Source organism: Pseudomonas fluorescens (assembly GCF_001307155.1).
Classification (GTDB): domain Bacteria; phylum Pseudomonadota; class Gammaproteobacteria; order Pseudomonadales; family Pseudomonadaceae; genus Aquipseudomonas; species Aquipseudomonas helvetica.
In genome coordinates this window covers 5,397,718-5,513,060 of record NZ_CP012830.1, presented here as the reverse complement: position 1 = coordinate 5,513,060, position 115,343 = coordinate 5,397,718, and the positions used below count along the sequence as shown (strand labels likewise).

Annotated in this window: 85 protein-coding genes and 1 pseudogene (2 of these 86 only partly in view); 28 read left to right on the top strand and 58 right to left on the bottom strand. The window is 58.3% G+C overall.

What is annotated here, in order from left to right; all coding sequences use genetic code 11:
• The 15 genes from selB to AO353_RS24915 all read right to left on the bottom strand — a co-directional run.
• A protein-coding gene (gene selB / locus AO353_RS24990) for a selenocysteine-specific translation elongation factor (RefSeq protein WP_054597368.1) crosses the window boundary here: on the bottom strand, positions 1-1,047 show its 5' portion. The gene continues 873 nt to the left of window position 1, outside the view; the window shows 1,047 of its 1,920 coding nt (coding positions 1-1,047); it begins with the start codon at positions 1,045-1,047; its stop codon lies off the left edge, out of view.
• Positions 1,044-2,474 (bottom strand): L-seryl-tRNA(Sec) selenium transferase, encoded by a 1,431-nt coding sequence (gene selA / locus AO353_RS24985; RefSeq protein ID WP_054597367.1) that lies wholly within the window; start codon positions 2,472-2,474, stop codon positions 1,044-1,046. Before selA ends, selB begins: the two co-directional genes overlap by 4 nt.
• 86 nt (positions 2,475-2,560) lie before the next feature.
• Positions 2,561-3,487 (bottom strand): formate dehydrogenase accessory protein FdhE, encoded by a 927-nt coding sequence (gene fdhE / locus AO353_RS24980; RefSeq protein WP_054597366.1) that lies wholly within the window; start codon positions 3,485-3,487, stop codon positions 2,561-2,563.
• Between the two features lie 4 nt (positions 3,488-3,491).
• Positions 3,492-4,145 carry a formate dehydrogenase subunit gamma gene (locus AO353_RS24975; protein WP_054597365.1) on the bottom strand — a complete coding sequence of 218 codons (654 nt, stop codon included), beginning with the start codon at positions 4,143-4,145 and terminating at the stop codon, positions 3,492-3,494.
• Positions 4,142-5,092 (bottom strand): formate dehydrogenase subunit beta, encoded by a 951-nt coding sequence (gene fdxH, locus AO353_RS24970; protein WP_054597364.1) that lies wholly within the window; start codon positions 5,090-5,092, stop codon positions 4,142-4,144. Before fdxH ends, AO353_RS24975 begins: the two co-directional genes overlap by 4 nt.
• Positions 5,092-8,157 carry a formate dehydrogenase-N subunit alpha gene (fdnG, locus tag AO353_RS24965; RefSeq protein ID WP_146016090.1) on the bottom strand — a complete coding sequence of 1,022 codons (3,066 nt, stop codon included), beginning with the start codon at positions 8,155-8,157 and terminating at the stop codon, positions 5,092-5,094. The genes fdxH and fdnG overlap by 1 nt, the downstream gene beginning before the upstream one ends.
• A 144-nt stretch (positions 8,158-8,301) precedes the next feature.
• The gene (locus AO353_RS24955; protein WP_054597361.1) at positions 8,302-8,649 is read right to left on the bottom strand and encodes a carboxymuconolactone decarboxylase family protein; all 348 of its coding nucleotides are present in this window, start codon (positions 8,647-8,649) and stop codon (positions 8,302-8,304) included.
• A 41-nt stretch (positions 8,650-8,690) separates the two neighbouring features.
• A complete protein-coding gene (locus AO353_RS24950) occupies positions 8,691-10,679 on the bottom strand; it encodes a thioredoxin domain-containing protein (RefSeq protein WP_054597360.1) in 1,989 nt (662 codons plus the stop codon).
• A gap of 24 nt (positions 10,680-10,703) precedes the next feature.
• Positions 10,704-11,537: a putative Fe-S cluster assembly protein SufT gene (sufT, locus tag AO353_RS31410; protein WP_173860001.1), complete on the bottom strand. Its 834-nt coding sequence runs from the start codon at positions 11,535-11,537 to the stop codon at positions 10,704-10,706.
• 6 nt (positions 11,538-11,543) lie between these two features.
• Positions 11,544-12,002 (bottom strand): Fe-S cluster assembly sulfur transfer protein SufU, encoded by a 459-nt coding sequence (gene sufU, locus AO353_RS24940; protein WP_054597359.1) that lies wholly within the window; start codon positions 12,000-12,002, stop codon positions 11,544-11,546.
• Entirely contained in the window at positions 11,999-13,273 is a 1,275-nt protein-coding gene (locus AO353_RS24935) for a cysteine desulfurase (protein WP_054597358.1), read from the bottom strand. Before AO353_RS24935 ends, sufU begins: the two co-directional genes overlap by 4 nt.
• The gene (sufD, locus tag AO353_RS24930; protein WP_054597357.1) at positions 13,270-14,580 is read right to left on the bottom strand and encodes a Fe-S cluster assembly protein SufD; all 1,311 of its coding nucleotides are present in this window, start codon (positions 14,578-14,580) and stop codon (positions 13,270-13,272) included. Before sufD ends, AO353_RS24935 begins: the two co-directional genes overlap by 4 nt.
• Entirely contained in the window at positions 14,577-15,341 is a 765-nt protein-coding gene (gene sufC, locus AO353_RS24925; protein ID WP_054597356.1) for a Fe-S cluster assembly ATPase SufC, read from the bottom strand. Before sufC ends, sufD begins: the two co-directional genes overlap by 4 nt.
• Positions 15,342-15,357: 16 nt before the next feature.
• Positions 15,358-16,806, bottom strand: coding sequence for a Fe-S cluster assembly protein SufB (gene sufB / locus AO353_RS24920; protein WP_054597355.1), 1,449 nt, complete (start codon positions 16,804-16,806; stop codon positions 15,358-15,360).
• Between the two features lie 89 nt (positions 16,807-16,895).
• Positions 16,896-17,213: a Rieske (2Fe-2S) protein gene (locus tag AO353_RS24915; protein ID WP_054597354.1), complete on the bottom strand. Its 318-nt coding sequence runs from the start codon at positions 17,211-17,213 to the stop codon at positions 16,896-16,898.
• Positions 17,214-17,424: 211 nt separating this feature from the next.
• On the opposite strand from AO353_RS24915, the gene AO353_RS24910 reads away from it, so the two are divergent.
• From AO353_RS24910 to AO353_RS24900, 3 genes are read left to right on the top strand one after another with little or no spacing between them, the layout of a single operon-like run.
• A complete protein-coding gene (locus AO353_RS24910; RefSeq protein WP_054597353.1) occupies positions 17,425-18,798 on the top strand; it encodes a glutamine synthetase family protein in 1,374 nt (457 codons plus the stop codon).
• Positions 18,799-18,820: 22 nt separating this feature from the next.
• Positions 18,821-20,212, top strand: a complete 1,392-nt coding sequence (locus tag AO353_RS24905; RefSeq protein ID WP_054597352.1) for an aldehyde dehydrogenase family protein — start codon at positions 18,821-18,823, stop codon at positions 20,210-20,212.
• A gap of 3 nt (positions 20,213-20,215) precedes the next feature.
• Positions 20,216-21,376 carry an iron-containing alcohol dehydrogenase gene (locus AO353_RS24900; RefSeq protein ID WP_054597351.1) on the top strand — a complete coding sequence of 387 codons (1,161 nt, stop codon included), beginning with the start codon at positions 20,216-20,218 and terminating at the stop codon, positions 21,374-21,376.
• A 201-nt stretch (positions 21,377-21,577) separates the two neighbouring features.
• Here the strand turns inward: AO353_RS24900 and AO353_RS24895 are convergent, their stop codons facing one another.
• Together AO353_RS24895 and cls are read right to left on the bottom strand one after the other, a co-directional pair.
• Positions 21,578-22,453, bottom strand: coding sequence for a hypothetical protein (locus tag AO353_RS24895; protein WP_054598328.1), 876 nt, complete (start codon positions 22,451-22,453; stop codon positions 21,578-21,580).
• A gap of 65 nt (positions 22,454-22,518) precedes the next feature.
• Positions 22,519-23,913 (bottom strand): cardiolipin synthase, encoded by a 1,395-nt coding sequence (cls, locus tag AO353_RS24890; RefSeq protein WP_054597350.1) that lies wholly within the window; start codon positions 23,911-23,913, stop codon positions 22,519-22,521.
• A 236-nt stretch (positions 23,914-24,149) separates the two neighbouring features.
• On the opposite strand from cls, the gene AO353_RS24885 reads away from it, so the two are divergent.
• Together AO353_RS24885 and AO353_RS24880 are read left to right on the top strand one after the other, a co-directional pair.
• The gene (locus AO353_RS24885; RefSeq protein ID WP_054597349.1) at positions 24,150-24,878 is read left to right on the top strand and encodes a Crp/Fnr family transcriptional regulator; all 729 of its coding nucleotides are present in this window, start codon (positions 24,150-24,152) and stop codon (positions 24,876-24,878) included.
• Positions 24,879-25,001: 123 nt separating this feature from the next.
• Positions 25,002-25,697, top strand: coding sequence for a Crp/Fnr family transcriptional regulator (locus tag AO353_RS24880; protein WP_054597348.1), 696 nt, complete (start codon positions 25,002-25,004; stop codon positions 25,695-25,697).
• 5 nt (positions 25,698-25,702) lie between these two features.
• Here the strand turns inward: AO353_RS24880 and AO353_RS24875 are convergent, their stop codons facing one another.
• The 17 genes from AO353_RS24875 to AO353_RS24800 all read right to left on the bottom strand — a co-directional run bounded on the left by AO353_RS24875 (position 25,703) and on the right by AO353_RS24800 (position 45,579).
• The gene (locus AO353_RS24875; protein ID WP_237142926.1) at positions 25,703-26,554 is read right to left on the bottom strand and encodes a sensor histidine kinase; all 852 of its coding nucleotides are present in this window, start codon (positions 26,552-26,554) and stop codon (positions 25,703-25,705) included.
• A 1-nt stretch (position 26,555) separates the two neighbouring features.
• Positions 26,556-27,005: a hypothetical protein gene (locus AO353_RS24870; protein WP_081013880.1), complete on the bottom strand. Its 450-nt coding sequence runs from the start codon at positions 27,003-27,005 to the stop codon at positions 26,556-26,558.
• Positions 27,006-27,130: 125 nt separating this feature from the next.
• Entirely contained in the window at positions 27,131-27,289 is a 159-nt protein-coding gene (locus AO353_RS30170) for a DUF3309 family protein (protein WP_081013818.1), read from the bottom strand.
• Positions 27,290-27,820: 531 nt separating this feature from the next.
• Positions 27,821-28,381, bottom strand: a complete 561-nt coding sequence (locus tag AO353_RS24865; RefSeq protein ID WP_054597346.1) for a YSC84-related protein — start codon at positions 28,379-28,381, stop codon at positions 27,821-27,823.
• A gap of 338 nt (positions 28,382-28,719) precedes the next feature.
• Positions 28,720-29,442 carry an NAD(P)H-dependent oxidoreductase gene (locus AO353_RS24860; protein WP_054597345.1) on the bottom strand — a complete coding sequence of 241 codons (723 nt, stop codon included), beginning with the start codon at positions 29,440-29,442 and terminating at the stop codon, positions 28,720-28,722.
• A 69-nt stretch (positions 29,443-29,511) separates the two neighbouring features.
• Positions 29,512-30,927, bottom strand: a complete 1,416-nt coding sequence (locus AO353_RS24855; RefSeq protein WP_054597344.1) for an aldehyde dehydrogenase family protein — start codon at positions 30,925-30,927, stop codon at positions 29,512-29,514.
• Entirely contained in the window at positions 30,920-32,110 is a 1,191-nt protein-coding gene (locus tag AO353_RS24850; protein WP_054597343.1) for a pyridoxal phosphate-dependent aminotransferase, read from the bottom strand. The genes AO353_RS24855 and AO353_RS24850 overlap by 8 nt, the downstream gene beginning before the upstream one ends.
• 60 nt (positions 32,111-32,170) lie before the next feature.
• On the bottom strand, positions 32,171-33,778 hold the full coding sequence (locus AO353_RS24845; RefSeq protein WP_054597342.1) for a 5-guanidino-2-oxopentanoate decarboxylase: 1,608 nt from the start codon (positions 33,776-33,778) through the stop codon (positions 32,171-32,173).
• Positions 33,779-33,788: 10 nt separating this feature from the next.
• Entirely contained in the window at positions 33,789-35,888 is a 2,100-nt protein-coding gene (locus AO353_RS24840) for an acetate--CoA ligase family protein (protein WP_054597341.1), read from the bottom strand.
• An 18-nt stretch (positions 35,889-35,906) separates the two neighbouring features.
• Entirely contained in the window at positions 35,907-37,067 is a 1,161-nt protein-coding gene (locus tag AO353_RS24835; protein ID WP_054597340.1) for an acyl-CoA dehydrogenase family protein, read from the bottom strand.
• A gap of 45 nt (positions 37,068-37,112) precedes the next feature.
• Positions 37,113-37,904 carry an enoyl-CoA hydratase/isomerase family protein gene (locus AO353_RS24830; protein WP_054597339.1) on the bottom strand — a complete coding sequence of 264 codons (792 nt, stop codon included), beginning with the start codon at positions 37,902-37,904 and terminating at the stop codon, positions 37,113-37,115.
• 368 nt (positions 37,905-38,272) lie between these two features.
• Complete coding sequence (locus tag AO353_RS24825; protein WP_054597338.1) at positions 38,273-39,685, bottom strand: amino acid permease; 1,413 nt, start codon at positions 39,683-39,685, stop codon at positions 38,273-38,275.
• A 209-nt stretch (positions 39,686-39,894) separates the two neighbouring features.
• Positions 39,895-42,156, bottom strand: coding sequence for a hybrid sensor histidine kinase/response regulator (locus tag AO353_RS24820; RefSeq protein WP_054597337.1), 2,262 nt, complete (start codon positions 42,154-42,156; stop codon positions 39,895-39,897).
• Positions 42,153-42,926 (bottom strand): substrate-binding periplasmic protein, encoded by a 774-nt coding sequence (locus AO353_RS24815; protein WP_054597336.1) that lies wholly within the window; start codon positions 42,924-42,926, stop codon positions 42,153-42,155. The genes AO353_RS24820 and AO353_RS24815 overlap by 4 nt, the downstream gene beginning before the upstream one ends.
• A gap of 5 nt (positions 42,927-42,931) precedes the next feature.
• On the bottom strand, positions 42,932-43,648 hold the full coding sequence (locus AO353_RS24810; protein WP_054597335.1) for a response regulator: 717 nt from the start codon (positions 43,646-43,648) through the stop codon (positions 42,932-42,934).
• Between the two features lie 92 nt (positions 43,649-43,740).
• Positions 43,741-44,388, bottom strand: a complete 648-nt coding sequence (locus tag AO353_RS24805; protein WP_054597334.1) for a TetR family transcriptional regulator C-terminal domain-containing protein — start codon at positions 44,386-44,388, stop codon at positions 43,741-43,743.
• Positions 44,389-44,529: 141 nt separating this feature from the next.
• Positions 44,530-45,579, bottom strand: coding sequence for an ABC transporter substrate-binding protein (locus AO353_RS24800; protein ID WP_054597333.1), 1,050 nt, complete (start codon positions 45,577-45,579; stop codon positions 44,530-44,532).
• 217 nt (positions 45,580-45,796) lie between these two features.
• On the opposite strand from AO353_RS24800, the gene AO353_RS24795 reads away from it, so the two are divergent.
• A complete protein-coding gene (locus AO353_RS24795; protein WP_054597332.1) occupies positions 45,797-47,758 on the top strand; it encodes an FAD-dependent oxidoreductase in 1,962 nt (653 codons plus the stop codon).
• Between the two features lie 88 nt (positions 47,759-47,846).
• Positions 47,847-48,443, top strand: coding sequence for a cupin domain-containing protein (locus AO353_RS24790; RefSeq protein WP_054597331.1), 597 nt, complete (start codon positions 47,847-47,849; stop codon positions 48,441-48,443).
• Here AO353_RS24790 and AO353_RS24785 read toward each other — a convergent pair.
• The gene (locus AO353_RS24785) at positions 48,440-49,372 is read right to left on the bottom strand and encodes a helix-turn-helix domain-containing protein (protein ID WP_054597330.1); all 933 of its coding nucleotides are present in this window, start codon (positions 49,370-49,372) and stop codon (positions 48,440-48,442) included. The genes AO353_RS24790 and AO353_RS24785 overlap by 4 nt on opposite strands.
• A gap of 173 nt (positions 49,373-49,545) precedes the next feature.
• Between AO353_RS24785 and AO353_RS24780 the strand changes: the two genes are divergently transcribed.
• The 5 genes from AO353_RS24780 to AO353_RS24760 all read left to right on the top strand — a co-directional run bounded on the left by AO353_RS24780 (position 49,546) and on the right by AO353_RS24760 (position 54,820).
• Positions 49,546-50,904 (top strand): glutamine synthetase family protein, encoded by a 1,359-nt coding sequence (locus AO353_RS24780; protein ID WP_054597329.1) that lies wholly within the window; start codon positions 49,546-49,548, stop codon positions 50,902-50,904.
• Between the two features lie 80 nt (positions 50,905-50,984).
• A complete protein-coding gene (locus AO353_RS24775; protein ID WP_054597328.1) occupies positions 50,985-52,073 on the top strand; it encodes a polyamine ABC transporter substrate-binding protein in 1,089 nt (362 codons plus the stop codon).
• Positions 52,070-53,380 (top strand): NAD(P)/FAD-dependent oxidoreductase, encoded by a 1,311-nt coding sequence (locus AO353_RS24770; protein ID WP_054597327.1) that lies wholly within the window; start codon positions 52,070-52,072, stop codon positions 53,378-53,380. The genes AO353_RS24775 and AO353_RS24770 overlap by 4 nt, the downstream gene beginning before the upstream one ends.
• Positions 53,381-53,416: 36 nt before the next feature.
• Positions 53,417-53,914 (top strand): GNAT family N-acetyltransferase, encoded by a 498-nt coding sequence (locus AO353_RS24765; protein WP_054597326.1) that lies wholly within the window; start codon positions 53,417-53,419, stop codon positions 53,912-53,914.
• A 108-nt stretch (positions 53,915-54,022) separates the two neighbouring features.
• Positions 54,023-54,820 (top strand): DJ-1/PfpI family protein, encoded by a 798-nt coding sequence (locus AO353_RS24760; protein WP_054597325.1) that lies wholly within the window; start codon positions 54,023-54,025, stop codon positions 54,818-54,820.
• 12 nt (positions 54,821-54,832) lie between these two features.
• On the opposite strand, the gene AO353_RS24755 is transcribed toward AO353_RS24760, so the two are convergent.
• Positions 54,833-57,097 carry an ATP-dependent DNA helicase gene (locus tag AO353_RS24755; protein ID WP_054597324.1) on the bottom strand — a complete coding sequence of 755 codons (2,265 nt, stop codon included), beginning with the start codon at positions 57,095-57,097 and terminating at the stop codon, positions 54,833-54,835.
• Entirely contained in the window at positions 57,094-58,746 is a 1,653-nt protein-coding gene (locus AO353_RS24750) for a VRR-NUC domain-containing protein (RefSeq protein WP_054597323.1), read from the bottom strand. The genes AO353_RS24755 and AO353_RS24750 overlap by 4 nt, the downstream gene beginning before the upstream one ends.
• Positions 58,747-59,026: 280 nt before the next feature.
• On the opposite strand from AO353_RS24750, the gene AO353_RS24745 reads away from it, so the two are divergent.
• Entirely contained in the window at positions 59,027-59,251 is a 225-nt protein-coding gene (locus AO353_RS24745) for a YgdI/YgdR family lipoprotein (protein ID WP_054597322.1), read from the top strand.
• A 9-nt stretch (positions 59,252-59,260) separates the two neighbouring features.
• On the opposite strand, the gene AO353_RS24740 is transcribed toward AO353_RS24745, so the two are convergent.
• Positions 59,261-59,647 carry a hypothetical protein gene (locus tag AO353_RS24740; protein ID WP_054597321.1) on the bottom strand — a complete coding sequence of 129 codons (387 nt, stop codon included), beginning with the start codon at positions 59,645-59,647 and terminating at the stop codon, positions 59,261-59,263.
• A gap of 305 nt (positions 59,648-59,952) precedes the next feature.
• Here AO353_RS24740 and AO353_RS24735 point away from each other — a divergent pair, with 305 nt between their 5' ends.
• Positions 59,953-60,375, top strand: coding sequence for a hypothetical protein (locus AO353_RS24735; RefSeq protein WP_054598327.1), 423 nt, complete (start codon positions 59,953-59,955; stop codon positions 60,373-60,375).
• A 238-nt stretch (positions 60,376-60,613) separates the two neighbouring features.
• Here AO353_RS24735 and AO353_RS24730 read toward each other — a convergent pair whose 3' ends face one another.
• From AO353_RS24730 to AO353_RS24690, 9 genes are all read right to left on the bottom strand, one after another.
• The gene (locus AO353_RS24730; protein ID WP_054597320.1) at positions 60,614-62,467 is read right to left on the bottom strand and encodes a polyurethanase; all 1,854 of its coding nucleotides are present in this window, start codon (positions 62,465-62,467) and stop codon (positions 60,614-60,616) included.
• A 93-nt stretch (positions 62,468-62,560) separates the two neighbouring features.
• The gene (locus AO353_RS24725; protein WP_054597319.1) at positions 62,561-64,255 is read right to left on the bottom strand and encodes a polyurethanase; all 1,695 of its coding nucleotides are present in this window, start codon (positions 64,253-64,255) and stop codon (positions 62,561-62,563) included.
• A gap of 43 nt (positions 64,256-64,298) precedes the next feature.
• On the bottom strand, positions 64,299-67,394 hold the full coding sequence (locus AO353_RS24720) for an autotransporter serine protease (protein WP_054597318.1): 3,096 nt from the start codon (positions 67,392-67,394) through the stop codon (positions 64,299-64,301).
• Between the two features lie 411 nt (positions 67,395-67,805).
• Complete coding sequence (locus tag AO353_RS24715) at positions 67,806-70,772, bottom strand: autotransporter serine protease (RefSeq protein ID WP_054597317.1); 2,967 nt, start codon at positions 70,770-70,772, stop codon at positions 67,806-67,808.
• 69 nt (positions 70,773-70,841) lie between these two features.
• On the bottom strand, positions 70,842-72,206 hold the full coding sequence (locus AO353_RS24710) for a TolC family outer membrane protein (protein ID WP_054597316.1): 1,365 nt from the start codon (positions 72,204-72,206) through the stop codon (positions 70,842-70,844).
• Positions 72,207-72,208: 2 nt separating this feature from the next.
• Positions 72,209-73,543, bottom strand: a complete 1,335-nt coding sequence (locus AO353_RS24705) for an HlyD family type I secretion periplasmic adaptor subunit (RefSeq protein ID WP_054597315.1) — start codon at positions 73,541-73,543, stop codon at positions 72,209-72,211.
• Positions 73,540-75,333: a type I secretion system permease/ATPase gene (locus AO353_RS24700; RefSeq protein WP_054597314.1), complete on the bottom strand. Its 1,794-nt coding sequence runs from the start codon at positions 75,331-75,333 to the stop codon at positions 73,540-73,542. Before AO353_RS24700 ends, AO353_RS24705 begins: the two co-directional genes overlap by 4 nt.
• Before the next feature lie 215 nt (positions 75,334-75,548).
• A complete protein-coding gene (locus AO353_RS24695; protein WP_054597313.1) occupies positions 75,549-75,935 on the bottom strand; it encodes an AprI/Inh family metalloprotease inhibitor in 387 nt (128 codons plus the stop codon).
• A gap of 103 nt (positions 75,936-76,038) precedes the next feature.
• The gene (locus tag AO353_RS24690) at positions 76,039-77,463 is read right to left on the bottom strand and encodes a serralysin family metalloprotease (protein ID WP_054597312.1); all 1,425 of its coding nucleotides are present in this window, start codon (positions 77,461-77,463) and stop codon (positions 76,039-76,041) included.
• An 825-nt stretch (positions 77,464-78,288) separates the two neighbouring features.
• Between AO353_RS24690 and AO353_RS24680 the strand changes: the two genes are divergently transcribed.
• Complete coding sequence (locus AO353_RS24680) at positions 78,289-78,561, top strand: DUF1652 domain-containing protein (protein ID WP_054597310.1); 273 nt, start codon at positions 78,289-78,291, stop codon at positions 78,559-78,561.
• Positions 78,562-78,641: 80 nt separating this feature from the next.
• On the opposite strand, the gene AO353_RS24675 is transcribed toward AO353_RS24680, so the two are convergent.
• Positions 78,642-81,116, bottom strand: a complete 2,475-nt coding sequence (locus AO353_RS24675) for a UvrD-helicase domain-containing protein (protein ID WP_054597309.1) — start codon at positions 81,114-81,116, stop codon at positions 78,642-78,644.
• Positions 81,117-81,392: 276 nt separating this feature from the next.
• On the opposite strand from AO353_RS24675, the gene AO353_RS24670 reads away from it, so the two are divergent.
• A complete protein-coding gene (locus tag AO353_RS24670) occupies positions 81,393-82,088 on the top strand; it encodes a pirin family protein (protein WP_054597308.1) in 696 nt (231 codons plus the stop codon).
• A 252-nt stretch (positions 82,089-82,340) separates the two neighbouring features.
• Here AO353_RS24670 and pgm read toward each other — a convergent pair whose 3' ends face one another.
• The gene (pgm, locus tag AO353_RS24665; protein ID WP_054597307.1) at positions 82,341-83,987 is read right to left on the bottom strand and encodes a phosphoglucomutase (alpha-D-glucose-1,6-bisphosphate-dependent); all 1,647 of its coding nucleotides are present in this window, start codon (positions 83,985-83,987) and stop codon (positions 82,341-82,343) included.
• Positions 83,988-84,112: 125 nt separating this feature from the next.
• Positions 84,113-85,354, bottom strand: a pseudogene (locus AO353_RS24660) (aminotransferase class I/II-fold pyridoxal phosphate-dependent enzyme); the annotation flags it as partial.
• 149 nt (positions 85,355-85,503) lie between these two features.
• Between AO353_RS24660 and AO353_RS24655 the strand changes: the two are divergent.
• From AO353_RS24655 to AO353_RS24625, 7 genes are all read left to right on the top strand, one after another.
• Positions 85,504-86,802, top strand: coding sequence for a site-specific integrase (locus tag AO353_RS24655; RefSeq protein WP_054597306.1), 1,299 nt, complete (start codon positions 85,504-85,506; stop codon positions 86,800-86,802).
• Between the two features lie 101 nt (positions 86,803-86,903).
• Positions 86,904-88,673, top strand: a complete 1,770-nt coding sequence (locus tag AO353_RS24650) for a hypothetical protein (RefSeq protein WP_054597305.1) — start codon at positions 86,904-86,906, stop codon at positions 88,671-88,673.
• 5 nt (positions 88,674-88,678) lie between these two features.
• Positions 88,679-90,724 carry a hypothetical protein gene (locus AO353_RS24645; protein ID WP_146016062.1) on the top strand — a complete coding sequence of 682 codons (2,046 nt, stop codon included), beginning with the start codon at positions 88,679-88,681 and terminating at the stop codon, positions 90,722-90,724.
• A 1-nt stretch (position 90,725) separates the two neighbouring features.
• Complete coding sequence (locus AO353_RS24640) at positions 90,726-91,139, top strand: hypothetical protein (protein ID WP_054597303.1); 414 nt, start codon at positions 90,726-90,728, stop codon at positions 91,137-91,139.
• Between the two features lie 356 nt (positions 91,140-91,495).
• Positions 91,496-91,975 (top strand): hypothetical protein, encoded by a 480-nt coding sequence (locus AO353_RS24635; protein ID WP_146016061.1) that lies wholly within the window; start codon positions 91,496-91,498, stop codon positions 91,973-91,975.
• Positions 91,976-92,560: 585 nt separating this feature from the next.
• A complete protein-coding gene (locus AO353_RS24630) occupies positions 92,561-92,995 on the top strand; it encodes a hypothetical protein (RefSeq protein ID WP_054597301.1) in 435 nt (144 codons plus the stop codon).
• A 507-nt stretch (positions 92,996-93,502) separates the two neighbouring features.
• Complete coding sequence (locus AO353_RS24625; protein ID WP_054597300.1) at positions 93,503-94,006, top strand: hypothetical protein; 504 nt, start codon at positions 93,503-93,505, stop codon at positions 94,004-94,006.
• 308 nt (positions 94,007-94,314) lie between these two features.
• Here AO353_RS24625 and AO353_RS24620 read toward each other — a convergent pair whose 3' ends face one another.
• Both AO353_RS24620 and AO353_RS31240 read right to left on the bottom strand, forming a co-directional pair.
• Positions 94,315-96,705: a hypothetical protein gene (locus AO353_RS24620; RefSeq protein WP_146016060.1), complete on the bottom strand. Its 2,391-nt coding sequence runs from the start codon at positions 96,703-96,705 to the stop codon at positions 94,315-94,317.
• Between the two features lie 545 nt (positions 96,706-97,250).
• Positions 97,251-97,391 (bottom strand): hypothetical protein, encoded by a 141-nt coding sequence (locus tag AO353_RS31240; protein ID WP_158246513.1) that lies wholly within the window; start codon positions 97,389-97,391, stop codon positions 97,251-97,253.
• 47 nt (positions 97,392-97,438) lie between these two features.
• Between AO353_RS31240 and AO353_RS24615 the strand changes: the two genes are divergently transcribed.
• From AO353_RS24615 to AO353_RS24605, 3 genes are all read left to right on the top strand, one after another.
• Complete coding sequence (locus tag AO353_RS24615; RefSeq protein WP_102668224.1) at positions 97,439-99,490, top strand: patatin-like phospholipase family protein; 2,052 nt, start codon at positions 97,439-97,441, stop codon at positions 99,488-99,490.
• On the top strand, positions 99,481-100,278 hold the full coding sequence (locus tag AO353_RS24610; protein ID WP_054597297.1) for a hypothetical protein: 798 nt from the start codon (positions 99,481-99,483) through the stop codon (positions 100,276-100,278). The genes AO353_RS24615 and AO353_RS24610 overlap by 10 nt, the downstream gene beginning before the upstream one ends.
• A gap of 173 nt (positions 100,279-100,451) precedes the next feature.
• Positions 100,452-101,558, top strand: a complete 1,107-nt coding sequence (locus AO353_RS24605) for a DUF3800 domain-containing protein (protein WP_054597296.1) — start codon at positions 100,452-100,454, stop codon at positions 101,556-101,558.
• A 184-nt stretch (positions 101,559-101,742) separates the two neighbouring features.
• Here AO353_RS24605 and AO353_RS31145 read toward each other — a convergent pair whose 3' ends face one another.
• From AO353_RS31145 to AO353_RS24575, 6 genes are all read right to left on the bottom strand, one after another.
• Positions 101,743-102,282 (bottom strand): hypothetical protein, encoded by a 540-nt coding sequence (locus AO353_RS31145; protein ID WP_146016059.1) that lies wholly within the window; start codon positions 102,280-102,282, stop codon positions 101,743-101,745.
• Between the two features lie 53 nt (positions 102,283-102,335).
• Positions 102,336-102,584, bottom strand: coding sequence for a hypothetical protein (locus tag AO353_RS24595; RefSeq protein WP_054597294.1), 249 nt, complete (start codon positions 102,582-102,584; stop codon positions 102,336-102,338).
• Positions 102,585-102,904: 320 nt separating this feature from the next.
• A complete protein-coding gene (locus AO353_RS24590) occupies positions 102,905-104,047 on the bottom strand; it encodes a hypothetical protein (RefSeq protein ID WP_054597293.1) in 1,143 nt (380 codons plus the stop codon).
• 223 nt (positions 104,048-104,270) lie between these two features.
• A complete protein-coding gene (locus tag AO353_RS24585) occupies positions 104,271-106,349 on the bottom strand; it encodes a hypothetical protein (protein WP_054597292.1) in 2,079 nt (692 codons plus the stop codon).
• A complete protein-coding gene (locus AO353_RS24580) occupies positions 106,346-110,263 on the bottom strand; it encodes a hypothetical protein (RefSeq protein WP_054597291.1) in 3,918 nt (1,305 codons plus the stop codon). Before AO353_RS24580 ends, AO353_RS24585 begins: the two co-directional genes overlap by 4 nt.
• 402 nt (positions 110,264-110,665) lie before the next feature.
• A complete protein-coding gene (locus tag AO353_RS24575; protein ID WP_054597290.1) occupies positions 110,666-113,314 on the bottom strand; it encodes a UvrD-helicase domain-containing protein in 2,649 nt (882 codons plus the stop codon).
• 365 nt (positions 113,315-113,679) lie between these two features.
• On the opposite strand from AO353_RS24575, the gene AO353_RS24570 reads away from it, so the two are divergent.
• Both AO353_RS24570 and AO353_RS24565 read left to right on the top strand, forming a co-directional pair.
• Positions 113,680-115,080, top strand: coding sequence for a hypothetical protein (locus tag AO353_RS24570; protein ID WP_054597289.1), 1,401 nt, complete (start codon positions 113,680-113,682; stop codon positions 115,078-115,080).
• Between the two features lie 75 nt (positions 115,081-115,155).
• Positions 115,156-115,343, top strand: partial view of a hypothetical protein gene (locus tag AO353_RS24565; protein ID WP_054597288.1) — the 5' portion only. It continues 1,570 nt past the right edge of the window; only the first 188 of its 1,758 coding nucleotides appear in the window; it begins with the start codon at positions 115,156-115,158; its stop codon lies beyond the right edge, outside the window.

Here is a 115,343-nt window from a genome sequence, read left to right as displayed (position 1 = left end):
GCCGAGGGTGCGCCGGGCGCTCTGGTCGCGCAGGACCAGACGGTCGCCATGCACGGCCTGCAACGGCGTGTTCAGCAACAACTGCGCGAACATCCGCGTCCCCGGTTGCAGGTGTGTGCCCTCCAGTAAGGCGACTCGGGCGGTGACATCCTGGGTGCCCAGATGCACGTGCACCGGGCTGAAATGTTCGAAGGCGCGTGGTTCGCTGGCCAGCAACTGCATCTCGATGTCCAGGCGCTGTGTGGGTGCGAACAGCCACTCGGCCAGCAGCCAGTCACCGCGATGGATCTGTTCCAGGGCCAGGCGTTCGGCACTCAGGTTCAACGCCACCCGCTGCCCGGCCCACGCCTCGACGACCACATGATTCTGCGCATGCAAACTCCGCACTCGCACAGGCTTGCCTGTCTGGCCCAGCAGGAGTGTGTCGCCCACCCTCACCTGCCCGGCCAGCGCTGTGCCGGTGACCACAATACCGGCGCCGGCGACGCTGAAAGCGCGGTCGATTGCCAGACGGAATCCTCCGCTGGCGCTACGCTGCCGGACCTCATGCTGGGCGGTCAACAATGCCTGGCGCAGGGCTTCAACGCCCTCCCCGGTCAGGCTCGACACGGCGAACTGCGGCGCGCCGCAATAGGGCCCCGGCGCCAGCAACGCGGCGACCTGGGCGTGTACCGACTGCACCTGTGCCGGCTCGACCCGGTCGATTTTGCTGATCACCACTAGCGCCTTTGGGATCCCCAGCAGCTCGACAATCGCCAAGTGCTCGCGAGTCTGGGGCATGACCCCGTCATCGGCGGCCACTACCAGCAACACCAGATCAATGCCCTGAGCGCCGGCGAGCATGTTGTGGATGAAGCGCTCATGCCCCGGCACGTCGATAAAACCGGTCATGTCCGCCCCAGGTTCCAGCGGCGCATAAAGGAAGCCCAGGTCGATGGTGATACCGCGTTCGCGTTCTTCCCGGTGGCGATCGCCGGCCTGTCCTGTCAGGGCTTTGAGCAAGGCCGTTTTGCCGTGGTCAATGTGTCCAGCGGTGCCGACGATCACCTTGCCTCCCCCACTCCTTGCAGCAGCTCGAGTTGAGCGAGCCAGACCGCTTCGTCGTCGAGTTGGCGCAGGTCCAGCCACAGCGCATCGTCGTCGATGCGACCGAGTACCGGAATGGGCAAGGCTCGAAAAGTCGCTTCCAGGCCATGCAGTTGCCGACCACGCAAGCGTTTCGACACCTGCGGACGCAGACACAAGGCAGCGCTTGGCAAGCGGGCAATCGGTTGGCTACCACTACCGATCATGCCCAGCGCCGGCAGCGCGCTAACCGTCCAACCGGCGCCCAGTACGCGCGCCAGCAGCGGACACAGGCGTTCGGCCTGAGCGAGGATATCGGCTTGCGGTCGGGTGAGCAGGCGCAGGCTGGGCAAACGCTCGGCCAATCGGTCGGGATCACGGTACAACCCCAACACGGCTTCGAGGGCGGCCAGGGTCAATTTGTCTACGCGCAAGGCCCGCTTGAGCGGGTTCTTCTTGATTCGGGCGATCAGTTCCTTGCGACCGACGATCAATCCCGCCTGAGGACCACCGAGCAACTTGTCACCGCTGAAGGTGACGATATCGGCCCCGTCGACCAGCGCCTGGCGCACTGTCGGTTCGGCGGGCAGGCCCCAGCGAGTCAGGTCCAGCAGACTGCCGCTACCCAGATCTTCCAGCAATGGTAGCCCGTGCCGGTGGGCCAGTTGCGCCAGTTCGGCGGTCGGCACCTGGGCCGTAAAGCCTTGAATGCTGTAATTGCTCGCGTGTACGCGCATCAACAAGCCGCTGCGTGGGCCGATGGCGGCTTCGTAGTCGCGGGGATGGGTGCGGTTGGTGGTGCCGACTTCATGCAGTCTGACCCCGGCCCGCGCCATGATGTCGGGAATGCGGAATGCCCCGCCGATTTCGATCAGTTCGCCACGGGAGATGATCCCCTCTTTGCGCGCTCCCAGGCTGTTGAGCGCGAGCAACACGGCGGCTGCGTTGTTGTTGACCACCGTCACCGCCTCGGCACCGGTCAGCTCGCGTATCAGGCCTTCGATCAGATCATCACGATCACCGCGCTTGCCACTTGCCAGGTCGAATTCCAGATTCAGCGGATAACGGGCAGCCTGTTGCACCGCCTCGATCGCTTCCTCCGGCAACAGTGCCCGACCGAGGTTGGTATGCAGTACCGTGCCGGTAAGGTTGAACACTCGCCGGACCCGACTGCGGTACTGGTTTGCCAGGCGTTCGCCGGCCCTCCCCGCCAATACCTGAGCCGTGAGCTCAAGGGCGTCAAGCTGACCCCGTTGCACCGGTTCACGCACATCGTCGAGCAACTGTCGCAAAGTCGCGAGCAAGGCATCGCGGCCATAACGTTCAGCCAGCGGCTGGCAGGCGGCGTTGCGCAACAGGCTATCGATGGAAGGTAAACGCGCGGGGACGCTGGCAAGTTTTGCGGGCATCAAGGGGGCTCCCTGAAACGGTTGGCCGTCGCGGGAGTGGAATGAAACAGGCTCCGGTCCCGGAAACCTGAGTGTAGCCGCTGAGATCAATCTCCCCCTGGCGCCAGCATCAGGTTCGGTGCCAGACGCTGGTAGCCGTCCAGGTCCAGGCGCATGTCCAGCATCAAGCTGGCGAGGTCCGCCGAGAGCGCTTCGGCGTCAGCGTCGTTTTCCAGGTACAGCAGTTTCAGGTAACTGTTGCAGCCGGGGCAGATTTCAGCCCGCAGTGGCGCCTGGTTGGCCGTATGCCGATCATCCTCGAAACTGACGTATTTGAGTCCTTTGCTTTGTTCGCAGTAGACGCATTTGACCCGCACCACATGCCATTCGCAGGCACACAGCGAACACACCAGGTAACGCAACCCGTTGTATTTTCCCCGTTGGTGAATCACCCCGGCCATGGCCGGCGAACCACAGGCCGGGCATTGGCCAAGGCTGGCGCACGGCTTCAGTTCACTAACCGGCATGCCGAGCAGCCAGTGGCTCCATGCCGCCTGCAAGGCCGCACCGAGAAACGGCACCAGCGCCGCTGGCAGCCCTGCATACTGGCCGTTGAGCAAGGCAATCGCCCAGACCTTGCGCTGCCCGACGCTGGCGGTGTGCAAGGTTGCCACGGCACTTTTCACTGCTGAACGCGGCGGTGCCTGGTAACGCCGCAGCAGGGTTTCCAGGTACGGCAGCCAACCGTCTTCGCGCACCAGACTGTCGGCGGCCAGCGGCGGCAAGCCATGTTCCTGGCATAACAACAGGCGCTCAGGATTCGGGGCCGGGGCCAGCGGTGGCTCGTCCAACAGGCTTTGCTGGACGTAACACAGGTCGACGACCAGCCGCAGGAAATCGGCCAGCGGATGCCCATTGGCCAATCGCTCCAGGCGCATCGCACGCAAGGTGTACAGGTTGGGCGGCGGCAGGCGCAGGAACGGCGGCGTGCTCGCCGCCGCCTCGATTTGTCCGGGCTCGAGTATCGTGCTCAAGGCATCATCCTTTCTTGCTTATCTGGCTGTCAGGGTTCTCGTCGTGCGTCACCTCGCGGTACCAGAGCGCATGATGTTTCTTCGCCCAGGCACGGCTGACCCCGCCATGCAGCATTGCGCTGACCGAGCCCTTGATCCAGAGGCCGGCGTAGATGTGCACGATAATACTCAGCACCAGCACGAAAGCTGCCAGCGCATGCAACAGCATCGCCAGGCGAATCGAGGTGATGCCGAAGTACTGGCTGAAATAGGCCCGCCAGATCACCACACCGCTCAGCAGCAATATCAGCATGCAGGCCAGCAAGGTCCAGAACAGCAGCTTCTGCCCGGGGTTGTACTTGCCGATGGGCGGTACGCCTTCCTCCTCATTGCGCATCACCCGGTTGACCCGTTTGAGCCACAGGCGGTCGTTGGCAATAAAGACATTGGCCCGCCAGAAGCTGATCACCAGCCCCAGGAAAAACACGAACATCAGCACGCCCATGAAGGGGTGCAGGATGCGCGTCCACGGCCCGCCGCCAAACAACTCGCTGAGCCAGAACAGCGACGGGTGGAACAGTGCCAGACCCGACAGGGCTGCCATGAAAAACAGAATCGCCACCAGCCAGTGATTGGTGCGTTCGTTGGCGTTGTAGCGCAGGATCGTTTTGTCTTTCATGGTCGCCTGTCCTCCTGCGATCCTGGCGTGTTCGGGTCATAGACATGCACCGTTGGGTCGACTTCATGCACGCTGGAATCCTTACCGGGCGGGTGTTCGTCTTCCTCGACGCGCTGCGGGCCGATGCGCACGTAATGGAAGAAACCCGCCAGCACTGCAGCGCCCATGGCCAACAACGCCAGTGGTTTGCTCACGCCTTTCCACAGCCCGACCAATGGGCTGATGACCGGCTGGTTCGGCAAGCCGGCGTACAGCGATGGCTGGTCGGCGTGGTGCAGGACGTACATCACATGCGTGCCGCCGACGCCGGCGGGATCGTACAGGCCGGCGTTGTCGAAGCCCCGTGACTTGAGGTCGACGATGCGCTCGGCGGCGTGTTCTTTCATGTCCTCCTTGCTGCCGAACACGATGGCCCCGGTCGGGCAGGTCTTGACGCAAGCGGGTTCCAGCCCGACCGCCACCCGGTCCGAACACAGCGTGCACTTGTAGGCCTTGTGGTCTTTGCGCGAAATGCGCGGAATGTTGAAGGGGCATCCGGTGATGCAATAACCGCAGCCGATGCAATGGTCCTGGTCGAAATCGACGATGCCGTTGGCGTGCTTGATGATCGCCCCGGGACTTGGGCAGGCCGCGAGGCAGCCAGGTTCAGCGCAGTGCATGCAACCGTCCTTGCGGATCAGCCATTCGAGGTTGCCGGCGTCGGTTTCGTGCTCGGTGAAGCGCATCAGGGTCCAGGTCTCGGCGCTGAGATCCTGCGGGTTGTCGTAGGTTCCATGGTTGTGGCCGACCTCGTCGCGCAATTCATTCCATTCCGAACAGGCGACCTGGCAGGCCTTGCAACCGATGCACTTGGTGGTATCGATGAGTTTGGCGACTTCCTCCTGTTGACGTACCGAGGGCGGCAAGGTGGTGGTGGCCGAACGGGCAATGATGTCTTGGTTGGCCATCAGATTTTCTCCACATTGACCAGGAACGACTTGGATTCCGGGGTCTGTGTATTGCCGTCACCGAGGAACGGCACCAGGGTGTTTGTCAGGTAGCCATGCCGGGTTGCCCCGGTGAACCCCCAGTGCAACGGAATGCCGATATGGTGCACGGTCTGGTTGTTGACCTGCAGCGGACGAATCCGCTTGGTCACCACCGCCACCGCCTCGATATGCCCGCGTTTGGAGCTGACCCTTACCCGGTCGCCTGGGGCAATCCCCTTCTCCTTGGCCAGGGCTTCACCAATCTCGACGAACTGCTCGGGCTGGGTGATGGCATTGATCGGGCAATGCTTGGTCCAGAAGTGGAAGTGCTCGGTCAGCCGATAGCTCGTGGCGGCATAGGGGAAGTCCTTTGCCGTCCCGAGCGACTCCCAGACCGAATCGAAGATGCGCCCGGCCGGGTTGCTGGTCGCCTTCTTGTTGGTGGGGTGCAGCGGGTTGATGCCGATAGGCGTTTCGAACGGTTCGTAATGTTCCGGGAAAGGCCCTTCGTTCATCTTGTCGAGAGCGAAGAAACGCGCCACCCCTTCGGGGTTCATGATGAACGGGTTCATGCCTGCTTCCGGCGGTACGTCGGCCTTGTAGTCAGGCACATCGGTGCCGCCCCAGGACTTGCCGTTCCACCACACCAGGCGCTTTTTCGGATCCCACGGCTGGCCTTTCGGGTCGGCCGAGGCGCGGTTGTAGAGAATGCGCCGGTTCATCGGCCAGGCCCAGGCCCATCCCAGATTCTGCTTCATCCCGAAAGGGTCGCTGTTGTCGCGGCGAGCCATCTGGTTGCCCTGCTCGGTCCAGCTGCCGCAGAAGATCCAGCAGCCCGACGCCGTGCTGCCGTCGTCCTTGAGCTGGCCAAAACCGGATAGCTGCTGCCCGGCCTTGAGTGTCGCGCCCGTAGCGTCGGTAACATCGGCAACCGCGTAGCCGTTGAACTCCTTGGCAATCTCTTCCGGTGTCGGATCGTCAGGCACCTTGTAGGGCCAACTGAGCTTGAGAATCGGCTCGGCGAAGGCGCCGCCATTGGCCTGGTAGCGCTGACGCAAACGGATGAACAGCTCGCTCATGATCTTGATGTCGGTGCGTGCTTGTCCCGGGCCATTGGCGCCCTTCCAGTGCCATTGCAGCCAACGGCCGCTGTTGACCAGTGAACCGTCCTCTTCGGCGAAGCAGGTGGTGGGCAGGCGGATGACTTCGGTCTGGATGCCGGCCGTTTCGACATCGTTGTAAGGCCCGACATTGCGCCAGAATTCCGAGGTCTCGGTGGCGAGCGGGTCCATCACCACCAGCCACTTGAGTTTGGCCAGCGCGGCCATCACCCGGTTCTTGTCAGGTAAGGCGGCGATAGGATTGAAGCCCTGGCAGACGTAGCCGTTGACCTGCCCGCTGGACATCATGTCGAACACTTTGAGGATGTCGTAACCGGGGATATCGAGCTTCGGCAGCCAGTCGTAGCCCCAATGGTTGTCAACGGTAGCGTTGGCGCCGTACCAGGCCTTCATCAGGCTGACGTGGAACTTGCCGTAGTTCTGCCAATAAGACAGCTGTCCGGGCCGAAGTGGCTTGAGCGCACGCTTGGCAATGTAGGCGTCGTAGTCCTGTTCGGCATCGCCCGGCAAGGTCAGGTAGCCGGGCAGCAGGTTCGACAGCAACCCAAGGTCGGTCAGGCCCTGGATGTTGGAATGCCCGCGCAGGGCATTGACCCCCCCGCCCGGCATGCCGACGTTGCCCAACAGCAACTGCACCATGGCTGCGCTGCGAATCATCTGCGAGCCCGTCGAATGCTGGGTCCAGCCCAGTGCGTAGAGAATCGTCATGGTCTTGCCCGGTTGCGAGCAGGTGGCGATCTCTTCCCAGATCTTTTGCAGGGCATCTTGCGGCATGCCGCAGATCTGGCTGGTCAGTTCCAGGGTGTAGCGGCTGTAATGCTGCTTCATCAGTTGGTAGACGCAACGCGGGTGCATCAGGGATGGATCGACTTTGGCAAAACCGTCCTCGCCGATTTCATAGCCCCAGCTGGACTTGTCGCTGTAGGTGCGCTTGGTTGCGTCGTAGCCGGTAAACAGCCCGTCCTCGAAACCAAAGCTGTCCTTGACGATGAACGCCACGTCCGTATAGGCGTGCACGTACTCGTGCTGGATCTTGTTTTCAGTAAGCAAATAGTTGATCAGACCGCCCATGAAGGCGATGTCGGTGCCGGTGCGGATCGGTGCGTAATAATCGGCCACCGAGGCGGTACGGGTGAAACGCGGGTCAACCACGATCAATCGCGCCTGGTTGTGCGCTTTGGCTTCGGTCACCCATTTAAAGCCACAGGGGTGGGCTTCGGCGGCGTTACCGCCCATGACCAGGACCAGATTCGCGTTGGCGATATCGGTCCAGTGGTTGGTCATCGCACCTCGGCCATACGTTGGGGCAAGACTTGCCACCGTCGGGCCATGTCAGACACGTGCCTGGTTATCGAACCCCAGCATGCCCAGACTGCGAACGACCTTATGGGTCATGTAACCGGCTTCGTTGGAGGACGCCGAGGCAGCGAGAAAACCCGTCGTCAGCCAACGGTTGACCGTTTGGCCCTTGGCATTCTTCTCGATGAAGTTGGCGTCACGGTCGGCCTTCATCAGGTCGGCGATGCGATCCAGCGCTTCATCCCACGACACCCGCGTCCACTCCTTGCTGCCCGGCTTACGTACTTGCGGATATTGCAGCCGGCTGGGGCTATGGACAAAGTCCAGCAGGCCTGCGCCTTTAGGGCACAGCGTGCCGCGATTGACCGGGTGGTCGGCATCCCCTTCGATGTGGATGATGCTCTGATTGACGTTCTTGGCCGCATCGCCCTGGCTGTACATGATCAAGCCGCAACCCACCGAACAGTAGGGGCAGGTATTGCGGGTTTCATGGGTATGGGCCAGCTTGAAGTGGCGGACTTGCTCGGCGAAGGCTGGCGCGGGTGCCATACCCAGCGCGGCCAGGCTGGAGCCTCCAAGGCCGATAGCGGCGACCTTGAAGAACTGACGACGGTTGAGGTCCATCGTGCGCTCCTGATCAGGTGGAGTTACCCGGAACGTGCCCGGGAAATCTTGGACGAACACGGTGACTGAACGACGGCCGCCGACACTTGAAACTATAGTCAAGATTGCACGGGATGTAAGGAAACCCGGTCGGCGGCGGTGTACTCAGAGCTCCGGCGCGTCATTGCCTCTTTTCCCGATCACATCATCCACCCAGCTCATCGCCGCAATGACCGTCGGGAAGCCGATCGTGCTGGTCAAGGCGATCAGTGCGTGATGGATCTCCTCAGTCGTCGCCCCGGCTGCCAGTGCCCGTCGGGTATGACTGTGCACGGCGCCTTCCGAGCGGATTGCCGCCGCGGCACCGAGCTGAATCAGCTGGACGGTTTTCTCTTCCAGCGGCCCAGCATGATGTACCGCTGTACCCAGGGCCTCCAAGGCACTGAAGTAATCAGGATATAGATGCTTGAGACGTTGGTACGTGTACGGGTTGTGGCTGTTCTTGTTGTCCATCGTGGTCTCCTCATGTGACGGTTCGATTCAGTTCTGGTCCTTCACTTCAGACAGCGCTCTACAAGCTCTTCGGCGCTGGTGACCGGTGGCTCGCAGGTGCGGTTTCGGCAGACATAGGCGCTGGTTTGTCCCGCGAGCGCATGCCGGCCCCCGCCGATGGGCACATCCTCGGCAAAGGCCAGGACGCGTGCCGGCAGGTAGCGGCGCTGCAACTTCGCGACCAAGGCGCTGGCGGCGGAACGCTCGCCGGCAATGACGATGCTGATCGGGCCACGTTGCATCCAGTCCTGTGCCGCCAGCAGATGGGCGAAGCCGAAGGGATTCTGCGCGGCTGCGGCGCGGTACATCGCCAAGACCTGCTCGGCACGCTCGTGGTAAAGCTCGCGGCCGGTCAGTTCAAAAAGTCGCAGGAAAGCCAACACACTGGCCGAAGTTCCTGACGGCCAGGCACTGTCGTGCGGTGCCCGAGGCCTGTGCACCAGCGGCTCGCCATCGCTGGGCGTGAAGTAAAGTCCGTCCTCCCAGAACTTGTCGAGGATCACCTCGGCCAATTGCGTGGCGCGTTCGACATAACGTTTCTCGAAGTCGCACTCATAGAGATCAATCAAGGCGTTGACGAGGAAGGCGTAGTCCTCGAGGAGGCCCGGGACCTTCGCCAAGCCCTCCCGCCAGGCCCGGTACAGGCCACCTTCGGGCGTCGAGAGTCGTTCCAGAATGAAATCGGCGGCGCGCTTCGCGGCGTCCAGATACGTTGTGGTTCCGGTCGCCTGGTAAGCGGCGCAGAGCCCCTGGACCATTAACGCGTTCCAGCTGGTGAGGATGTTCTCGTCGCGCCCCGGACGAATACGTTGGGCACGCGCTAGCAATAACCTGTCGCGCAGGCCCTTGAGCTGTAGTTCCTGCACCGCGTCCAGCGCGACTGCGCGGTGCAGCACCGTGCTGCCATGCTCGAAGTTGCCGTTGGCGGTGACACCGTAAGCCCGGCAGGCCAGCGCAGCATCCGGCTCGCCGAGCGCGGCCTGCACTTGAGCGAGTGTCCACACGTAGAACTTGCCTTCTTCGCCCTCGCTGTCAGCGTCTTCACTGGCGTAGAAACCGCCTTCAGGATGGGTCATGTCACGCAGGATGTAGTCGATGGTTTCCTCGAACACGCGCCGCCAGGCAGGCTTGCCGGTCTCGCGATAGGCATCGGCATAGAGCTTCACCAGTTGGCCGTTGTCGTAGAGCATCTTTTCAAAATGAGGGACGGCCCAGCGTTCATCCACACAGTAACGAGCAAAACCGCCGCCGAGGTGATCGTAGAGCCCGCCGGCGGCCATGCGATCGAGGGTCAACTCCACCGAACGCAGCAGATCCGGTTCGTGCAGACGCTGATAGACGCGCAGGACCAGATCATGGCAGGCCGGGTTGGGAAATTTCGGCGCGTTGCCCAGGCCGCCGTTCACCGGGTCGGTGTTTCGGGCAAACAATCGGGCAGCGGCGGCCGGCTGGTCTGGCTCCAGCGGTGTATCGCCCTCCAGCATTGATGCGTCCAGCTTGCGGTACCCCTGAAGGAACTGCTTGACGTTCTGTTGCAGCGCCGCGCGGTTGTTCTGCCAGGCGTCGCTCAGACCGAGCAGCAGTTGAGTGAAGCCTGGCCGACCATAACCGTCGTCTGGCGGAAAGTAGGTGCCGCCGAAGAACGGCTCGCGCTCGGCAGTCAGGAACACCGTTAACGGCCAGCCACCACCCTGCCCCATCATCTGCACGACTTGTTGATAGATGTCGTCGAGGTCAGGCCGTTCCTGGCGGTCGACTTTGATATTGATGAAGCGCTCGTTCATCAGGCGCGCGGTCTCGGGGTTCTCGAACGACTCGTGGGCCATCACATGACACCAGTGACAGGCGGCGTAACCCAGCGACAGGTGGATGGGCTTGTCCTCGTCGCGCGCGCGGCGGAACGCTTCCTCGCCCCACGGATACCAATCGACGGGGTTCTCTGAATGCTGGCGCAGATAGGGCGAAGTCTCTTTGGCGAGTCGATTGCTCATGGCTGGCTCCTCACGCCGGGTTCCTCAGAACAGCCCCAACTGCAAACGCGCCGCCTCGGACATGCGGCTTTGATCCCATGGCGGGTCCCAGACGATCTCGACCTCGACCTCGCTGACCCCAGGGATACTCTGGACCTTGGTGTACGCCTCCTCTTTGAGCACATCGCCCATTCCGCAACCGGGCGCGGTCATGGACATCTTGATCTCGACTCGCTGGCCGCCGTCGGCAAGCAAACGGGTTTCACACTGGTAAATGAGCCCGAGATCGACCACGTTGACCGGGATCTCCGGGTCGTAGACGGTGCGCAGCATGTCAAACACTTGCTGGATGTCGAACCCGCCACTGCTCGCCTGGGGCTGCTCCTGCCGCTGAGCATCCCGCCCTAACGCATCGGCGTCAGCGGCGGCGACCCGTGCCAGCCGGCCCCTGGAGATTTGCACCGTGAAGCTGCCACCGAGCGCCTGGGTTACCACCACTCGCTCGCCACGGCCCAGTTGCAGTCGCTCCCCGCCCGGAATCAGGGTCACTGCGCAATCGCGCGTGAGTTCGATCGGTTGCAGGTAGCCCGGTTTATTCGGGTTATCGAAATGGAAGCCGGCGCCATGCAGGTCATACTCGAAATCGACGGACAAGCCATCGGCACGCCCGGCGCTTGCGGGATCGAGCAACAGCTTGATGCCGTCTGCCTCGACCGTGATATCGCCTTCGGCAGCGCGTTCAAAGAAAAACTCATGCGCGAAATGCTCATCGATCCTGAGCCGCACCCCGCGCACATGCCCGTCCGCCAGGGCATCGAGCAAGACTTTGCGTGCCGGTTCGCGCAGATGAATATGGGGGATTGCTAATGTGGCTGCCATGGCTGATTACTCCGTCGTGACCTGCGAGGCGCCGCCTTCGAGGGCGCTGCGCAGCGTGTGCCAGGCCAGAGTGGCGCACTTGACCCGCACCGGAAACTCCCAAACGCCTGAAAGCACCGCGAGTTTACCGAGCTCTGCGGGTGTCACCCGGGCGTTTGGCCCTTCGGTGAGCAACGTATGCACCCGGGCAAAAAGTGCCTGCGCCTCCGCAGGCTTTTTCCCCTTCACCGCCAGCGTCATCAGGGACGCCGAGGCCTGGGAGATGGCACAGCCAACCCCCTGAAAACTGATGTCCTCGATCACCCCGTTCGCCAGCCGGAGATAAATCTTCAGTTGATCGCCGCACAGCGGATTGAAACCCTCCGCCGTACAGGTCGCGTCCGCAAGCGGGTGAAAGTTACGCGGCCGCTTTCCGTGGTCGATGATCACGTCCTGGTAGAGGTCGCGCAGTTCGTCGCCACTCATCGGAACACCTCCTGAACTTTGGCCAGCCCGGCCACCAGTGCATCGATATCCCGCTCGGTGCTGTAGCAGCCGAGCGACGCGCGAGCGGTGGCGGGCACGCCGAAACGGTTCATCAAGGGCTGTGCGCAGTGATGCCCGGTGCGAATCGCGATCCCTTCGCGGTCAAGGATAGTGCCGATGTCGTGCGGGTGGATGCCGTCGAGGACAAACGAAAGAACACCGACCTTTTCTGCTGCCGTACCGATCAACCGCAGGCCGGGCAACGCCGCCAACGCCTTGGTGGCGTAGGCCTGCACGGCCTGCTCATGAGCCGCAATCGCCCCAGGCCCCAGTTCAGCGAGAAAGTCGATCGCCGCACCAAGGCCGATAGCGCCGGCCATGTTCGGGGTCCCCGCTTCAAACTTGTACGGCGGTTTGTTGTAGACGGTTTTCTCGAAGCTGACCGAGAGAATCATGTCGCCGCCGCCCTGATAAGGCGGCATGCTTTCGAGCAGCTCGTGACGGCCGTAGAGCACGCCGATGCCGGTGGGGCCGTACATTTTATGGCCAGACAAGGCGTAGAAATCGCAGCCCAACGCTTGTACGTCGACCTTGAGGTGCGGAGCTGCCTGGGCGCCGTCGACCAGCACGCGTACGCCCCGCGCGTGGGCGAGCTCGACAATGCGCCGGATCGGGTTGATGGTGCCCAGCACATTGGAGACATGGGTCACCGCCACCAGTCGGGTCCTGGGCCCGATCAGCCGTTCCAGCTCATCGAGCAGCAGTTCGCCAGCGTCGTTGATCGGCGCCACCCGCAGCCGCGCGCCAGTCTGCTCGCAGAGCATCTGCCACGGCACGATATTCGAATGGTGCTCCATGGCCGTGATCAGCACCTCGTCGCCTGTTCGGAGCTGAGTCTTGCCGTAGGTTTGCGCCACGAGATTGACCGCTTCGGTCGTGCCGCGGACGAAGACGATCTCTTCGACGGATTCGGTATTGAGGAAACCCTGGACCTTGGCCCGAGCCTTCTCATACTCCTCGGTGGCGCGCACCGAGAGGTAATGCACGCCGCGGTGCACGTTGGCGTTCTCCTTGGAAAAGAAGTGCGACATAGCATCGATGACCGCCTGCGGCTTCTGGCTGGTCGCGGCACTGTCGAGGTAAATCAGCGGCTTGCCGTAGATCGTCTCCGCGAGGATCGGGAACGCCTGGCGCACACGTTCGACGTCGTAGCCTGGCGTAAGGTGGAGCGGTTTCGATAGCCCTTGAAGGCGGTTTTCGAGGTCGCTCATGCCGACACCTCCAGCCCGCGCAACTGCGCGGTGACCAGTCGCTGCACATGCTCGCGCAACGGCTCCAGTTCAATGAGCTCGAGCATCTCGCTGACGAACGCAAAGGTCAGCAGCGACCGCGCCGCCGCCAGCGGAATACCCCGTGAGCGCAGGTAGAAAATAGCCTGCTCATCGAGTTGGCCGACGGCGGCACCGTGAGCGCACTTGACGTCATCGGCGAATATCTCCAGCCGAGGCTGAGAGTTGACCTGGGCCGACGTCGACAACAGCAGATTCTTGTTGGTCTGGCTGGCATCGGTCTTCATCGCTCCCGGACGCACGATGATCCGTCCGTCAAAGATTCCATGCCCATGATCATCGATCACGCCTTTATAGCGCTCGCGGCTGGTGCACCGCGGGGCCCGGTGCTCGATGGTTGTCTGGTTATCAAGGTGCTGCTGGCCTCGCGGCAGGTACAGACCGTTCAGGGCGACTTCGGCGCCTGGGCCTTCGAGTACCACGCGCAGTTCCTGCCTTGCCAGTTTCGAACCCAGTGCCAGGGAATGCGCTGTGAAGTGACTGCCCTGAGCCTGGCGCACGCTGAGCAGCGCGACATGGAAGGCCGCCGTGCTCTCATTCTGCAGCGTGTAATGTTCAAGCGTAGCGTCGGCGTCCAGCAGCACCTCGCTGACTGCGTTACTCAGGTAGACCTCTTCCCCGCTGCTGACATGGCTTTGCACCAGAATCGCCCGGCTGCCGGCCCCCATCTGCACCAGGACACGCGGATGGGTCACCCGTGGCGTGGCGTCCGATGTCGAGAGAAACACCAGATGGATCGGGACGTCGAGCGTCGTGTGGGCAGGAATCTGCACCAACGCCCCATCCTCGGCAAACGCCGCATTCAGTGCGGTAAAGGCTTGTGGCTGTGAGCGAAACGCATGGGCGAACAGATTTTCGAGTCCCCCATTGTCGGCGTTCAGCAACGGTGCAAATGGGCACACCTTAACGCCGCGGGGCAGTCCTTCAAGTGCCGACAGTTCATCCGCGAAATAGCCGTTGACGAAGACCAGCCGTACGCCGCCGTAGTTGCCGGCGAGTCGTTCGATGTCGACGGCGGACAGGTCCTGACTCGCGATCGTTTCGACCGGCTGGAAAGGAATCTCCAGGATCGGCGCGACTCGCGTGTGCTTCCAGGCCTCGTCCTTGACCGTCGGAAAGCCTTGCTCGGTCACCCACTGGAACGCTTCGCGGCGCAACGCTTGCAGCCAGGCCGGACGCCGGGCGTCAACGCTGGGGTTGAGCTGCGAGAGCAACGCCGCGCTGTTCATGGCCTGGCTCCGGGCGCTGCAGAGTCCTGCTCATAGCTCGCATAGCCGTGTTTCTCCAGCTCGATGGCCAGCTCCTTGCCACCGGACTGGACGATCCGCCCGTTGGCCATGACGTGCACGCGATCCGGGACGATGTAGTCGAGCAATCGTTGATAGTGGGTGATCACCAGCAGCGCGCGATCCTTGCTGCGCAGCGCGTTGACACCGGCTGCGACCGTCCGCAGCGCGTCGATGTCGAGGCCTGAGTCGGTCTCGTCGAGGATCGCCAGACGGGGTTCGAGAATCGCCATCTGGAAAATCTCGTTGCGCTTCTTCTCGCCGCCCGAAAAATCGACGTTGAGCGAGCGGTTCATGAAGCTCTGGTCCATCTCGACCAGCGCCATGCGCTCCTTGGCGAGCTCAAGGAAATCCAGTGCATCCAGCTCTTCAAGCCCGCGCTGCTTGCGCACGGCATTGAGGGCCGTGCGCAGGAAGTAGAGGTTGCCGACGCCGGGAATTTCCACCGGGTACTGAAACGCCAGGAAAATCCCGGCGACCGCCCGCGCTTCTGGCGGCATGGCGAGCAGGTCCTGGCCGTCATACAGCACCTCGCCGCTGACCTCATAAGTTTCAAGGCCCGCGAGGACCTGGGCCAGCGTGCTCTTGCCGGAGCCGTTCGGCCCCATGATCGCGTGCACCTCGCCCGCTTCCACCCGCAGCGTGATGCCCCGCAGGATTTCACGGCCGTCGACGCTGGCGTGCAGATCATTGATCTCGAGCATGCTCCCACCCCGGGCCTTAGCCCACGCAGCCCTCCAGGCTCACACCCAGCAGTTTCTGGGCTTCTACCGCAAATTCCATCGGCAGCTCCTTGAGCACTTCGCGGCAGAAACCGTTGACGATCATCGGCACCGCGTCCTCTGCGCTGATACCGCGCTGCCGGCAGTAAAACAGCTGCTCGTCGCTGATCTTCGACGTCGAGGCCTCATGCTCGACCTGGGCGCTGGGGTTCTTCACGTCGATATAAGGAAACGTATGCGCGCCACACTCGCTGCCCAATAGCAGCGAATCGCACTGCGTGTGGTTGCGGGCGCCGGTCGCGGCTTTCTGGATCTTCACCAGGCCGCGGTAGGTGTTCTGTCCATGACCGGCGGATATTCCCTTGGACAGAATGGTGCTGCGCGTATGCCGGCCGATGTGGATCATCTTGGTGCCGGTGTCCGCCTGTTGGTGATTGGCCGTCAGGGCGACTGAATAGAACTCGCCGACCGAATAATCGCCCTGGAGTATCACTCCCGGGTATTTCCAGGTGATCGCGGAGCCGGTTTCAACCTGCGTCCAGGAGATCTTCGAGTGTGCGCCTGCGCACTTGCCGCGCTTGGTGACGAAATTGAAGATGCCGCCGCGTCCTTGGGCATCGCCGGGGTACCAATTCTGCACCGTGGCGTACTTGATTTGGGCATTATCCAGCGCGACCAGCTCGACCACCGCCGCGTGCAACTGGTTATTGTCGCGCATCGGCGCGGTGCAGCCCTCGAGGTAGCTCACATAGGCGCCCTCTTCTGCAACGATCAACGTGCGTTCGAACTGGCCGGTGTCCGCGGCGTTAATGCGGAAATAGGTCGAGAGCTCCATCGGGCAGCGCACGCCCTTGGGCACGTAGCAGAAGGAACCGTCGGAAAACACCGCCGAGTTCAGCGTGGCGAAGAAGTTGTCGCTGTAGGGCACCACCGAACCGAGGTACTTACGCACCAGTTCCGGATGGTTTTGCACGGCTTCGGAGAACGAGCAGAAGATCACCCCGACTTCGGCGAGTTTGTGCTTGAAGGTAGTCGCGACCGAGACCGAGTCGACTACCGCATCCACCGCAACGCCGGTCAGGCGTTCCTGCTCAGCGAGCGAGATACCGAGCTTGCCAAACATCTCGCGCAGCTCGGGATCGACCTCGTCAAGACTGCCGGGCCCTGGCGTTTTCGGCTTCGGCGCCGAGTAATAGATGATGTCCTGGTAGTCGATGGGCGCGTAATGGACGTTCTGCCAGGAGGGCTCGCGCATCGTCAGCCAGTGGCGATAGGCCTTCAGGCGCCAGTCGAGCAGCCACTGCGGCTCGTTCTTCTTCGTCGAGATCAGGCGGATGAGGTCTTCGTTGAGGCCGCGCGGGGCCGCATCGCTCTCAAAATCAGAGACAAAGCCGTACTTGTAGGCCCGGTTGCTGAGTTCGCGGATCCTCGCATTGTCAGTGCTCATCGCGGATGCCTCCTGCTGTTGGCAGGATGATGTGATCGTTTAACTATACTCCTTCCCTGTTCCTTACGACCCGAGCTAGCCCCTGGCGTTCAAACATCCGACGATTGCCGTAACAGGATGTCGTTACCGTCCACCCGGACCTCGAACTGTTCGACCTGGTAAGCCGGTTCGGTGAGGCATTCGCCGCTGGTCACGTCGAACTCGTAGGCGTGAACCGGGCAAATCACCACGGTGTCGCACAGTATTCCGTCCCCCAGCGAACCGTCTTCGTGCGGACAGGTGTTGTGGATGGCGAAGTACCGGCCATCGACATTGAACAGCGCGACGGGCGTGCCCCCAAGGTTCACGGTTATGCCGTTACCCGGTTCGACATCCCCCACGCAGGCGACCTTGACGAACTCACTCATAGTGCCATCCCTCTTGAGTGTCATTTTAGCTGCTGGATCTGCTGGTGATTCGTCGGGATCCGCTCGCCAGGACGTGCGCCCGGCAGCAGTAGGCTAAGCTTTCAGCAGCTCATTGCTCACGATGCTCGCGCCTGCAGGTTTTGGTTTTTCTGAAGAGCGTCTGCAATAGCTATTTCAGACCGGCCCAAACCATTCACGCAGGACTGACGTGATGACCGAGCCCCTTCTCAGCTTCGAAGAACTGAAACTCGCCGCTAGCGCAGGCGATATCGATACCGTGCTGGTCTGCATGGTCGATATGCAGGGGCGACTGGTCGGCAAGCGATTCCAGGTCGAGTTTTTCATCGACAGCGGCCATGAAGAAACCCACTGCTGCAATTACCTGCTGGCTGATGACATCGACATGGAGCCCGTGCCGGGTTACGCCGCCGCCAGCTGGAGCAAAGGCTATGGCGATTTCGTGCTGAAACCCGACATGGCCACCTTGCGCCGCGTGCCGTGGCTGGAATGCACGGCGCTGGTGCTCTGCGACGTGCTCGATCACCACCACCGGCGGGACTTGCCCCATAGCCCACGGGCAATCCTGAAAAAGCAGATCGAGCGACTGCGCGAGCGCGGCTACAGCGGCATGTTTGCCTCTGAGCTGGAGTTCTATCTGTTTGACGAGAGTTACGAGGCCATCCACGAGCGCAATTACCACAAGCCGAAAACTGCCGGCCACTACATCGAGGATTACAACATCCTCCAGACCACCCGCGAGGAGCCGGTGCTGCGGGCGATTCGCAAGCATCTGCAGGCATCCGGCATTCCCGTGGAAAACTCCAAGGGTGAATGGGGCCCGGGCCAGGAAGAAATCAACGTCCGTTATGCCGATGCCCTGACCATGGCCGACCAGCACGTGATCATCAAGCACGCCTGCAAAGAGATTGCGCAATTGCAGGGCAAGGCGATCACGTTCATGGCCAAGTGGCGCTATGACGCCGCCGGGTCCAGTAGCCATATCCACAACTCGTTGTGGGACAAGAATGGCAAAAAGCCGTTGTTCTTCGACCCCAAGGCCGAGTTCGGCATGTCGACGCTGATGCGTGCCTGGGTGGCCGGGCAGCTTAAATACGCCAACGACATCACCTGTTTTCTCGCGCCTTACATCAATTCGTACAAGCGCTTCCAGGCCGGCACGTTCGCGCCGACCCGGGCGATCTGGAGTCGGGACAACCGCACCGCAGGCTTTCGTTTGTGCGCCGAAGGCAGCAAATCCATCCGTATCGAATGTCGCATCGGCGGCGCCGACCTCAACCCTTATCTGGCCTTCGCCGCGTTGATCGCCGCAGGCCTGGCCGGTATCGACGAGCAGCTCAGCCTGGCGCCACCCTTTGAAGGCGATGCCTACCTCGACGAACACTTGCCGGAAGTCTCGAAGACCCTGCGCGAAGCCTGCGCCGCGCTCAAGACCTCGAGCATGTTGCGCGAGGCGTTCGGTGACGAAGTGGTCGACCACTACGTGCACACCGCCGAATGGGAGCAGAAAGAGTACGACCGACGGATAACCGACTGGGAACTGCAGCGCGGCTTTGAGCGCTATTGAGCAATCGATTATTGAGGCAGCCATGACGTCGATGATTCAACTCATCTCCCCGGTCGATGGCCGGGTCTACGCCGAACGCCACTGCGCCGATGCGGCGCAGATCGAGCAAGCTCTGACGGCTGCCGCAGCCGCCCAGGCGTCATGGAAGCGCCGGCCACTGAGCGAACGCGCCGCATTTTGCAGCGCCGCCGTGGACGCGATGCTGGCCATGAAGGACGAAATAGTCCCGGAACTGGCCTGGCAAATGGGCCGCCCGGTACGCTTTGGCGCTGGCGAACTGCGCGGTTTCGAAGAGCGTGCCCGGCACATGATCGCCATCGCACCTGAAGCCTTGGCAGCGGTCGAACCTGCGCCTGTCGCGGGGTTTCGACGCCAGATCAAACGCGAGCCGCTGGGTACGGTGCTGGTTATCGCTCCGTGGAATTACCCCTACCTGACGGCGGTGAATACGATTATTCCGGCGCTGATGGCCGGCAACAGCGTCATCCTCAAACACGCCTCGCAAACGCTGCTGGTCGGCGAACGTTTCGCCGAGGCCTTTCGCCGCGCCAACCTGCCCGAAGGGCTGTTCCATAACCTGCTGCTCAATCACACCTATACCGCGGCGATCATTGCCTCGGGACGGGTGCAGCAAGTGAACTTCACCGGTTCGGTCGAAGCCGGCAAAGCCATCGAAATCGCCGCTACCGGGCTCTTCCTCGGTATCGGGCTGGAGCTCGGCGGAAAAGACCCGGCCTACGTCCGCGCAGACGCCAACCTTGAGCATGCCGTGGAAAACCTGGTGGACGGCAGCTTCTTCAACTCCGGGCAAAGCTGTTGCGCCGTCGAACGCATTTATGTCGATCAAACAATTTACCCGGCATTTGTCGAGCGTTTTGCCGCCCTGACCCGCCATTACGTGCTGGGCAACCCGCTGGACGAAGCCACCACCCTCGGCCCGTTGGTCAATCCGGGTGCTGCAGAGTTTGTGCGCGGGCAGATCGCCGAAGCGCTGGCAAAAGGTGCAAAAGCACTGATCGATCCAAAGGCCTTTCCAGCGGACGTGCCCGGCAGCGCCTACCTCGCGCCGCAGGTGTTAGTCGATGTCAGCCATCAAATGTCGGTGATGCGCGAGGAAAGCTTTGGTCCGGTGGTCGGCATCATGCCGGTTGCCAGTGACGACGAAGCCATTGCTTTGATGAACGACAGCGAGTTCGGGCTCAGCGCTTCCATCTGGACCACCGACCTCGCCGCCGCCGAACGTATCGGCGACGAGATCGCCACCGGCAGCGTATTCATGAACCGCTGCGATTACCTGGACCCGGCGCTGGCCTGGACCGGGGTGAAGAACAGCGGGCGCGGCGTAACGCTGTCGCGCATCGGTTACGAACACCTGACCCGAGCCAAATCCTTCCATTTGCGCCATGAGATCTAAGCCATGAGCCTGACTGCGAACTGGAACTACCCCACGAGCATCCACTTCGGTGTTGGCCGTATCGCCGAGCTGGCCGACACCTGCCGCAGCCAAGGTATCCAGCGACCGTTGCTGGTCACCGACAGTGGCCTGGCGCGCGCGCCGATCACCACAGCGGCGCTGGAATCCCTGCGCGCCGCCGGCCTCGGGGTGGAGCTGTTTTGCGACCTCAAGCCGAATCCGGTCGAGGCCAACCTGGCGGGAGGGCTCGACGCCTGGCGTGCCGGCAAGCACGATGGCGTGGTCGCCTTCGGTGGCGGCAGCGGCCTGGATATGGGCAAGCTGATCGCCTTCATGAGCGGCCAGACCCGGCCGGTGTGGGATTTCGAAGACATCGGCGACTACTGGACCCGCGCCGATGAAAGCAGCATCGCCCCGATCATTGCAGTACCGACCACCGCGGGTACGGGCTCCGAGGTCGGCCGTGCAGCGGTGATCATCGACGAGCGGACACATACCAAACGGATCATCTTCCACCCGAAAATGATGCCGCGGGTGGTCATCAGCGACCCGGCGCTCACCGTCGGCATGCCGGCAAAAGTTACTGCCGGCACCGGGATGGATGCCTTTGCCCATTGCCTGGAGTCGTACTGCGCCCCCGGTTTTCACCCCATGGCCGAAGGGATTGCGGTAGAAGGCATGCGCCTGGTGGCCAACGCCCTGGTACGGGCAGTGCGCACACCCTCTGACCTTGAGGCGCGCGCGGAAATGCTCGCGGCGGCGGCGATGGGTGCCACCGCCTTCCAGAAAGGCCTGGGTGGGATGCACGCGCTCGCACATCCGGTGGGCGCCCTGTACGACACCCATCACGGCATGACCAACGCCACGTTCATGCCCTATGTGTTGAAATTCAATCGCCCGGCCATCGAGGAGCGCATCACCCGCCTGGCGGCATATCTGCGTCTGCCGACCCCAGGCTTCGACAGTTTTCTGGCCTTCGTCCTCAAGTTGCGCAAGGACATCGGCGTGCCGCATACGCTGTTTGAGCTAGGAGTGGATGATCGGCAGGCCGACCTGATCGCCGACATGGCGATTGTCGACCCCTGCGCCGGCGGTAACCCGCTGCCCTTGACCCGCAATGGCGCGATGGAGATTTTCGAAGCGGCATATCACGGCCGGCTCTAGGGCCGCAATGCTGTTCACTTAAGGAAGTTTGGAGGCCTGAGAAGTATCTGTGGCGAGGGAGCTTGCTCCCGCTGGACTGCGTAGCAGGCCCAATTCAGGGCCGCTTCGCGCCCCAGCGGGAGCAAGCTCCCTCGCCACAACGGCGGATATGCCTGAAACATCGGCTTAAGTGAACAGCATTGGGCTCTAGAGCCGGCTTTTTTATTTCGCTGCTGCCGAACCTTCTACTTGCTGGGGCTGGACTTCACTGCGCTTCATGGAGAGGTACTCGCTGCGCTCAATCTCATGCAACTGCAGCGGGTAACGTTCAATCCCGGCATACCAGTCGCTCAGACGTTTTTCGAGCTGTTGCGGCGCGGGTGTCGTCAGCGCGCCGAGGTAGGCTTCGATCGCCACGTAGTAGCGCATCGCATTGCGCTCGACGAGACCACGCATATCGCCGATATAGGCTGGCTGACCATCGGCCTTGCGGCCAACGATGCTGAAACCGACCTTGTTGCGACCGACTGTCGCCAGATAGCCCTGCATGGCCACACGGGCCGCAATACCGTAGTCGTACGAATATGACAAATGCAGGAAGCTGCGTTGAGCATCGAGCTTCACCACTTCAAGCGTGACCCGATAGTTGCTCGTTCCAAACGGTCCTTGCGCGGAGCTCAACACAACCTGAAGGTAATCGGCGCTATCGGTCACAACCCGATAAACAAAATCGAACGGGTAGGTATCGGCCAGCGGCTGATCTGACTTGCGCCCTATATTGACGAGTAACCCTTCCTCTGCGCCGGAAGAGGCGTGACAACTCTTCACGTTCAAATGCAGGATCAGGATATCGCACCAATGGCCAATGCCCTGCAGCGCCGGACTGACCACCGCATAGGGTTGCTCGATCAAGGAATAGACGTCGCCTGTCAGGCTGCCTGACGTTTCAGTTGATTGAAGATACAGCGGGCGGTGGAACGGGTTGTTGGCCAACTGTTCACGCAAGGCGCCGTAGCGTGCGGTCAGTGCTTGAGCATCCTGCGCGTGGGCCAGCGGCATGCCGATCAACAGATAGAGCAAGACCACGTGAACCAGCATGGCGCCTCTGCAGAAACTGATATTCACCCGGCTCAAAAGCTTCATGGGCGTCATTTGTGCTTGCCTCACAACCAGTACTCCCAGAGGTGCGCAAACTGCTCCTTGGCTCTTACGTCAAGGGAACGCCGCTGCCACTTCTCAAGCGTAATTTCGTTCGACTTCAGCAGGTCCGCAAGGAACGCCGCGCGCATTTTCTCGCCGAATCCGCTGCCCAGTACCACGACGTTGACTTCCTGGTTGTGCAGAAAGCTGCGCCAGTCAAGATTGGTGGAGCCGACCGTGGACCAGACACCATCGATCACCGCGGTTTTGACATGCAGCAAGGCATCGCGGCGTTCGTAGAGCTTGACGCCGGCCTCCAGCAGCTCGGTGTAGTGCCTGCGGCCAGCATTGAAAACCAGCCAGGAATCAGTGCTGCTGGGCAGCACCAGCTTCACATCAACGCCGCGTGCCACAGCATTCTTGAGCTCCGCCAACAACTGCGGATCGGGCACGAAGTAGGCGTTAGTCAGCCAGATTTCGGTTTGCGCACTGCGTAGCGCCGAAATCAGCGTGGCGTAGATCAGGCTGTAGGGTTCGTCTGGCGAGCTGCCGATGGCACGTACGACCTCGTGGCCTTTGCGTTCGGTTTGCGGGAAGTAATGACGTGCCGCAAGCGGCTTGCCTTTCTGCTTTTGCCACGTCTCGATAAACAGCTTTTGCAATTCAGCCACTGCCGGCCCTTCAACCCGCAGGTCAGTGTCGCGCCAGGGCAACTTGCCGCCGGGCCTGACTTTGGCGTTCAGGCTGAACGAGTTGCCTGAATGGACACTGCTGACGTTGATACCGCCGAGGAAGGCAATGCGGCCATCAACGATCAGTAGCTTACGATGATCCCGCTGGTTCACTTGCCACCCAGCCTTGGCGGTCGCTGGATTGACCGGGTTGAATTCCAGCACATTAATGCCCGCGGCGGTCAGGCGGGTAAAAAAAGCCGAAGGGGTGCTGAGGGTACCGACGCTGTCCCGGATCAGATTGACCTGCACCCCAGCCGCTTGTTTGGCAATCAGCGCTGCGGCAAAGCGCTCGCCGATTTCATCGTCGTCAAAAATGTAACTCTCGATATTGATGTGATCACGCGCGCTGCCAATCGCAGAGATCATTGATTGGTAGGTAGTCGGACCGTTCTGTAACAGTTCGACCTTGTTGCCGTCCGTCAACGGGCTGCCGACGATGGCCTCCTCGATCGCCATATGCAGGTCGAAGATGTTTGTCTGGACCCCATTGGCCTTCAAACGGTCAATAACGGCCTTGCTGCGTTCGGCTGACAGCGGTCCATGCGTACTGTCGATCTTCACAGAGGCCGGGTTGGTGTAGGCCATATCGGGAACGATAGTGGGCAACGAACCACACGCCACCAGCAGTGTCAGGCTTAGCACTGTCAGAGTTCGCAGCAAAATCCGCATTGAAAACAGGTTCATGCAGCCTCCGCCTGAAACTGAAGGGGTGCCTGTATCGTGGCAGTAAATGAGCATGGTTTCGGTGCGATAACGCTCATAAATTTAGACTCTGCACAGCAGCCCCGCGGCTTTTTATCGCTGACAGCGAATCTGAATGCGTGCAGTAATACCGACAGACGGTTAAGCGCGGTCATGTACACAGCACGCCATGGATTAATCTGTAGAGATAGGGAATCTCAACTCGGACGGTGGCTGACATGCCTGATGCTCCAAAGCCACAACAGAACCATCTGCTGGCGGCTCTGCCGGCACAATCGCTGGAGCGTTTGCTGCCGCACCTCGAACCGATCACCCTGCCGCTCGGCAAGGTGCTCTACGAGTCCGGGGATGCCCTGCGACACGTCTACTTCCCCACCGACTCCATCGTGTCCCTGCTGTACGTGATGGAGAACGGCGCCTCGGCGGAAATTTCAGTGGTCGGCAATGAAGGCTTGATCGGCATCGCCGTCTTCATGGGCGGAGAAAGCACGCCGAGCCGGGCGATTGTCCAGAGTGCCGGGCATGCCTTCCGGTTACCTGGCCAGCGACTCAAGGATGAGTTCAACCGCCACGGAGAAATGCTCCAGCTGATGTTGCGCTACACCCAGGCGTTGATCATCCAGATGGCCCAGACTGCGGTGTGCAACCGCCACCACTCGATTGACCAACAATTGTGCCGCTGGTTGCTGCTGTCTCTCGATCGCCTGCAAGACAATCAACTGATCATGACCCAGGAGTTGATCGCCAACATGCTCGGCGTACGCCGCGAAGGCGTGACCGATGCCGCCGGCAAGCTGCAACGCCTCGGCGTTATCGAGTACAGCCGTGGCCACATCAAGGTGCTGGACAGGGCCGCGCTCGAGCAACTGAGCTGCGAGTGCTACGCGGTGGTCAGAAAAGAAACCGAGCGCCTGCTGCCTTACGTTCCGCTAAAGCCAACCCGCTGACTGCCAGTGCCTGCGTGTTCTAGCGAACAGACCGGCCTGCCAGAGTCACCCACACTTAAAGCATGAGACGGCCCCGGCACCTGTCCCGCCCATCCAGGGCCCACTGTGCCGCAGGATCTGCGCATGCCAATTACGTCAGGGCAACCAATAGAAAACCGGCTACTCCAGGGGCTGTCGAAGACTGACTACGTCCGGCTGCAAGCACAGTGCGATAACGTCGAACTGGCCTTTGGCACTGTCCTGTTCGAACCGGGCCATCCGATCCTGCATGTGTATTTCCCTCAAACAGCGCTCATCGCTGAAGTGGTGACGTTATACCGCCACCCTCCTCTGCACATGAGCCTGATCGGTAATGAAGGGATGCTTGGGGCGACACTCGCTCTGGGGGTTAATACCGCCCCCATGCGCGCCGTGGTGCAAGGCGCCGGCACGTGCCTGAGGATGAGAGGCTTGCAGTTGCAGGTCGCACTGCGCGAGAGCCCGTTATTGTTGCGCAGGCTCAATCAGTACCTGTACGTGCAGATGATGCAGCTCGCTCAAACTGCCGCCTGTACCCATTTTCACGAGATTGAGCCACGCCTGGCGCGCTGGTTGCTGATGACCCATGATCGCGCGCACGCCAATCACTTTCATCTGACCCACATGTCCCTTGCGGACATGCTCGGGGTTCGGCGCAGCGGCGTGACATTGGCCGCCGGCACGCTGCAACAGCGTGGATTGATCCGTTACACCCGTGGTGAAATCACGATTCTTGACCGCAAGGGATTGGAAGCGGCGTCATGCGAGTGCTATAGCGACACCCTCTCGACTCCGTTATGACGCAGTTATCGTGGTAAGGGAAAGGTCGCCGTGAACGTAGTGCCGCCTTCTATCGAGGAAGTCACCCTGATATCGCCGTGATGCGCCCTGACAATCTCTCTCACAATGAACAGGCCGAGCCCGACACTACGCAGTTTTGCGTTATCGTGACTGCCGCGAATCATTGGTTCGAACACGTTGTCGAGCAACTCCGAGGGTATCGGCGTGCCAAGGTTGTGCACGACGATGGTCACCTGGTCCTCGAAGCACGAAGACACCGTGACCTCACCCTCAGCCGTGCCATAGGCAATCGCGTTGGTCACCAGATTGCCAATAAGCTGATGGATCCGGTCACTGTCGGCGATGAAATGACCTTGGCCGACACAAAGATGGGTCAGCGTGTGCTCAGGGAACACCAGACTCAGCTCATCCAGGCATTCGCCCACCAATGCGTGCAAATCAACCGGTTTGAGGGAAACCGCAATGCTTCGCCCGACTTGCCTCAGGGTGAAGTCCAGCAGGTCTGCCACCAGACGTTGCGCGCGCTCTGCAGCGTGCGTTATGTGGCCGAGTATTTGTGCTTGCTTGGGAGGCAGGTCACGGCATCCGAGCAATTGCGAAGCCATTTTTATCGCCGCCAACGGATTGCGCAGGTCGTGACTGACAATCCCGATCAACTGTTCGGCGAACAGCGCCCGCTCTTCTGCGGCGGCGTTGTTGCTCCATAACGCATCCCGTGCAACGTCCATTGCATATTGGGCCTTGAGGTTCATCGCCAGATACCGCTCGGCAAGCAAGCGGGCAGCGAGAGGCCGTTCATCTGTCTTGAACAGCCTCACCTCATGAAACGTGCCGTGGTACGCAATACTCGGCTGCACGCTATTCACTCCAGTGCAAGTTCAGCGTTTCGATGGATTTACCACCGACTGAAATGGTGTGGCGCTCTTCATGACCATTCAAACTGGCGATGACCAGGTATTTGTTTGCCGGCAATTGCGCGTAAACGATGGGCCCCACCTGACTCAGCGATAACAGGGGGCTACCTTTTTCACTCTGGATCACCACGTCGACATTGCTGACGTACTGATTGGCAGGTCCCGTTGAAAAGGTCATGTGAAGGTTGTAGCCCTGGGTCTGGAGCAAAGCTTTTGACTCATCCAGGCCGATGCCTCCCGTCAGATAGCGGATGCCATTCTGCTCCTGCGGCTCCAACTGCACGGCCGACATGTCGACCGGTTCTGCGGTGGCTGCATGCAACACCACGGGAGACAAACCGAGCAATAGGGCCAGGGTGAGTCTTGAAAGCGTCAGTGAATGGTTGAACAACATAAGGGTTTTCATATTTTCTCCGGTCAATAACCAGCAGTAATCTGCTTGGCACTCAGCGTGCGCGTAGTCGCCAGATGGGGTCTGTGCGCTAGTGCACCGAGGTGTGCGCGTTTTATTAACGGGTGTCAGATTCTCCCTAATAAAAGCAACACAACCAGGACAATAACGACCACGCCTAATAAACCGCTCGGCGCATAGCCCCAGCTTCGGCTGTGCGGCCAAGTCGGAATAGCGCCAACCAGCAGCAAAATCAGCAGGATCAACAGTATGGTTCCCAAGCTCATGGCTTTTCTCCTTGAGTCTGCAGTAGGTGGATGTTGTGCAGGCAGTGAGACCTTGATCTGCGCGTTGCAGGCTACCAACTTGACACACGTACCCGGTACAGTCTGTACGGCAACACACATATCGTCAGTGTTTGATTGATCAGGGGCTCGGTCGTTGTTATTCCGCTTGTGCAACGTTTTTTGCGTTATTTAGATCACCCAGTGTGTGATGGCGTACAGAACGCCGCGACGATCAGGCACAAAATAAAAACAATAACAGAGCAGCTTTCGCTGCAGCGGGTAACACCATGAACACAATGACCGATTCAGCCCTGGTACAGCGCATTAATGCACAGTGCCATCCCTTGATACGCTACCTCCACAAGTTAAGTGGAGTACGTTATTTGGCCGCCTATGACGCTGCCGGCAGTTATGAACTGAACCCTATAAACGGTCACGCAAAACATGCGACCGACAGCGAGTTAGCCAATACGGAAGTCTGGGAGAGACTGCCTTAGGCAGCCTCCCTACCCCGGATGTACGTTGTCGAAGTTATCGTTTGATCAGCGAAATCTTGGTGCCTTCAATGCTGACGCCCGCCATCAGGCCTTGCTGGTCAAAGACAAACGCATAAGCATCATCTTTCAATGTCGAGCTCGACAGATTTTTCGCAACGCCTTGGTCAACCAGGACGACAGTCGGCCCTACGCCAACTTCCCAGCCCTTGGTCTCACGTACATACTTGACCGCTTTGTCAGTCATCAGGAACACGGCATAAGCATAGGACTGGGCGCCCGCCTGCAAGCCCCATGAACCGGTCACTGTGTTGTAGTAATTGTCTACTTTTGAACCGCTGAACATGACCCCCTCACCATAACTGCCACCAAATACCAGACCCGCCTTGATAACTTTAGGGAATACGAGCACGGCCTTGGCAGTGCGCGACATGGTCTCGGCCACCGGATTAGCTTTGTAGAGCATTTGCAAGGCATGCCGCGAATCCTGTTCCAGGTCCGCGGCCGTTGCGGCGCTTGCGGTGTTGAGCAAACCTGTTGAGGCCAGTGACAGGGTTGTGAGGGCGATAAACAGAAGTGAGCGTAATGAAGTTGTCATGGTTGTACTCCAATGCCAGCGATACACACGATGCGGCAAGCCGATAATCAGCAGGATGGGTAGCCGCGACTGTCCATTAGAGTGTAGTAGCGACCGGGCCATGTCTGTTCGGTGGCGCACACTGCCAGCCGCTGTAAGGCTTCAATCGTGGCGCAGCCACTCGATGAAGCAAGCTTCACCCCGATGGGGGAAACGACTGAGGAAGGATCAACGCAGGCTCGGCAGCTGCTACGACGGTTACGCCAGCCTTCATCTGTGTCAGTCGAGGGCTACGCGGTCTTGCGATAATGGACTGACACAAATTGATCGTTCCCACGCGGAGCATGGGAACGATCAGATTAAGCCTCGGTAGCGGCCGGCTTATACAGTGGATATAGCTGCTCATCGAACTGCGACAGCCGCGGAAACTCCAGAGGTTGTTCATCGCCAAGGTGCTCCAAACGCAGGCGATAATCTTCCAGGAATGCCTGGCGCGCTTCATCGCTGATGTATGGCACATGCCAGGCCACGAACGGTTCCAGCACCTCAAACCCGACGTAGGCCAGCGTGCCGCGCAGGATCGGCCGCAGCATGTCCTGCAACGGGCCGTGGATCGCATCCTCGCCGAACATATGCTCGCGACCGCCAAGGGTCACGCTCACCAAGGCTTTCTTGCCGCTCAACCCGCCCTGATCGTAAAAACGCTTGCCGCCGTAGCAGACACCGGACACCAGCACCCGGTCGATCCAGCCCTTGAGCATGGCCGGGGCGGAGAACCAGAAAATCGGGAAGTTGAGGATCAGCAAGTCTGCCCACAGCAGCTTGTCGAGTTCAGACTGGATATCTGCCGCCAGCGACTGGCTCTTCACGCCCAGACGTTGCTCCAGCGCATAGACCAGGTACTCAGGATTTTCCCGCGAAGAAAAGTCATTGCTGCTGGCCACGGGATTCCAGTTCATCGCGTACAGGTCACTGACCTGGACCTCATGCCCTTGGGCTTCAAGGGTCGCGACAGCCTGGTCACGCAGTGCAGCGGTAAACGATTTCGGCTCCGGATGGGCGTGGACGATCAGTACTTTCATGGCAATTCCTTGGACGTTTGCACGCTTTGTGTTTGAAGGCAGTAAAGGGTACGTGGAGTCATCGCGAGATCACACCTGGATCGCCTTCACTTCGACGAATTCGTTGAGCCCCTCCTCCCCCCATTCGCGGCCGTTACCCGACTGTTTGTAACCACCGAACGGCGCCAGATAGTTGAACGCCGCGCCATTCAGGAAACACTGGCCTGCTCGCAATTGCCGGGCAAGTTGTAAGGCGCGGTCAGGACTGCCGGCCCAGACACCGCTGGACAGGCCAAACGGCGAATCGTTGGCGATCTGAATCGCCTGCGCCTCGTCGGTGTAGGGGATCAGGCACAGCACCGGGCCGAAGATTTCTTCCTGAGCGATGCGCATCCGGTTGTCGACATCGGCGAACAGTGTCGGGCTGACGTAGTAACCGCGCTCGAACGCTTGCGCCGTATCGCCGCCACACACCAGCCGCGCGCCTTCCTGCTGGCCGACCTGAATGTAGTCGCGCACGGTACGCCGTTGGGCCGCCGAACACATCGGCCCGAGAAAGCTCTGCGGGTCGAGCGGATCGCCCATGCGCAAGCTCAAGGTTTCCGCCAGCGCCAGTTCCACCACCTCGGCGTAACGACTGGCCGGCAACAACATGCGGGTCAACGCGGTGCAGGTCTGCCCGGAGTTGATCATCACGTCCTGCACGCCGTAGCGCACCGCGGCGGCCAGATCCGCGTCCTCGGCAATCAGCAGCGGCGACTTACCGCCCAGCTCCAGGCAAACGCGCTTCACCGACGGTGCCGCCGCTTGCGCCACCCGCACGCCAGCGCCGGTGGAGCCAGTGAACGACACCATGTCGACGTCCGGGTGTTTGGCCAGCGCTTCGCCAACCTTCGAACCCGGCCCGCTGACCAGGTTGAACACCCCGGCCGGCAAGCCGATGGCCTCGATCATCTGCGCCAGTAAAAACGCGTGCAGCGGGGTTTCCTGACTCGGCTTGACCACCACCGTGCAACCGGCCGCCAACGCCGGTGCGAGCTTGCCGATCAGTTGATGCAGCGGGTAGTTCCATGGATTGATAAAGGCGCAGACGCCCACCGGTTCGCGAATCACCAGCGAATTGCCGACTTCGCGCACTTCATCCATCAAGCTTGCGAGCTCGACGTATTGCTCCAGCCCGGTGATCGGCCCGTCCACCTGAACCGAACGGCACCATTGCACCGGCATTCCCAGTTCGGCGGTGATGAGCGCAGCCATCTCGTCGGCCCGTGCGCGCAACTGCTCGGCGAGGGCGCGGATGTAGCCGGCGCGCACGCTGGACGGCGTTCGCGACCATGGGCCAAAGGCCCTACGTGCTGCGGCCACCGCGTTCTCGACATCACGCTCATCACCCAGCGGCACCGAGCCTGCCACTTCCTCGGTGGCCGGGTTGATCACCTCGGCAATGCCCTGCCCCGATGGCGTTTGCCAGCGGCCATCAATAAACAGCGCTGTGTAGTTATGCATGGACCTGAGCCTCCATCAGTTCACTGGCGCACCGGGCGATCCGCTGGCAGGCATCGCGCAATGGTTCTGCCCCCACCACCAGCCCCAAACGAATATGCCCGGCGGCACTCGGGCCGAACGCTTCGCCGGCCAGCACCGACACGCCATGCCGGTCGAGCAAACGATCGGCGAACGCCTGGGCGCTGAGCCCGGTTTCGCGAATATCGACCATCACGAACATCCCGCCATCGGGCTTCAACGGGCGCACACCGGGGCAATCGGCCAGGGATTCACAGACCAGATCACGACGCTGGCGATAGGCGTCGCGCATGGCGGCCAGCTCCGGCAAGTTGCTTTCCAGTGCCACGACCGCAGCGTCCTGAACGAAGTCCGGCGAACCGTAGAGCATGCACAGCGCGAGGTTTTCCAGATGCGCCGCGAGGGATGGCGGCGCCACCACCCAGCCGACGCGCCAGCCGGTCATGGCGTGGGATTTTGACAGGCTGTTGAGCGTCGCGGTGCGCTCGCCCATGCCCGGCAAACTGGCCGGGCTGACGTGTTCGCCCTCGAACAGCAATTCGCTGTAGACCTCATCGGAAATCAGCCACAGGTCGTGGGCGATGCACAGTTCCGCCAGCGCCTGCCAGGTGGTGCGCGGCAGGCTGGCGCCCGAAGGGTTGTGCGGGCTGTTCAGCGCCAGCGCCCGAGTGCGCGGGGTGATGCGGGCGGCAACGTCTTCGGGCAGCACCCGAAAACCGTTCTCGGAACGCACCGGCACCGGAATCACTACCGCACCGCAAGCACCGAACACCGCTTCATAAGTGACGTACATCGGTTCGGCGACAATCACTTCATCGCCTGGGTTGAGCACGCACTGGGCGACGCTGAACAGCGCACATTGCGCCCCGGCCAGCACCGTGACCTGATCGGCCGAAACCGGTTGGCCGCTGCGTTGCTGGTGGCGCTTGGCGATGCTTTCACGCAGCGCGCGTTTGCCACGCACTTCGGCGTAGTGAGTGTTACCGGACAACAGGCTGTCGATAGCCGCCTGCACGATCGGCACCGGCGTATCGAAATCCGGGTCGCCCACCGACAGCAGCAGAATGTCTTCGCCCTGTTCCTGCAGCGCCAGTGCGCGGTAATGAATGTCCCAGGCGGCGGCGCCGTCACCGGCAATACGTTGAGTCAGATCGGAAAAGCGCATGGCCCCATCCCCTTTTAAAAAAGCCCCGAAACAGTGTTTGAAAGCAACAGTGTTTGAAAGTCAGCGCGCGCACGCATGCTTGAGTTCGATCAGGGTCACGCCGTTGCGTTTGAAGCCGTGGCGCAAATCGGTTTGCAGCTCAGCCAGACTCTGCGGCTGGCTCACACTGCAACCAAAGGCCCGGCCAAGGGCGGCGAAGTCCGGGTTGCGCGGCAGCACGCCAATCGGCTCGATATCCAGCCCGAGCATGTCGTCGCGAATCTGCCCCAACGCGTCGTTGTTCCACAGCAGCACCACCAGCGGGCTGTCCAGTTCCTCGACAGCGGTCGCCAGTTCCTGCGCGGTGTAGAGAAAGCCGCCGTCGCCAACCAGCACCAGCCCCGGCCGTTGCGGCGCACCGAACTTGGCACCGATGCCCGCCGGCAAGCCATAGCCCAAGGTGCCGTAGCCGGTCGGATGCAGCCAACTGCGCGGCGCCAGGCTGTTGAAGGCGTAGTTGCCGGTGTAAGCCAGTTGGGTCATGTCGGTGCTGATGAACGCGTTGTCCGGCAGCTCGGCGGCGATACGCTCAAGAATCGCCTGATGGATCGACTGCAACGGACCGTGGCCGGCCTTCACGGCTTCGCGCAATGCAGCGACTGCGGCTATCGGCGCACTGGCATCGCGCGTGGCGGGCGACAGACGCTCCAGCAACGCTGCGAGGGTTTGTTGCGCATCGCCGTGCAACGCCACCGCGCATGGATAAAAGTCGTTGAACTTGCGCGGGTCGATGTCTACGCGCAGCAGTTCGGCCTTCAGTGGCAGACGCTCGCGCCAGAAATCGGTGTCGGCCATTTCGGTGCCGACTGCCAGCACCACGTCGGCTTCGGCGATCAGTTGCCAACCCGGCTCTACGCACAAGGTCGAGCCGGCATTGAGCGGTGCATCCGGCGGCAACAAGCCTTTGCCAGCGACACTGGTGAAAAACGGCACCGCCAGCCGGGTGCTGAGGCTCTGAAGTTCCTGCGCCGCGTTCAGTGCGCCGCCACCGGCAATGATCATCGGTCGCTTGGCCGTCTGCAGCTTGGCCACGGCTTGCTCCAGCGCAGTGGCTGCGGGCACGCCGCGTCCGGGGCGACGCACCACTTCATGACTCCAATCGCGAGTGACCTGTGCTGACAGCACATCCAGCGGCACGGAGATGTGCACCGGGCGCGGCCGTTCGCTATCGAAAACTGCGTAAGCGCGGGCGATCAGCTCGGGCAGATCCTCAGTGCTCAGCGCCACCGCCGAGAATGCGGTGATCGGCGCGGTCATGGCGCGCTGGTCCTGGGTTTCGTGCAGGCAACCCCAGCCCTTACCAAGGCTGGCGGTGTGGTTGACGCTGGAAATCACCAGCATCGGAATCGAGTCGGCATAAGCCTGACCGATGCCGGTCGCGGCGTTGGTCACGCCGGGGCCGGTGATGATGAAGCACACGCCGGGTTTGCCGCTGACCCGCGCATAACCATCGGCCATGAAACTGGCGCCTTGCTCGTGGCGGGTCAACACGTGGCGGATGCCGCTGCCGGGCAGGCCGCGATACAGCTCCAGGGTGTGCACGCCGGGAATCCCGAATACGGTGTCGACGCCGTAGTTGGCCAGCAGGCGTACCAGGGCCTGGCCGCCGGTCAAAGTTGTGGTTTGCATGTTCATATCCTCACTTGTGGCCGAGGCGAATCAACGCATCGACCGCCGTCGTGCCGTGGGCACCGACCAACAATGGGTTCACATCGAGTTCCAGCAACTGTCCGGCGTTCTCGCAGGCGTAATCGGCCACGGCACGAATCGCCGCCACCAATGCGTCCAGATCTGCCGCTTCACGACCGCGAAAGCCTTGCAGCAACGCGGCACTGCGCAGGCTCAACAACGCTCTGCGAATCGCACCATCGGTGGTCGGCAGCAGCAGGCTGTGGCTGTCCTTGAGCAACTCCACCAAAATTCCGCCAGCACCGATCACCAAGGCCAGGCCAAAGTCGTTTTCACGCTTGATGCCGACGATCAATTCGGCCAATGGCGGTGTGGCCATGGGCTCCAGCAGCACCCGATCGAACGGCACATTCGGTGCGTAATCGGCAATGCTCGAGCGCATGGTTTCCAGCGCGGCACTCAGGGCCGCGCCATCCTTGAGGTTGAGCGCCACGGCGCCGGCTTCGGTTTTGTGCGGCAATTGCGCGCTGAGCGCCTTCAGCACCAACGGGTAACCCAGCGCATTGGCGTCATTCAGCGCCTGGTCCGGGATGCTTAACACGCCGTTTGGAGTCGGCAGACCAAATGCACGTAGGGCCTGTTTGGAGTCCCACTCATTGAGCAACTGGCCTTCACCGTCCAGCGCCTGCGGACACAGCGGCACCAGCGCCGATTCACCAAGGGCCAGCAACGCCTGGCGATTGCGCTGATAACCGGCGATTCGGCCCCACGCCGCCAGCCCATCTTCCACGCCTTGCAACGCCGCCACGCCTTGAGCGTGCAAGCGCTCGCGGGCACTGGCCGGTAGCAGTTCGGGAAAGGCCGAGGTGACGAAACCGGTCTTGCCGTGACGGACCAACGCCTGGCAGTACAGCTCAAGCAGCAAGTCGCACTCTTTGCGCTCGCCGGTGAACTCCGCCGGATAGTCCAGCACCAGCATCGCCGCATCGGCTTCAGTACGCAGGGCACTGTCGAGCATGCGGTTCAAGGCATCGCCATCGCCCCAGATTGCGGTGGTGAAATCCAGTGGATTGACCAGGTTGGCGTAGCTCGGCAACACCTGCGCCAGCTCATCGGTTTGACGCTCATCAAGCTTGGGCAGGCTCAGCTCATTGCGTTCGGAGTAGTCGGCAATCAGCCCGGCATCGCCGCCCGAACAGGCCAGCGCAATCAGGCTGTTGCCCGCCGGCAGCTTGCCGCACGCTGCAGCCTTGAGGGTTTCGACGAAACTCACCGGACCGCTGACGCGAATCACCCCAAGCCGTGCAAACAGGCTGTCGTACAGCGCATCGGAGCCCGACAGCGAGCTGGTGTGACTGAGGGCCAGTTCGGCGCCGATCTGCGACACGCCGGTTTTCAAGGCGATGATCGGAATGCCCTTCTCCAGCGCTTTGTGCGCCGCCCGAGCGAAACCTGGAACGTTTTTCAAACCTTCCAGGTGCAAGCCAATGGCGGTGACCCGAGGTTCGTCGAGCAGCACGTCCATCAACTCGGCAATACCCAGTTGCGCCTGATTACCGACCGAGGCCATGTAGGCCACCGGCAACGAACGGTCGCTCATCGACAGGTTGTAAGCGAAGTTGCCGCTCTGGGTCAGCACCGCAACGCCCTGCTCCACCGGTTTGCCGCCGTGGGCCACCGGCCACAACGCCGAACTGTGCAGATAATCCAGCAAGCCATAGCAGTTCGGCCCGAGCAAAGCCATGTTGCCAGCAACCTTGAGCAACTGTTGTTGCAATGCCTGACCTTCGGCGCCGGCCTCGGCAAAACCGGAGGCGTAGCAAATCACCCCGCCCGCACCTTTGGCGGCCAGTTCGGCGACGCAGGTCAGGGTCAATTCACGGTTGGTCGCGACGAACACCGCGTCCGGGCCGCACGGCAGTTCGGCGATGCTGCGCACACACGGCACGCCTTCAAGGCTTTCATGTTGCGGATTGACCAGCCACAGTTGCCCAGGGTAGCCACCTTCAGCGCAACGCTTCAGGGCCCGAGCCATGCTGCGGCCACCGACAAACGCCAGATGGCGCGGCGCGAGCAGGCGTTTGAGGTTGTCACGAATCGTCTGGGACATGGGTATTCTCCGGGGCGATCAGCGCAACAGCGGCCGCAGCAGTTCGCGGGAAATGATGTGGCGCTGGATTTCCGAAGTGCCCTCCCAGATCCGCTCGATCCGCGCGTTACGCCAGATGCGTTCCACCGGTCCTTCATCCATCAGGCCCATGCCACCAAAAATCTGCACCGCCTCATCGGCCGCCCGACCGAGCACTTCACTGGCGAACAGCTTGGCCATTCCGGCCTCGCCATCGGTCATCGTGCCTTGATCCATCTTCCACGCCGTGTGCAAGGTCAGCAGTTCAGCCGCGCGGATCTGCGTGGCCATGTCGGCCAACTTGAACGACACACCCTGATAGGTGCCGATCGGCTGGCCGAACTGCTTGCGATCCGCCGCCCATTGCAATGACACGTCGAGTGCACGCTGGGCCTGACCAACGCAGTTGGCCGCGACCATCACTCGCCCGGCGGTCAGCCACGCGTTGGCGACTTCCCAACCCTTGCCGACTTCGCCCAACACCTTTGAGGCGGGTACGCGGCAATCGTCGAAGAACATTTCGAAGGTGTGGTAACCGCGGTTGCTCACGCACTTCGGCCCACGGCGAATGGTCATGCCCGGGGTATCGCGATCCACCAGGAACGAGGTCACGGCGTTGCGCTTGCGGCCGTTGTGTTCGTAGGTGTCGGTGACCGCGAAAACGATGGCGAAATCGGCGTGCCCGGCGTGGCTGATGAAATGCTTGCTGCCGTTCAGCACGAAGTCATCGCCGTCACGCACCGCGCGGGTCTTGATCGCGTTGGCATCGGAACCGGCACCCGGTTCGGTCAGCGCGAAGCAGTCGATCTTCTCGCCCTGGATGCATGGCAACAGGTAATCGTTGATCTGCTGGCCAGTGCAGGCCATGAGGATTTTCGACGGCCGAGCGACAAATACATGCAGCGCCCAGGAAACCTTGGACAGCTCACGCTCGATCAGCGCTTGCGACAGGTAATCGAGACCTCCGCCACCGACTTCTTCGGGCATGTTGAAGGCATAGAAGCCCGCCGCGATGGCCTTGCCGCGAATCTGTGCCGCCAGCTCCGGGGAGACTTCGTCGGCACGATCGACCGCTTCCTCGTGGGGCAGCAGTTCCTTGGCAACAAAGCTGCGGACCGCGTCCACCAACATTTCTTGTTCTTGGGTCAGTTGGAAATTCATGGTGTTACCTGTTGTTCGTTCACTGAATAGATGAGCGGCGAGGGCCTACTTGCCGACAAACTGTGGCGGGCGTTTTTCCATGGCCGCGCGCAAGGCTTCTGCACCATCTTCGCTGCGACCGCAGAGCAAACCCGCCGCCAGTTCGGCGTGCAGTTGTTCCGGCAGGCTGCGCTGGGCGCCTTCGCGCATGAGTTTTTTGGTCTGGGCAAACGCAAAGGTCGGGCCGTTGGCCAGGCGCGTGGCCAATTCACTGGCGGCGCCGAGCAGTTGTTCGTCGGCGCAAACTTCGCTGACCAGCCCCGCTGCCAAGGCGCGATCGGCGCCCCACAATTCGTCGAGGAACAGCAGGCGTTTGGCCTGTTCGGTGCCGATCAGGCGTGGCAGATGCCAGCTGGCACCGGCGTCCGGCGAATACGCCATGCTGGTGTAGCCGGCCTTGAACCGCGCCGATTGCCCGGCGATGCGCAGGTCACAGCACAGCGTCAGGTCCATCCCGGCGCCGACGGCGGTGCCGTTGATCGCTGCGATGGTCGGCTTGTCCAGGCTGTACAACCGGCTCATCAGCGCGTGGGCGGTTTCGGTCCAGCCGTAACTTTCCAGCGCGCCACGCGCTTCGGCTTCAGCCCATTCGGCGAGGTCGGCGCCGGCGCAGAAACTGCGGCCGCTGCCGGTCAATACAACGACCCGAACGGCCGGGTCGGCATTGAAGTCATCCAGTAAGGCATGAAGATTTTTCAGGGTTGGAATGTCCAGCGCATTGCGCTGAGCGGTGCGATTGAGGGTGATCCAGGCAACGCCCGCTTCGACCTGACTGAGCAGAGAAGATTGAATAGTCATGCGAGTCCTCGAATTATTGTGTTTGGCATGAGGTGATGCGACTTGAGGTCATACTAAACGAGTGTTCAGCAAGACGGCAATCTGCGAGAAAATTGGCTGTAACAGCCTTAGAAATCCTTTAAATTATTGTTTTTATTGAGTTATTTTCTGATGCATGACCGTGCGACAGCTGAGCTGTTACAACTTTGAACAACTGGCTACAGACCCCATGCCGCCCACAATCCGGTAGCAGCGGTCGCAGGCCGCGCCAGCTGCTACAAAAGCCGTGGCGTGCACAAACCCATAGCGTGCGCAGGTCCGTGCTTCGGCACTGCGGACATAAAAAAACGCGACAGTCGCCTGTCGCGTTTTTTGTTGATCGCGTGCCGTTACACAGTCGGCAAGCTCGGTGCCAACACCGCCTGGCGTTTGCGCTGAATCAGGAAATACGCGCCGTAGCACAGCGCCATGAACCCAAAGCCCCAATACAACGAAGGACGCTGGGTTTCATCCATGGCCAGGAATACGAACAGCGAGCAGCACAAGGCGATGCACAGGATTGGCAGCAGCGGGAACCACGGCGCACGGTATTTCAGGTCACTGAGCTTGCCGCCATCGCGGATATAGGCGCGGCGGAACTTGTACTGCGCCAGTGCAATGACGATCCAGGTCACGGTGCCGGACATCCCACTCACCGCCATCAGCACCATGAACAGTGTGTCGGCAGCGATGAAGCTGGTCATCAGCGACACCAGCGCGAAGCACAAGGTGATACTCAGCGCCCGCAATGGCACGCCGCGCTTGCTCAACGGCGACAGACTTTTCGGTGCCATGCCGGTCTTCGACATCGCCCACAGAATCCGGGTCGAGGCGTACAGGCCGGAGTTACCGACCGACAGAATCGCGGTGAGGATCACAAAGTTCATCAAGTCGGCGGCGTAAGGAATGCCGACCATGTCGAACACCTGCACGAACGGGCTCTCCATCAACCCAGCCTGCTGCCATGGCACGATGGCCGACAGCACTACGATCGCCAGCACGTAGAAAATCAGCACGCGGAACACCACGTTGCGCACAGCACGCGGGATGCTTTTTTCCGGTTGATCGGTTTCGCCGGCAGCCACGCCCATGATTTCGCAACCCTGGAACGCGTAGACCACGGTCATCATCACCGCGAATACTGCAGGCAAGCCGTTGGGGAACAACGAGTCGCCGATCAGGTTGCTCATCATCGGCGCCGGTGCGCCACTGGTCAGCGGGATCGCGCCGAAGATCACCAGGACGCCGACCACGATGAAACCGAGAATCGCCGCAACCTTGATTCCGGAGAACCAGTATTCCGCTTCACCGAAAGCGCGGGTCGCCAAGGCATTCAGCCCGAACAGGACGACCACGAACAGTGCCGACCAGTACCAGATCGGCACTGTCGGGAACCAACGCACCATCAACATCCCGGCCGCGGTGAATTCCAGGCCGACGGTGGACGCCCAGCTCATCCAGTACACCCAGCCGATCATGAACCCGGTGGCCGGCCCGATGAATTTGGTGGCGTGGGTCTGGAACGAACCGGACACCGGCATCTGTACCGACAATTCACCGAGGCAGACCATCACCAGGTACATCAGGAAGCCGGCGATCAGGTAGGCCAGAATAGCTCCCACCGGACCGCCCTGATTAATGGTCACGCCAGAGCCCATGAACAGCCCGGTGCCGATCACGCCGCCCAGCGAGAGCATGAATATGTGCCGGCTTTTCAGGGCACGGGTCAGGTGTATGCCTTTACGTTCGATAGATTCGCTCATGTCGGCACCTCAGTAGTCGGCGAGGTGCGCGGCGGATGACAGGACGTCATGACGCTGGGAAGGATCAGCTTTACGGCAGTTCATTATTATTATCTCCAATAAGCTTCGAAGACCGCGCTGACGGCGGTTGTGTCGATTATTGGAAACCCGTGTAAGTTCGCGTTGAACGTAAAGATCAAAGATGTAAAAAGTCGTAACGATCTTGTATGTCAGGCGTTCAACAGCTCGGCCAGCGTCTGTTGCGAATGCTGCAATTGCTCATGCACCTGCGGCGCCAACGCCCGCAACGCCGGCTCATCGTTGACCAGCGCCGCCTCTTCCAACAAACGCAGCACATTGGCCAGTGCGCGAAAGCCCAATGAGTCGCTACTGCCAGCCAAGCGATGCGCCAGGTGGGCGACTTCGGTGCAATCGTCGGCCTCGATGGCCTCCGTTAACGCCTCTTGATGCTGAGTGATCGAATTGCGCAACACCGCGAGCAATCCCTGAACCTTCTGCTCACCGAGCAAGGTCCGGTGAGTCTGTAACAGCGGCCAATCCATCGCCTCGTCATTGGGTTGCGGCTCGGGAATTGGCGACTGCCCGGCCAGCGCCTGCCGCAGGTTTTCGAGCTTCAAGGGTTTGGCGAGAATGCCGTCCATGCCGACATCCAGATAACCGCGCACCAACGCCGGTTGCACGCTGGCCGTCAGGGCAAAAATCCGGCTATGACGGTTCGGCCCGGCGCTGCTGCGAATCAGTTTGCACAACTCGACGCCGCTGATACCCGGCAGGTGCACATCGAGCAGGATCAAATCGAAGGTCTGGCTCGCGCATTGCGCCAGCGCCTGTTCGGCCTCTTCGGCGAGCCAGACCTGATGCCCGTCGCGTTGCAGCAAGCCGCTGACCACGTCACGGTTCAGCGCCACGTCCTCGACCACCAGAACGTTCAGCACGTGACCCGCTGCGCTGCTCGACACTACATCGATCATGCCGGTGGCCGGTTGCAACGTCAGCTCGAACCAGAAACAGCTACCCTGCCCCCTCTCGCTCTGAACACCGATCTGTCCACCGAGTTGCTCCACCAGGTGTTTGCTGATGGCCAGGCCCAGGCCGGTACCGCCAAACCGTTGCGCAACATCTTCGCTGGCCTGAGTGAAGCGTTCGAAAATCTTTGCCTGCATCGCCGGAGCAATGCCGATGCCGTTGTCGGTCACGCTCAGCCGCAGCCGTTGGCCGGCTTGCCCCGAATCTTGCGCCAGCAACGTGACTTCGACGCTGACCCGCCCGCCTTCGGTGAACTTGATCGCGTTGGCCAGCAGGTTGCTCAACACCTGACGCAAGAACTGCTCGGCACCGTGCTGCCGGTCGGCGACCTGCGGATCGATCCGGCAATGCAGTGTCGTGTCGTTGCTCAGCGCACGCGGTTCCAGCAGCGTCAGCACCTCGTCGAGCAAGTGCCGGATCGAGAAATCGACCGGTTCCGGGTGGGTTTCACCCTCTTCCAGCCGGGCGAAATACAGCACTTCGTTGAGAATCGTCAGCAACCCTTCGCCGGCCTTGTACAGCGCATCCAGACGTTTACCGTCGCGCTCGTCAAGACTGGCGCCACGCAGCAACTCGGCCATGCCGAGGATGCCATTGAGCGGTGTGCGCAGTTCGTGGCTCATGGTCGCCAGAAACCGCGACTTGGCGAGGTTGGCCGCTTCGGCTTCGTCCTTGGCGCGCATCAGGCTGGCCGTGCGGCGTTCGACCATTCTCAGCAGTTCATCGCGGTTATCCTGCAACGCCAAGCGATCGGTTTCGCGCCGATCAATGTCACTGAGGATCGCCCGGCGCATATCGTCCAGCGCATGGGCCACCGTGTCGATTTCGTCTTCGTTGACGCCGCGGCTCTTGTCCAGATGCAAAGGCTCATGCCACTCACCCGCCGCGATGCGCCGGGCAAACCCGGCCATGACTTGCAGGTGCCGCGTGACCAGACGATAGAACAACCCCGACAGGGCCACCGCCAACCCGCAGAGAAATACGCTCATCCACAACAGACTGGTCAAACCGGTGGCGAACAGCCGCTGATGCACCGCGCCCAGATCGGTGCTGACTTCCAATTGCCCCAGATGCCGCACGGGACCTGCTGGCGGTTGATAGTCCAGTTCAAAGCGCTCGACGCGCAACGGTCCGATCGGGGCCTGGTTGCCTTGCAGCAGATCGAAGTCCGGGCTGGTCAGATGAACCCGAGCCACATCGGAAAAGTCCACCAGGCCGCGCAGTTGCACATTCAACTGTTCCTGGTTCAGGTCCCAGAGGCTGCGCTCCAGGCTGGCCAGGTAACCGGCGCGAATCAGCTCCATGCGCGAGTCGATGTCACGCATCTCGCGGCGGTACTCGAAATACAGTTGCACGGTGCTCGCCAGTACGGTGAAACACAGGCTGAACAACAGAATGAACAGCAGCAGGCGCCGCAACAGTCCGCCGGGCCGTGCGCGGATCATTGCGCATCTGCCGGCAGGTTGATCATGTCGCGGTAGGTGACTTCACTTTCGTTCAGCCAACGGTCGATGTCCCCGGCATCGACCATCCGCTTCAACTGCGCATCGATGTCCGGCATGCGGCTGGCCAGCGGGGAACGGCGTGACACCGCAACCCGCAGATAGTCCACGCTCAAGGCGTTAGGCAAGGCCACGATGTCTTGCGCCCCTGGCAGGTTTTCGACGTACAACTGCCCGGTGCGCCGTTCCGACGTGATGAAGTCGATGCGCCCGCGAATCAGTTTGCCGAAGTTCTGGCTACTGTCGGACACCCATTCGATGTTCTGGTGTTGGGCGACCAAGCGATCGAAATCCACGCCGTAGCTTTCACCGAACAACAGCCCGCCACGGTAATTGGCCAAGTCCTCCAGGCGTTCGAACTTCACCGGATGCTGACGATTGGTGAACAGCGCGACCTCTTCGCGCAACACCGGCACCGTCGAAAAAACCATGCTCTCCTCGCGTTGCACAGTGCTGTAGGCCAGCACCACGTCGACCCGGCCCTCGGCAGCGTCCAGCAGGCAGCGTTTCCAGTTGCCCAGCACGACGATCTCGACCTCGTAGCCCAGTTGCCCGAAAAGGTTTTTCACCACGCTGGGGGCCAGGCCGCGGACCTGTTTGCCGTCGCTCCAGGAGATTGGCGGGTACACCGGATAATCGCAGTAGCGAACCTTTTCCGCCGCTATCGCGTTGTTGGACAACAGCGCCAACATCAGCCAAAACAGCCGCAACATATGGCTCAGGCCGCGACGCTGGCGGTGAACAGGTAACCGGCGCCGTGGATGGTGATGATCAATTGCGGCTCGGCCGGATCGTCGTTCAACTTGCGCCGCAAGCGCCCGACCAGCACATCGATGGAACGATCGTTGGGCACCCACTCGCGGTTGCGGATCTGGTCCATCAATTGGTCACGGCTCAAGGTGTGGCCGCTGTTGCGCAGGAATACGCTGAGCAACTGGTACTCGCCATGGGTCAGCAGGGTTTCGCTGCCAGAGCGGTCGATCAGCCGTCGGCGGTCAGTGTCCAGCGCCCAGGCGGCAAACTGCTTGACCGGCCGAGGAATCGCTACAACCGGTTGCGGCGTTTGGGCATGACGAACCCGGCGCACCAGGTTTTTTGCCCGGGACACCAGTTCGCGTGGATTAAGGGGTTTGATCACATAGTCATCGGCGCCGCATTCAAGGCCGACGATACGGTCGATTTCATCGTTACGTCCGGTGATCAGAATGATCCCGACTTCCGAACGGACCCGCAGTTCCCGGGTCAGGGTCAGGCCGTCCTTGCCCGGCAAGCGAATATCGAGCATCACCAGATCGACCGTCTGGCTCGCCAGAAAGGTTTCGGCGAGTTCCGCCGTGGCGGCGCAATGCACCTCATAACCTTCCTGGGATAGGTAGGCGTGCAGCAGTTCGCGAATCAGCGGATCGTCATCGACGATCAGTACCCGAGGAGCCATCGCTTGGAGTCCTGCGTATGCCCGAAGGCGTGTTTCTTATTAGAGTTTTTTCCTGCACTGGCGCCAGAGAGTATCCATTGCTGAACGGGCGATCAACAGTCAGTCGTCTGCAAGCAAAAACGCTGGCGCCCACCGGCCTGTAAACCGTCGACCCAGGCTTCGCAAATCTGCATGCCCTGCTCCGGGGTAAAGGTCCCCGGGTTGAGTCCCGACTCCAGCCACAAGCCGTCGAGCAAGGCACTGAGGCTGATGGCCGCAAGATCGGCGTCGAAGTGTTCCCAGCCCTCCTCCTGCGCCAACTCCATCAGTACCTTGCGCAGTATGCCGCGGTACTCGCCATAGGATTGATCGTGCGCCTGGTTGATTGCCTCTGCGGTCTTGACCGCGCCCCAGAACGCCAGCCAGGCGTCCAGCAGTTGCGGGTCCAATATCTCGGCGGAAAACGAGCCGCGGAAGAACGCCGACAAACGCTCGCGGGCATTCGGTGCAGCCTGTTCCATGGCCTCGCGCAGCAGGCTCATGACTCGTCCGGTGATCGACATGTAGGCTTCGGCCACCAGTTCGTCCTTGCCCGAATAGTGATGGCTGATCAGCCCGACCGAAACCCCGGCCTCGGCGGAAATCTTGCGGATCGATGCGCCCTGGAAACCATGCCGCTTGAGGCACACCAGCGTCGCCTCGATCAGATTGGCCTTGCGCAACTCCGGCTCCATGCGGGAAAAACGGGCTTCCTGACTCATGCGCGACATTCTCCTGGATCAATCGTTGGGGCCACGGTCGGGAAGACCGCGAGCTAAACGACTGTACAGCAAGAGCGACAAAAGTCTCCAGCGTCAGATCCCGGGTTTTCCCGCACGGCTCGGTTAGTCACCCCGTTGCAATTACTTGCTGGCCCAGGCGTTGAAGCGCTCTTCAAGCTCCTCGCCGTGATCGACCCAGAACGCCACGTTCATCGACAGTGCACCCTTGAGGTTTTGCGGCGCAGTCGGCACCCATTGCGCCAGTTTGCTGTCCAGTCGGGCGGCGGCCTGGGTATTGGTCGGGCCATAAGGAATCTGCTCGACATACTTGACCTGGGCATCCGGCTGATTGGCGAAGGCGATAAAACGCTTGGCCTGATCGACGTGTCTGGAACCCTTGATGATCGCCCAGTAGTCCATGCCGTACAGGCTGCCCGGCCAGACCAGCCCGAGGTGACTGCCGCTTTGCGCAGCAGCGGCCACCCGCCCGCTGTAGGTCGAGGTCATCACCACATCACCGGCGGTCAACCATTGCGCCGGTTGTGCACCGGCTTCCCACCACTGGATATGCGGCTTGAGTTCAGTGAGCTTGGCGAACGCCCGGTCGACGCCTTGCGGGGTGCTCAGCACCTTGTACACGTCCTCGACTTTCACCCCGTCCGCCAGCAAAGCGAACTCCAGGTTGTACACCGCACGTTTGCGCAGCCCGCGTTTGCCGGGGAATTTCTGCACATCCCAGAAGTCGGCCCATGAGGTCGGGGCCTGCGCCAGCTTCTGGGTGTCGTAGGCAATCGCCACGCTCCAGACCAGCGCGGCGGAACCGCATTCCTGCGCGGCCTCGGGGATCAACTGCTCGGCGTGCCCCAGGCTCTTCCAGTCCAGGCGTTCGTACATGCCTTCGTCGCAGCCGCGCATCAGGTCCGGGCCTTCGATCTGCACCACGTCCCAATCGACGTTGCCGGTGTCGACCATCACTTTGATCCGGGCCATTTCGCCGTTGTATTCGCTCTGGATCAGCTTGCTCCGATCCGCCGTGCTGAAGGGTTGGAAGAACGCCACATCCTGGGCTTTTTGTCCGGCTCCGCCGTAACCTACCACCACCATCTCTGGTGCTGCCTGAGCGTTGCCAAGGCCAATGGCCAAGGTCAACAACAAGGGATAAAAACCGTGCTTGAGCGTGTTCGATTTCATCAGTGGTTCCTCGTGCAGGTGTCACTCAGGCAATGCCGGCGTGACCCATTTTTTATTGTGGTGAGGTTCGCCCCAGGAGTGGGCGCCAAAACAAGCTACTGCAAGCACAAGTAAAAAAACAAGTTGATTTTTTACTTGCGGTAAATTTCTATAGTGAAATAATAACAACGCCGAAAACCCGGCCTTTCGGCTTCAGCCCGCCTGGAGTACCCGTACCATGCCGACCTCGACCCCAGCCTTTGCGCATCTGTTCGAACCCTTGCAGATTCGTGGCAAACGCCTGAAAAACCGCATCATGTCCAGCGGGCATGACACCTCGATGCCCACCGACAACCTGGTCAATGAACAACTGATCGCCTATCACAAGGCGCGCGCCGAAGGCGGTGTCGGGTTGATCGTGTTGCAAGTGGCCGGTGTGCATGACAGTGCGCGCTACACCTCGCATGTGCTGATGGCGACCGACGACGCCTGCATCGAGGGCTATCGGAAACTCGCGCAAAGCTGCCATGCCCACGGCACCGTGGTGCTCTCGCAGATTTTCCATCCCGGACGCGAGATCATGGAGTCCAGCGATGGATTGCTGGCGGTTGCCTATTCGCCTTCGGCAGTACCCAACGAGCGTTTTCGGGTGATGCCGCGCGCGCTTGATCAAGCGATGATCGACGAGATCGTCGCCGGTTATGGTGCCGCTGCCAGGCGCCTGTATCAGGCCGGGCTGGACGGCGTCGAAGTGGTCGCCAGCCATGGTTACCTGCCGGCGCAATTCATCAACCCACGGGTCAACCGCCGCACCGACGACTACAACGGTGACCTGCAACAGCGCCTGCGCTTTTTGCGCGAAGTGATCGCCGCCGTGCGCGCCAACACCGACGAGCAGTTCATCATCGGCTTGCGCATTTCCGCCGATGAGCGCGACCCGGAGGGGCTCACTGAAGACGAGTCGCTGCAAGCAGTCCAATCGCTGCAAGCGCAGCTGGATTACGTGCACATCGTCGCCGGCACCTCGGCATCGTTGGGTGGCGCGGTGCATATCGTGCCGCCGATGGCGATCGAAGCCGCCTACCTGGCCAAGGAAGCCGGAACCTTCAAGGCCAGCCTGAGTATTCCGTTGTTTGTCACCGGGCGCATTAACCAGCCACAGGAAGCCGAACTGATTCTGGCGCGTGGCCAGGCCGATGTGTGCGGCATGACCCGTGCGCTGATTTGCGACCCACAAATGCCCAACAAGACCGACGCCGGGCGCGCCGAAGATGTGCGGGCCTGCATCGCCTGCAATCAGGCATGTATCGGGCATTTCCACAAAGGTCTGCCGATTTCCTGTATCCAGCACCCGGAAACCGGTCGCGAGTTGCTGTTCGGCCAGCGGCAAGCGACCACCCAGCGCAAACGCATCATGATTGCCGGCGGTGGTCCGGCCGGAATGAAAGCCGCTGCCGTGGCTGCACAACGCGGGCATGAGGTGACGCTCTACGAGGCCAGTTCGCAACTCGGTGGGCAAGTGCTGTTGGCGCAACTGTTGCCACGGCGCAGCGAGTTCGGCGGTGCCAGCACCAACCTCCAGCGCGAGATGGAACTGGCCGGCGTGCGCGTGGTGCGCAATACCCGAGTCGACCGGGCGTTGGTTGCGCGCGAACGGCCGGACATGGTGATCGTCGCCACCGGCGCCGAGCCCTACTGGCCGGCGTTCGAACGTGGCGGTGAGTTGCAGGTGGTGGACGCCTGGCAGGTGCTGCGCGATGAGGTGCAGATTGGCCGTTCAGTGGTGGTGGTCGACTGGCGCTGTGACTGGATCGGCCCCGGCATTGCCGAACGCCTGGTGCGCGCCGGGCATCAGGTGCAACTGGCGGTCAACGGCACTCATTGCGGGGAAAACCTGCCGCTGTACGTGCGCGATCAACTGGCCGGCGAACTGCATAAGCTGGGCATCCCGATCACGCCTTATGCGCGGCTTTACGGTTGCGACGACAACACCGTCTACTTGCAACACACCGCCAGCGGCGAACCGATGCTCTTCGAAAACGTCGATACGCTGGTGCTGTGTCAGGGCCATCAGCCGGTGGACACCTTGGGTCTCGAGCTGCAAGGTCTGGTGGAGTTTCGGCGGATCGGCGACTGTCTGGCCCCGCGCACCGCCGAAGAAGCGATTTATGAGGGCTTGAAAGTCGCCTGGGAGCTTTGAGGCTGTTTATACTCCGGGTCCGTATAACCTGTGGGGGCGAGCTTGCTCCCACAGCGATTGCGCTCATCAGCCCGGTTCGGAATTCACCATGAGCAACAACAGCACGACACAGCCCGCCACCGGCAGCGCCGAACCGCATTTTCTCGGCACGCGGATTCGCGGCCTGCGCAAACGTCGGGGCATGACTCTGGCGGAGCTGGCGCACATGAGTGAGTTGACGGCAGGCTACATCAGCCAGCTCGAACGCAACCTCGCCTACCCGTCGATCCCCGCGCTGTTCAACATCGCCCGAAGCCTGGGCGTGACCATCCAGTGGTTCTTCGCCAGCGAAGCCAACACCGCGCCCGAAGACCACGGTTACGTGGTGCGCAAGAACAGCCGCATGAGCGTGCATTACGAAGACGGCATCGTCGACCAACTGCTGACCCCGCAACCCAACCGTCAGCTGGAAATGCTCCATTCACGCTTCCCGCCAGGCACCTACAGCCAGCACAGCTACAGCCACGAAGGCGAAGAAGCCGGTTATCTGCTGTCGGGCACTTTCGAGTTGTGGGTCGCAGAACGTCATTTCCAGCTCAACGAAGGCGACAGCTTCAGTTTTTCCAGCCAGGAGCCCCACCGTTACGGCAACCCCGGCGACGTCGATGCAGTGGTGATATGGGTGATTACCCCGCCGACATTTTAACGGCGCAGGCGCCCATTCGGCTGAGTGGCGCAAGCGCGCTTCAAGGTGTCACTCGGTAATTCCTTGAACAGCGCCCGGTAGCTGCTGGAAAACCGCCCAAGGTGCCAGAACGACCAGTTCATCGCCACTTCGGCCACCGTGGTGTCGGTCGCGGTGCGGCTGAGCAATTCGCGACGGGCGCTGTTGAGCCGGCGCAGGCGCAGCCATTGCGTCGGCGCCATGCCGGTGTAGGTCTTGAATGCGTGTTGCAGCTGGCGCAGCGAGACTTCGGCGACCTGGGAAAGCTCCAGCAAATTGAGGTTCTCTTCCGGCGTATCCGCCGCCCATTCACCGATCCGTTTCATGATCGCTCGCTCCCCTGTCCGGCGCTGCAACGCGCCCTGGTCCAGGCACACGCAGGCGTTGTCGAGAATAAACAGGCAGTCGTCCAGCAGCTGTTGAGTCAGCGCGTCCTTGCTTGGCGGATCGATGGTGTGCGACAGCCGGGTCAGGGTGCCGCTCAGCCAGCGGCTGAACAATGCGTTCTGCTGCGAGTTGAGCGGCGCCATGAACAGGCCTTCCAGCCGCTCTACATTCAATCCATTGCGCTGAACGAATTCCGGGCCGAACACCACGGCCACTTCCTGATAGTTCTCTGGGGTGATCCAGATGTTGCGACTTTCGCCATTCAGCACATACAGCGCGTTGTCACTGCGATCGAAACAGAACGCCAGCGAGCCCGGCGGCGCGCTGAAATTCTGCTCGACACGGGTGTTCATGCACTCCTCGTAAATCTCCACGCCTTGCAGGTCCAGATAACGCACCAGGCCTGCGAAATGCCCGGGCGACATCTGCTGATAGTGCTGCACCCACCCAGGCGTCGCGCGGATCTGTTCGGCGACATCAGCGGTGTTGAAAGCCTGCACGTGCAAGGGGTTTGACTCTGTCATGGAATGACCTGTGCGCACTTTTTTGGTGCGTTTTGGTTCTGCTTAAAGTGGATAGATGGAACGAAACGCGTCGACCAAGATAGTCGTCAACGCGCTACAGGGAAAGTCTCTCGCCACTTGTACGAGATGCAGAGACCGACTCTGGCGCTGATAAAACCAACAACGAGGTCTTTATGAATGCCCCTTTCGATCAGCTGTCTTCATGGCTGAAAGAACACAAGATTACCGAAGTCGAATGCGTGGTCAGTGACCTGACCGGTATCGCTCGCGGCAAGATAGCGCCCACCAACAAGTTCCTGCATGAGCGAGGCATGCGCCTGCCGGAAAGTGTGCTGTTGCAAACGGTAACCGGGGACTTTGTCGACGACGACATTTACTACGACCTGCTCGACCCTGCCGATATCGACATGGTTTGTCGGCCGGATTCTTCAGCGATTTACGTGGTGCCGTGGGCCATCGAGCCGACCGCCATCGTGATTCACGACACTTTCGACAAGCTCGGCAATCCGATCGAACTGTCGCCGCGCAACGTCTTGAAAAAAGTCCTCAAGCTCTATGCCGACAAGGGCTGGCAGCCGATTGTGGCGCCGGAAATGGAGTTCTACCTGACCCAGCGCTGCGAAGATCCGGACTTGCCGCTCAAGGCACCGCTGGGCCGTTCGGGCCGCGCCGAAAGCGGGCGCCAGTCGTTCTCCATCGATGCAGCCAACGAATTCGATCCGCTGTTCGAAGACGTCTACGACTGGTGCGAACTGCAAGGTCTGGACCTCGACACGCTGATCCACGAAGACGGCCCGGCGCAGATGGAAATCAACTTCCGTCACGGCGATGCGCTGGATCTGGCCGACCAGATCACTGTGTTCAAGCGCACCCTGCGCGAAGCGGCGCTCAAGCATAACGTCACCGCGACCTTCATGGCCAAGCCGATCGGCGACGAACCAGGCAGCGCCATGCACCTGCACCAGAGCGTGGTCGACATCGCCACCGGCAAGCCGATCTTCGCCGACAGCGACGGGCAGATGAGCGAGCTGTTCCTGCACCACATCGGCGGTCTGCAAAAGTACATTCCGAAACTGCTGCCGATGTTCGCGCCCAACGTCAACTCGTTCCGCCGCTTCCTGCCGGACACCTCGGCACCGGTGAACGTCGAGTGGGGTGAAGAAAACCGCACCGTCGGGTTGCGCGTACCGACTTCCGGTCCCGAGGCCATGCGCGTGGAAAACCGTTTACCGGGCGCCGATGCCAACCCGTACCTGGCCATCGCTGCCAGCCTGTTGTGCGGATACCTCGGCATGATCGAGCGCATCGAACCGAGCGCGCCGGTGCAGGGCCGCGCCTATGAGCGACGCAACCTGCGCCTGCCGATCACCATCGAGGATGCACTGGCGCATATGGAAGACTGCCCGACCATCGAGCGTTACCTGGGGGCCAAGTTCGTCCGCGGCTACGTCGCGGTCAAGCGCGCCGAGCACGAAAACTTCAAACGGGTGATCAGTTCCTGGGAGCGCGAGTTCCTGTTGCTGAGTGTTTAACCCGCAGCGCTGATGATCGTTCCCAGGCTCTGCGTGGGAACGATCAAACATCGAAAACAATCATTCAAAGGGGTGTCGAAATGCGTCTATTGAAATCAGTCGTTCCTGCAGCGCTCGCGCTGTTCTGCAGCCTCGGCGCGCAAGCGCAGCCGAGCGTCAGTGTGTACAACTGGACCGACTATATCGGTACGACCACCCTCGCCGACTTCCAGGCGAAAACCGGTATCAAGGTCATCTACGACGTATTCGACTCCAATGAAACCCTGGAAGGCAAACTGCTCGCCGGGCGTACCGGGTATGACGTGGTGGTGCCTTCCAACCATTTCCTGGCGCGTCAGGTCAAAGCCGGTGCGTTCCTCAAACTGGACCGCTCGCAGCTGCCGAACTGGAAAAACCTCGACCCTAAATTGCTGGCACTGCTGGAGAAGAACGACCCGGGTAACGCGCATTCGGTACCGTACCTGTGGGGCACCAACGGCATCGGCTACAACGTCGACAAGGTCAAAAAAGTGCTGGGTGTCGATCACATCGACTCCTGGGCCGTGCTGTTTGAACCGGAAAACCTGAAAAAGCTCAGCCAGTGTGGCGTGTCGATGATGGATTCGCCCGACGAAGTATTCCCGGCGGTGCTCAACTACATGGGTATGGACCCACTCAGCTCGAATGTCGAAGACTACAAGAAAGCCGAAGCCAAGCTGCTGACCATCCGCCCCTACATCACCTACTTCCACTCCTCCAAGTACGTGTCGGACCTGGCCAACGGCGATATCTGCATCGCCTTCGGCTACTCGGGGGACGTGTTCCAGGCGGCAAACCGCGCCAAGGAAGCGAAGAACGGCGTGAACATCGCCTACGCGATTCCCAAGGAAGGCGGCAACCTGTGGTTCGACTTGCTGGCCGTGCCCGCCGACGCCGGTAACGCCAAACAAGCCCACGAATTCATCAACTACCTGCTCGAGCCGGAAGTGATCGCCAAGGTCAGCGCCACCGTCGGTTACGCCAACCCCAACCCTGCGGCCAAGCAGTTCATGGACGTGGAACTGGTGAACAATCCAGAGGTTTACCCCTCCCAGGCGGTGCTGGACAAGCTGTACATCTCGACCACACCGACAGCGGAAATCATGCGCGTGATGACCCGTTCCTGGAGCAAAGTGAAGTCCAATAAATGAATCAGATCGCTATAAACCTGTCGGCGGAACACGCCCGCTCCTATTACAACGCCTCGGCCAATGCGATGGTGCAACACCCGACGCTGACGTCGGATCTGCAAGCCGACGTCTGCGTGATTGGCGGCGGCTTTACCGGCGTCAACACCGCGATTGAGCTGGCCCAACGCGGACTCTCGGTGATTCTGCTGGAGGGGCGGCGGATCGGCTGGGGCGCCAGCGGCCGCAATGGCGGGCAGTTGATCCGCGGCATTGGCCACGACGTTTCGGGTTTTGCCCGTTATGTCGGCCAGGAAGGCGTGCGCTATCTGGAGCGCGCTGGCATCGAATCGGTCGAGGTGGTGGGCAATCGCATCCGCGAGCATGGCATCGACTGCGACCTGCGCTGGGGCTTCTGCGAACTGGCCAATACACCCGCGCAATTTGCGGCATTTCAAGTGGAGCAAGAAACCCTGGACGCCCAAGGTTATGCCCATGCAACCCGCCTCGTCAGGCCCGAAGACATGCGCCAGGTGGTGAACTCCGGTGTGTACGCAGGCGGACTGGTGGACATGGGCTCCGGTCATCTGCACCCGCTCAACCTGGTGCTCGGCGAGGCTCGGGTCGCCGAGTCGCTGGGGGTGCGGATTTTCGAGCAAAGCCCGGTGCTGGAGATCATCCATGGCAGTACCGTGCAGGTTCGCTGCGCAGGCGGCACGGTGCGCGCCGGAAGTCTGGTGCTGGGCTGCAACGCGCACCTGGAGGATCTGGAACCACGGCTCAGCGGCAAGGTGCTGCCGGCGGGCAGTTACATCATCGCGACCGAGCCATTGTCAGCGCAGGCTGCCGCCGAATTGATCCCGCAGAACCTGGCGCTGTGCGACCAGAAAGTCGGACTCGACTATTACCGATTATCAGCAGACCGGCGCTTGCTGTTTGGCGGCGCCTGCCATTATTCCGGGCGCGATCCAACGGACATCGCCGCCTACATGCGCCCGAAAATGCTCAAGGTGTTCCCGCAGCTGACCGATGTGCGCATCGACTATCAATGGGGCGGCAGGATTGGCATCACCGCCAATCGTTTCCCCCAGGTCGGGCGGTTGTCGCAGTACCCGAACGTGTTTTATGCCCAAGGCTATTCCGGTCATGGCCTCAACGTCACACACTGGACCGCGCGATTGCTGGCCGAAGCGATTCATGCCGGACACAGCCACGGCCTGGACGTCTTCAGCGCAGTGCCGCACATGACCTTTCCGGGTGGCCGTGCATTGCGTACACCGCTGCTGGCACTGGGCATGTTGTGGCATCGTTTGCGTGAGGTGCTAGGTTAATCGCCATCGTCATCGAATCGTCTGGAGCTTCGGGCAATGGCCGCGATCGAACTGCACCGCGCACAACGGGATGAACTGGACTGCATCGAAAACCTGATGCAGTTCTATCTGTACGACTTCAGCGAGTGGCTGCCGCTGAAGATTGGCGCCCATGGATTCTTCCCCCTTCAGCCCATGCTCGACTACTGGCGAAAGCCTGCGACGCAAGCGTTCCTGATCAAGGTTGACGGAGATATCGCCGGGTTCGTGACGGTTGACGATGCAGTTCGTTTCGACGACGTGCAGTACAACATCGGTTATCTCTTCGTCAGCCGCCGCTATCGAGGTCGCGGCGCCGGCAGGTTTGTGGTGTCTGCCCTGCTCCAGCAGCTTCCCGGTCAGTGGCAGATTTTTCATATCGACGCCAATCAGCCGGCGCAGGCGTTCTGGTCAAAAATCATCCCCGAGCTGACCCAGGGTCAGTTCACTCTTCATCAGCTTCCCGTCGACGGCTACCCGTGCACGCTGTTCAAGTTTCGGTTCACTGAGGCTTGAGCCGCTGACTGCATCAAATCGGCAGGTAACGGCTGGCGAAGTCCAGTCCCTGCGTCCAGACTCAGAGCAATAGACGATCCCCAGCGCTGACGACTCGAGGCTTTGAGCATGTTGCTTTTCCTGTTACCTCAGGCTGACTACGACCCCACCGAAAGCAGCGTGCCTTGGCAGGCGTTGCATGACGCCGGAATCGAGGTGTGCTTTGCGACACCAAAAGGCTTGCCGGCCTACGCCGATGCGCGACTGGTGGACATCGGTTTCGGGCCACTGAACTCGCTACTGATGACCCGCAAGGAAGATCTTCAGTGTTACGCGGCCATGACCGCCGACGAAGGTTTCAAATCACCCATGGCCTACGCCGAAGTAGACCCCGAGCAGTACGAGGGGCTGGTGATCCCGGGCGGTCACGCCAAGGGCATGCGCAGTTTGCTCGAATCCGAAGACGCCCGGCGGATTGTCCGGCACTTCTTTGATGCACAGAAACCGGTTGCGGCGGTCTGCCACGGTGTCTTGCTGCTGGCCCGCACGCTGGATGCCGACAACGTTCTTTCAGTGCTGCACGGGCGCAAGGTGACCGCGTTGCTGGCCAACACCATGGAGCTGCCAGCGTGGTGGATCACCGCGCCGTGGCTTGGCCGCTACTACCGCACCTATTCGCAAACGGTGCAGGCCGAAGTCACCGCGGCATTGGCGAGCGTCCATGACTTCTTGCCGGGGCCAAGATTCTCGCAACGTGATTCGACAGAAAACCCGCAATGCGGGTTTATCGTGCATGACGGCAACCTGTTGACCGCACGTTGGCCGGGCGACTGCCACCGTTTTGCCGCGGAGCTGGTCAGCATGGTGCACCAGGCACGCAGTGTTCAGACCTCGCGCCGGGCCGACCGGACAGTCGGCATGCATTGACGGCGGCGCGTCTCACGCGCGCCCGCTGACCGACCACCAGCGCGGCAGCAACTGCTGAACCTTGCTTTCGCCAAAGCGGTCATCGATCAGCATCACCACGCCTTGATCCTGCTGGGTACGAATCACCCGTCCGGCGGCTTGCACCACCTTTTGCACACCGGGAAACAGGTAGGTGTAGTCATAACCTGCATCGAAGATCGCCGCCATGCGCTGCTTCAGCTGCTCGTTGACCGGGTTCAGTTGCGCCAGCCCCAGCGTCGCGATGAACGCACCGATCAAGCGTGAGCCCGGCAAGTCGATACCTTCGCCGAACGCCCCGCCCAACACCGCAAAACCGATGCCCTGGCTGGTGGGTGTGAACTGCTCCAGAAAGGCCTGACGCCGGGCTTCGTCCATGCCGCGTGACTGTGACCACAGGTTGATCTGCGGCCAAGTCTCGGCAAACAGCTGCGCCACCTGTTGCAGATAATCAAAGCTGCTGAAAAACGCCAGGTAATTGCCGGGACGCTCAATGAACTGTCGGGCCATCAACTCGACAATCGGCGCAAGCGAGGCCTGCCGGTGCACGAATCGGGTGGAGATCCGGCTGACAATCTGCACCTTGAGTTGCTCGGCGTTGAACGGCGACTCAACGTCGATCCACACCGTGGTAGCCGGCAACCCGAGCAGGTCGGCGTAATAGCGTTGCGGGCTCAAGGTCGCGGAAAACATCACCGTGCTGCGCGCCGCCGTCAGGCGCGGGCGGATGAAACCGGCTGGCACCACATTGCGCAGGCACAGCTGCGAAAGGCTGCGCGTGTTGCCGAGGTCGCGCTTGCTGATGTCGAACAGGAAATGCTCATCGAACAGTTCGGCGACCCGGCTGAATTGCAGCGCATCGAAATAGAAGCTCTGCACCGCAGCATCCAGCCCTTGCGGGTGATCGTTGAGGTAATCGCCAATGGCCGTCGTGCAGAGCGACAGCGCTTGCAACAGTTTTTCCGGGGCCTTGGCGTAAGCCTGATAAGGGCTGATCTGTGTTTTGTGCAGCGCGTTCCATTCACGGTTGACCCGCTGCAAGCTCTTCTTCAGCACCTCGGGAGCGCTTTTGCGCAGCGTATTCAAGGCGAATTGATCGAGGCTGGCGCTGTACATCTGCCGACCGCGCTCCACCAGGTTGTGGGCCTCATCCACCAGCACCGCGACTTTCCACTGGTTGGCCTGGGCCAAACCGAACAGCAACGCACTGAAGTCGAAATAGTAGTTGTAGTCGGCAACCACCACGTCAGCCCAACGGGCCATTTCCTGGCTCAGGTAATACGGACATACCTGATGTTCCAGGGCGATCTCGCGCAGGGCCGCCTGGTCGAGCAAGGTCACCCGGCTCGCCGCCTCACGGGCCGCCGGCAGGCGATCGTAAAAACCTTTCGCCAACGGACAGGATTCGCCGTGACAGGCTTTGTCCAGGTGCTCGCAGGCTTTGTCGCGCGCAATCATCTCAAGCACTCGCAACGGTAAACCGTCGCTGTTGTCGACGATCACCTGTGCCGCATCCAGCGCCAATTTGCGTCCAGGAGTCTTGGCGGTGAGGAAGAACACCTTGTCCAGTTGCTGCGGCGCGAACGCCTTGAGCATCGGGAACAGCGTGCCGACCGTCTTGCCGATGCCGGTCGGAGCCTGGGCCATCAGGCAGCGACCGGTGCTGACTGCCTTGAACACCGATTCGGCGAGGTGACGTTGCCCCGGGCGGAAGTCCGGGTACGCAAAGCCCAGTACCTGCGCGGCCTGATTGCGCGCTTCGCGATGGGCCATTTCCTGCTCGGCCCACTGCAGAAACAGCCCGCACTGCAGCGTGAAGAAATGCTCCAGCTCAAGCGCGCTCCAGGTTTCGACCAGGCTGGTTTCCTTTTCGCTGACGATATCGAAGTACACCAGCGCCAGCTTGATCTCGGCCAACTGCAGTTTCTGACACATCAGCCAGCCATAGATTTTCGCCTGGGCCCAATGCAACTGGCGGTGGTTGACCGGCATCCGCTCCAGTTCGCCACGGTAGGTTTTGATTTCCTCAAGGCGGTTCTGGTCGGGGTCATAACCGTCCGCCCTGCCCCTGACTGTCAACTGCCGATATTCGCCTTCGAGGGCCACTTCGTTTTGATAGGTCTCACTTCGCCGCGAGGCGACGGTACGGTGACCGACGATGCCTTCCAGGGCAGTCGGCGACGGGGTGAAGCGCAGGTCGAGATCACCGACCTTGGCGGTGAACTCACACAGCGCACGCACCGCAACGCTATAGCTCACGCCTCGTGCTCCGCCCATTGCACATAACAGACGGCGATAGGCATCTGGTGCTGGTGGCAGAACTCCAGCCAGCGCAGTTGGTTGTCTTGCAGGCGATCGCCCGGGCCTTTGACTTCGATCATCCGGTAGGTCTTGTGCTGCGGCCAGAACTGGATCAGGTCCGGCATCCCGGCACGATTGGCCTTGATGTCCAGCAACAGGCGATTGAACCAGTGCTTGAGGTGTTCGGCCGGCAGACAGTCCAGCGCCTGCTCAAGCAGCTCCTCGGTCAGCACGCCCCAAAACACGAAGGGTGACTGCACCCCCGACTTGGCGCGAAAGCGCTGGCGGATGGTCTCGGCATAACGCCCATCGTCCAGCTCTGCCAGGCACGCCTGGAACAGATCGGCACGCCGGGAATGAAAATCCTCGCTGAGCAGGTCCACCGGCCCACGCTGGAACGGGTGAAAAAATGCGCCAGGCAACGGTGCGAAAATCGCCGGCCAGCAGAGCAGCCCGAACAACGAGTTGATCAGGCTGTTTTCGACGTAATGCACTGGCGCCGTGGGTTCATCGAGATGAGCCTGGACGTAGAACTCAACGGACAGTGCCGGGTCGATTCGCGACAGACTCAAGTCCAGGCGCTCAACCTCGCGCGTCTTGACCCGAGGCGCCGGCGGGCCGCCGAGTTTACGCCGCAACCGGGGCAGAACCCGCGACAGCTGTTGTTGCTCGGCGGCGCTCTCCGGCGCGTGTTCGGCGTGGGTCGCCAACTCCAGGGCCAATTGAAACTCGGCACAACGTTCCAGCACCCGGATCAAGCGCAACCTGGCGCCGGGGTACGCACATTCGCGGTAGATCGTCAGCGCTGCCGGGAAATCGGCAATGCGCTCGCAGTGTTGCCCGATCTGAAACAGCAGCTTGGCGCGTCGCCGCTCAAGCCAGGGGTTGGCAGTTTGCAGTGCCTGGATCTGTTCGACGACTTGTTCCAGCGCCTCCCCGGCTTCAAAACGCAGCTGACAATCGTGCAGATAGAGAAACGCCTCGACGTCGTCACGACTGCGCAAGCCTCGGGATTCGGCGCAAAACTCGACTTTCTCGTAGGTAAAGATCCCAAGATCCGCCAGGACAAACTCCGACCAGTCCTGATACAGGTTGCCGAAAAACATCAGCCGCAGCCGATCGCACAGATCCATGGTGGTCAGGCTCAACAACCGGTCATCCAGCGTCGGGCACCAGTTCTTGAAGGACTGCGCCTCGGTGAACTGCTCGCTCAGTGCGGCCAGCCACTCGGACTTTTTCGCTTTGGGTTGTTCGATGGCCGTGCTGAAGCACTGAAGGATTTCCGGTTTAAGCAGCACCTCGAACAGTTGCTCAATCGACAGTGGCGCCTGTTCGTCAACCCAGCCAAGGGTCAGCAAGGGTTCTGCCGCGCTGGCGATCTCGCCTATTTCGGCGTAATGCAACTTGCCGAGGCGAAAATGCTCGCCCTTGCGCATGACCATCCTGACCAGCAGTGCCTGAGAGGCGCGCGGCAACTGGCCAAAATCAACGATGAATTGCTGCTCCTCCGCGCTCAGCACATCGGCATAGCGCTGTTCAAGCCAGGCGAGCACTTGTTGGAAGTTGTTCAGGTAATAGAACGGATCTTCGAGCGGATTGACTGTCACGAATAGAAAGCGCCATGGCGAGCAGATACTGGTTATGCGTACAGATATCAGCTGAGCCCGGTGCTGGCAAACGGAAAAAGATCGGCGGCCGGTTTTGCGTAATGAAGGTCACCATGTCCGGCTCGTGTTACGGCTTAACTGATCGTCATCATTCGGTTTTCGACTTTTTCCGTCATAAACCGAACTTTCCTGGAGTGAGTGACACCAACAACGGTCGGTATCGAAATGACGCACCTGTGCGTCGAGACGATCAAAAGAATTCTGTAAGAGAGGTTTATTGATGAATATCCGTATTCTGAGCATGCCCTTGGCGATCGTCGGCTTGCTGGCATTAGGCGGTTGCGCGTCGCCAACGGTGGTGACGTTGCAGAACGGCACGCAATATTTGACCCAGGACACGCCGAAAACCAAAGGCACAGACGGTTTCATTGAGTTCAAGGACATTTCCGACGCCAAGATCAAGGTCAAGGCGGACGATGTCGCCACCATCCGCACCGGAAAATGATCGAAAGCCTCAGGGCATCTGCAATGCAGGGTCTTGCCCCGGGATACTGTTATCGCAGGAAATGACCTGCCCGCCGCGTCGCAGCAATTGCCCCCTGATGGTTTGGCAGCGCTCGTATTCCCGGGCATTCGCGTTGTCGATGCTGATATTGCCGGTCACGGGCGGTTGCTTGCCATCACCCAGGCTCAGTTTCACCCAGGGTTGTTCCGGCTGAATCTGGAAACGGCTGTTCTCGGGTTCAGGCTCGGTCTGTTCAACCTGTGCGGGTGTTGGCAGTTGATCGGCAGTTACGCCATATCGGTTCAAAATCGAGCCATGAGGCAACTCCTCGGCCATCGCGCTCGCCGATAACATCATCAGCGCTGCTGCGACTGCCTGCCTCTTGCTGTTACTCACTGTGTTCAATCTCCTGTTTCGGTTCACCGCGCCTGGTGTCTGTGTTGCTCGAAGGTGGCGCCCTCTGGAAACGTATGGCCTGCCCGGTGGTTTAATGCCATGGCAAAAAAAATACCGGGGCACACCCGCAAAATTCTAATTTACGCCTGGCTCACCGGAACATTGTGGCTATGCTTTTCAGAGTCGACGGGCGCTTTCCTGATCCCGAGGAAATGCTTTTGTCCGGTATTTGAGCCTGTCGTGTAGCGACAGGTCACCTTTTTCAATCAGAAGGAATTACCAGCGTGCAGCCCCTACAACGCCCATTGAGCGATAAGGACTTCGCGCTTCCCCTGCCCGGCTTCAAAGTGCTGGCACTGGCCCTTACCGTATTCGGGCTCAGTGCGTGCAGCAGTATCCGCGCGCACACCACCGAATACGCCGGGGCCGAGCACACAACCGCGACGTCCCCGGACTCGGTGCAAATACTGCGTACCGCGCCGACACGACCGTACACGCGGTTGGGTGAAGTGATTCTGCACACACGCACGCAGCCGGCCCCGCCCGTCAGCGAGTTCGAGCAGAGACTGCGTGAAGAAGCGGCAAAAATCGGCGGCGATGCGGTGGTGGTGATCTACGACATGACCCTACCCATTTCGGATTACGTCAGCGTCGCGCTTCCGCTGGACCGGGATCTCCATTCCGAGCAGAGACGCAAGCTCAAGGGCATCGTGATTCACTATGAATAAACGCTGAAAAGCCCGACGCGAACCGCAATGCTGTTCACTTAAGGAAGTCTGGAGGCCTGAGAAGTATCTGTGGCGAGGGAGCTTGCTCCCGCTGGGGTGCGAAGCGGCCCTGATTTGGGCCTGCTACGCAGTCCAGCGGGAGCAAGCTCCCTCGCCACAACTGCGGATGAGCCTGAAACATCGGCTTAAGTGAACAGCATTGCGACGCGAACCGAGGTTCGCGCCGGGCTTTTTAATGTCAGGCGATCACCACGCCTGAACTGGCCAGGTGATCGATCCCGATCCCGACCAGCGTCACCGAGTCATGACCGAAGCTCAGCACGGTATCGGTGCCTACGGCTTTGGCGTGGTCGCGTACGTCGTAGTTTTGCCCCACGCCTTCGACCCCGAGGAAGACCAGCTTGTCGCTGCTCTGGTAGCCAAGGATCCGGTCGTTGCCGAAGTGGCCGCTGAACAGGAAGGTGTTGCTGCCGCCTCCCGACTCCATCAGGTCATTACCGGCACCGCCGACAAACACGTCATTGCCCTTGCCGCCGATCAGATGATCATTGCCGTCCAGGCCAAACAGCCAGTCGCCAGCTGCATGCGCCGTGAGGACATTGTCTCCCGCGTCGCCCTTCACCGATGACGCGTACTGGGTCAGGTTATTGCCGACCTGCAAGCCTTTGTCGGTGACGCTATGGGTCACGTCATCCTTGAGCAAGCCCCAGAGAAACCCCGGTTCTTTACTGATGATGCTGCCGATATCGCGGGTGATGCTGATCCCGCCGTTGGCATCGCGCATGTACACAGTACCGGCGCCATCGTTGGCAAAATCGAAGTTTTTCACCGACTGCTGCAAGTCCAGCGTGTTGCTGCCCTTGCCGCCCAGCAGGATGTTGTAGCCGCCGGCATCCCTGAAGGTGTCGTTGCCATCGCCGCCCTCCAGATAGTCATTACCTTTGCCGCCCTGGATCAAATCGTCACCGTTACTGCCGATAATAAAGGTGCTGCCCTTGTGCGGCTCGGCGTTGCGGTTGAGGTCCTGAACCCAAGTGTTGCTGCGCGCCGGGTCCGACAGGTTGGCGGCGATGATCGTCGAGTCCTTGCTGGTCAGGTCATAGAATTTCGACTCCAGCACCCGGGTCATGCCATCGCCGTAACCGGTGGGCAGATGGGAAATCCAGGTCGGGACGTTGAGGATCGAAAACGGCAACACGTTCCATGCCGCCGAGGCGTAATGGTCGTTGAAGCTGACGATGTTGTTGGTTGCCGAATCCTGATGCGCATCGTGTACGCCGACCGATGCCAGGTTGAACGTTGAACCGTCCAGCGCACGGAATACCGGGTCGTTTTCGTAACCGATGTTGAGCACCTTGTCGGTACTGCTTTGGGTCGGTGACGCGTAGGCGATGTAGTTGGAATCCTTGTAGAAGCCGTTCCAGTGATCGCCGCTCAGGTCCGCCAGGCTATTGACCGCCAGCCCGCCGAGACTGTGGCCGCTGACCAGTACATCCTTGCCGCTCAGGCCATTGGCGGTGGCAAATGCGGCGACATTCTTGAGCAATGAACCAAAGGCTTCGCCGACGTAGTTCTTGGCGTAGTCCTTGGGCCCGAGCGCCGCCATCAGGTCGTTGATCACATCGCCGATGGAGTCGCTGATCTGTATTTCACGTGGGCCGCTGGTGCCGCGAAACGCGATACCGATTTCGGTGAGATGGCCTTGAACGTCGTACTTGCCGAGGATCTCGACCTGAGCACTGGTGTAACCGGCTTTCTCGCCGAAGAAGGTTCCCCGCACATCGACCTTGCCGCCATAGCCTAACTGGCTGGCAGTGATCGGGGTCCAGCCGGCCTTTTGCACGGCGTCCAGCGCGGCTTTTTCCGAATCGGGATTCCAGGGAACGCCGGGAATCACCCCTTGCGAGTCGGTGCCGCCGATCAGCGCAGTGACCAGCGTCGCCGGCAGCCCAAGGCCGAAACCATTGTGCTGATAGCCCGTGGCAAAGCCATTGTCGAGGTTGTGATAGGAGTACAGCGTGATCGCCAGCGCATCGGAAAACAGCGCTTTGGATTCGGCTGAGTTGTGGTTTTTGTAGTCATAGACACCCATGGTATTGCCTCTCTTTTGTTGAAATTGTTAGAGAAAGCTCACGCAGCTGGAACGCCCTGCAGCGCAGGGCGTTCCATTTAGTGCTTCTGTGGTTTAAGCAAATATGATCTCCGCACCCGACAGGTTATTCAGGCCGACACCCACCAGCGTCACCGCGTAGTCGCCGACCTTGAGCAGCGTGTCGTTACCCGATTGCGAAACGTGCTGGCTGTAGTCATAGCCCTGCCCTGCGCCTTGAACGCCCATGAACACCAGCTTGTCGCTGCCCTGGTAACCATTGATGGCGTCGAAGCCGAACGCGCCGCTGAACAGGAAAGTGTTGTGGCCGCCGGAGGCATACATGACGTCATTGCCCTCGCCGCCGACGAACGTCACCTGGCTCTTGTCGCTGCGCAGCACGTCGTTGCCGGATAACCCGAACAACCAGTCACCGTCAGCGGTCGCAACCAGCGAATTGCCGTAGGCATCGCCATTGAGCGAGTGGCTGTAGTGAGTCAGCTCGGTGCCGGCCAACAAACCTTTGGCGCTGACGTTGTAGGTAACGTCCTTGTTCAGCAGACCCCACATGGCCCCCGATTCCTTGCTGACCAGCGCGCCGATGTCGCGGGTCATGCTGATGCCGCCGTAGCTGTCGCGCACATACAGCGTGCCATCGCCATCGTTGGCAAAGGTGAAGTTCTTCAGCGGCTGTTGCAGGTCGAAAACGTTCTGCCCTTTGCCGCCGAGCAGGATGTTGTAGCCACCTGCGTCCCTGAAGGTGTCATTGCCGTCGCGGCCTTCAAGGAAGTCATTGCCGGCGCTGCCGCGCAGCAAATCGTTGCTGTCGGTGCCGATGATGAAGGTACTGCCGGTGTGCGTTTCACCACTGCGGCCCAGGTCTTCGATCCAGGTGCTGGCGCGCAACGACTCCGACAAGGTCGAGACGAGGATCGTCGAGTCCTTGCTGGTGAGGTCGTAGAAGCTCGAGCCGATCACCCGGTTCAGGCCGTCGGCATAGCCGAGGGAACTGTGGGCCGCCCAGTGTTGCGGGTTGGCAATGCTGAACGGGGTCATCTGGGTGGAGACGTAGTGGTCGTTGACATTGACGATGTTGTTGGTCGCCGAGTCCTGAACCTTGTCGTGCTTGTACAGCGATGAACTGGTGAAGGTGGTGCCGTCGAGCACACGAAACACCGGGTCGTTTTCGTAACCGATGTTCAACACATGGGTGCCCGCCGGGCTTTGCGTCGGCGAGGCGAAGGTCATGTAGTTGGCATCCTTGAAGTAACCGCCCCAGTGGTCGGCACTCAATTCGGCCATGCTGTTGGCCCCCAGGCCTCCGAGGCTGTGGCCGGTGATCAGCACGTCCTTGGCATTCAGGCCCTTGGCGCTGGCGAACGCGGCGACGTCCTTGAGCAAGGTGTCGAAGGCGCTTTTGGCGTAGTTCTTTGCATAATCCTTCGGGCCGATAGCGGCCAGCAGATTATTCTTCATGTCGCCGTAGGTGTCGCTGTAACCCAGGCCTCCAGTCCCGCGGAACGCGATGCCGAGGGAGATCAGCTTGCCTGCCGCGTCGTACTTGGCCAGTACTTCGGCTTCGGCGCTGGTAAAACCTTCCTGCTCGCCAAAGAAGGTGCCCTGGGCGCCGACCTTGCCTTGATAACCCAATTGCCCGGCGGTGACCGGCGTCCAGCCGGTAGCCAATGGCTTGCCAGTCGGCGTGTAGGCGTAAAGCGTCAATGCAATCGCATCGCTGTACAAGGCCTTGCTGGCCTCGCTGCCGAACTTCCTGTAATCAAAAACACCCATTTTCTTGCCTCTTCATTGCTGGTACGTGTTGCGGTTTTTCAAATCAGAACTGCCAGTCGAGGGTCAGCCCGACGCCGTGGGTCTTGTCCCGCGAGCCCAGCAGTCCGTTGTAATCCAGGTTCAGCGAGACATCGCGTGCCAACGCCAGCCCGGCGCGAACACCGACCACCGCCGCATTGCGGTCCATGGCAACGCTCTGCACGGCGAACGGCGTACTGCCGGAGGCAAACACGAGGTTTTCCTCGGCGTGGATGTTGCTCAGGTTGTGCTGCCAGCCGAGGGTCCCGGACAGGTCGAGTTGCTGATGTTCGGTGAGTGCCAGGCGTTTGCTCGCTCGCAGACCCAGTGTGGAAAGCACCGCGTCACGGGTGTCGTCGCCGCTCTTGAGCGCTGCTGCACCGCCCTTCTCGGTGAAACTGTCACTGTCCAGGTGCACGTAGGCCAGATTGGCGAACGGCTCCAGTGCCAACGGCTGCAGGTCCAGGCGATAAGCCGCCTCAGTGAACACTTGTGTGGTGTGGGCATCGCGCTTGGATTTCTGCTTGGCACTGACATCGCCGAACTGCAGGTCGCGTTTGGCATCGATGCGGTGCCAGCTGTACGCACCGCCGACGCTCAGACGCAGCGCATCCATTTCATGCCCGGCGTACAGGCCCAAGTGGTAGCTGTCGACCGTGGCGGAAGAATGGGTGCCATCGCCCATGTTCAGCGAACTGTTGCTGTAACCGGTGACGAAACCCAGGCGCGTGTGGTCGGCAATCAAACCGTCGGCCCCGGCCAGCAGACCGCCGATGGAGCTGGTGTAGTTGGCGTTGTCGTGGCCGCTGTCGGTCTTGCCCCAGGCGCCCAGTACTTTGACCCAGGCGTTGTTTTCGGCGCTGTTCGGCGTTGCGGCGTCATACAGACCACCATCGCGCAGGCGCTCACCGACGGCATCACGCAGATAGCGCGAGTCGTTGACCAGCAAGGTGCCGATCGCCGGATGAATTTCTCCGGACAATTGCTGGAAGGCTTGCTGCGCGCTCGCCGCGTTCGGCGACAACAGCAGGCTTTCATACACGGCGTTGCCCGCGCCCAGATGTTCGGCAGCGACAGCCACGGAGCGTTGATTCGGGGTTTGCCCGACGCTGGCGAAGGAGTTGCCATTGCGCTCGATCGCCAATTGCACGCCGGTCGCCGAGTAATCGAGGCTGCCACCGATAAACGCGTAGTTCGGCAACACCGCGCCGAACTGGCCCTGGATACCGCCGGCCGCTTGCAGGATGTTGTACTGATGACCGATCAGGCTGCGCACGTCGCCGGGGCTTAACAGCGTCGGGCTGTTTTCCCGCGACAGGCTCACGGTCGCGCCCTGGATCGTGGCTGTGCCACCGGCAACAATGCTGTCGCTGCTGGTCGGGGACAGCTCGACGGCATAGGTCGAGCCGGGCTCGAAGGTCACATCGCCGGCCACGTGCAAAGTGCCGATCGAGTTGCCCGGCGCAACGGTGCCGCCGCTTTTCGCGGTCAATGCGCCGACCTGCCCGGAGCCACCGAGGATGCCGCTGTCGTTGACCGTGACCGCCGACAGCAACGAACCGTTGAGGGCCAGTCGCCCCTGATTCACCAGGGTTGGCCCGGCATACGTGTTGTTGCCCGTCATCACCAGCGTGCCGATGCCCTGCTTGGTCAAGCCGCCGTGGCCGGAAATATCGTTGCGCCAGACGTCGAACCCGCAACTGATGTCGTTACAGATCCGCTGCGTTGGCTTGCCGGCATCGATGACCGCACCGATGCCCGGCAGGTCGGCGACAAACTGGCCGGAGCCGTAGGAGCCGGCCACCCGGAATTCCTGCGGGATGTCGGCATCGGCGACAAACATGGCCGGACCGTCGATGCCCTTGCGCAGGTTGATCATGCCCCAGCCGTACAACGAATCGATGCCCGGTGCGCCCATGTCGGTGGCGGTGGTTTTCAGCACCGTGGCGACCTGCGCGCCGGTCATGTACGGGAAACGTTCCATCAACACGGCGGTGGCGCCGGCAACGTGTGGCGCGGCCATCGAGGTGCCGTTCTTGTTGGCATAGCCCACGGTCAGGTCATCGGCGTTGGTGCCGCCGAGCACCGCGCTGTAGATCTTGGTACCCGGTGCCGACACACAAAAGCCTGCGGTATAACCGCAACGCGACGAGAAGGTGCTGATGATGTAGGGATTGGCGCTAGTGGTGTCCGGGTTCATTTGCAGCGCCGCGACCGTGACCCAGTTTGCGGCAATGTCCGGCACGAAGTAGCCCAGGCCGGCAATCGCGTCCGGGTTGTTGAGGTTGTAGTCGTTACCCGCGGCGAAGATGGTCACGATACCGCTGCGCGCCGCGTCGATGGCGCCCCGGTACGCACCGCCCTGTTTGGTGTTGAGCAGCGGCTGGATCTGATCGAACTGTGCCTGGCCGTCCTGCACGGTGAAATGCGGGAACGCCGGGTCCTTGCCGCCCTTTTTGAAGCGATCGGTGATGCCGATGCCCCAGCTGTTGTTGATGATCCGTGCGCCGCTTTCTCGTAGGCCGTCCCAGCCGGCTTTGTAGACCGCGCCGTCGTTGCCGAGAATGATCCCGTCTTCAGGTCCCGGGTCGCCGTTGTCGGCGCTGATGATTTGCGCGTTGAACGCCACACCGTGCATCGGACTGCCATCGCGGCTGCCGGCGGCAATCCCGCCGACGTGAGTACCGTGGTACCCCAGCTTGCCGTCGGAACCTATCGTCGGTGTGCCGTCATACCGAAAGGCATCTCCGGCTTTGACCGGAATGTAGGGGTCGGTGTATTCACGGATACCGCTGGTGACCAGCGTCACCACTTTGTCCACGCCGGAAAACTCCGGGTGTTTGGCGTAGACCGGTTGATCGAAGATGCCCAACTTGACGCCTTTACCGGTGTACCCGGCTGCGTAGGCATCCTGGGCGTTGATCGCGCCCAGGCCCCACTCGGCGTTGAATTCGGGACTGCGCCAGCTGTTCGGATCGCCGAGCTTGGCGCTTTCCACATAGGGCGCGGCCTGAGCGACCCCGATCGCCGCCATATAAGCGATAAAGGCTCCATTGAGAGCTTTGGCCTTGCGGCTGATGCCGATTTGCACAGGTGTGTTGTTGCGCGACTTGCCTTTCATCCAGCTACCTTCCTTAGTTGACTTGCTTGAATCCCCGCGTGTTTATCCGCACGCATCTTGTTGTGTTCCATGCTCCCCCGTAGCAGCGGCCGCAGGCCGCATTCGGCTCGGTCCGCGCTCGGGCGCAGCAGGCGTAAATCCATACCCCGCGGTGCATCAAATTCACCGAGCCGCCCGCATTGGCGAGCGCTTCGCACTCGAACGCCGGCTGCGCCAGCTGCTACAAAAGCTACGTTGCACACACAACCCTGTAGCAGCGGCCGCAGGCCGCGTTCGGCTGCGAAGCAGTCGTAAAACCATGCCCCGCGGTGCATCAGGCTCACCGAGCCGTCCGCATGGCGAGCGCTTCGCCCGAACGCGGACCGACTCGAACGCCGGCTGCGCCAGCTGCTACAAAAGCTGTAGTGTTCTTTAGAACTGCCAATTCAGGCTCAGGCCTACTCCGTGGCTGTTTTCGCCGCTGGCCAGACGGCCGTTGTAATCGAGGTTCAAACGGACGTCCTTGGCCAATGCCAGCCCTGCCTGAACCCCGATCAGCGCCGCGTTGCGCGCCAGTGGTGCGCTTTCGACGGCGAACGTCGGGCCGCCACTGGCAAACGCCAGATGGTCTTCCGATCGGGTAGCGCTCAGGTTGTGTTGCCAGCCGAGGGTGCCGGCCAGGTCGAGCTGTTGCTGACTGGAAAGGTTGATGGTTTTCAGCGCTCGCACACCCAACGTACCGAGCACCGCATCACGCGTATCGCGACCACTTTTCAGCGCTGCGGCATCGCCTTTTTCGCTGAAACCTTCAGTGTCCAGGTGCACATAGGCGAGGTTGGCGAACGGCTCCAGTGCCACGGGCAGCCGGTCCATCCGGTAGGCGGCTTCGGTGAACACTTGCGTGGTGTTGGCGTCGACCTTGGCTTTCTGCTTGGCGCTGACTTCGCCGTAGTGCAGGTCGCGCTTGATGTCTGCCCGGTGCCAGCTGTAAGACCCGCCAAGACTCAGACGCCACGCGCCCAGTTCGCGTCCGGCGTAAGCGCCCAGGTGGTAACTGTCGACCTGCGCCCGCGAGTGGGTGCCGCTGTCCAGGTTCAGCGAGCTGTCGCTGTAGCCCGTGACGAATCCCAGACGAGTGTCTTCGTCGAGCAAGCCGTCGACCCCAGCCAGCAAGCCGCCAATCGAGGTGGTCGAACCCGCCGCGTCATTGCGCGTATCGGTCTTGCCCCAGGCGCCCAGCGCCTTGACCCAACCGCTACCGCCCGTTGCCGGATCGGCCTGCAAACGCTCGGTCACCGCATCACGCAGGTAGCGGCCGTCGTTGATCAGCAAGGTGTCGAGCGCCGGATAGATTTCTCCGGACAACTGCTGGAACGCCTGTTGGGCAGACGCTGCCGATGGCGACAGCAAGAGGCTTTCGTAAACCGGATTGCCGGTGCCCAACTGCTCGACGGCAGCAGCCACGGAACGTTGATTCGGGGTTTGCCCAACACTGGCGAACGACGTGCCGTTGCGTTGAATCGCCAGCTGCACGCCCGTCGCCGAGTAGTCGAGAATGCCGCCGATGAACAGATAGTTCGGCACCACCGCAGCGAATTGCCCCTGAATACCGCCCGCCGCTTGCAGGATGTTGTACTGGTGACCCAGCAGGCTTTCGACCTGGCTGGCACTTAACAGTGTCGGGCTGTTTTCCAGCGCAAGGCTGACGGTGGCACCAGTAACGGTCGCCGTGCCGCTGGCAACAATGCGGTCGCTGCGGGTCGGCGACAGCTCCACCGCATAGGTCGAACCGGGGGCCAGCGTCACATCACCGCTGACCTGCAAGGTGCCGATCGAATTGCCCGGCGCGACGGTTGCGCCGCGGTTGGCGATCAATCCACCGACTCGCCCGGAGCCACCCAGGGTGCCGCTGTCATTGACCGTCACCGCCGAACTCAGCGACCCATTGACCGTCAACAGCCCGCCATCCACCGTGGTCGAACCTCGATAGCTGTTGTTCCCGGCCAGTATCAACTGACCCGCACCGGATTTGATCAGGCTGCCTTCATACAGTCGTGTCGCGGCAGCCGCATCGCGCGCCGTACCCACCGCATAATCGGTCTGGTCCTGCTGACTGGCATTGGCCGCGACACCGTTTTCCCAGCCTTTGTCTTTCAAGGTCTGTTGCCAGGCGCTGTGTTCGGCGGCATCTTCGCTCTGACGCTGGATCAGCGCCTTGTCCGAGATGTCGTTGCTCCACACATCACGTTGACCGGCGGCAAGACTGGCGTCGAATGGACCGAGCAATTGCCCCGGCCCTCTCATCGCCCGCGCAAGGTCGGGCACGCCCCAACCGACCCGAGCGGTCGGCGCGTCGGTGATCGAACCGTCAAGCTGGGTGGCTGTGGTCAGCAACACCTGCAAGGCTTGCTGGTTGTTCATGTACGGATAGCGTTCCATCACCAGCGCCAAGGCCCCGGTTGCATGGGGCGCCGCCATCGACGTGCCGTTGTAACTGGCATAACCGCCACCGACGATGGTGCTGTAGATCTGCGCGCCCGGCGTGCTGATACACCAGTACTTGGCGATCCCGCACTGGTTGTATTTTTGCTGGTTGTTTTTATCCAGCCCCGAGACCGCCAGCCAGTGGCCTTCCAGGTCCGGCTCGAAATACGGCAGGCTCGCACGCACGCTGGCGTTGGCGTACCCGCTGTTGCCGGCGCTGAACACGTTGATCACGCCGCGACGCGAGACATCAGCGGCCGCATCGATCCAGGTGTTGCGGTTCCAGTGCTGGGCATAGGCGGCGTGCAGACTGTCAATCGTCTTGTAGTCGACATCCTTGGGCTGGCTGCCCCAGCTGTTGTTGATTACCCGCACGCCAGCATCGGCCAAGGCGTCATAGGCCGCCTTGAAATACTTCGGGTCGGGGCCGGGGCCAAACAGGAAGCTGTCGTTCTGATTGGTATTGGCGACGTACACATCCGCGTTGAACGCCACGCCGTGCATGCCGACACCGTCACGCGCAGCGCCCATGGTGCCGGTGACATGGGTGCCGTGGGAGTCGTTGTTGGCGTTGTGAATGCCGCTGACACTGAACGGTGTGCCGTTGAGGTCGTTGCCGGTGGCCGTGACCGCATGAAAGCGTGCGGCTTCGGGATGGTTCGGATCAAAACCCGAGTCCAGCGCGCCGATCTTCACCCCTTTACCGGTGAATCCTGCGGCGTAGGCTTCATTCGCCTTCAGGCGATCCAGGCCCCAGTCGCGCTGGTACTCAGCGGTGCGCCAACTGGCGGGATCCCCCACTTGCCCCGGATCGAGATAAGCCGCCTGAACTGCAGCAGGCAGCGCGGCGACGAGCAACAACAATGAGCCGGTGGTGATCGGCTGGGCACGATTACGACGTACGTCCGTGTTCATAAATACTCGCTTTCCTGGCGTTATTAGACTTGTAGTCCCCTATCCCGGGGCGGTGCAGCGGTGTGGCGTTTATCGGGTGGTCTTACGCGCGCCGAAGGCTTCATCGACCTTGGCCAGGTCCTCCTCGCGCAAGTTGCCGGCGTAGTAATGCAACTTGGTCCAGGCCATTAAATAGTCATAACGGGCCTGGGCCAGGTCTCGGCGTGTGGTGTAGAGCTGCTGTTCGGCGTTCAGTGCATCAAGGTTGACCCGCTCGCCACCGAGGATGCTTTGCCTGGTCGAGACCACCAGCGCTTCGGCCGAGGTCAGGGCCTTTTGATAGGCGCGCAACTTGCTGACCCCTGACAGGCAGGCGCTGAACTGGCGCCGCAGCTCGATCAGGGTTTCGCGGGTTTTCGAGTCCAGGTCGTATTCGGCCTGCTCCATCGAGCGACTGGCCTGACGCGTCGACGCCGACACCCCGCCGCCGGCATACAACGGCACGCTGATCTCGATACCGATGGTGTTGGTGTCGTAACGCTGGTTGTAGGTGTTGCCGCTTTCCGACTCGTTCTTGCGTGCCGTCGCATAGGCGCTGACCCTGGGCAGGTGCCCGGCGCGATTGCGCTCCACTTCGAACCGCGCCACTTCCACCGCCTGACGCTGGGAAGCGAGGTTCGGGTTGTTGCTCAGTGCGAGCTCATGCCAGCTGTCGAAATTGGCCGGTTGCAAGGAGAACGACTCAAAGGACTCGCTCAACGGCTCGAGGTCCTTGATATCGATATCCCGCGTACCGATCAGCGCGCCCAGCTCACGCAAGGAAGCGTCTTGCTCGTCGCGGGCCTCGATTTCTTCGGCGGTCGCCAGTTCGTAACGCGATTCCGCTTCGAGAATATCGGTGCGGGTGCCCTCGCCCTGACGGAACATCTGTTCGTTCTGCTGGAACTGTTGCTCGAAGGCTTTTTTCTTCGCTTGCGCGATGTCGATCTGATCCTGGGCAAACAGCGCCTGGGTGTAATAGGTCAGCACCCGGACCAGCAGTTCCTGGCTCTTGCCGCGAAAGTTTTCATCGGCGAACAGCGATTGCGCCACGCCCTTGCGATACGCCGCGTACGCCTCGTAGTCGAACAGCGGCTGTTGCAAGGTAAACGTCGAGCCATAGCTGTTGTAGTTGCGGTCTTCGGTCTGGTTGCGGCGGCGCTCGTCCAGGGACGTGGCCTTGGAGTTGTTGCGGCCCTTGTTGTAGTTGTACGACAGTTTTGGCAGCAGGCCGGCGCGACCGATCGTGCGGTTTTCCAGGCCGGCGTCGCGTTCCTTGATGGCGCCGAGGAATATCGGATCATTGCGCAGCGCCTGTTCGTACACCTCAAATGGCCCCATGGCGTAAACGTTGGTGCAGACCAGCAATGCAATAGCGGTCCCGAGAATGGAATGCTTGCTCATACGACGGAACATCCTTATTCCTCGGTCAATGCGGAGCCTGCCCGGTCGAGCAGAGGTTTGAACAGATAGTTGAGGAGTGAGCGTTCGCCGGTGCGCACGAACATCTCGGCTGGCATGCCCGGCTTGATCACCAGACCGTTGAGTTTCTCCATGGCGACATCGCTGACGCTGCTGCGCAGCACGTAGTACGGCACGCCGGTTTTCTCGTCGACCATCTGGTCGGCGGAAATCAGGCTGACTTCGCCCGGTACCCGCGGGGTCTTGCTCTGGTTGAAGGCGGTAAACAGGATGTCCACCGGCAAGTGGCTACCGACCTTGTCGATCAGGTTCACCGGCAAATGCCCCTCGACCTCCAGACGCGTGCCTTGAGGCACGATTTCCAGCAAGGTTTCGCCCGGACGAATCACTGCGCCTTCGGTGTGCACGCCGAGATTGACGGCGATGCCGTCGGCCGGCGCGACGATTTCACTCTGTTGCAGATTAAAACCGGCCGAGGTCAGTTGCTGCTCGAGGGTCAGGCTCTTGAGCTGCGCGTCCGCCAACTGGCTGCGTACCTCTTTCTGGTATTCCTCGCTGTGCTGTTGCAGCTTCAAGCGCGTTTCAAGAATGCCCTGCTCCACTCGCCCGCTTTCGCCGCTGTTCTGCGCCAGCTGCTGTTGCACCTGCGAGAGCTGACGCTGGAATTCCATCAGCCGGTTGCGCGGGATGTAACCGTTGTCCGCCAGGGGTTGCAGGTTGGTCAGTTGCTGGCGCAGGGATTCAGCCTGCGCGGTCAGGTCGGTGCGCGCCCGGCGCATCCCGGCCAATTGCGCTGTGGCGCCTTCGATGTTGGCGCGCAGCCCGGCCTGCTCACGATCAAACGCTTCGCGGCGGCTGCTGAACAGTTGCCGCTGGCCCTCCAGCACCAACGCCAGACGCGGGTCGGGGTCGTTGCTCAGCTCGGCGGGGAAACTCACCTGCTTGAGGTTGTCACGCTCGCTCTGCCACCGGGCCAGGCTGGCCCAGGCCATGCGGTATTGGGCTTGCAAGGATTGCACATCGGCTTCGACCTGCGTCTGGTCGAGGCGAAACAACGGCTGGCCTTGCTTCACCGCCTCGCCTTCACGCACCAGAATCCGGCTGAGCACCCCGCCACTCATCGATTGCACAGCCTTGCGCTTGCCGGACACCACCACCGTGCCCTGCACCGGAATCCCCTGATCGAGGGGCGCCAGGCTGGCCCAGAGAAAAAAGCTGCCGGCGCCGACCACGGCGAGTATCCAGCCCAAGCGGGTAAAATAACCGGCGCCGCGTTCAGGGCGCTCCGGTGCGTAACCTTGTTCGATTGTCATGCCGCTGTCCTTGCTCATACACCGCTGCTCTTGGTCGAGGCCTGATACTGGCGGCTCATGCTGAGCCCGGCCGGTGCTGCGACGGTTTTTTCCCGTGGCTGTTCCTGTTGTGCGCCAGACTGCTGTGCGCCAGACAGCGCCTTGAGCACTTCCTGGCTCGGTCCGAAGGCTTGCAGGCGGCCTTCGTTGAGCACCAGCAACTTGTCGGCCTGGGCCAGCGCTGAGGAACGGTGGGTCACCAGAATCACGCTGGTGCCTTGGGCTTTCATCTGCGCGATGGCACTGGCCAACGCTGCCTCACCAACGGTGTCGAGGTTCGAATTCGGCTCATCGAGCACCACCAGGCTTGGCTTGCCATACAGCGCTCGGGCCAGGGCCACGCGCTGTTTCTGGCCGCCGGACAAACCGCTGCCATCCTCGCCCAGCACGGTGTCGTAACCCTGTGGCAGGCGCAGGATCATCTCGTGCACACCGGCCTGCTGCGCGGCCTCGACCACCTTCTGCGGGTCGGCTTCGCGAAAGCGCGCAATGTTCTCGGCGACACTGCCGCTGAACAGTTCGATGTCCTGTGGCAGGTAGCCGATGTAGGGGCCGAGGTCATCGCGGTTCCAGCGATGGATGTCCGCACCGTCCAGCCGCACAGTGCCGGCCAGGGTTGGCCAGACACCTACCAGCACCCGCGCCAGGGTCGACTTGCCGGAGCCGGACGCACCGAGCACACCCAGCACCTCGCCGGCCCCAAGGTTGAAATTCACCATGTGCAAGGTCGCCGCGCGCTTGCCCGGTGGGCCGGCGCTGACCTGTTCGAAGGTCACCTGGCCCTTGGGCGCGGGCAACTCCATAGCGTCTTCATTTGGAGGGAACTCTTGCAGCAAAGCGTCCAGCCGTCGGTAGGCCAGCTTCGCCCCGCTCCATTGCTTCCAGACAGCAATCAACTGATCGATCGGGCTCAGCACCCGGCCCATCAGGATGGAACCGGCGATCATCATCCCGGCGGTCATGTCGCCCTTGATCACCAGCAAGGCGCCCAACCCCAGCACCAACGATTGCAGGCACAGACGCAGGGTCTTGCTCAAGGAGCTGATGACCGCACCGGTATCGCTGGCCTGGTTCTGCAAGCCGAGAAAACGTGAATGCACCTGGAACCAGCGTTTGCGCAACACCCCAAGCATGCCCATCGCCTGGATGGTCTCGGCGTTATGCAGGTGACTGGTGGCCAGTTGCGTGGACCGCTGCGAATAACCGCCAGCTTCACCCAAGGGCTTTTTGGTGATCGCCTCATTGAGGAACGCCAGACCGATCAACAGCACCGCGCCGACGGTAGCGAACACCCCCAGCCAGACGTTGAACAGATAAATCACGAACAGGTAGACCGGAAACCACGGTGCATCGAAGAACGCAAACAGCGCAGGTCCCGTGACGAACTGGCGAATGTGGGTCAGATCGCCCAACGATTGGCCGGCGTTGCCCTCGCCCTTGAACAGGTTGCGCTCGAATGCGGCCTGATAGACTCGCAGATTGAAACGTCGCTCCAGTTGGCTGCCGATGCGAATCACGATGAAGCTGCGCACGGTCTCCAGCAAACCGATAAACGCAAAAAAGCCCACCACCATCAGCGACAGCATGACCAGCGTGGTTTCATTCTGCGAGGAGAGTACCCGGTCATAGACCTGGAGCATGTAAATCGACGGCACTAACATCAGTACGTTAATCAAAGCGGTGAAACAACCGATGCTGATCAAAATACTTTTATAGTCGCCCAGCGCCTTCAATAGCGGTGCAGTGGGAGTGGTCTTCGCCATTCTCATTGATCTTCCCTGAGCTGATAGCCCGCGCGGTAGTTCGACACGGTTCCAATAAACTGCCCCCACTCTGGCGGGGGCATGCTTTTAATAATGCAACTGACAAGCGAACGAACTCTATGTCATGACGATATAGAGTTCAGGTTATTTACCGGTCAGCAAAAAACTGTGAGGGAGTCGTTATTCCATGACTGGAAAAGACTCGACTTACTCTGGTGTTCTTAGTCTGAAGCGCGTTGCAGGACAATCTGCGGATCAGAGTGTTTGGTACTTTCGTAGCGCCCTTCCTGCTGTCGGCCAAGATGAATAATTCTTGAACCTTCTTTACCGGTCAGCGATATACCGTCGGGTTCCGGGAACCAACCGACAGGTGTTTCACTCAGCCAACCGGCGAGGCATTGAATATCGCCCGCCAATGTTTGATTTTGCACAAGTTCCAGTGAACAGGTGTTCTGCGGCTGTGCCGTCAGGTAAACCTGCCATTGCCCGGCCAGTTCTGACGGGTCCGCTAATCTCAGGCTGCTTGCCATGACTACATCTCCAGAAAACATCATCAGCGTGGCAATCAGCCACGCCATTGCCCTGTAGGTAAAGGCGTTATGGGTCATAAGGTGCTTCGTTCCAGGTTGTAGCCTATGCAGGCTCGCCTACTGCAGCGGCGCTGGCAAGGACAAAGGGCAGCGCAGATGCGCTGCCCCCATAGTCATCGACTCAGGCCACGATGTCCGTGGTAGCTGCCTGGCCAACGGTGGTGACCAGGAAGTCAGCTACGCCGTGCCCGGAGAAGTCGATGGCAAGGCTGCTGCCACCGGAGATCGAGCTCAATACCGCGTCGCCCGCTGCACCGGTGAACGAATTCACGAAGTGCAGGCCTGCGCCGTTGGTAATGGCACTCAGGTCGATTTTGTCCAGACCGCTGGTGAAATCCAGAATCTGATCGGCCGCACCCGGCTTGGAGTCGGAGCTTGCTGCAAACACGAAGGTGTCGGAACCGCTGCCACCCCAGAGTTTGTCCGCGCCACCGGCACCGTAGATGATGTCGCTGCCGGCACCGCCCTTGAGCTCGTTGGCGACGCTGTTACCGATCAGCAGATCGTTACCCGAACCGCCGATGGCGTTCTCGATGGTCACACCCTTGGCAATGGAAACGTTACCTACCATGCCGCCAACGTCGGAGAACGAAGCCCCATTGAGGTTGATCTTCTGGTTTTGGGTAAAGCCGGAGAAATCCAGGGTGTCCTTGCCGCCCGCGTCCCACACCGAGAACACGACTTTGTCCGACGACGAGGTCGCGCTGTAGAAATCGCGGCCGGCGTTGGAGTTGAAGCCATAGGTGGTGTCACCGGTACGGGTGCTCATGTTGGCGCCGTAGAGCTTCTGCACCGCAGCAATATCGTCCATCAACGGACCGGACGAATAAGCCTCGACGCCGCCTTTGCTGAAGTTCTGGTTAGTGTTGCTTTCACTCCAGTAACTCATCAGGCTGTAGCCGCGCGTGTCCTGACCATAGACGGCGTCGTTGTAAGACGGAGTGCCTTCGCCGGCGTTGTAGTCGCCTGGGTGGGACAGACCGAGGGTATGCCCGATTTCGTGAGTCAGGGTCTGACGACCGTAATTGTTCACGCCCGGGGTCTTGTTGACGTTGTAGCCACTGCCGGTCAGGTACCACGACTGGCCGTCATAGCCAGGCTCGCTGCCAGGCAGGAAGGCAAACGCGGCCGCACCTTCCTGGCCGCCACTGTAGTTGCCGAAAGTCATGTGACCGTCACCGCCCTTGGCGGCTTCAGTGAAGGTGACATTGGCAACGTCGCCCCAGGATTGCATGGCGAGCACGGCCTGAGATTTCTGCAAGGCACTGAACTGACTGAAACCAGTAACACCCAGGCCGCTGAAATTCGACGTCGGAGCCGTCAGAAACGTGTAGGTGAGTTCGATCTTGCCGCTGCCGTTGAGATCGTGCCAAGCATAGCCATCTCGCAACAGCTGAGTTGCGGCTTGATCTACCGAGTAGGAGGGTTTGCCATTGACCGTAAGATTGCCGCCACGGTCATACTGATGGCTGAAACTATCGATCTGCGACCAGGCGCTACTTGTGGCAGCCAGTGAGTCAATAGCGTTCACTTTTACTTTCGACATAAACACACTTCCTTGTTTAGCAATGGAACAGTTTTTGTCAGACAGCGACAATCTCTGGCGAGATCGTCCTATCACTCGCCCAATGAAGGCGTAAGAAAGCTGACACATTTCGAAATCAAACGTCTACTACTTTTTTGACGTCAAATTGAACTGCTCCACAAAACTCCCGAAAACAATGACCGGCGGGTCGAAATAATCTTTGTAGTTCAATCCCCTTGATGGATTGTCGGACAATGATCTATTTAAATATTAAATAACAGTACAGTTGTATTTGATTGCTACGTCGCAGTTTTATGTGGCTTTGCGCCATCTAGTTGCATTCAAAACGCACTGTAAACGTTCGGCTTAAAGTGCATTAACCTAAATATCGCAGCCTTCGGCAGCGCCTATAGGTAAACACCGATGCAGGCGCTGCCGAAGGCTGCGATATTTTGATCTTTGGCTCTCGCCCCCGCACGGAATTTACCCCCTCAACTCCCCGTCCGAATCTTGTTCCCCAACCGTGTACGAACCCGGTCGATGTTCAGCGGGATGGACAAACAGCTTGTCGATCATTTCCCGGCTCGGATACACCTTGGTGCCGTAGACGTCATAGCTGAAACCGACGCCAGTTGACGCAACGAGCATCAGCGGCGCTCCGCCCGATGCCCTACAAAACATGATCCAGATCAATGACAGCGCTTCAATCGCCAAACGGCCTTAAAGATTTCACGGTCCTTTCACCAACGAGTGCTATTTTTAAAATTCAAACGGTTGGGCCAATGAGGGCCCATCCCTCCTAAACACGGGCTAACGGACGCGCTCGATGAACAAGGCGGGCAGCACATGAATAGAGTGTCGTTGAGCAAGGTTACGTTTCCAAACGCCTGCCAGCTGATGCGCTGGTATTTTCATCCCATGGGATTCGAGGCGAGCATGGATGCCCCGGACAGCATGATTGCCCGGTTGTTTGATCGTGCCAGTGGCGAGACCATGATCGCCATTGCCGGAATTCCCTGCGCTACCGTGATGAACGCCGCCGATGTCGAGCGAATAATCGAAGCGGTGGAGGATGAGCTTGAAGCCTTTGCTCCTCCTGCCCTGAAAAGTGCTTCTTGAGCCGCACCCTTGAGATCAAAGCCCACGCAGCGTGGGCTTTTTCATGTTCGAAGGTATTCCAGGTTTCTGCACCTGCCTGTTCAGACCGACTGCTTGCCAACGCGCTGATCGGCGAAGAAAGGCTTGCCCTGCGCGATCCTGTCGGATGCCTTGGGCATATTGACCGATTGATTGTCCTGGCCATCGACGTACCAATAGCAGTGCTTCACTGCCCGGGTGATGCCGACGTAAGCCAACCGCAGAATTTCGTCTTTCTGCGCACTGTCATAAGGCTCCGCGTCGCCGTCCTTGCCCAGCCCGGCCATGCGATAGACCTGATTCTTGTACGGTGAACTGGTCAGGTGCTGGCAATCGCCGAGCAGGAACACCGCGTCTGCCTGAAGCCCCTTGGCACTGTGATAGGTCAACTGCTTGAGCCGTCGAGCCTCGAATGGCAAGCTAGAATCAGCATTAACTACAGGTGAAATATGCTCTTCAATCAATGACTTATCGCTACTTTTTCGATACAGCATCAAGATTGAATCACCGTTTCGATAGTGTTCCATCAGACGCTTGGCCATGGCCGAATCATCCCGATCATGGACGTTGACCGGCAGCAGTTCCCCCGGCTCGCCACTGGCCTTGGCTTTTTTGCCGGGAATCGCCGGTGCGGCGCGCACGATATGCTCGGCAGCGTCGATGATGTGCTGATGGCTGCGGTAGTTTTCGCTGAGCATTACCCGCGTGGTAGCGGGTGACGCAAACTCCTTGTTGAACTCCATGAAGTATTTCGGCGAACTGCCGCGCCAGCCATAGATCGACTGCCAGTCGTCGCCGACACACAGCAGCGACGAGCGTTGCGCCCCGCGCCCGATGTGCATGGCCGGACCACGGCTGCGGATTTCCATCAGGGTTGCACGAATCCAGGAGACGATTTGCGGGGAAACGTCCTGAAATTCATCGATCATCAAATGCGACATCGGTCGCAGCAACTCATCGCTCAGCAGCTTGAGGTTTTCTGGCGAATGCTCACTGAACAAGGCGAACATCCGGTTGTAGGTCATCACCGGCGGCGACTGATCCAGCAGGTGATCCTCCAGGGCTCGCCAGTACAGGCTGAGCGCTTCAAAGAACAAACGGTCCGGATCGTCCTTGGCGAAACTCATCTGGCCCACGGCAGCCGGAACATCCAGCCCGAGGTTTTCGATAAAGCTGGCCGCCGCGACAAAACAATCGAGCAGTGGCGCGGAGCCGAGTTCGCCCTTGACCTTGTAATCGAACCCCGGCCCGGCGCTGGCATCCCCTGCCAGTGTGGCTAATACGCGCTTTGAAGATTCGTAGCTATCCAGCCAAATCAAAGGCTTACGGCAGAAAGCTTGAAACAGGGTGCGTTTGACTGCCCATTCGGCGCGAACCGTCAGTTTGGCGTTGGGACGGCTGACTTGCGGGTTTTCACGAGGGTCGAAGCCCAGCACGACCCAAGCGTTGAGGGTCGGGATGTAACCGTGACAGTGGAAGGTCGAACCGTTGATCTCGAATGCCTGGCGGCTCGGCTCAATGCCCTTGATCGGCCAGGCGCCTGCGCGGATCCATAGATCTTCGACGACATCACAGAGTTCTTCATCGCGCTTGGCCGCCAACTCGGTCACCGCCATGCGCTTTTGCACATCCGGGTGATCGCGTTCCAGCTCCTTGAGCTGCAAGGCGTGACGGGACAGCGGCGTAATCAGTTCGCGAAAGCGCTCGCTTTGAGTAAACAGCCGGTGAAAACAGGCATTGAGCTGTTGGCGCTGAGTGTCGTTGATCCGCAGATCGAACGGGTTGCTGTCGACCTCGGCGTCATCGAGCAGCGAACGGCCATTAAGGTTTTCGAAAGCCTGCAGCCGCTCGAATCCCGGCAGGCTACGGACCATCGGCAGAATGCGTGAGTGGAAGGTTCGCACCAGGTCGCGGGCGTCTTTCTGAGAGAGCGCTCGGCCCCACACGGCAAACAGCCCGATCAGTTTGTTGATGAAGTCCTTGCGCGATTCCCGGGTGAAGGTCACCACAGTCAACGAATCGAGTTCAAACCCCAGGTAATGGGTCAGCAGTAAAATGCGCAGCGCCAGGGTTGTCGACTTACCGGCGCCCGCCCCGGCAATCACCGAGGTCGAGGGGGTGTCGCTGAAGATCATCTTCCACTGGGCGGCGCTCGGCTGCGCCGACTCCGGCAACAAGCGGGCGACATCGGCCTTCATGCGTTTCTTGATCTCGGCACTCAGGGGCAGCCGCCAGTCGTCGAACAGATTTTCATCAATGCGCGGCGCCGGATGCTCGGTGGATCGGCTGTCGCGAATCAGCAGCACCTGACGGCCTTCTTCTATTCCGTCCAGCTTGCCTTCCTTGTAGCCGTAGTCGACGCCCGCGCTATGACCGCTGCGAAAGCCGTCAGCCTGGCCATGCAGCCAGGACGCCCGGTGCTGCGCGCGCAGACGATTGAGGCCGTGGCCAAAAAAACGCGCGGCCAGGCGTTTGAGCAACGGCATCTCGGCCAGGGGCAAAAGCTCGGAAGGAAGATCGGGATTGTGACGCGGCACGCTGACTCCAGGGTGTGAGGCTGTTGCAGGCTATGGTGTCTTCATTTGCCGGCGAGTTCTAGTCAAATGCTTATCCATCATTGGTTTAAGCGATGAAGTGAATGCTGAAACGTAGAATATAGCCTTTAATTAACATCTAATAATCTGATTGGATTAAGGCATTTTTTACGCTTTTTATCGATTGTTAACTGATAGATGATGCTTGCCATCAACCACCGGTTCTCGTTTTGCGGCTCAAGCGTTCCGCCCCATGACGAACCTTTTCAGGAGACGATCATGCTTGAACTCAGACCCTTCAATTCCCTGGGCGGCGCCCACCATGGCTGGTTGGATGCCCATCATCACTTTTCGTTCGCCGAGTACCATGACCCCAAGCGCATGAACTGGGGCAACCTGCGAGTCTGGAACGACGATGTGATTGCGCCGGGCACCGGATTCCCGAAACACCCGCATCGGGACATGGAAATCATCACCTACGTTCGCGAAGGTGCGATCAGCCATGAAGACAACCTGGGTAACAAGGGCCGCACCGAGGCTGGTGATGTACAGGTCATGAGCGCCGGCACCGGGATTGCTCACAGCGAATACAATCTGGAATCGACGGCAACGAAGATTTTCCAGATCTGGATCATCCCGAATGAAACCGGGCTGGCGCCGTCCTGGGGTGCCAAACCGTTTCCCCAAGGTCAGCGCGAAGGTTTCGTGACCCTCGCCAGCGGCAAGGCCGGCGACGACCAAAGCCTGCGGATCCGTGCTGATGCAAGGTTGGTGGCTGCGAACCTGAAGGCTGGCGAAACCGCCGAGTATCGACTGGACAACGGTCGCCGGGCGTACCTGGTGCCTGCCACTGGAGTCATTGAAGTCAATGGCTTGCGTGCACAAGCTCGAGACGGTGTAGCGGTTGCGCAGGAGCAGGTGCTGCGGGTGACTGCCATTGAGGACAGTGAAATCGTGTTGGTGGACCTGGCTTGATACGCTGAAAGCCAGATGCAAACAGGGGTGACCATTGAGGTCACCCCTTTTTTTCGGCAGTGTCCCATCCTGAATAAGGTTTACACCTGTTTCAGGACTAGACACTGTAAATGTGGCGAGGGAGCTTGCTCCCGTTGGGTTGCGAAGCGACCCTAAAATTAGCCACCGCGAGTATTCAGATGGAATACGATTACCGGATTACGACCGCTTCGCGGCCGAGCGGGAGCAAGCTCCCTCGCCACAGGCTCTCTATTATTTCGTGCTGATTGCGCTGTCCACCAGTGTCTGGGCTTCGCTGACCAATTGCTTGAGGTGATCGTCGCCAATGAAGCTTTCGGCGTAGATCTTGTAGATGTCCTCGGTTCCCGAAGGACGGGCTGCGAACCAGCCATTTTCGGTCATGACTTTCAGGCCGCCGATCGCCTGATCGTTACCCGGCGCCTTGCTGAGAATGCTCTGGATCGCTTCGCCAGCCAGTTGTGTCGACTTGACCTGATCCGGAGAGAGCTTGCCGAGCAAGGCTTTTTGCTCGGGGTTGGCCTTGGCATCGACACGTACCGAGAACGGCTCACCCAGTTCATCGGTCAGTGCACGATAAGCCTGGCTTGGATCACGCCCTGTGCGAGCGGTCATTTCAGCCGCCAGCAAGGCTGGAATCAGACCGTCCTTGTCGGTGCTCCAGACGCCGCCATCCTTACGCAGGAACGAGGCACCGGCACTTTCTTCGCCACCAAAACCCAGCGAGCCGTCGAACAGGCCATCGGCAAACCATTTGAAACCGACCGGCACTTCGTACAGGCGACGGTTCAGGCGCTTGGCAACGCGGTCGATCAAGCCACTGCTGACCACGGTTTTACCCACCGCCGCATCGGCGCGCCATTGCGGGCGGTTCTGGAACAGATAGTCGATGGACACGGCCAGGTAGTTGTTCGGCGCCAGCAAGCCGCCGGACGGGGTGACGATGCCATGACGGTCGTGGTCCGGGTCGCAGGCGAACGCCACGTCGAAACGCTCTTTCAGACCGATCAGGCCTTGCATGGCGTAGCTGGACGATGGGTCCATGCGAATCTGGCCATCCCAATCGACGGACATGAAACGGAACGTTGGGTCGACCTGGGTGTTCACCACCTCAAGGTTCAGGCGGTAATGCTCGGCAATCGCCGACCAGTAGCGCACCCCTGCTCCGCCCAGCGGATCCACGCCCAGGCGCAGGTTGGCGCCACGGATGGCGTCGAAGTCGATCACGTTGACCAGATCGGCGACGTAGGTATTGAGGTAGTCGTGACGATGGGTGGTGCTGGCCTTGAGTGCCTGCTCGTAGCTGATGCGTTTGACACCCGCAAGCTTGTTGGCCAGCAACTCGTTGGCCTTGGCCTCGATCCACTTGGTGATGTGGGTATCGGCCGGACCACCGTTGGTGGGGTTGTACTTGTAACCACCGCTTTGCGGTGGGTTGTGGGACGGCGTGATAACGATGCCGTCCGCCAGCCCCGACGTACGACCGCGGTTGTAGCAAAGAATGGCGTGGGAAATAGCCGGCGTCGGCGTGTACTCGTCGCCTTCGGCAATCATCACGGTCACGCCATTGGCGGCGAGGACTTCCAGCGCACTGGCGCCGGCCGGCGTCGATAGCGCATGAGTGTCGATGCCGACAAACAGCGGGCCGTCGATGCCCTGCGCTTCGCGATACAGGCAGATGGCCTGGCTGATGGCCAGAACGTGCCATTCGTTGAAACTCAGCTCGAACGAGCTGCCACGATGGCCTGAAGTACCAAACGCAACGCGCTGGGTTGAAACAGAGGCATCGGGCTGGCCGGTGTAATAGGCCGTTACCAGTCGCGGGATGTCGACCAACAACTCTACGGGTGCCGGTTTGCCCGCAAAAGGACTGAGTGTCATGCAAAACCTCTGAAAAAGAGTGGTTCAGGAATGGGGATGCAGTTTACTGGCAGTTTGACCAGAGAGCGACGATATCTATCCAGACAAAATCTATCCAGACATCAGCTGGGTATATTGACGCCCGGTCAATCGATGAGTTCAAGCCTCAACGCATCTGCCAGCATCGTCAATGCAGCCTCCAGGTCATGCTGCCCGCTGAATGTGTGGCTGAGCCTGACGTTCTGCGAATACAACCCATGCAGGCTGAACAGTTCGCCGGGGGCAATCACCACCTGTTGCTTGAGCATGCGCTGGAAGACCCGCCGCACATCGACCGGTCGTAACGAACGCGCCCAGATGGTCGCCCCGCCCGCCGGCTCGACAAATTCCAGCGAGTCGCTCAGACGGTCCTGCAGCATTTGGGTCATTCGGCTTTTACGCTCTTTCAACAGCCGGCGCAGTACCAGCAAGTGCTGGTCGATACGGCCGCTGCTGTACAAGCGTGCGATGGCTTTCTGACGAATCGGCGACAGGCGAAACGCGCGCAGCAAAAAATGCCGCTGCAACTCCACGCTCAAATGCCGTGAAAGCAGATAACCGTAAGGCGCCTCAGGCCCCATGAGCTTTTCGAAGGTGGAAAACACGATCAGTCGATCAGGATCGAGCACATCGCGAAAACGACGTTCATGCGGCTCATGAGCGAGTTCGCCGTACACGTCGTTTTCCAGTACCCAACTGCCGTGTTGTTCCAACAGCTCGGCGGTGGATTGCCGGTTGTCCGACGGCATCAGGCTGCCGCGCGGCATGCTCACGCCCGACGACAGCACCACCAGGCGAACCGCCTCGGTCCGGAGCAAATGCTCGAGTAACTCAAGGTCAAGGCAGCCGTTGCTGTCTATCGGCAACTCGATCACCTGCACTCCAGCGGTCTGGAACAAGCGCAAAATGGCCCAGTCGCAGGGCGATTCGACCAGCACGGTCGCATCCTTGAGTTCGAGCACTGCGATCAGTATTTCCAGCACACCTCGCCAGTCGGCACCGATGTAAACATCATCGGCATGCCAGCAGCGTGCCGGTGAAGTGGTATAGCGTGCCGCCAGCGCAGTACGTAATTCCAGCTCGCCACACGGCTGTGAGTGAAGCTGCGGCTGGCGCGGATATTGGCGCACCAATTCCCGCTCCAGCAGTAACAGCGGACTGTCCAGCGACTGCAAAAGCGCGGGCTCGTCGATACTCAGGACCAGCATTCCCGGGCGCCTTGCGCTGACATAGACCGTTTCAAGCAGGTCGTTGCCGCTGCTGAACGACGTATTCAAGGAAACCGGCAACGCGTAGTAGCCGGACTTTGCCACCGAATACACTCGCCCTTCTTTCTCCAGCAGCGAATATTCCATACTGCATACAACAAACCGTAATCAGTTGGCTGCCAAAACTCAATTAGATCAAGGTCTAGAAGCGATAAACGCGGTCAATCTGTACGCTTTTTGTGTAAACACAGAAAACCGCTAACACAAACTCCGACCAAAAGTGTAAAGACATGGCATTGAGGATCAAAGACTACAAAGCAAGGGACGGTAGCCGGTTCTCCTTGCTCATGGATACCGAGGGGGATGGGTTCCCTCTGTACTTCCCGACTGCATTCATCAGCATGCGCTTTGCCAGCCTTACAGCTAATACTCAGCGGGTGAACTTGTATTGCCTGAAGAAATTGTATGACTGGGCGAATGAAAAGAAGATCGACCTGGATCACCGGTTTGCCACGAAGAAATTGCTTACGGTGCCTGAGGTGGAGTCGCTTGTTCAATCGTTGTCAACCAATACGAAACAACTCGATGGCAGCAGAATCAAGGGAGCGCGTGTTAGTTACTTCCTTGACATCCTGATCGACTATTTCGGCTGGCTGTTTGGACATTGGATAAAGGACTCGAATACAGATGCGAACAAGAGCCTTATCGAACGCCTACAAACAAATTTAGCGGAGCGAAAACCGAAGAGAGGATCTGCGTCCCGTGCTAAAAGACGTCGCATAGCCAAGAGACTGACTGAGGCGACTGATACTGCACTACTGGAGCTCTTCAGCTCTTTTGATGACGCGAAACCCGCAGATCCAGAATGCGACATCCCAAAAAAAGAATCGGTATCGAATTTCAAGCTTGGACTCCAATTTCGAAACGCCTTAGCTCTGAGAATCCTCTACGACCTCGGCATCCGGCTTGGAGAACTGCTGAGCCTTAGGTATTCAGACTTCATCCCCGCATCGGGTGGAGAACATGCCTATATCAGAATCGAGCGCAATCACGACGATGCATTTGACCGCCGAATGAACCAACCTGTAGCCAAAACACTTGGTCGCACCCTTCCGATCTCTGATCAACTTGAGCAGATGATGTTCACCTATTTAGGAACGTATCGTGCCGAAATACCAAACGTCGGCTTTGACGATAGTTCATTCATTTTCGTCAATCACAAGAGTGGTGAGAATCAGGGCCGGGAAATCGAGATCGCAACATTCCGATCTGCACTCGCGGTAATCATAAAAGGCGATAAAAGACTGAAAGGTTTACACCCTCACCTTCTGCGCCATCATTGGAACTACCGCTTCTCTCAAGAATGCATCAGACGGGGCATAAGTGACCAAAAAGCCCGAGAGGAGCGAGAGCATTGGATGGGGTGGGTCGAAGGCTCTCAGTCTGCTCTCGACTATGATCTACGTAACATTCAGGAATCCGCCAACAAGCACGGGCGCAATATTGCGTCGGACACTGCAAGAAAGAAATCTGATCGCAAACAATCCGGGAGCAGTAGCTATGGAAGCGTCGACTCAGTGGACATCTGATGAAATAGATGGCGCTCCCGCGCGCCTGATCAAAAACTGCAGCCAATGCGATTGACTCGCCCTCTAGGCTTAACAAAAAAATCACCCGGAAACCTGAAATAATGAACGCAATAACAAATTCCGCAGACGAACTCACACAGGTTGTAGATCGTGAAAGTTTATCGCCAGATGAGCTCGAACTTTTAGACGGTTTTGACCGTAACGAAACCCGGCTCAAAGGGGCATACCCCGTTGAATTCATCGACACCAAACTATTAATTGCCAACAGTTTTCTAACGGATATCTCCTGCATCCTAAAAATGGATAGCGGCACTGTAAATGGATTCAAATCTACTGTAAAAGAAATTGCTCAAAGTGGTTCGTATTCACCGCTCTCGATAAGAACCACTATCGGGCATCTCGAAAAAGCCGTCCGGGACTTTCCAATCAAAAATTTTACACCGGAAAGTTACCAGAATCTGATAAAAAATAAAAGCAATGGGATCGCCAACGCCTTTCGAACATTTCTGAATATCTGGTTTCGACTGGGTTATCCAGGTTTAAACTCGGAAACGATGGATGTAGTAAATTATTTGAAACGCCCCGCTCCACGACCTCGTGCCAGAATTACGTCTGACGACCCGACCGAGGGTTGGTATACCACGCAAGAGTACGACGATTTAATTGATAGTTACTGGCTCAACTATGAAAGCGGACAGGTTGATTTGCGCGACACTACAGCATTATTGCTTAACGGCCAATATGGCAGGCGCGGCAGGCAACTGACAACTCTTAAGGTCTGTGACTTTCAATGTGAAGGTGAAACTGACGGTGTTTCAGGGAAGAGAGTCAGCTTTCCTGGAGCAAAAGATCGAGGGGCGGAGGAATGGTTTCGCGGATCAAAATTTGAAACACATTCTATGGGTGGTGATCTTTGGGATTTGTGCCAATTACAAATTAAAGAGACCATATCGGCTCATGAAAAAATCTTCAAACGCGAACTTACGCCGTACGAGCGCGATCAGTTACCATTTTTTCACAAAGACAATAGAAGAATAGCCTCGACTAACTACCCCAATATTGAATCTTTTTCGGGGGATGATTTTTCCTCTTCTTTTTTACATCTCGGTACATCGGGAATGACTTATATGCTCACCAACCCCAAGGGCACCCCCGTTATTTCCGAGCGCACGGGGCAGCCAGTACGGCAGTTTGCTTATAGGATGCGATATACACGGGCGAGGCAACTTGCACGCATGGGTGTGCCACGTTTGACTTTACAGTATTGGCTGGGTCAAGAGCGTGAAAACTCGCTTGAGCACTATTACAATGATCCCGCTGAAGATGCTCGCTTGCTGAATGACGAAATTCAGGCAATTTTAAGTCCTCTTGCTCAAGCATTCTCTGGTTCGATCCGGGATAAAGAATCAGATGCCACACGAGGTAATGACCCATCAAGTAGAGTTGAGCTGGATGGGAGACATAGTGTAGGCAGCTGTGGCGAGCACGGCTTCTGTTCGGCGTCAGTGCCTATTCCTTGCTATCGCTGCTCCAAGTTTGAGCCTTGGGTTGATGCTCCACATGATGAGGTTCTTATCAGGCTGATTGAGCGTCAAGAGGAGGAGAACAACATTAATCTACCGAGCAAGGCGAGACGAATGCTCGTGCCTTTGCAGCTGGATAAGGATATTGCGGCGGTAAGGCTCGTGATAAAGCTGTGTGATGCCCGTAAACGAGAGCTCTCCAAACATGAGTCTACCAGACAAGAGCACGCCCAAAGCGAATCCACCAATAAGCAAGGGGTCGGTCTTAACCAAGCCCGGGAAAATAAGCATGCAGAAAGTTCTGAGCACGGTTCACGAAAAAAATCTTCTCAAACTAAGTGTGAGTGATCAGCATGACTAATACAGTCAAATTTCAGTCAAAAGCCCAGCTAACCAATCAACAGAATTTAGCTAACTACATCTATCAGGCTCAACATGTGAGCCCAGTCTGGAAAAATCTGCCTGGTTTTTCGTGGAGCGCTAATGTCTGGAGCACCCCACGCGGTTCACTTCGATTCATGAAATATGGTATCAAATTACACACTAGGGCCACGCCCACACCGGCGCAACAGTTTGACTCGGACTACATGGAGTTTGCCAAGGCATTCCTTCTCAATAATCGACGAGGTGACCCCACAAAAGCTTTTCGCGTGGATTATCTTGCAGTACAGATTATCGATGCGGCTCTGATTGAAGTGGACGGCTATGCGGACATAACTCGGTTATCGCCTATCCATCTTGAAAAAGCGGTAGAAATCATTAAGAAACGGAAAAAGGGCCACCTAAACGCAGCCGTAGCTCTTCAAAGTCTTGTGCGGGTGGTGGCGCAGCACAACATCACCTCTCATAGTCTAAAATATTGGGAGCATCCGTTCTCAGCCAAGGGACTAGGGAAGAGCGAAAAGCCTGAGAAAGCATCCTTGCCTGATGACGATGCACTGCTAGCGTTTGCAGAAATTTTCTCTCGCGGCTACCACGGTGATCTGGATGATGAATCCGTGTATGTATCTAGCATTACAGCAATTCTGTTGTCGGTGCCTATGCGGATCGCAGAAAAATTGCGCCTGCGTCTGGACTCATTGAAATCAGAAACAGACAAAAAAGGCGTCATCCAGTGGTACCTACACTACTACTCCACCAAGAACAAGAAGATGGTCACCAAGGGTATCCCTGCGGTAATGGCAGATCATTGCCGGGAAGCGTTTAGGCGTCTAGAGAGCATCACGAAGGAAGCTCGCAAGTTAGCGCTCCACCTTGAGAGCGGATCGACCGATTTTTTTCCGCACCCTGAAGTACCTGATGTTCCTGCAGATCAAATTCTGACACCGCAGCAAGTGTTAGAAGCGCTCGGCCGCCCCTCTCCTGCGTCCGCAGAAACCTTGATGAAGCACCTCACGGGCCGTTACGAACTTGGAGGCTGGACGCTTAATACGCTCTGGAAATTGATTAGCGCCTATAACATGCGGAAAAACCCATTTTTCCCTTATCAGGTAAACCCAGATCTTTATCCCGTCAAACCGCCAAAAATGTCGGAATCATTACTCTGCTTCCTGAAGTTCCAACTCAGCGAGCTCAGAGCCACCAGTCCAGTGCTTATCGCGCCGACCACCCAACACCACTATTCGACGCGGGTTGCCCCTAGCAAAGTGAGTGCTGTCAACGGCAAGATCTATGATTCTTTTTTGAGCCGGCACGGGTATCCCGACACCTCAATCAGGTCGCACCAACTGCGTCACTTTCTGAACACAGCAGCCAAAGAAGCGGGCCAAAGCATCGAGTTTATTACGCATTGGAGTGGTCGAGCCTCGGTCAAACAGACTCGTGACTATATCCACCAAGACCCTAAGCGGGAGGCCCGCAAGTTGAGCGACAGCCTCATCCCTGTTGCAGACGTAACTCCAGAGCCTATCACCGCCGCTGAATACGACATTCGTGATAAAGGCCCTATCATTGCAACGCGCTACGGAATTTGCATGCACGCCTGGACGACGAGCGCCTGCCAGAAGTCTGGCGATTGCCTCAACTGCTCTGATCTTTTGCACTGCAAAGGGCACAAGAACTCGCTTCAAGCCGTAAAGGTTGAACGGGATCATGTAGCAGAGAATCTCGGCGCGACGCTTAAAGAGATCGAGGCAGGAAACCGCCCCGCCACACGCTGGGTAGAAACTCATACTTTCTACCTGGAGAGACTGAACCAAATCGTGACCATGCACGAGAACCCGGACATTCCAGACGGCAGCCCTATGCAAATGGTGGGCAAAGACTTCACGCATGCAAAAAGAATCTTGGCCAAAAAACAACCGCAGCTCGACAAGGACAGTGTAGTCCGTGACATTCTGGACAACATCTATGACGACGATCTTCGGCTCTGCCTCAACGAAATGATGGGAACAAACTGACATGCCCCGCGCCTTCACTCCCAAAGAATTGAAAGCGATCACCAACCTCATCAGAGATTGGCCGATCGACAAAAAGCTGACTTGGGATGCCATCTGCAAGTCTTCGGAATCGGTGCTGGATTTCGTCCCAACGCGCCAGGCGTTTGCGGACAAGCCGGCGGTGCTCAATGCCTACAAGATCCGAAAAGCCGCCATCACATCAAATCGAGACAGGCTCGCGAGCATTCCAAAACCAAAGAGCCTCACCGCTGCGGCGGAGACGATTGCGAGACAGCAGGCGCAGATCACTCAGCTGAAGAATGAACTCCAAGGGATGGCGGATATGGCGCGACGCTTCATCCATAACGCAGTGCTACACGGCCTAAAACGCGAAGATTTGAACGCCCCATTGCCCAAGCATGACCGGAAGGAGTGAATGACTCACTCCGCCCTGCTGTAGATTTCAATGATCAACGTCAGCAACGGTGGCCACGGCGCAACCTGGCTCACCACAACTCCAGAACTAAATAAGCTTGACATGGTGGATTCTTGAGGAATACCTGCCCAAAGTCTCCGCACGTAAACCTCTGCGCGCCGCAGGGCTCAACGCTGTGCAGTGACCATACCCCCTTACTTCTTATCGATGGAATAGGGAAAGCGCTCACTGCGGCCGTGCCTGTAGAGTGAATCTGCCGCTCAAACACTTTGACAGCTGAAGGGACGCTTGAAGGCCGGGGCATATCCTTGCCCTCTTCGACCGTTTCGGTTCTAGTACCCACCCCAAAGCCGCACATGACCACATCCCCGACCATCCTCACCCCTGGCCAACCTGCACGCCCATGGCCGCGTCCAAACCGCCCACTGCCTTTTGCCGAATACTACGACTACGAGGATTATCCACCTGAGGGCTGGGAGCTCACGGACGTCGAATTCGTCTGGTGGACACTAGCGTCTCGCATGAGCAAAAAGGAGCTTCGGGTCAAGTTGGCGAAGGTGGTCAAGGAGAAGTACTTTCAGCCCCACGATTGCTTTCGGTATATCCCCGTAGCGGACACAAAAGGCCGTGGGCGCTACCCTCGCGGCGTCATGCTGCTTTTGAAACAGATCCTGAAGCCTCACCGTGGGATGTTTGTGCACAAGGAATACAATGCGCTTCGCATTCAGTTAACGATATGGAACTCGCTCACTCTGGCAGTGCTTGAATGGTGTCCTGCGCAGTGGCTACCTGAGCACCTGGTGGTTGCAAAATTGGAGATGGATTTGGGTTTGTGACCAAGCGGTTGAAGGCTCCCATTCCAACCTGAATCTCCTTCAAGCCTGAATCCTTTTCAAACCTGTAGATGTTGATGATGTCTGTGACCCCAAATTTTGTTGGGCTCCACTACATTGAATTGGCTGCGTCAGCAAATGGAGAGGCAACCGCCGACTTGCCACCCCTACCTTCCTAGGGTCGTCGGCCTCCCCTGTTGGAGCACGCATCCCTATTCAGCACCTGCCCCCCCTATTAGACTGGATCTATTCCCTGCCTTCTACACGCATTACGTCTTTTGAAGCCATCGGCGCAGCGCTATCAATGAAAGGTACCCAGCCAGGCGACCTCACTAAGCCGAACGACTAAACGCCCGCTCAACCTCTCGCTGCTTGCTGGATAAACCCAGTAGCAAATGATTGAAACAGATGTTCACGGGCAGATCTCCATACCCACCAGCCCTTTGTCGACAGCTAATGGTAACTCCAACCCCATAGAACATCACACCGATAGCACGGACAGGGGCAGTAGCTTTTGCACATGACTTCGGGTGTGCGCGTACATGACTTGTGAGAGGATCTGAGGTATCACATCACCGAGGAAACACCATGATTGCTGCGCTCAACAGTACCCTGTCACTTCACGGGATAGATCCCCCCAAACGCTCAGTTTACCTATCGCTTGTCGCCGCATCTCCTTGTATGGCGCTTGCCGCCTTATGGAATCAGGGAGACCTGACGGTAGTAAGTGCATCAATCACGCTGTCGATGGCTGCCTACCTTTATCTGCGCCTGGAGACGATACAGAATCGTTTCCGGCCGGCGTGGGCAGAAGAATATGAAAGGAGGCTCGCGGAACTCGTGGCGCAACTTTCTTGTGAAGGGCTTTCTGCAGTAGAGCGTCAGAAGCTCCTGAGTCGAATAGACGATCTCAAAGACCGCTATCATCTGGTGATTTCGCCCCAACTGACCTACCGCTGGGTCACATTCCAGGCTCGTGCAATGCTGGTAATCGCCAGAATTCTGCGTTTCGACATTCGCTAACGATCCAGAGCTTCACGATGAGCAGTCGTGAGGCTCAAAAAATCAGAGTAGCATCAAGCCTGAAACGCTGGTTTTCTCAACGTTCACTGAACGTATCCTTTTAGTGCGTCGACGCCGTGCAACAACTAATCAGAGTGAGCGAGCCGTTGAGAGGTTGGCACAAAGCAGCGCCAGATCCTCCAAGTTGGCCTTGCCCTTGTGATTTTAATGGGACAGTGGAATCTGAGATGACACTCGATGACCCGGAAACCGGCCTCGTCATACAGTTAGTAGGCCTTCGCATCGTTACATGATCGATTTGTAATCTCCTGCCAAATTGGCAAAAACATATTCCCCAAAGCCGCCCTCACTGTTTTAAACATCGAAGGTTGCCGAAGGATCACAGGCACTTCTTCCTCGCACAACTCAACCTCCAACTATAAAAATCCATACTGAGACATGAAGAAGTTGCGCGAACCGTTGCTCCACAGCAACACTGTATAAAACAAAAATAAAAGGCTAATAAAAATGTCAGATCCAGTAAGTATCTCCTGCATTGAACGTTCAAAAAAAGGATCTTCGAAAAACTGCGCTTACAGTGCCAAAGAGCTAAAAAGCCAAGAGCTGAGTAAATTTCAGTCTCTGGGTGCACTTTTTCACACCGCCGACTTAATGGATGAGGGAGACTTTATTGATTCGATTCAGGCTCCGTGGTTTTTTGGTGTTGGCGTGGATAAATTGGGTTTCGATTACTATGCCCCTGTGCATTTGCTGTCGTCTCCAAATTGGAAAATTCGGATGTGCACAGCTTGGTGCCTGATCGGTGATGCGGAGAGAAAAATTGCGCGCCAGTTGGATTACAACGAGGTACACAATTTTTGGCCAGACTTTGCATTTCTCGACCTAGGCTGGGACAACGAGGTGATGGACTGGGCCGCCTTCCTACCCTGGTCTCTTAACGTTCCGGTTAAACTCAAGATAGCGAGATCCGTGGGGCAACCCCTCCGAGACACACTCACGTTCAAGGCATAAGTAAACTAACGGGCGGATGGTGGCGGTTTCGCTTTGTGTGCATACGTGAGCCATGGATCTGAGCAAGCTCGTTATCACGCGTCGTGAGCGCCTCGATTGGGTGAGTTGGGCTACCGGCCTTGGCATTTACTGATCTTCAGGAAAATGACTTTTCAGGCATCTGGTCACCACGCAGAGAACGCGCTCAACAACAGCTTCAACCAATACAAACTCCTTCTTGGAATTGATGACCAGAACCCCAGCAGGGTGAGAGTCTGGGCTGACGTAGGAAGGAGCCGGCCCATCTGGGACGGCTCTGGCGTCATGCTTTACTTGCTCTTGCGAGGGCACCGAGAGAAGACTTGTGCCATTTGAACCAAGGATTTAACCAACGATTCCAGCATCAAACGGCCCTGCACCACCTCTGGGTCGGAATGTTGAACGATACCAACCAGACCATAAGCTTTACCAAACGCAGACGAAGGTAGATGAGCGTCTGCCTGCCGGAGCTCGTTGATACCTACCAGCACCGTCGTCAAGGCCCTCGCCTCATCCTGGCTCACCTCCTTTTGCAACGCAGCTTCCAAGTGCTTGACCGAGCCGGCCTTCATCTTGGCAGGCGGAGCGGTCAGTACTGAAAGGCCGCCTCCGTCCAATGACTCAACAGTGACCCTGGCCAAGTCCTTAGCCAGTTCGAGCACTCCCGTTTTTTCTAGCGCCCGGAACCGATGAATTCGTCCAAAGATGTCATTAATGGCATGGTGCGCCGCGAATAGGGGTTTCCCCGTGAGCTTCTCAAATTCCGCGTTGAGTGAGTCGTAAGCCGGTCGCAATTGCGCCTCAGGGGCTTTGGTATCGGCAGGGGCAGCTTTAGCTTGTGATGCCAGCAGCTCTTCAGAAACGCCCCCGTCAGGTGCTACGTTTGCCCCAGCCCAGACCCGCTGCTGCCAAAGCGGAAGTTGGCCGATGTCCTTGGCGTATACGTTGATAAGACCGAGGTCATTCAGACCGAAATGCACGCTATTTCCACGTGTGATGCCGATTAGGCCGGTGTCACGGGTATACCAGCTCAATGAGGAGCCTCGGTAACTGCTGAGCAGAGTCGAGACGGTCGGGCGAAACCATAGCCAGCCGCCACGGGTAATCAGCTCATCACCATTGACGCGATCCCCGGAGCCATCAACCGCAAAATCCACCTTTGTGAGTGCCGGCTCACCCATTACCCGTTCGCTGACCCGGCCTGGCTCGACCACTTCGGTTTTCCATAGCGAACCTCTCAAGCTGTACAGTTTCCTCCCCTGATGCTTAACCGACCACGATTTAGAAACAACGGAGTCATCGTTTGGAAATCCGGCAACAGGCACTTCATCATCAGCGTCGATGTCCGTGCGAGATGCATGGAAAACACCAGTTGAAGAACCATACGGCATTCCGCCTTCGTGGATTGCCTGGTTGAGCCCCTCCCACTTGTCCCCGTCCGTCACGTCCTCCACAAGCTCGGAAGCCCAGTTGATATGGGAGGCATTCGACACGATCTGCTGGCGGCTTCGATAGCTAGAAATCAGCAGGTACATTTCCCGTGCTTTCAAATAGTCGCGCAGGTGCTCAGTACGCACCTCCAAAAGAACAGGCTTACCGGCCTCATCGCGCGACAGCCTCGCGACCTCCTGAAAGCCCTCCGCTGGTCGCAGCCAGCTGTCACCTTGGCGCTGCAACCCTAGGGAGATCACAATATCCTGATGCAGATGCCACTCACTGGTCGCTTCGCCATCAAATGACTGGTCGATCACGAGCCCGGTGCCGACAGCATCAGCGTGGTGACTACCCCAATCACCCGCCCAATAGTAGGTCGTGATTCGTTCCGGCTGTGCTGGTTTGACAGCTTCCGGCGCAGTCTCTGGAGGCACTGGCGTAGCAGGATCCCTCTTGGTCGGCAGGACACTTAGGGCTAGGTTCAGATTGGTAAAAGGCACACGGAAAGACGCCAACAATTCCCCTTGTTCGGGCTCGGACTGCTGAGACTCTTTCTCAAGCTCGGCACTATTTTCCACATCCGCCGAGCGCTGGCTGTCTGGCCAGACATACTTGCTTTCAAAGCCGCCCACAAAGGCGTTCCCACCGATGTCGCCCCAACCCAGCTTGTGTATTTGGTCACGATGAACCAGTTCAAACATCACCGAGCCAACTCCGGAATACTCTTCAAGGTAGCCCTCGTAGCCATACTCCCTGTCCCTGCAAAGCACTGACTCGGCGCGAAGCGGTACCCAGACTTTTTGGGCAACGGACGTCTTTCGAATCTTGGCCATTTCAAACCAGGCCTGCGGCTTGCATTCTGCTGTCTTGGGTATTACTCCTACTGCTGCTTGTGCTCCTGCTTCATCTTTAAGCACCAGCACAACGACCATCTTGCGTGCATGGTCGATCACATCCAGCTGCTTACGCACCATTTCGCGTACTTCTTCAGGTGGAATCAGTTGATCAATCGCATCGGCAGAGAAAAAGGCGCCTGGATTCTCAAAGCCGTTCAAGTCGGAATACCAAAGGGCGAAGCTAGGGCCTTGAGCAATCACGGCCTCAGTACGACTGAGGTCAGTCCAGGCGCTGCGCCAGTGCTCTAGAATTACCGTGACCTGGTCATCCCGGGACGAATGTGGGCCATCGACCTGATGCCAATCATCAGGGTCGTCCGCAACCATTTCCATTTCATGATCCTTATCCATCAACCCCTCGCGCATGCACTGCCTATCACCTGGATGTGGATTAAACCACGAGGCACGAACGATCTGCAGAGCGCTTCTGAATTCGGACGCCCCTCCAGTTGCAACAGCGCTTTCCACCAGTAGACTGCTCGCCTCAAGACATACACTAATCGGCGCCTAAACCTGACGCTGGCTGTGAAATCTCAAATCACAAAAGTGTGATCATGATGGTGTTCCTGCGCCAAAAATAGGACTGCGCCAGCGCTAAGCACTGTGGCACTAAGGCACCCACCCAGCCGATCCAAGTGCCGCTCGAATCGCGCTGGGCTTGCCATATGCAACGGTGCGCTTGTCTTCAAACGTCTTCGAGCTAATAAAGCGACGTGCCTCCAAAGCCTCGTCCAAGCGTCGGTCTTCACTCGCTGATGGAAGCGTTACTTTTCCAGACTTCACCGGTTTCAAGTACGCCCGATCAAGGAGATTTAGAGCCGTTACTTTTTCCTACCGTGCATAGGCTTGCTTGTGGTGCTGTTCAAGGCCATTCAAGCGCGCAGCCTCAGATCGGTTCACTTGGCGATTTTGTTGCAGGCGACCTTGTCACTGCGACCACTGTGGGTTTGTGTCAGGTTGGCCATCCAGGCATTACCTTTTTTGCACTGACCGGTGCCGACGCTATGAGAACAAATGCCCTGCAGAGGTGCTTCCACCGTTACGCCTGATCCGCACCAGTATTGTCGACAAAAAACCGCAAATAATGCCATTGAGCCATTATTCATCGGGTAAGATCGCGGCCATTGGCAATCCATACAGAATGACGAAGGACGACATGACGGAATCGGCGCATCCGAAGCCTGCTGGTGGTAAGGGTTTGGTAGTAAAACGCAAGTCCACTATTACCGAACTGCCTACTGAATCAGATCCCGTTAATACGGGAATGGGAGTCCTAGGGCTGGCTTTGCGAGCTGGGGCGGCGCATAGGTCGAATGAGCACCACCGCTCAAAAAAGGGCGACAAAGCTAAGCAACTGGATAGGCGACCGGTTTTTTTGGCCATGCAGGGTGGCGGCGCCAAGGGCATCGTGCATGTGGGTGGTCTGACGGCACTCGATGACATGAACCTTGATATCAAAGGCGTGGCGGGTACTTCAGCGGGTTCCATCGTCGCGGCGCTCGTTGCTGTCGGTTACAAAGGCAAAGACCTGCTCAATCTAGACGGCGATGGAAATCTATTTGAGACGTTGCCCTCAAAATTAAAGGTAAAAAAACCTACCGACCTGTTCCCGTTTTGGGGCTGGCAAGCTCTAAGATTTTCCAGGTTGGTCATTACTGCAGGGGGCCGGTTGCTCTCGTTGGAAAGCAAACTTCTGACCTGGTTGTTTCCAAGCAAAAAGCCCGGCCCTGTCAAGCGTGCTCTTCGTCGACTTTTCGGATTCTTGAGCGTAGCTGCCAAATTGGTATTTTGTGGATACCTCATCTATGAAGGGGTGGAATGGGTCGCGGTTCAAGATCAGGAAACGTTGAAAACGACCATGTGGATTGCAGTTGGAGTGATCATTACTCTCGGGTTGGTCGTGTGGAAGGCACTCAAAGGAATCACAACTGTAAATAAAGTCCGTGATTTCATTGATAACGCATTACGAAACAAGATCACCCTAATGAAGGACACAGATAAAGGCGTGACGTTTGCTGACCTTCAAAGGGCAAAAAAATCGCCGCTCAAAATCGTGGCTACCAACGTCTATGGTGAAACCTTAGAGTTATTTTGCGTGGAGCGTACGCCGGACGTTGCCATTGCCGATGCGGTGGCCGCTTCAATCTGCCTGCCTGTCATCTTCAAACCTTGGCGACTCGTGTTCGAGCGTCACAACACCCATCCACCGACTCCTGTTGAGACGACCTTTCTTGACGGTGGATTGGTTTCCAACCTTCCTGCTTGGCCATTCGATCAGGAGCGCAAGGACAATCCGGATATCCCGACGATTGCGCTGAGTATCGGAGAGCCCCCTGTTCCAACGCATAAGCATTGGTTGTTTTCGTTGGTCGGCAGCGTTGTGAACGGCTCGCAAGAGGTTCATACCCGCGCGGCAGGACAAATGTCACAAGTCGCCCTAAGCACTACATTAGGGATGCTCGACTTCGACAAGCCGGTTCTTGTCTTAAGAAATGAGGCTAAGAAAGCAAGGCTGACGACCCAAAACAAGGTCACGTTTGACTTGGCCATATCGCCAAGAGTCCTGCGAGCCTTCGTAGCGGCGGTTCAAAGAGAGATCGAGATGCTCACTGCTGCCCCCCTGGCTTGGGCCAGCCCAATCCCTGCGGATGCGCGCATCAGAGTTAGCCTCGCCGTGGAGCAGTCAGGCTCGTTTGCTGCGTCCTATACAGCTGGACACCAACCGGGGGACAAAGACGCCGCAAACCTCGGCGTCAAGGTTACGTCTCACATCGCGCATTACTGCTGGAATAAACAAGCGTTGTATTCGAGAGTCTTCCCTCCAACGATCCTGCCAAACAAGCTGGCGGAACGAGGGGTTTGGGGCGACGCCTGCTTCATTATCTGCATCCCTTTGTTTTCAAAAGCCCCCTTGTACCCCGTGTCCCAGCCAGCAACGATGACACAGCAGCCAAAGGGGTGTGTGGTCGTGATTGAGTCGAATATCCCCGTGATTGCGACGACCGAAGCGCAAAAAATTGCCTTCAGTAAGTTCGTGGAAACAGTGAGGGAGCGCGTGCTATATTTAGATCAAGAAGTCGATAATAATAAGCGAGCGACTGCTGATTTCGCACAGGAGACAAACAAATGGCGTTGATGATAATTGATTTCGGTGACGGTGATATTTCTGAGATAGAGATTCCAGAAGTAAACGCTGATGACAATGTTCCGAATGAGCTCCGCCAAATGGGTGACTGGCTAGGCGAGGTTGCTCAAGACGCAGCGGAGTATCTTTCTATTGCGGAGCAACTTCAGAAATCTGACTGGATCGAAAATGATCAGACTCGTCCATTGTTCAAAAAATTACATGAAAAATCACTCGATTTTCGGGCGATCCCGTTTGATGGCCACATCAAAGAATTTTACACCTGGGTGGAACAACCAGGGGTCATGGCCCGCCTCCCAAAGGGAACTAAGACCCTTTTTGACTCCAGTCAAGACCTAAAAATTACGCACAAGGCTGGAATGTCCAGTGAAGAAGCGAAAGAGTTTTTCGCAAACCTGACGCAGGAAATTATCTGTGAGCGAAATGCTTTACCTCAAGAAAACAAGTTGCAGCAACTTCTCGCGTTCAAACAAGAAATTGGGGCATTACGCGCCGAGACCAACGATCGTACCGCTGAGTTAATTACTCACGGCCGCGCCATCACAGAAGTCTATCGCAGCGCTAGCACACATCGTTCCCTACAATCGGGTTTGGGAACTCTCCTCGCTCCTAGCCTACAACCCCTGTATCTCGAGGGCGATGTCTTAGACTCAAACAGTGTAGAAATTAATTACGCGGTCACACTGTACCCTGAGCACTCATTGCAACGAAAGATAACAGTACATGCGAAATCCAAGCAGGGTGGACGCCGAACTTTTGAAGTGGGTATGACACGTTGATAGACAGGCAATTAACTAGAAACGTGATCAATCGGTCAGCTACGTTAGGCTCAATGATCGGCATCGCGCCTCGACTTATAATCCCGAGAGACGGCGCCAAACCCGTATTGCAATCGAGTTGCTCAGGGTTACCTGAACGCAGTTGAGCGCCCCTTCACCGATAAGGACGATCCATGGACGATAGCAAGAAGCCCTCCCCCTCTATTACCTACTTCATCGATGAGTCCGGAAATACCGGTGACCTGATCACGGCGGGCGATAAACTAGAATTTGGAAACCAGCCCTATTTTGGGCTTGGTTGCATAGGCGTGACCGACGTGGCTGGGTTTGAGGCAAAGGTTATCAACCTTAAAAGCAAGCACAACATTAAATCGAACGACCTAAAATCCACAAAAATTTATAAAAATAAGCCGAAATTCATCCTCGACCTCATAAAGTTGATCGCTGACGACAAAATTCCGTTCTTTGTGGAACTCGTCGAAAAGAGGTTTTTTATTGCTACAAACATCAGTTTCTATTTGGTGTGGCCGCCTTACTTCAACATTGACGACCATGACGCATCAAATAAAATGAGAAACATTTTTGCTCAACTGATTACAAAAAATGCTCCAGACGAAGTGTTTAACACATACTTCAAAGCTTGTTTAGAGCCAACAAAAGAAAGTTTGATGTCCGCGTTCCAAGCGCTTCTTGATTTTGGGCAGTCGCAACCAGCAGATCCTATTCACCAGGGTCTCGTTAAGTGTGTTAATGAGTCTATAGACGATTTCGAGCTCATGATTGAGGAAGAAAAGAGTGTTGAGAATGCGGTGAAGCGATTTTTGCCTTTGCCCGACACGGGAAAAAAAGGGAAAGAATATTGGATCCTCCCCAATTATTCTTCTCTCACAAACCTTTACGCCCGTATCAATCATGCTCACGAAGGAAAGATTGCAGATATTCATCTGGTGCATGATGAGCAAGCACAGTATGACGAAATATTAGACCTCGCCAAAAAAGCTGCTGAAATGTTACGCAATGCTCGCGAAGTCTCGCCCATTGCAAACTATAATTTTTTTGAACAGGCATCACTGACTTTTGCCAAATCGGAAGACAACATCGGTATCCAGGCGGCTGACGTGCTTATTGGCTTCCTCGTCAGGTACGCGCAAGAGATCCTGTGCGCTAAAACCGAACCTGCCGAGGAGCTAAAAGAAACCTTTAGAATAATGGCGGAAGCGGAAAATTTTGAAAAAGGCTACGGTGTCAATTACGTATGGTCTCATAACGAAATCGTTTAACCTGACCAAGACAGTCCGCGCATTTACTGGCTGGAGTACTGGCATCGACAATGGAGTTAACGTACTCCAAGCCATGTGTTCCGGCCCGCTGACTTCAGGTGCTCACGGCAACGTCCGCCGACTCAATTAGCTGAAGTACCAGGTGGTAGAGTAAGGCTCTCGCGAAACCGAAACCCCGCGAAAATCACAACCCCAAATCGTTTTGCAAACAAAGCTCTGCCAAATGCTGTGGAACATCGCTAGTTTTAGCCCACAAGGAAAGGGCTTCATAGGTCAGGGCGTACCAAAGGGCGCGCGGTATAATGACATTTTTTCTAAGCGTTCTATCTCCATAGATCTGACTAGGACTCGTAAGCGTGTATCGAAGAGCATTCACGACTTTTCTAGGCAATCGTGTTCTACCTTTGCAATCTGTAATTTGGGCAGCTGGAAAGCGAAACCTGCCATAGTATTTGTCTTTCAATTTACCGGCTCTAATAAGGGCATTAAGCTCTTTTTGCGACCGTTCATCAGAGACAGCCGTCCAAACTTTAAGGATGTCCTCATCAAGGAACTCTTCCCGGACGCCTAAATCTGGAAAGTAACGACGCCTGTGCATGTCCCACGAGGGGCGGTTCGGATGCCAGCAACTGTTCAAAAAATCCCAACAGGATTGATGATTGCTTGGATGATTTGCTGGTAATACTTCTGCTAAATATGAAATTGGAGGCAATACAGGCTTCATGGTCACTCCCCTTTTATTTCAGCATGGGGAGTGCGCATCATCAGCGTCAATGGCTATTTTTTGGAGTTAATAAGCCAGAAATGCGCGAGTAGACCTTCGAACTTGGCGCGATACTCCAATTGATTGAGTACTGCTTTGAGCCATTGCTCGGGCACCCTTACCGCCCGGAAAACTTCCGCCAGTTGGCCCTTGAGCAGGTCTTCCTCAAGTTCTACAGATTCAAAATTAGCCCCGCGGCTCGTCGAGCCATTGAGCGAAGTCTGCAAGCGGCTGAACAGCGAGCCGAGCGTCCACTCAAACACGTGAAGCTGGACGCGGAGATTTCCTATGGCTACGTAACACCATTCTGGTCAGCAATAGACCCCTCAATGCTGGGCGCTACTCAGGTAGAGGCTCAGAGTGAGGTGCCTTCCCTGAATTCGGATGGACAACAAACGGAAGAGCGTCAGCAGGGGAGCTAACCGCGCGGGCAGTTCGCAACTCCGCGGGGCGGGTTTATTAGCGATAAGCCTGGCCACCTCCTGCGACCTGCAGCTATGTTCGGATCAATCACCTCGTCTGCCTCGGGGGTCATGTCGCAGGAAATGTTCGCGCAAGACTTGCGCTCCACCACGACTACTTCTCACTCATACGCCTTGCGCAATCGCTCCTCGAAAAGCGGCTGAAAGAGCTCGGCTTCAGCTTTTTGCCACCAAACCGTGTCTTCCTTTTCGTCTGCAAATGCCAGCAAGTCATGCGCCAGGAACACTTCAAATCCCTCTCGCGCCACTTTGTCTTCGGCGCTCAACTCATACAATCCCGCCTGAGCCAGCAGCTTCTTCACGATCAGAGGCATCAGCCAGGTCGCGAAAAGGAGGTGGTTATGCCGGGGCCATAGGTTTCCCTTCTGAGTCGTATTTGGGCCATGAGCCGCTGCGTTTCGAGCCGCACTAAAATCATGAACCCAGACGTCGAGTGGACGATCGACGTTGCTGTCCCAGTGCTTGCACCACCACGACTCGTCCAGGTTTCCCTTGTGCCAGATGGGCGGATTTGTGAGTTCGTCAAAGTGTCCATTGATAGCCCTACGGAATGCAGCCTTGTCATGTGGCGCGCCAAGCAATGTGTCCATGGCGATTCTCATCAAAATGAGCTCTGATCGCTCATCCATCGAGGATGCATCGGTGTTGGCTCTGAGGAAGGCTACGATCGCCTCATCAATACTCTGTTTCAGTTCTCCATCGGGCATCCTAAGCAGTGCTTCCAACAAGAGGACGTCTAGAGAAATGCGCGGGCTGTTGTCGACGTGGTATGGCCGAATGAATTTGAGCCCGCGCCTCCCCACCAACATATTTTGTGTCCCGCCGTCACGCCGTCGGGTGGTGATGCAGGAGTGCGTGGGCGAGCCGACATCGAATCGTTGCGCCACAATTTGAAGCGTATCTGCGTTGTAGTAGCCGGACGTTGAGCACAACGTCCGGCGTGCTAGCGCGGAAAATGCGAGGTAGGATCCCTGAACCAAACGGTGTTGGATCTCGAAGTCAGAGACGTCCAGACCTGCTGCGTCATTGTCCCAGATGATGAGTGCCGCCTGATGGATCGGCTCAGCGGCTTGAGTACCCCGCCCTCGATCGCCGTAGTTCCCTAGAACACCGTCTAGAGCCTCCTGCGGGATCCCCAGCAATTCACCGGGGAGCCGTCCCCTCTCGTACGGGATCAACCGCATGCTTGCAACTCGCAGCTCCTCTGTCACCGACGTCCAAGGTAAGAAGAACAGAGCTGCCATGGTGATCCTCCTTTTCACATGTCCAGAGGTGATGGGCAATTAATACCCTGGCCGTCATCGTGACCAAGGTGGTCGACTACTGCAAAAAGAGAGGGAGTCATCGATGCATCGTTCACCCAATGTGATGCCTATCGCTTACTCTTAGGCTGACAGTCCTTTGCAGCCAAGGCCATGACGAAAGGCAAATGCCTTTCAGTCAACGTCTCGTGGACTACGTGCCCTCTCAATTGTGCAGGCAGATTTCGACGATTTTCTGAAGAATTGAGGTTTTGGCTGACTCTCGAAGCTTCACGATGTCGTAGGTGAAGGTGGAGAAGAACAGTTCACCCAGCGGGTGATCCAACACGGGAAGCCGGGTACCGCAATCTCGTGTGAGCAAGGTGTTGTAGACCAGACTCTGCTTCTGGATCGTATTGTTAGCAGACTTGTTGGAAGCTACAAAGAACCATGCGCCTTCAACGCCATTGTCTTGGATGAAGACGCTGTGGCGCTGTTTCTGCTTGGTGGGGGTCAGGTAGTAAGGGAGCGCAGCTGCCTGTATGCCTACCTCGCGCGACGGGGAGACGCCGTCATCCTGGCGCACCTGGTTATCGAAAAGTGTGTTTCCGATTATGGAGGGAACGCGGCCCGTGTTGTATGCCGTTAGCCAGGCACTAGTGCTTTTGTCATGGATCAGGAAAGCCCCATCCCAGATAGCATCGAATGGTTTTTTGTCCTCTTTCCCGAAGACTGCAGCTAGCTTCTTGAACTCGTAGTTGAACTCTCCTCTCGAGGATTCGTCGTAGCGGCGGGAAGCCTCGATTTTGATACATTCACCTTCAACAAACACATCAAGAACCTGAATGTAGATGTTTTCACCGCGATCCTTCCGACAGCTCATCAACTGTATAGACCGCGCGGGCAAGGACGCGCCTTCGATTCTCACCAGTTTGTCCCGGAAGATGCATTCCTTGAGCGCCAGCTCCTGCAAGCTCTTTTCAATCGACGCTGCCGACAGAGATTTTCCCGGCAACACGTTAAAACCCTGACAGATGCTGTCTATTCCTCCTGTGAAGCGGTGCAGCTTCACGGAGGTGTAGTAATCAAAGACGGCTTCCGGGCTGCGCTGCTTGCGCGCAAGCGCCTGCCAAAAACTGTTGTGGGCCTCGTTGGCGCTGGTGTCGAAGATGCTGGAGCCGTTCTTGCTACCCCCAGGTGTCTTGATCTTCTCGTTGACCACCAAGTAATTCGTGGTGCCCACCTCAAGCTCTGTCGGTGCGGGAAGGCTCTCTGCGGTCAACACCTTGGAGGCACCGAATTGATCTGCAAGCTTAGAGATGCTGCCGAACCAGGCGTCATCGGTCGATGGCTTGGCCGACGTATCGAGTAGCCAAAGTGGGTTTGACGTCTTAGGGAGCCCTTCCAGGAAAGTTTTAACCTGGTGGGTTGCCTCATAAACAACAGGCTTGAACTCGATGCCATAACGCTTCAACAGACGCTCTATTCGATTCAGGCAGTCTGTTTGATGGTAGTTGATGCTGTTCTGGTACTGATCGAAGGCCGTCGCGTTCACGTTGTTTGTGGCGAATGCCATGTAATTGCGATCACTGTCCGTAGTCGCATTGAGTTTCCGGGTACGCTGGAAGCGCTTCCCAGACCAATCAAACATGAGATTACCCGTATCGCCCACCGGCAGGCTAATGGAGTCCTGCGAGAGAGAGCATTGCATCGTCACCCTGCTGAGCGTGAGCGCGAGTTCCTGCTCGGTAGAAAAATACAGGTCGTACTGCAGCGCATCGAAGACGTAACTGCCGTTTTTCATCGTACGGCTGTGCACTAGCCCAATGTACAGATCCGCGTTGAACTCGACTGGCGCTATCTCGTAGTGCTTGTGAACGTCGCCGAGGAACGAAAGCTTGAGCTTTAAGTCCAGGAGCGCCTGAATCGCGTAATTGGGGTATAGCGAGTGCTCAGCGATTACCTGGCGAACCTGACCAGGCTCTGGCGCCTGAGTGCTCAGAAAGAGGAAACCGAACACCCCTTTTCTGCCGCTAAATCTGCTGTAGTGCACCCTGGTCGAAGCAGGGATGCCAAGCGTTCTGCGGATGAAGTCCTTGATGGTGGAGTCGACCCGCTGATAGTACTCTGCGGCCTCCTCGCCATATTTCCTGGCGACCTCGACAACTGCTGCCTGAACGAAACCTTGCCCCTCCTCCGGAGCTGACAAGCGCTCAATGATGCCTTCAAGATCACCGGACAATTTCAGCATGTTTGTGCGGGCTTTGGCGGCGGTTCCAGGTTCCAAGACATTGAAAAGGGTCATTGCGCGTTCCTTAACAGCTGTACCAAAGTGGGGTTGATCATCAAGCGGTCATCGACACGGTGGATTCGGGTTGTGCCTGTAACGGGGACATACTTGGTGATCATCTTGAAGGCGTTGAGGAAGTGGATCGACTCCCCGAAATTAAACTCACGCTCGGCATTCAAGTCGTTGTCGTCCGGTTGCGTGTTGACGTAGAGGAAGCGAGGTCGCAGGTTCAGGCGACTGCACAACTCGTACATTTCCTGCCTTTTGGTTTCCGCCCGGTGAAGGGTTTTGAGGGACAGCTCCTGGTTGTTCAGGGTGCCCGACCACCGCTTCACGTCAATGCAGATGAGGGTGTCTCCATCGTGAACGTAGGTGTCGTAGCGCTCATACACCGCAGGGCCCAGAAGAGAGATTAACTGATCCAGATTCAGTGGCTTGACCCCGAGCGTGGAGAGCACCTTCGAAAAGATGAATTCACCTACATTCCCTTTCAGGAGTGGAATCAGGGCGGGATTTGGTAGGTGCACATCAATCCCATCGCTGGCCATGTTGCACGCCAGATTGATGATGCCGGGCCCTGAGTCATGGTCTTCACTATCGGAGCGCACGTAGTCCGGCACAAGCCACTTGCCAGGCTGGTAGACGGCATGCCCATGCAACAGGTCGCTCAGGTGATGGAAGCTTTCCAAGGTCGTGCAGACGGTGATCCTATCGGTCACGTCCCTAGGCAGGTAGAAGGTGCTGATGACCCCTTGGTAGTAACCTGAGGCCTTCACCAGCGGGGATGTCAGCAGCTTGCGTACGTACTTTTCTGGAGCGGTGATGCTCTCCTGCGATCGGAGCATCTCGTTGAGCTCCATGGCATCCCGGTCACCTTCACGCGCTCTTCTGAGTATCTTGTTTCGGAATACTCCGCTGAAGAAGTCCTCGATGTCGCCAGCAGCCGCAGCGACGGTGGTGGTGAACTGCTCACGTTCTTCCTGAGTCGCGAAGCATCGGCTTTCTGCTTGTTGCAGGCAGAACTGCATGAGCTTGTGATTCAGCAGAGAAAGGCTGTTGATGAGAAGGTCATTACCTTCTCGGCGAAGCCGGCTATACCGCACGATCAGGTCATCGATGACGTCACTGGGCAGGAATATTTCGGTATGGAGCAAAGTATCCCGCCGCTCTACTCGCCCGACCGCCTGGATGATCGCTTTGAGAACGGCCAGGTCATGCTCCTGGTTCAAAATGCGGCGGTTCTTGGGCTGCATAAGGTTCGAGTCGAATTCAGCTAAGCGTACCGCCTCGCTCTCCCCGGACGAGATGTGCTTGAGCAGAAGAATGTGGTTCTTGACGGTGTTGAGGCCGGTGTCCTTCTCGCGGATCGCGCTGTAGAAAGGCGTGTTGACCAGCACGAGGCGGTCAAAGTCCTGGTGAAAATTGTCCTCGGCCCGCTCAACGAACAGGTTGAGACCGGTGCCAGCACTGCCGTAGGCGGAGATCAAACAGATACGGGTGTCATCATCCACCTTGAGATACTGATCAATGTCGACCTCCCTCGCTAGCTGGGAGCTGAAGAGAATGACCCTTATCTTGGTTTTGCCCTCAAAGGGCTTCAACTCAAAAATCTTATCTTGGTAGAGGCACCGAAGCCCCTTCAAACGCCCCTCAATACCTTGCGCGAACAGGTTCTTGAAGAGCTCCGCGAAGCGATTGTTGAGCGATAGAACGAAGGTGTTTTTCTCGTCCCAAGCTGCCATGAGCATCGCTTCGATCTGCCGGCGGTATGCAGACATCCGGTACTTGTTTTCACGATATCCAGGCGGTAGCAGGGAGTCTGACCAGAAGCGGTAGGTGCTTTTGAAGACGGGATCGCTGCGCAGGCCGCTGATGTCGTCGGCGGACGTCTTATGGAAGGGCCTGACTTCCATGGTTCTGGCTTTCGCGCGAGCAGTCCGCAGATCCGACATCGCGCCTACGTCAGCCTGGGAGCGCTGAACGACCCGTACATCAAGGTTACTGGATGGTGCTTCCCCATAGCGGGCGAGCATTTTCCTGGAGAAATTGCCGGAGTAGGAATGCTTGAAACCTGTCGTGGCGCTGAGGCACATAGCGCTGTTTTGCGTTCCGTGCAGGACACGAAGCAGTTTGACCTCGGGGAGTTCCAGGATCAGATCGAGATGGAAGTCGACGAATACCCGGTTCTTCACCGCGTCGCCACCGAAGGGAATCTCGTTCACCTTAACCAGCGAAAACACAATTTTCGGGGCGAAGAATGTGAAGAAGGCGTCAACGAAGATTTCCGCGTCCTTGGCTCGGTCAAAAACAGAAGCCACGTAAGAACGATGTTGACGGGACTTCTTGATGAACTCAGACAGGGGGGCGTTCTGACTAGCATCCTCACCCAGCTCAAGCAGATGCCGCAGCGGGCTGTCCTGAGGAATCTTGGAGCATGCGTACAGAGCGCACAGCATGACCTGTAGGAAGTCATGTAGGGTTGGATCGGAGCATGGGGCGCCATCATCGAAAGACAGGCGGATCTCGCTTTTCCCGCATACAGATCGCATGCGGATTCGCTTCAGGGCGGCTTCGTTATAGAAACGCCTGGGTGTCAGGCTGAAGATGTTCTGTGACAACGCAAGGATTTGCTCTACGTCGCGATTGTTGATCGTGATATGGCCGACATTTCCGGAGCACATCTGCAGGATAGAGTCCAAGCTTACGCTGGTTTCGCAATCCTCTTCGTAATGCCGGCGCAGATCTTTCATCAGCTCAACCGTTTCGTTGAACGCGATCGGCTCCTCGTCTTCTGGGCCGTACTCTGCCGAGATCATCTCCATCAAGCGGTGCAGGCCGGCAATGACGTGAGGTGGCTTGACCTTCTCGCTGACCAGCTTCTTCTTACTCTCTTCAAAAACTCGGTCGTAGCTGTCGTGCTCTTCATCGATGACGAGGTTGAAGGTGATGCCATGCGTCTTGAAATAGTTGGACTCGTCAGGGACGAAGAAATCTTCCTTCAGGTAAGTGATTTGTTCGTCATGGGGCAAGCTGCAGGCGGCTCCGATCGGGGCGATACTCTCCTCCTCAGCATTGGTGGGCGGGCGCTTGGCTCCCAGAATTTCTTCGAAGCTAAGCTTCTTGATGTTCGGCTCTCGCTTTTTGTCGAGATACACGATGAACGCGCGCTTCAGAAATCGGGCGGTGGTAGCAATGAAGATGGTTGGCCCCACCTTGGCTCGTTCAAAAGGCAAAACGTGATCGACAACCTGGATCTTCGCTCGCTCTCGATCATTACTGGCGCGCAGGAAGCGCTCTTGAGTGGTCACGAATTCGAAGCCGACCTTCTCCCGGATCACCGCCTTGGCCAAATCCTGTAACGCATGGAGCAGGCGTTGTTTTGCAGCATCAATTCGACGCTCCAGCTCGGCTTCGCGCAGATAGTCGGCAACCTCCGACTTCAGGTACCGCGCCTGTTCAGTCTCCGTTGCTTTGAGTCCACTGGTCGCGTTGCTCAGTTCGTTAACAGTCTCGTGGTAATAGTCAGAATAGAGGGCCTTCGACCAGCTGGCGTACAGGTCTTCATTGCGCACCTTTGAAACCCAGCCGACGAAGCTGAGGTCGGATAAATCCCGCTCAGCAAGGAAGCTCAGAATGCTGACGCCCCGCGCTGCTGCTTTCTCCTGGGTTACCTTGGAGATGTCTATCTGCGCCTTGTGCGGGGTAATGAAGAAGAGGTTGCGATGTCCGCCGAGTTCGTCACGTTCTTCTGCGTGCTCGATGAATTGATCGAACACGTTGTACGACTTACCAAAGCCCGTACCATCATTAGCAAAGCTTACTGAGGGGTTAGGTTTGGCATTTCCGTTGAAGAACGGCGCCAGCCGCGCCCGGTGTGAGTTGATCTCGTCGCTGAGCGCAGCACTGATACGACCCTTCCTGGTGTTCATTGGCGTCCTTAGCACGATGGCAATTTAATGCTTGTCGAGTATGCCGAGGGTGCTTCCAAACCAACTAGATTGCAAGTGGGATCATGGGTCGCCTATCGATGGAGGCAAGTTAAAGGTTTCAAAGCGGCAAGGATCGCGAGCTTTCAGACTGTCAGTGCCAGCAAAGGTGCCTGCTAGCATCTCTGACTATCCTCTAATGCTTTCAAAGTCATTGGATGCTTGGCAAACACACAGTGTTTTTTGAAAGCCTCTTGCTATAAAACGCACTCTGCACGGACGTAATGACGATTCATGGCTGATCATACCCCCGTTTACTGCTTAGCCCTGTTGGGCGATTTCGCGAAGCCAATGACTCGGTGCGCAACGACCTCAAGGGCAAGGTTCCCGCCAGCAGGTAACCAATCAATGAATTCTCCGGTTCGATTGCTTAGCCGGTGTCTTTTTAACATTGGTTACATTTGCTGTTGACGGGGTCGCAGCGTTCACCACATTCCAGTATGGCTGTGCCGCTTTGATATGCCGGCTGGCCTTCTCGATTGCAGGCCTGGTCTCATCTTTATCTAGGTACCAGTAGCAGTAGGTGATCGCTCGGGTAATTGCCACATAGGCTGTGCGAAGCGCCTCTTCACTTTGTGAAGTGTCATATCCGCATGGGTCACCTGGGCGATTGAGTCCGGCCTGTGCGTAGAGATCATTCTTGGACGGCGAAGACGTCTTCAGATCGCAATCCCCCAAGAGGAAAACGGCCTTAGCCTGCAAACCTTTCGCAGAATGGTAGGTGAGAAATTTGATCTGGCTGGATCGTTTCTCAAACCTTGCCCTATCAAGGAGCTCCTCGAGCTCTTCGCGTGCGTCCTCCTTCACAGAGTTTGAACGCGTCAGCACGAGAATCGAATCACCTGCGTCGTAGTGGCGTTCAACATCAACTGCTATTTGTTTCCAATCCATATCTCGGACTTGAACCGGTACCTGATGCCCTGCTACAGCCTCGTTTTTCGCAATCCCACGCTTGCCAGGGACGCCGCCAGGCGTGCGCTTCACGATTTCTTCCGCAGCATCGATCACCATCTGATGAGAGCGATGGTTTTCCTGCATCAGCACCTGATTGGGTTCAGGAGACTCGAAGACCTTGTCAAAGTCGATCAGATAATGCGGCGAGCTGCCACGCCAGCCATAGATGCTCTGCCAGTCATCTCCAACTGCCATGAGCGATGCGTAAGCAGGCCGCCCATGGGTTGGAACGGACAAATTCCGTCGCTCGATCTCAGCGAATGTTGCCCGTATCCAGGAAATGGTGTTGGCGCCGACGTCCTGAAACTCATCTACGAGCAATGTCGTCATCGGCCGCAGAACACCGGGCGTCAGGGCTCGGAGGTTATGCGGTTTTCGCTCGCTAAAAATCGCGAACATGGTGTTGAACGTCATCACTGGAGGGGTCATGTTGAAGAGCATGCGAGTGAAGTCGTTCCAGTAGATTGCTAGCGCATGGAAGAAATCACGATCCACGTCAGCTTTACTCAAGCGCATGGCTCGGATGGCCTCGAACACATCCAGACCAAGATTCTCCATGTACGATGCTGCGCTGAAGAACGCCTCGGTGATGTACTGAGGTGCAATGTCGCCCTCAAGCTTGTAGGTGAACTTTGGGCATGTGTTTACCAGGCTTCTGATTGCCTCAATTGGCTGGTCTGACTCGACATAGCTTTTGAGATAAATCACCGGGCGGGAACAATGGGCCTGGAACAAGATGCGTTTATTCTTTACATCAGCCGTCAGGTAAGGAAAGCGCCCTTCCTTTGCCTTCAAATCGCTAGGCTCGGATTTGTCCACGCCCAAAATGACAAAAGCATCGAGCTCGGGAACAAACCCGTTAACGTGGAAATCCTGCCCCAAGAGCTGAACAACCTTGCGGCTCAGTTCAATACCTTCTACTGGCCACTTACCGGCTGCGCTCCACAGCTTTTCCAAGGTGTCGCAGATGTCTTCGTCTACCTTTGCCAGGTCACGGGCTTGCCGTTGGGCCTTTAACGCGTCCGGACTATCAGCGTTCATCTTCTCCATCGCCAAGGAGTGACGGTAGAGCTTTCCGATGAGCGCCTTGAACTCCGGATTCTTGTCGTAAAGCCTCATGTAGCAGTCATTCATCAAAGCAAGCTGAGGCTCACCCATTTTGACCTGGAACATGGAGCCCTTCTCTTTCGTGCTTCCGTCCTTTTCCAGAAACTCGAAAGGCTGAACGTTGCTCATACCAGGAAGGCATCGTGCAAAGGACAGTATGCGAGAGTGGAACGTACGGACGATCTGTAGGGAGTCATCATGTGAGATGTCATAGCCCCACAGCTTGAAGACCTCCCTCACCTTCTTAGCAAAATCCATTTTGGACTCCACCGTAAAGGTCACCACAGTGAGGTTCTTGAAGTCGATTCCCAGGTAGTGCCGCAGCACCAATAGCCGCAATACCATTGTTGTTGACTTACCACTGCCCGCCCCTGCGACAACAGACGTCGTGGGCGTCCTGGACAGAATCATTTTCCACTGGTCTACGGAGGGCGGCTGATTTGGCAGCCTCTCTGCTAAATCTGATCGGATCTGCGCCTCCAACTCGTCCGTGATCGGAAAACGCCAGTCTTTAAAAAGCACATCTTCACGAATCCCCGGCGCGCCGATTGCCGGAACTGGGCCTGGCTGAACCTCGATGATCAGCTTGCCCTCTTCAAAGCCTTTCTTATGCCCGACTTCAAACCCTGCCGCGTGGCCTTCTTCGTAGCCAGTCGTACGTCCCGCCTCATGCCCGCTCGCGTGACCTTCGTCGTAGCCACGCGAGTGACCTGTCTTGTTTCCAGCGAGCAATCCTGAGGCGTGCCCTACGCCGACACCCTTTTGAAAACCGACATCATGCCCGGCGGCTCGGCCTGCACGCCATGCGGAAGCTTGCTGCAGACCCACTGCATCAAACGCCTTGCCGATCAGCCGGTGAAGGAAGCTTTGCGGGAATGGGAAGGAGAGCTCATCGCGCTCATCCAGTTGCGACTCGGGCTTTGGGGCTTCCACTACTGTACATCTCCATTTCATACGGCGGGTCGTACACGCCAGAGATTACGGGCGCGACGAATACTGCTCCAACAAGTGCTTTGGCCCACAATTGGGCCGGGTGGATAGTAGCACTAGAGTGACATCCCTTTGTCACCATGCCTGAATACTCACGATCTCTACAGCCGAGGGAAACTGGCTTCAAAAGCTCGGACTATCATCGACTCGCAGCTGCAATGTACCTTGAAGAACCTTTAAACTACTTGGTCTTGCTGCCCCTCACCGTCCTTCTATGGGCAACCACACTTTCTAGAGAGACTTCCCCCATACTCTCTTCGCGCCCTCTAGTGGCAAGATGACGCTCGAGATAGCACGCCAAATCCGGCATGCTTTCCCGCAAGAGTCAGAAGAAAATAGCGACAGACCAGTCCCATGAAGGAAGCGGTGACTGCATTTCGAAATTTATCGAGAAGAATAATTTGAAACTTAGCATTGATGGCCTGACACTAAGTGCCTACGAGACGAAACTTATCAGAACCTGCTCTGATTGCAGCAGAGCTTACAGTATCTTTGAGTATTCGGAGAGTAGTGATCATTACTTCTACAGACCCACCAACTATAAAAATGGTTGTGAGCGACACTGCTTAGAATGCTGGCTTGGTGTTTCTGAGCCCCTAGATACACCTCCAGAAACAAACGATTCTATAGAGGTGGAAACTCCGAGCCCTGAAATTCACCGACACTGGTACGACGAAGCGAGCTATATAAGCATTGACCAAGGCGACCTTGGTACAGCATACAAAACGTACTTCCAAGAAGGTTGCCATCTAGCAATACTCCCGCTCTCTCGATTAATTACTGATCGCTCAATATTTCTCCCGCACGGGATCATGATCTATCCACAAGGAAGGCTTAACCTATCGAACCTGCGCATTGACAACAAGCAGTTAACCATGATTGCATCTTCTCAGATAAGGGCATCCAAGGTGCGTTTAGTGCAACTCGATAAGCACCCTTTGCTTGTGATACCTCTAAAGTTTTCTTGGGAGCGACTTAAGCGTGGCAGTCACAGCGCCCATCTGGAGATGATCGCCAGAATCTCCGAAATAACTGACAGTCTGTGCTTTGATGTAATCAACTACCAAAACTGCAAACTGGAACACCTTTCATGCGAAACCAAGCCTGCAAATCCAGGACAATTAATGTCCCATTCAATGATGTCAGCAGCGCTCTTGGTGAGATCGGATGCGATGGACTCCGTGTTGCTGGCCGGCGCAGCCTTCACACATGTAATTACGAAAGGTCTTGGTCTCGACTTACGTCAACCGGAGTGGGATCGGTTCCCACAGTACGGGGAGGTCGGCAAGCTCGCTGCTCATGGGCTTTCGCTCTATTCTCAAATGCTTCAGACCCAATCAGCCACGTCAAAATTCGTACAAGCGTTAAGCTTGATTGAGTTCCTAGCATATCCAGATGATTTCATGAAATTTCAGGATATAAAAAAGGTGGTCTCAAAATATGTGACCAACTGCCCTAGGGAGCACGAACGATTAATGGAAAGATTTCGAGAGCTCACTGGAAAGAAAGACGAGACGAAGCAAGAGGTCGGGCTCAGAACCAATATTGTTCACATGGGGAAACGGCTCGAGCAACTGATCAAAAGCAGAAGTGAGCGGGAGAATCTTTTCAAAGAGCTTGATGGCTACATTCGCGCAATGCTAGACCACATGATCGAGCGCGACTACATGTCGAACGAAGAGTATGATACCCTGAAACATAGCATGTAAATCAGATCTACCAGTTGCGAGGTACGCCAGCCTCAATTCTTCAACGGCTTAAAGTTTTCTAAGGATAGAGTTTCGATGAGTGCCTTGCTTCAACATGCCCCAACCAACCAAAAGTTCTTGGATGATATTACTCGCTCCATAATTGAACTTGAAGACAGGATTAAGCGGCTCCCATTCTTTCAATCAGCAAAAACCGCGGGCACGCTGAACGCCCGAGAGAGCGGTGCATTTTTCACTCAAGCTATCCAGGCCATGGAAGAGGC

What these genes read in the sequence shown, in the direction of transcription:
- selA (WP_054597367.1), bottom strand. Translation starts at nt 2,474, where the DNA reads ATGCCCGCAAAACTTGCCAGCGTCCCCGCGCGTTTACCTTCCATCGAT.
- AO353_RS24975 (WP_054597365.1), bottom strand. Translation starts at nt 4,145, where the DNA reads ATGAAAGACAAAACGATCCTGCGCTACAACGCCAACGAACGCACCAAT.
- fdxH (WP_054597364.1), bottom strand. Translation starts at nt 5,092, where the DNA reads ATGGCCAACCAAGACATCATTGCCCGTTCGGCCACCACCACCTTGCCG.
- AO353_RS24955 (WP_054597361.1), bottom strand. Translation starts at nt 8,649, where the DNA reads ATGGACAACAAGAACAGCCACAACCCGTACACGTACCAACGTCTCAAG.
- AO353_RS24950 (WP_054597360.1), bottom strand. Translation starts at nt 10,679, where the DNA reads ATGAGCAATCGACTCGCCAAAGAGACTTCGCCCTATCTGCGCCAGCAT.
- sufT (WP_173860001.1), bottom strand. Translation starts at nt 11,537, where the DNA reads ATGGCAGCCACATTAGCAATCCCCCATATTCATCTGCGCGAACCGGCA.
- sufU (WP_054597359.1), bottom strand. Translation starts at nt 12,002, where the DNA reads ATGAGTGGCGACGAACTGCGCGACCTCTACCAGGACGTGATCATCGAC.
- AO353_RS24935 (WP_054597358.1), bottom strand. Translation starts at nt 13,273, where the DNA reads ATGAGCGACCTCGAAAACCGCCTTCAAGGGCTATCGAAACCGCTCCAC.
- sufD (WP_054597357.1), bottom strand. Translation starts at nt 14,580, where the DNA reads ATGAACAGCGCGGCGTTGCTCTCGCAGCTCAACCCCAGCGTTGACGCC.
- sufC (WP_054597356.1), bottom strand. Translation starts at nt 15,341, where the DNA reads ATGCTCGAGATCAATGATCTGCACGCCAGCGTCGACGGCCGTGAAATC.
- sufB (WP_054597355.1), bottom strand. Translation starts at nt 16,806, where the DNA reads ATGAGCACTGACAATGCGAGGATCCGCGAACTCAGCAACCGGGCCTAC.
- AO353_RS24915 (WP_054597354.1), bottom strand. Translation starts at nt 17,213, where the DNA reads ATGAGTGAGTTCGTCAAGGTCGCCTGCGTGGGGGATGTCGAACCGGGT.
- AO353_RS24910 (WP_054597353.1), top strand. Translation starts at nt 17,425, where the DNA reads ATGACCGAGCCCCTTCTCAGCTTCGAAGAACTGAAACTCGCCGCTAGC.
- AO353_RS24905 (WP_054597352.1), top strand. Translation starts at nt 18,821, where the DNA reads ATGACGTCGATGATTCAACTCATCTCCCCGGTCGATGGCCGGGTCTAC.
- AO353_RS24900 (WP_054597351.1), top strand. Translation starts at nt 20,216, where the DNA reads ATGAGCCTGACTGCGAACTGGAACTACCCCACGAGCATCCACTTCGGT.
- AO353_RS24895 (WP_054598328.1), bottom strand. Translation starts at nt 22,453, where the DNA reads ATGCTGGTTCACGTGGTCTTGCTCTATCTGTTGATCGGCATGCCGCTG.
- cls (WP_054597350.1), bottom strand. Translation starts at nt 23,913, where the DNA reads ATGAACCTGTTTTCAATGCGGATTTTGCTGCGAACTCTGACAGTGCTA.
- AO353_RS24885 (WP_054597349.1), top strand. Translation starts at nt 24,150, where the DNA reads ATGCCTGATGCTCCAAAGCCACAACAGAACCATCTGCTGGCGGCTCTG.
- AO353_RS24880 (WP_054597348.1), top strand. Translation starts at nt 25,002, where the DNA reads ATGCCAATTACGTCAGGGCAACCAATAGAAAACCGGCTACTCCAGGGG.
- AO353_RS24870 (WP_081013880.1), bottom strand. Translation starts at nt 27,005, where the DNA reads ATGTTGTTCAACCATTCACTGACGCTTTCAAGACTCACCCTGGCCCTA.
- AO353_RS30170 (WP_081013818.1), bottom strand. Translation starts at nt 27,289, where the DNA reads ATGAGCTTGGGAACCATACTGTTGATCCTGCTGATTTTGCTGCTGGTT.
- AO353_RS24865 (WP_054597346.1), bottom strand. Translation starts at nt 28,381, where the DNA reads ATGACAACTTCATTACGCTCACTTCTGTTTATCGCCCTCACAACCCTG.
- AO353_RS24860 (WP_054597345.1), bottom strand. Translation starts at nt 29,442, where the DNA reads ATGAAAGTACTGATCGTCCACGCCCATCCGGAGCCGAAATCGTTTACC.
- AO353_RS24855 (WP_054597344.1), bottom strand. Translation starts at nt 30,927, where the DNA reads ATGCATAACTACACAGCGCTGTTTATTGATGGCCGCTGGCAAACGCCA.
- AO353_RS24850 (WP_054597343.1), bottom strand. Translation starts at nt 32,110, where the DNA reads ATGCGCTTTTCCGATCTGACTCAACGTATTGCCGGTGACGGCGCCGCC.
- AO353_RS24845 (WP_054597342.1), bottom strand. Translation starts at nt 33,778, where the DNA reads ATGCAAACCACAACTTTGACCGGCGGCCAGGCCCTGGTACGCCTGCTG.
- AO353_RS24840 (WP_054597341.1), bottom strand. Translation starts at nt 35,888, where the DNA reads ATGTCCCAGACGATTCGTGACAACCTCAAACGCCTGCTCGCGCCGCGC.
- AO353_RS24835 (WP_054597340.1), bottom strand. Translation starts at nt 37,067, where the DNA reads ATGAATTTCCAACTGACCCAAGAACAAGAAATGTTGGTGGACGCGGTC.
- AO353_RS24830 (WP_054597339.1), bottom strand. Translation starts at nt 37,904, where the DNA reads ATGACTATTCAATCTTCTCTGCTCAGTCAGGTCGAAGCGGGCGTTGCC.
- AO353_RS24825 (WP_054597338.1), bottom strand. Translation starts at nt 39,685, where the DNA reads ATGAGCGAATCTATCGAACGTAAAGGCATACACCTGACCCGTGCCCTG.
- AO353_RS24820 (WP_054597337.1), bottom strand. Translation starts at nt 42,156, where the DNA reads ATGATCCGCGCACGGCCCGGCGGACTGTTGCGGCGCCTGCTGCTGTTC.
- AO353_RS24815 (WP_054597336.1), bottom strand. Translation starts at nt 42,926, where the DNA reads ATGTTGCGGCTGTTTTGGCTGATGTTGGCGCTGTTGTCCAACAACGCG.
- AO353_RS24810 (WP_054597335.1), bottom strand. Translation starts at nt 43,648, where the DNA reads ATGGCTCCTCGGGTACTGATCGTCGATGACGATCCGCTGATTCGCGAA.
- AO353_RS24805 (WP_054597334.1), bottom strand. Translation starts at nt 44,388, where the DNA reads ATGAGTCAGGAAGCCCGTTTTTCCCGCATGGAGCCGGAGTTGCGCAAG.
- AO353_RS24800 (WP_054597333.1), bottom strand. Translation starts at nt 45,579, where the DNA reads ATGAAATCGAACACGCTCAAGCACGGTTTTTATCCCTTGTTGTTGACC.
- AO353_RS24795 (WP_054597332.1), top strand. Translation starts at nt 45,797, where the DNA reads ATGCCGACCTCGACCCCAGCCTTTGCGCATCTGTTCGAACCCTTGCAG.
- AO353_RS24790 (WP_054597331.1), top strand. Translation starts at nt 47,847, where the DNA reads ATGAGCAACAACAGCACGACACAGCCCGCCACCGGCAGCGCCGAACCG.
- AO353_RS24785 (WP_054597330.1), bottom strand. Translation starts at nt 49,372, where the DNA reads ATGACAGAGTCAAACCCCTTGCACGTGCAGGCTTTCAACACCGCTGAT.
- AO353_RS24780 (WP_054597329.1), top strand. Translation starts at nt 49,546, where the DNA reads ATGAATGCCCCTTTCGATCAGCTGTCTTCATGGCTGAAAGAACACAAG.
- AO353_RS24775 (WP_054597328.1), top strand. Translation starts at nt 50,985, where the DNA reads ATGCGTCTATTGAAATCAGTCGTTCCTGCAGCGCTCGCGCTGTTCTGC.
- AO353_RS24770 (WP_054597327.1), top strand. Translation starts at nt 52,070, where the DNA reads ATGAATCAGATCGCTATAAACCTGTCGGCGGAACACGCCCGCTCCTAT.
- AO353_RS24765 (WP_054597326.1), top strand. Translation starts at nt 53,417, where the DNA reads ATGGCCGCGATCGAACTGCACCGCGCACAACGGGATGAACTGGACTGC.
- AO353_RS24760 (WP_054597325.1), top strand. Translation starts at nt 54,023, where the DNA reads ATGTTGCTTTTCCTGTTACCTCAGGCTGACTACGACCCCACCGAAAGC.
- AO353_RS24745 (WP_054597322.1), top strand. Translation starts at nt 59,027, where the DNA reads ATGAATATCCGTATTCTGAGCATGCCCTTGGCGATCGTCGGCTTGCTG.
- AO353_RS24730 (WP_054597320.1), bottom strand. Translation starts at nt 62,467, where the DNA reads ATGGGTGTCTATGACTACAAAAACCACAACTCAGCCGAATCCAAAGCG.
- AO353_RS24725 (WP_054597319.1), bottom strand. Translation starts at nt 64,255, where the DNA reads ATGGGTGTTTTTGATTACAGGAAGTTCGGCAGCGAGGCCAGCAAGGCC.
- AO353_RS24720 (WP_054597318.1), bottom strand. Translation starts at nt 67,394, where the DNA reads ATGAAAGGCAAGTCGCGCAACAACACACCTGTGCAAATCGGCATCAGC.
- AO353_RS24715 (WP_054597317.1), bottom strand. Translation starts at nt 70,772, where the DNA reads ATGAACACGGACGTACGTCGTAATCGTGCCCAGCCGATCACCACCGGC.
- AO353_RS24710 (WP_054597316.1), bottom strand. Translation starts at nt 72,206, where the DNA reads ATGTTCCGTCGTATGAGCAAGCATTCCATTCTCGGGACCGCTATTGCA.
- AO353_RS24705 (WP_054597315.1), bottom strand. Translation starts at nt 73,543, where the DNA reads ATGAGCAAGGACAGCGGCATGACAATCGAACAAGGTTACGCACCGGAG.
- AO353_RS24700 (WP_054597314.1), bottom strand. Translation starts at nt 75,333, where the DNA reads ATGAGAATGGCGAAGACCACTCCCACTGCACCGCTATTGAAGGCGCTG.
- AO353_RS24695 (WP_054597313.1), bottom strand. Translation starts at nt 75,935, where the DNA reads ATGACCCATAACGCCTTTACCTACAGGGCAATGGCGTGGCTGATTGCC.
- AO353_RS24690 (WP_054597312.1), bottom strand. Translation starts at nt 77,463, where the DNA reads ATGTCGAAAGTAAAAGTGAACGCTATTGACTCACTGGCTGCCACAAGT.
- AO353_RS24680 (WP_054597310.1), top strand. Translation starts at nt 78,289, where the DNA reads ATGAATAGAGTGTCGTTGAGCAAGGTTACGTTTCCAAACGCCTGCCAG.
- AO353_RS24670 (WP_054597308.1), top strand. Translation starts at nt 81,393, where the DNA reads ATGCTTGAACTCAGACCCTTCAATTCCCTGGGCGGCGCCCACCATGGC.
- pgm (WP_054597307.1), bottom strand. Translation starts at nt 83,987, where the DNA reads ATGACACTCAGTCCTTTTGCGGGCAAACCGGCACCCGTAGAGTTGTTG.
- AO353_RS24655 (WP_054597306.1), top strand. Translation starts at nt 85,504, where the DNA reads ATGGCATTGAGGATCAAAGACTACAAAGCAAGGGACGGTAGCCGGTTC.
- AO353_RS24650 (WP_054597305.1), top strand. Translation starts at nt 86,904, where the DNA reads ATGAACGCAATAACAAATTCCGCAGACGAACTCACACAGGTTGTAGAT.
- AO353_RS24645 (WP_146016062.1), top strand. Translation starts at nt 88,679, where the DNA reads ATGACTAATACAGTCAAATTTCAGTCAAAAGCCCAGCTAACCAATCAA.
- AO353_RS24640 (WP_054597303.1), top strand. Translation starts at nt 90,726, where the DNA reads ATGCCCCGCGCCTTCACTCCCAAAGAATTGAAAGCGATCACCAACCTC.
- AO353_RS24635 (WP_146016061.1), top strand. Translation starts at nt 91,496, where the DNA reads ATGACCACATCCCCGACCATCCTCACCCCTGGCCAACCTGCACGCCCA.
- AO353_RS24630 (WP_054597301.1), top strand. Translation starts at nt 92,561, where the DNA reads ATGATTGCTGCGCTCAACAGTACCCTGTCACTTCACGGGATAGATCCC.
- AO353_RS24625 (WP_054597300.1), top strand. Translation starts at nt 93,503, where the DNA reads ATGTCAGATCCAGTAAGTATCTCCTGCATTGAACGTTCAAAAAAAGGA.
- AO353_RS24620 (WP_146016060.1), bottom strand. Translation starts at nt 96,705, where the DNA reads ATGGATAAGGATCATGAAATGGAAATGGTTGCGGACGACCCTGATGAT.
- AO353_RS24615 (WP_102668224.1), top strand. Translation starts at nt 97,439, where the DNA reads ATGCCATTGAGCCATTATTCATCGGGTAAGATCGCGGCCATTGGCAAT.
- AO353_RS24610 (WP_054597297.1), top strand. Translation starts at nt 99,481, where the DNA reads ATGGCGTTGATGATAATTGATTTCGGTGACGGTGATATTTCTGAGATA.
- AO353_RS24605 (WP_054597296.1), top strand. Translation starts at nt 100,452, where the DNA reads ATGGACGATAGCAAGAAGCCCTCCCCCTCTATTACCTACTTCATCGAT.
- AO353_RS31145 (WP_146016059.1), bottom strand. Translation starts at nt 102,282, where the DNA reads ATGAAGCCTGTATTGCCTCCAATTTCATATTTAGCAGAAGTATTACCA.
- AO353_RS24590 (WP_054597293.1), bottom strand. Translation starts at nt 104,047, where the DNA reads ATGGCAGCTCTGTTCTTCTTACCTTGGACGTCGGTGACAGAGGAGCTG.
- AO353_RS24585 (WP_054597292.1), bottom strand. Translation starts at nt 106,349, where the DNA reads ATGACCCTTTTCAATGTCTTGGAACCTGGAACCGCCGCCAAAGCCCGC.
- AO353_RS24580 (WP_054597291.1), bottom strand. Translation starts at nt 110,263, where the DNA reads ATGAACACCAGGAAGGGTCGTATCAGTGCTGCGCTCAGCGACGAGATC.
- AO353_RS24570 (WP_054597289.1), top strand. Translation starts at nt 113,680, where the DNA reads ATGCTTTCCCGCAAGAGTCAGAAGAAAATAGCGACAGACCAGTCCCAT.